The organism is Streptomyces tanashiensis, from assembly GCF_014648895.1.
Lineage (GTDB): Bacteria > Actinomycetota > Actinomycetes > Streptomycetales > Streptomycetaceae > Streptomyces > Streptomyces tanashiensis.
On sequence record NZ_BMRZ01000008.1, the window covers coordinates 56,023 to 168,907 of the forward strand.

Annotated in this window: 98 protein-coding genes (2 of these 98 running past the window's edge); 47 read left to right on the top strand and 51 right to left on the bottom strand. The window is 73.5% G+C overall.

Annotated elements, in window-relative coordinates; all coding sequences use genetic code 11:
- Together IE237_RS23475 and IE237_RS23480 are read right to left on the bottom strand one after the other, a co-directional pair.
- Positions 1 to 145, bottom strand: partial view of a fumarate reductase/succinate dehydrogenase flavoprotein subunit gene (locus IE237_RS23475; protein WP_189804070.1) — the start only. It extends 1,796 nt beyond the left edge of the window; the window shows 145 of its 1,941 coding nt (coding positions 1–145); the start codon lies at positions 143 to 145; its stop codon lies beyond the left edge, outside the window.
- 1 nt (position 146) lies between these two features.
- Positions 147 to 872: a succinate dehydrogenase gene (locus IE237_RS23480; RefSeq protein ID WP_189804071.1), complete on the bottom strand. Its 726-nt coding sequence runs from the start codon at positions 870 to 872 to the stop codon at positions 147 to 149.
- A 96-nt stretch (positions 873 to 968) separates the two neighbouring features.
- Between IE237_RS23480 and IE237_RS23485 the strand changes: the two genes are divergently transcribed.
- Positions 969 to 1,856, top strand: coding sequence for a LysR family transcriptional regulator (locus IE237_RS23485; RefSeq protein WP_189804072.1), 888 nt, complete (start codon positions 969 to 971; stop codon positions 1,854 to 1,856).
- Positions 1,857 to 1,965: 109 nt separating this feature from the next.
- Positions 1,966 to 2,400: a hypothetical protein gene (locus IE237_RS23490; RefSeq protein ID WP_189804073.1), complete on the top strand. Its 435-nt coding sequence runs from the start codon at positions 1,966 to 1,968 to the stop codon at positions 2,398 to 2,400.
- A 353-nt stretch (positions 2,401 to 2,753) separates the two neighbouring features.
- Here IE237_RS23490 and IE237_RS23495 read toward each other — a convergent pair whose 3' ends face one another.
- Together IE237_RS23495 and IE237_RS23500 are read right to left on the bottom strand one after the other, a co-directional pair.
- Positions 2,754 to 4,919 (bottom strand): putative bifunctional diguanylate cyclase/phosphodiesterase, encoded by a 2,166-nt coding sequence (locus tag IE237_RS23495; protein WP_189804074.1) that lies wholly within the window; start codon positions 4,917 to 4,919, stop codon positions 2,754 to 2,756.
- On the bottom strand, positions 4,916 to 5,728 hold the full coding sequence (locus tag IE237_RS23500; RefSeq protein ID WP_189804075.1) for an SAM-dependent methyltransferase: 813 nt from the start codon (positions 5,726 to 5,728) through the stop codon (positions 4,916 to 4,918). Before IE237_RS23500 ends, IE237_RS23495 begins: the two co-directional genes overlap by 4 nt.
- 541 nt (positions 5,729 to 6,269) lie before the next feature.
- On the opposite strand from IE237_RS23500, the gene IE237_RS23505 reads away from it, so the two are divergent.
- From IE237_RS23505 to IE237_RS23515, 3 genes are all read left to right on the top strand, one after another.
- Complete coding sequence (locus IE237_RS23505) at positions 6,270 to 7,028, top strand: hypothetical protein (protein ID WP_189804289.1); 759 nt, start codon at positions 6,270 to 6,272, stop codon at positions 7,026 to 7,028.
- A gap of 68 nt (positions 7,029 to 7,096) precedes the next feature.
- Positions 7,097 to 7,861: a bestrophin-like domain gene (locus IE237_RS23510; RefSeq protein ID WP_189804076.1), complete on the top strand. Its 765-nt coding sequence runs from the start codon at positions 7,097 to 7,099 to the stop codon at positions 7,859 to 7,861.
- Between the two features lie 162 nt (positions 7,862 to 8,023).
- Entirely contained in the window at positions 8,024 to 8,581 is a 558-nt protein-coding gene (locus tag IE237_RS23515) for a hypothetical protein (protein ID WP_189804077.1), read from the top strand.
- Between the two features lie 155 nt (positions 8,582 to 8,736).
- Here the strand turns inward: IE237_RS23515 and IE237_RS23520 are convergent, their stop codons facing one another.
- Positions 8,737 to 9,264 (bottom strand): hypothetical protein, encoded by a 528-nt coding sequence (locus IE237_RS23520; RefSeq protein ID WP_189804078.1) that lies wholly within the window; start codon positions 9,262 to 9,264, stop codon positions 8,737 to 8,739.
- Positions 9,265 to 9,723: 459 nt separating this feature from the next.
- Here IE237_RS23520 and IE237_RS23525 point away from each other — a divergent pair, with 459 nt between their 5' ends.
- The gene (locus IE237_RS23525) at positions 9,724 to 10,386 is read left to right on the top strand and encodes a class F sortase (RefSeq protein ID WP_189804079.1); all 663 of its coding nucleotides are present in this window, start codon (positions 9,724 to 9,726) and stop codon (positions 10,384 to 10,386) included.
- A 66-nt stretch (positions 10,387 to 10,452) separates the two neighbouring features.
- On the opposite strand, the gene IE237_RS23530 is transcribed toward IE237_RS23525, so the two are convergent.
- A complete protein-coding gene (locus IE237_RS23530) occupies positions 10,453 to 11,328 on the bottom strand; it encodes a polysaccharide deacetylase family protein (RefSeq protein WP_189804080.1) in 876 nt (291 codons plus the stop codon).
- A 147-nt stretch (positions 11,329 to 11,475) separates the two neighbouring features.
- On the opposite strand from IE237_RS23530, the gene IE237_RS23535 reads away from it, so the two are divergent.
- Entirely contained in the window at positions 11,476 to 11,880 is a 405-nt protein-coding gene (locus tag IE237_RS23535) for a universal stress protein (RefSeq protein ID WP_370468258.1), read from the top strand.
- Positions 11,881 to 11,902: 22 nt separating this feature from the next.
- Here IE237_RS23535 and IE237_RS23540 read toward each other — a convergent pair whose 3' ends face one another.
- On the bottom strand, positions 11,903 to 13,105 hold the full coding sequence (locus IE237_RS23540; protein WP_189804082.1) for a CapA family protein: 1,203 nt from the start codon (positions 13,103 to 13,105) through the stop codon (positions 11,903 to 11,905).
- Between the two features lie 260 nt (positions 13,106 to 13,365).
- Here IE237_RS23540 and IE237_RS23545 point away from each other — a divergent pair, with 260 nt between their 5' ends.
- The 3 genes from IE237_RS23545 to IE237_RS23555 all read left to right on the top strand — a co-directional run bounded on the left by IE237_RS23545 (position 13,366) and on the right by IE237_RS23555 (position 15,068).
- Positions 13,366 to 13,932, top strand: a complete 567-nt coding sequence (locus tag IE237_RS23545) for a sigma-70 family RNA polymerase sigma factor (RefSeq protein WP_189804083.1) — start codon at positions 13,366 to 13,368, stop codon at positions 13,930 to 13,932.
- A gap of 4 nt (positions 13,933 to 13,936) precedes the next feature.
- The gene (locus tag IE237_RS23550; RefSeq protein ID WP_189804084.1) at positions 13,937 to 14,368 is read left to right on the top strand and encodes a PaaI family thioesterase; all 432 of its coding nucleotides are present in this window, start codon (positions 13,937 to 13,939) and stop codon (positions 14,366 to 14,368) included.
- Positions 14,369 to 14,570: 202 nt separating this feature from the next.
- Positions 14,571 to 15,068 carry a hypothetical protein gene (locus IE237_RS23555; protein WP_189804085.1) on the top strand — a complete coding sequence of 166 codons (498 nt, stop codon included), beginning with the start codon at positions 14,571 to 14,573 and terminating at the stop codon, positions 15,066 to 15,068.
- 4 nt (positions 15,069 to 15,072) lie between these two features.
- Here IE237_RS23555 and IE237_RS23560 read toward each other — a convergent pair whose 3' ends face one another.
- The 5 genes from IE237_RS23560 to IE237_RS23580 all read right to left on the bottom strand — a co-directional run bounded on the left by IE237_RS23560 (position 15,073) and on the right by IE237_RS23580 (position 20,175).
- The gene (locus IE237_RS23560; RefSeq protein WP_189804086.1) at positions 15,073 to 16,281 is read right to left on the bottom strand and encodes a histidine kinase; all 1,209 of its coding nucleotides are present in this window, start codon (positions 16,279 to 16,281) and stop codon (positions 15,073 to 15,075) included.
- 19 nt (positions 16,282 to 16,300) lie between these two features.
- Positions 16,301 to 18,034, bottom strand: coding sequence for a sodium/solute symporter (locus tag IE237_RS23565; protein WP_189804087.1), 1,734 nt, complete (start codon positions 18,032 to 18,034; stop codon positions 16,301 to 16,303).
- Between the two features lie 19 nt (positions 18,035 to 18,053).
- A complete protein-coding gene (locus IE237_RS23570; RefSeq protein ID WP_189804088.1) occupies positions 18,054 to 18,440 on the bottom strand; it encodes a DUF485 domain-containing protein in 387 nt (128 codons plus the stop codon).
- A gap of 78 nt (positions 18,441 to 18,518) precedes the next feature.
- The gene (locus IE237_RS23575) at positions 18,519 to 19,271 is read right to left on the bottom strand and encodes a LytR/AlgR family response regulator transcription factor (protein ID WP_189804089.1); all 753 of its coding nucleotides are present in this window, start codon (positions 19,269 to 19,271) and stop codon (positions 18,519 to 18,521) included.
- A 31-nt stretch (positions 19,272 to 19,302) separates the two neighbouring features.
- Positions 19,303 to 20,175, bottom strand: coding sequence for an Fpg/Nei family DNA glycosylase (locus IE237_RS23580; protein WP_189804090.1), 873 nt, complete (start codon positions 20,173 to 20,175; stop codon positions 19,303 to 19,305).
- 78 nt (positions 20,176 to 20,253) lie between these two features.
- On the opposite strand from IE237_RS23580, the gene IE237_RS23585 reads away from it, so the two are divergent.
- From IE237_RS23585 to IE237_RS23595, 3 genes are all read left to right on the top strand, one after another.
- Positions 20,254 to 20,925 carry a response regulator transcription factor gene (locus IE237_RS23585; RefSeq protein WP_189804091.1) on the top strand — a complete coding sequence of 224 codons (672 nt, stop codon included), beginning with the start codon at positions 20,254 to 20,256 and terminating at the stop codon, positions 20,923 to 20,925.
- Positions 20,922 to 22,271, top strand: a complete 1,350-nt coding sequence (locus tag IE237_RS23590; protein WP_229842846.1) for a sensor histidine kinase — start codon at positions 20,922 to 20,924, stop codon at positions 22,269 to 22,271. The genes IE237_RS23585 and IE237_RS23590 overlap by 4 nt, the downstream gene beginning before the upstream one ends.
- A gap of 150 nt (positions 22,272 to 22,421) precedes the next feature.
- On the top strand, positions 22,422 to 24,062 hold the full coding sequence (locus tag IE237_RS23595) for an alpha/beta hydrolase (RefSeq protein ID WP_189804092.1): 1,641 nt from the start codon (positions 22,422 to 22,424) through the stop codon (positions 24,060 to 24,062).
- Here the strand turns inward: IE237_RS23595 and IE237_RS23600 are convergent.
- From IE237_RS23600 to IE237_RS23610, 3 genes are all read right to left on the bottom strand, one after another.
- Complete coding sequence (locus tag IE237_RS23600; protein ID WP_189804093.1) at positions 24,025 to 25,416, bottom strand: wax ester/triacylglycerol synthase family O-acyltransferase; 1,392 nt, start codon at positions 25,414 to 25,416, stop codon at positions 24,025 to 24,027. The genes IE237_RS23595 and IE237_RS23600 overlap by 38 nt on opposite strands.
- 158 nt (positions 25,417 to 25,574) lie before the next feature.
- Entirely contained in the window at positions 25,575 to 27,662 is a 2,088-nt protein-coding gene (locus IE237_RS23605; protein WP_189804094.1) for a SpoIIE family protein phosphatase, read from the bottom strand.
- A gap of 49 nt (positions 27,663 to 27,711) precedes the next feature.
- Entirely contained in the window at positions 27,712 to 28,842 is a 1,131-nt protein-coding gene (locus IE237_RS23610) for a DUF6777 domain-containing protein (protein WP_189804095.1), read from the bottom strand.
- A gap of 203 nt (positions 28,843 to 29,045) precedes the next feature.
- On the opposite strand from IE237_RS23610, the gene IE237_RS23615 reads away from it, so the two are divergent.
- Genes IE237_RS23615 through IE237_RS23625 form a run of 3 tightly spaced genes read left to right on the top strand, consistent with a single transcriptional unit; the run spans position 29,046 to position 31,913 of the window.
- The gene (locus IE237_RS23615; protein WP_189804271.1) at positions 29,046 to 29,915 is read left to right on the top strand and encodes a YndJ family protein; all 870 of its coding nucleotides are present in this window, start codon (positions 29,046 to 29,048) and stop codon (positions 29,913 to 29,915) included.
- A complete protein-coding gene (locus IE237_RS23620; RefSeq protein ID WP_189804096.1) occupies positions 29,912 to 30,463 on the top strand; it encodes a DUF1990 domain-containing protein in 552 nt (183 codons plus the stop codon). Before IE237_RS23615 ends, IE237_RS23620 begins: the two co-directional genes overlap by 4 nt.
- Before the next feature lie 22 nt (positions 30,464 to 30,485).
- Positions 30,486 to 31,913 carry a lipase maturation factor family protein gene (locus IE237_RS23625; RefSeq protein WP_189804097.1) on the top strand — a complete coding sequence of 476 codons (1,428 nt, stop codon included), beginning with the start codon at positions 30,486 to 30,488 and terminating at the stop codon, positions 31,911 to 31,913.
- A 58-nt stretch (positions 31,914 to 31,971) separates the two neighbouring features.
- On the opposite strand, the gene IE237_RS23630 is transcribed toward IE237_RS23625, so the two are convergent.
- From IE237_RS23630 to IE237_RS23640, 3 genes are all read right to left on the bottom strand, one after another.
- Positions 31,972 to 32,142, bottom strand: coding sequence for a hypothetical protein (locus IE237_RS23630; protein WP_189804098.1), 171 nt, complete (start codon positions 32,140 to 32,142; stop codon positions 31,972 to 31,974).
- A gap of 322 nt (positions 32,143 to 32,464) precedes the next feature.
- Positions 32,465 to 33,949 carry an SDR family NAD(P)-dependent oxidoreductase gene (locus IE237_RS23635; RefSeq protein ID WP_189804099.1) on the bottom strand — a complete coding sequence of 495 codons (1,485 nt, stop codon included), beginning with the start codon at positions 33,947 to 33,949 and terminating at the stop codon, positions 32,465 to 32,467.
- A gap of 60 nt (positions 33,950 to 34,009) precedes the next feature.
- The gene (locus IE237_RS23640) at positions 34,010 to 34,732 is read right to left on the bottom strand and encodes a (2Fe-2S)-binding protein (RefSeq protein ID WP_189804272.1); all 723 of its coding nucleotides are present in this window, start codon (positions 34,730 to 34,732) and stop codon (positions 34,010 to 34,012) included.
- Positions 34,733 to 34,983: 251 nt separating this feature from the next.
- On the opposite strand from IE237_RS23640, the gene IE237_RS23645 reads away from it, so the two are divergent.
- A complete protein-coding gene (locus tag IE237_RS23645) occupies positions 34,984 to 35,982 on the top strand; it encodes a DMT family transporter (protein ID WP_189804100.1) in 999 nt (332 codons plus the stop codon).
- Here IE237_RS23645 and IE237_RS23650 read toward each other — a convergent pair.
- Both IE237_RS23650 and panD read right to left on the bottom strand, forming a co-directional pair.
- Positions 35,863 to 37,251 carry a transglycosylase family protein gene (locus IE237_RS23650; RefSeq protein WP_189804101.1) on the bottom strand — a complete coding sequence of 463 codons (1,389 nt, stop codon included), beginning with the start codon at positions 37,249 to 37,251 and terminating at the stop codon, positions 35,863 to 35,865. The genes IE237_RS23645 and IE237_RS23650 overlap by 120 nt on opposite strands.
- Before the next feature lie 448 nt (positions 37,252 to 37,699).
- A complete protein-coding gene (gene panD / locus IE237_RS23655; protein WP_189804102.1) occupies positions 37,700 to 38,125 on the bottom strand; it encodes an aspartate 1-decarboxylase in 426 nt (141 codons plus the stop codon).
- A 171-nt stretch (positions 38,126 to 38,296) separates the two neighbouring features.
- Between panD and IE237_RS23660 the strand changes: the two genes are divergently transcribed.
- Positions 38,297 to 39,295, top strand: coding sequence for a 1-aminocyclopropane-1-carboxylate deaminase/D-cysteine desulfhydrase (locus IE237_RS23660; protein ID WP_189804103.1), 999 nt, complete (start codon positions 38,297 to 38,299; stop codon positions 39,293 to 39,295).
- Between the two features lie 82 nt (positions 39,296 to 39,377).
- Here the strand turns inward: IE237_RS23660 and IE237_RS23665 are convergent, their stop codons facing one another.
- The gene (locus IE237_RS23665) at positions 39,378 to 41,819 is read right to left on the bottom strand and encodes a ricin-type beta-trefoil lectin domain protein (RefSeq protein WP_189804104.1); all 2,442 of its coding nucleotides are present in this window, start codon (positions 41,817 to 41,819) and stop codon (positions 39,378 to 39,380) included.
- Between the two features lie 229 nt (positions 41,820 to 42,048).
- Positions 42,049 to 44,934: an AAA family ATPase gene (locus IE237_RS23670; protein ID WP_189804105.1), complete on the bottom strand. Its 2,886-nt coding sequence runs from the start codon at positions 44,932 to 44,934 to the stop codon at positions 42,049 to 42,051.
- Between the two features lie 295 nt (positions 44,935 to 45,229).
- Here IE237_RS23670 and IE237_RS23675 point away from each other — a divergent pair, with 295 nt between their 5' ends.
- The 3 genes from IE237_RS23675 (at position 45,230) to IE237_RS23685 (ending at position 49,068) form a co-directional block, all read left to right on the top strand.
- Positions 45,230 to 46,273, top strand: coding sequence for a substrate-binding domain-containing protein (locus IE237_RS23675; protein WP_189804106.1), 1,044 nt, complete (start codon positions 45,230 to 45,232; stop codon positions 46,271 to 46,273).
- A gap of 189 nt (positions 46,274 to 46,462) precedes the next feature.
- Positions 46,463 to 48,052, top strand: a complete 1,590-nt coding sequence (locus tag IE237_RS23680) for a sugar ABC transporter ATP-binding protein (RefSeq protein ID WP_229842848.1) — start codon at positions 46,463 to 46,465, stop codon at positions 48,050 to 48,052.
- A complete protein-coding gene (locus tag IE237_RS23685; RefSeq protein WP_189804107.1) occupies positions 48,049 to 49,068 on the top strand; it encodes an ABC transporter permease in 1,020 nt (339 codons plus the stop codon). Before IE237_RS23680 ends, IE237_RS23685 begins: the two co-directional genes overlap by 4 nt.
- Before the next feature lie 84 nt (positions 49,069 to 49,152).
- On the opposite strand, the gene IE237_RS23690 is transcribed toward IE237_RS23685, so the two are convergent.
- From IE237_RS23690 to IE237_RS23700, 3 genes are all read right to left on the bottom strand, one after another.
- Positions 49,153 to 52,029 (bottom strand): ATP-binding protein, encoded by a 2,877-nt coding sequence (locus IE237_RS23690; protein WP_189804108.1) that lies wholly within the window; start codon positions 52,027 to 52,029, stop codon positions 49,153 to 49,155.
- A gap of 269 nt (positions 52,030 to 52,298) precedes the next feature.
- On the bottom strand, positions 52,299 to 52,580 hold the full coding sequence (locus IE237_RS23695) for a hypothetical protein (protein WP_189804109.1): 282 nt from the start codon (positions 52,578 to 52,580) through the stop codon (positions 52,299 to 52,301).
- Positions 52,581 to 52,901: 321 nt separating this feature from the next.
- Entirely contained in the window at positions 52,902 to 54,092 is a 1,191-nt protein-coding gene (locus tag IE237_RS23700; protein WP_189804110.1) for a cytochrome P450, read from the bottom strand.
- A gap of 378 nt (positions 54,093 to 54,470) precedes the next feature.
- On the opposite strand from IE237_RS23700, the gene IE237_RS23705 reads away from it, so the two are divergent.
- Positions 54,471 to 55,556, top strand: a complete 1,086-nt coding sequence (locus IE237_RS23705) for a cytochrome P450 family protein (protein WP_229842849.1) — start codon at positions 54,471 to 54,473, stop codon at positions 55,554 to 55,556.
- A 10-nt stretch (positions 55,557 to 55,566) separates the two neighbouring features.
- Positions 55,567 to 56,343: a class I SAM-dependent methyltransferase gene (locus IE237_RS23710; protein ID WP_189804112.1), complete on the top strand. Its 777-nt coding sequence runs from the start codon at positions 55,567 to 55,569 to the stop codon at positions 56,341 to 56,343.
- A gap of 363 nt (positions 56,344 to 56,706) precedes the next feature.
- Here IE237_RS23710 and opcA read toward each other — a convergent pair whose 3' ends face one another.
- Together opcA and IE237_RS23720 are read right to left on the bottom strand one after the other, a co-directional pair.
- Positions 56,707 to 57,618 (bottom strand): glucose-6-phosphate dehydrogenase assembly protein OpcA, encoded by a 912-nt coding sequence (gene opcA, locus IE237_RS23715; RefSeq protein ID WP_189804113.1) that lies wholly within the window; start codon positions 57,616 to 57,618, stop codon positions 56,707 to 56,709.
- Positions 57,619 to 57,699: 81 nt separating this feature from the next.
- Complete coding sequence (locus tag IE237_RS23720) at positions 57,700 to 58,239, bottom strand: DoxX family protein (RefSeq protein ID WP_189804114.1); 540 nt, start codon at positions 58,237 to 58,239, stop codon at positions 57,700 to 57,702.
- Between the two features lie 171 nt (positions 58,240 to 58,410).
- On the opposite strand from IE237_RS23720, the gene IE237_RS23725 reads away from it, so the two are divergent.
- The 3 genes from IE237_RS23725 to IE237_RS23735 all read left to right on the top strand — a co-directional run bounded on the left by IE237_RS23725 (position 58,411) and on the right by IE237_RS23735 (position 60,999).
- The gene (locus IE237_RS23725) at positions 58,411 to 59,787 is read left to right on the top strand and encodes a dipeptidase (RefSeq protein ID WP_189804115.1); all 1,377 of its coding nucleotides are present in this window, start codon (positions 58,411 to 58,413) and stop codon (positions 59,785 to 59,787) included.
- 38 nt (positions 59,788 to 59,825) lie between these two features.
- Positions 59,826 to 60,440, top strand: a complete 615-nt coding sequence (locus IE237_RS23730) for an HdeD family acid-resistance protein (RefSeq protein WP_189804116.1) — start codon at positions 59,826 to 59,828, stop codon at positions 60,438 to 60,440.
- Positions 60,441 to 60,576: 136 nt separating this feature from the next.
- Positions 60,577 to 60,999 carry a DUF350 domain-containing protein gene (locus IE237_RS23735; RefSeq protein ID WP_189804117.1) on the top strand — a complete coding sequence of 141 codons (423 nt, stop codon included), beginning with the start codon at positions 60,577 to 60,579 and terminating at the stop codon, positions 60,997 to 60,999.
- Positions 61,000 to 61,021: 22 nt separating this feature from the next.
- On the opposite strand, the gene IE237_RS23740 is transcribed toward IE237_RS23735, so the two are convergent.
- Together IE237_RS23740 and IE237_RS23745 are read right to left on the bottom strand one after the other, a co-directional pair.
- Positions 61,022 to 61,498, bottom strand: coding sequence for a hypothetical protein (locus IE237_RS23740; protein ID WP_189804274.1), 477 nt, complete (start codon positions 61,496 to 61,498; stop codon positions 61,022 to 61,024).
- Between the two features lie 2 nt (positions 61,499 to 61,500).
- Positions 61,501 to 62,937, bottom strand: coding sequence for a WGR domain-containing protein (locus tag IE237_RS23745; RefSeq protein ID WP_189804118.1), 1,437 nt, complete (start codon positions 62,935 to 62,937; stop codon positions 61,501 to 61,503).
- Positions 62,938 to 63,113: 176 nt separating this feature from the next.
- Between IE237_RS23745 and IE237_RS23750 the strand changes: the two genes are divergently transcribed.
- A complete protein-coding gene (locus IE237_RS23750; protein ID WP_308433108.1) occupies positions 63,114 to 64,217 on the top strand; it encodes an SPFH domain-containing protein in 1,104 nt (367 codons plus the stop codon).
- Positions 64,218 to 64,225: 8 nt separating this feature from the next.
- On the top strand, positions 64,226 to 65,191 hold the full coding sequence (locus IE237_RS23755; RefSeq protein ID WP_189804120.1) for a M23 family metallopeptidase: 966 nt from the start codon (positions 64,226 to 64,228) through the stop codon (positions 65,189 to 65,191).
- Between the two features lie 52 nt (positions 65,192 to 65,243).
- Here the strand turns inward: IE237_RS23755 and IE237_RS23760 are convergent, their stop codons facing one another.
- From IE237_RS23760 to IE237_RS23770, 3 genes are all read right to left on the bottom strand, one after another.
- Positions 65,244 to 65,948 carry an ABC transporter ATP-binding protein gene (locus IE237_RS23760; RefSeq protein WP_189804121.1) on the bottom strand — a complete coding sequence of 235 codons (705 nt, stop codon included), beginning with the start codon at positions 65,946 to 65,948 and terminating at the stop codon, positions 65,244 to 65,246.
- Positions 65,949 to 65,989: 41 nt separating this feature from the next.
- Entirely contained in the window at positions 65,990 to 67,459 is a 1,470-nt protein-coding gene (locus IE237_RS23765; RefSeq protein WP_189804122.1) for an ABC transporter permease, read from the bottom strand.
- 308 nt (positions 67,460 to 67,767) lie between these two features.
- The gene (locus IE237_RS23770; protein ID WP_189804123.1) at positions 67,768 to 68,979 is read right to left on the bottom strand and encodes an ROK family transcriptional regulator; all 1,212 of its coding nucleotides are present in this window, start codon (positions 68,977 to 68,979) and stop codon (positions 67,768 to 67,770) included.
- 81 nt (positions 68,980 to 69,060) lie between these two features.
- On the opposite strand from IE237_RS23770, the gene IE237_RS23775 reads away from it, so the two are divergent.
- From IE237_RS23775 to IE237_RS23785, 3 genes are all read left to right on the top strand, one after another.
- Positions 69,061 to 69,627: a winged helix-turn-helix transcriptional regulator gene (locus IE237_RS23775; RefSeq protein ID WP_189804124.1), complete on the top strand. Its 567-nt coding sequence runs from the start codon at positions 69,061 to 69,063 to the stop codon at positions 69,625 to 69,627.
- Positions 69,627 to 70,550 (top strand): ketopantoate reductase family protein, encoded by a 924-nt coding sequence (locus IE237_RS23780; RefSeq protein WP_189804125.1) that lies wholly within the window; start codon positions 69,627 to 69,629, stop codon positions 70,548 to 70,550. The genes IE237_RS23775 and IE237_RS23780 overlap by 1 nt, the downstream gene beginning before the upstream one ends.
- A gap of 104 nt (positions 70,551 to 70,654) precedes the next feature.
- Positions 70,655 to 71,164, top strand: coding sequence for a hypothetical protein (locus IE237_RS23785; protein WP_189804126.1), 510 nt, complete (start codon positions 70,655 to 70,657; stop codon positions 71,162 to 71,164).
- Positions 71,165 to 71,196: 32 nt separating this feature from the next.
- On the opposite strand, the gene xylB is transcribed toward IE237_RS23785, so the two are convergent.
- On the bottom strand, positions 71,197 to 72,675 hold the full coding sequence (xylB, locus tag IE237_RS23790; protein WP_189804127.1) for a xylulokinase: 1,479 nt from the start codon (positions 72,673 to 72,675) through the stop codon (positions 71,197 to 71,199).
- Between the two features lie 106 nt (positions 72,676 to 72,781).
- Between xylB and xylA the strand changes: the two genes are divergently transcribed.
- From xylA to IE237_RS23810, 4 genes are all read left to right on the top strand, one after another.
- Positions 72,782 to 73,951: a xylose isomerase gene (gene xylA / locus IE237_RS23795; RefSeq protein WP_189804128.1), complete on the top strand. Its 1,170-nt coding sequence runs from the start codon at positions 72,782 to 72,784 to the stop codon at positions 73,949 to 73,951.
- A gap of 142 nt (positions 73,952 to 74,093) precedes the next feature.
- Positions 74,094 to 74,810 (top strand): (Fe-S)-binding protein, encoded by a 717-nt coding sequence (locus IE237_RS23800; RefSeq protein WP_189804129.1) that lies wholly within the window; start codon positions 74,094 to 74,096, stop codon positions 74,808 to 74,810.
- A 71-nt stretch (positions 74,811 to 74,881) separates the two neighbouring features.
- Positions 74,882 to 76,285, top strand: a complete 1,404-nt coding sequence (locus IE237_RS23805) for a lactate utilization protein B (protein ID WP_189804275.1) — start codon at positions 74,882 to 74,884, stop codon at positions 76,283 to 76,285.
- A gap of 82 nt (positions 76,286 to 76,367) precedes the next feature.
- On the top strand, positions 76,368 to 77,003 hold the full coding sequence (locus IE237_RS23810; protein ID WP_189804130.1) for a LutC/YkgG family protein: 636 nt from the start codon (positions 76,368 to 76,370) through the stop codon (positions 77,001 to 77,003).
- A 20-nt stretch (positions 77,004 to 77,023) separates the two neighbouring features.
- On the opposite strand, the gene IE237_RS23815 is transcribed toward IE237_RS23810, so the two are convergent.
- The 9 genes from IE237_RS23815 to IE237_RS23855 form a co-directional block, all read right to left on the bottom strand.
- Positions 77,024 to 77,326, bottom strand: a complete 303-nt coding sequence (locus IE237_RS23815) for an antibiotic biosynthesis monooxygenase (protein ID WP_189804131.1) — start codon at positions 77,324 to 77,326, stop codon at positions 77,024 to 77,026.
- A 130-nt stretch (positions 77,327 to 77,456) separates the two neighbouring features.
- Positions 77,457 to 78,608 carry a Cmx/CmrA family chloramphenicol efflux MFS transporter gene (locus IE237_RS23820; RefSeq protein ID WP_189804132.1) on the bottom strand — a complete coding sequence of 384 codons (1,152 nt, stop codon included), beginning with the start codon at positions 78,606 to 78,608 and terminating at the stop codon, positions 77,457 to 77,459.
- 202 nt (positions 78,609 to 78,810) lie between these two features.
- Complete coding sequence (locus tag IE237_RS23825; protein ID WP_189804133.1) at positions 78,811 to 79,275, bottom strand: pyridoxamine 5'-phosphate oxidase family protein; 465 nt, start codon at positions 79,273 to 79,275, stop codon at positions 78,811 to 78,813.
- A gap of 98 nt (positions 79,276 to 79,373) precedes the next feature.
- Positions 79,374 to 80,879 (bottom strand): carboxylesterase/lipase family protein, encoded by a 1,506-nt coding sequence (locus tag IE237_RS23830; RefSeq protein WP_189804134.1) that lies wholly within the window; start codon positions 80,877 to 80,879, stop codon positions 79,374 to 79,376.
- A 55-nt stretch (positions 80,880 to 80,934) separates the two neighbouring features.
- On the bottom strand, positions 80,935 to 81,546 hold the full coding sequence (locus IE237_RS23835; protein WP_189804135.1) for a hypothetical protein: 612 nt from the start codon (positions 81,544 to 81,546) through the stop codon (positions 80,935 to 80,937).
- A 167-nt stretch (positions 81,547 to 81,713) separates the two neighbouring features.
- Positions 81,714 to 82,475, bottom strand: coding sequence for a MerR family transcriptional regulator (locus tag IE237_RS23840; protein ID WP_189804136.1), 762 nt, complete (start codon positions 82,473 to 82,475; stop codon positions 81,714 to 81,716).
- 86 nt (positions 82,476 to 82,561) lie between these two features.
- Entirely contained in the window at positions 82,562 to 83,236 is a 675-nt protein-coding gene (locus IE237_RS23845; RefSeq protein ID WP_189804137.1) for a hypothetical protein, read from the bottom strand.
- The gene (locus tag IE237_RS23850) at positions 83,236 to 83,775 is read right to left on the bottom strand and encodes a SigE family RNA polymerase sigma factor (protein WP_189804138.1); all 540 of its coding nucleotides are present in this window, start codon (positions 83,773 to 83,775) and stop codon (positions 83,236 to 83,238) included. Before IE237_RS23850 ends, IE237_RS23845 begins: the two co-directional genes overlap by 1 nt.
- Positions 83,776 to 84,015: 240 nt before the next feature.
- Complete coding sequence (locus IE237_RS23855) at positions 84,016 to 86,928, bottom strand: glycoside hydrolase family 48 protein (protein WP_189804139.1); 2,913 nt, start codon at positions 86,926 to 86,928, stop codon at positions 84,016 to 84,018.
- A gap of 275 nt (positions 86,929 to 87,203) precedes the next feature.
- Between IE237_RS23855 and IE237_RS23860 the strand changes: the two genes are divergently transcribed.
- Positions 87,204 to 88,769 carry a cellulase family glycosylhydrolase gene (locus tag IE237_RS23860; RefSeq protein WP_189804140.1) on the top strand — a complete coding sequence of 522 codons (1,566 nt, stop codon included), beginning with the start codon at positions 87,204 to 87,206 and terminating at the stop codon, positions 88,767 to 88,769.
- A gap of 71 nt (positions 88,770 to 88,840) precedes the next feature.
- On the top strand, positions 88,841 to 90,607 hold the full coding sequence (locus tag IE237_RS23865; RefSeq protein ID WP_189804141.1) for a glycoside hydrolase family 6 protein: 1,767 nt from the start codon (positions 88,841 to 88,843) through the stop codon (positions 90,605 to 90,607).
- Positions 90,608 to 90,681: 74 nt separating this feature from the next.
- Here the strand turns inward: IE237_RS23865 and IE237_RS23870 are convergent, their stop codons facing one another.
- Complete coding sequence (locus IE237_RS23870; protein WP_189804142.1) at positions 90,682 to 91,704, bottom strand: LacI family DNA-binding transcriptional regulator; 1,023 nt, start codon at positions 91,702 to 91,704, stop codon at positions 90,682 to 90,684.
- 360 nt (positions 91,705 to 92,064) lie between these two features.
- Between IE237_RS23870 and IE237_RS23875 the strand changes: the two genes are divergently transcribed.
- The 4 genes from IE237_RS23875 (at position 92,065) to IE237_RS23890 (ending at position 96,908) form a co-directional block, all read left to right on the top strand.
- Positions 92,065 to 93,414, top strand: coding sequence for an ABC transporter substrate-binding protein (locus IE237_RS23875; RefSeq protein ID WP_189804143.1), 1,350 nt, complete (start codon positions 92,065 to 92,067; stop codon positions 93,412 to 93,414).
- A gap of 89 nt (positions 93,415 to 93,503) precedes the next feature.
- Positions 93,504 to 94,517: a carbohydrate ABC transporter permease gene (locus IE237_RS23880; RefSeq protein ID WP_189804144.1), complete on the top strand. Its 1,014-nt coding sequence runs from the start codon at positions 93,504 to 93,506 to the stop codon at positions 94,515 to 94,517.
- Positions 94,514 to 95,416: a carbohydrate ABC transporter permease gene (locus IE237_RS23885; protein ID WP_189804145.1), complete on the top strand. Its 903-nt coding sequence runs from the start codon at positions 94,514 to 94,516 to the stop codon at positions 95,414 to 95,416. The genes IE237_RS23880 and IE237_RS23885 overlap by 4 nt, the downstream gene beginning before the upstream one ends.
- Before the next feature lie 49 nt (positions 95,417 to 95,465).
- The gene (locus IE237_RS23890; RefSeq protein WP_189804146.1) at positions 95,466 to 96,908 is read left to right on the top strand and encodes a GH1 family beta-glucosidase; all 1,443 of its coding nucleotides are present in this window, start codon (positions 95,466 to 95,468) and stop codon (positions 96,906 to 96,908) included.
- Between the two features lie 66 nt (positions 96,909 to 96,974).
- Here IE237_RS23890 and IE237_RS23895 read toward each other — a convergent pair whose 3' ends face one another.
- Both IE237_RS23895 and IE237_RS23900 read right to left on the bottom strand, forming a co-directional pair.
- Positions 96,975 to 97,445: a hypothetical protein gene (locus IE237_RS23895; RefSeq protein ID WP_229842852.1), complete on the bottom strand. Its 471-nt coding sequence runs from the start codon at positions 97,443 to 97,445 to the stop codon at positions 96,975 to 96,977.
- Positions 97,446 to 97,606: 161 nt separating this feature from the next.
- Positions 97,607 to 98,335 (bottom strand): IclR family transcriptional regulator, encoded by a 729-nt coding sequence (locus IE237_RS23900; RefSeq protein WP_189804148.1) that lies wholly within the window; start codon positions 98,333 to 98,335, stop codon positions 97,607 to 97,609.
- 234 nt (positions 98,336 to 98,569) lie between these two features.
- Here IE237_RS23900 and IE237_RS23905 point away from each other — a divergent pair, with 234 nt between their 5' ends.
- Positions 98,570 to 99,508: a glycerophosphodiester phosphodiesterase gene (locus tag IE237_RS23905; RefSeq protein WP_189804149.1), complete on the top strand. Its 939-nt coding sequence runs from the start codon at positions 98,570 to 98,572 to the stop codon at positions 99,506 to 99,508.
- Here the strand turns inward: IE237_RS23905 and IE237_RS23910 are convergent.
- A complete protein-coding gene (locus tag IE237_RS23910) occupies positions 99,477 to 100,058 on the bottom strand; it encodes an HD domain-containing protein (protein WP_189804150.1) in 582 nt (193 codons plus the stop codon). The two genes, IE237_RS23905 and IE237_RS23910, sit on opposite strands and share 32 nt — an antisense overlap.
- 77 nt (positions 100,059 to 100,135) lie before the next feature.
- On the opposite strand from IE237_RS23910, the gene IE237_RS23915 reads away from it, so the two are divergent.
- Positions 100,136 to 101,062 (top strand): TIGR03564 family F420-dependent LLM class oxidoreductase, encoded by a 927-nt coding sequence (locus IE237_RS23915; RefSeq protein ID WP_189804151.1) that lies wholly within the window; start codon positions 100,136 to 100,138, stop codon positions 101,060 to 101,062.
- A gap of 32 nt (positions 101,063 to 101,094) precedes the next feature.
- Here IE237_RS23915 and IE237_RS23920 read toward each other — a convergent pair whose 3' ends face one another.
- Positions 101,095 to 103,377, bottom strand: coding sequence for an MMPL family transporter (locus IE237_RS23920; RefSeq protein WP_189804152.1), 2,283 nt, complete (start codon positions 103,375 to 103,377; stop codon positions 101,095 to 101,097).
- Between the two features lie 154 nt (positions 103,378 to 103,531).
- Positions 103,532 to 104,239: a DUF2470 domain-containing protein gene (locus IE237_RS23925; RefSeq protein ID WP_189804153.1), complete on the bottom strand. Its 708-nt coding sequence runs from the start codon at positions 104,237 to 104,239 to the stop codon at positions 103,532 to 103,534.
- A 142-nt stretch (positions 104,240 to 104,381) separates the two neighbouring features.
- Between IE237_RS23925 and IE237_RS23930 the strand changes: the two genes are divergently transcribed.
- Genes IE237_RS23930 through meaB form a run of 3 tightly spaced genes read left to right on the top strand, consistent with a single transcriptional unit; the run spans position 104,382 to position 109,347 of the window.
- A complete protein-coding gene (locus IE237_RS23930; RefSeq protein ID WP_189804154.1) occupies positions 104,382 to 106,193 on the top strand; it encodes a methylmalonyl-CoA mutase family protein in 1,812 nt (603 codons plus the stop codon).
- The gene (gene scpA / locus IE237_RS23935; protein WP_189804155.1) at positions 106,193 to 108,367 is read left to right on the top strand and encodes a methylmalonyl-CoA mutase; all 2,175 of its coding nucleotides are present in this window, start codon (positions 106,193 to 106,195) and stop codon (positions 108,365 to 108,367) included. The genes IE237_RS23930 and scpA overlap by 1 nt, the downstream gene beginning before the upstream one ends.
- A complete protein-coding gene (gene meaB / locus IE237_RS23940; RefSeq protein ID WP_189804156.1) occupies positions 108,364 to 109,347 on the top strand; it encodes a methylmalonyl Co-A mutase-associated GTPase MeaB in 984 nt (327 codons plus the stop codon). The genes scpA and meaB overlap by 4 nt, the downstream gene beginning before the upstream one ends.
- Before the next feature lie 46 nt (positions 109,348 to 109,393).
- On the opposite strand, the gene IE237_RS23945 is transcribed toward meaB, so the two are convergent.
- Entirely contained in the window at positions 109,394 to 109,834 is a 441-nt protein-coding gene (locus IE237_RS23945; protein WP_189804157.1) for a MarR family winged helix-turn-helix transcriptional regulator, read from the bottom strand.
- Between the two features lie 156 nt (positions 109,835 to 109,990).
- Here IE237_RS23945 and IE237_RS23950 point away from each other — a divergent pair, with 156 nt between their 5' ends.
- Positions 109,991 to 111,478 carry an MFS transporter gene (locus tag IE237_RS23950; RefSeq protein WP_189804158.1) on the top strand — a complete coding sequence of 496 codons (1,488 nt, stop codon included), beginning with the start codon at positions 109,991 to 109,993 and terminating at the stop codon, positions 111,476 to 111,478.
- 57 nt (positions 111,479 to 111,535) lie between these two features.
- On the opposite strand, the gene IE237_RS23955 is transcribed toward IE237_RS23950, so the two are convergent.
- Together IE237_RS23955 and IE237_RS23960 are read right to left on the bottom strand one after the other, a co-directional pair.
- Complete coding sequence (locus IE237_RS23955; RefSeq protein WP_189804159.1) at positions 111,536 to 112,420, bottom strand: geranyl diphosphate 2-C-methyltransferase; 885 nt, start codon at positions 112,418 to 112,420, stop codon at positions 111,536 to 111,538.
- A 14-nt stretch (positions 112,421 to 112,434) separates the two neighbouring features.
- Positions 112,435 to 112,885, bottom strand: the 3' portion of a protein-coding gene (locus IE237_RS23960; RefSeq protein WP_370468253.1) for a family 2 encapsulin nanocompartment cargo protein terpene cyclase. Its footprint extends 1,118 nt past the window's final position; only the last 451 of its 1,569 coding nucleotides appear in the window; its start codon lies beyond the right edge, outside the window; the stop codon is at positions 112,435 to 112,437.

Below are 112,885 nucleotides of genomic sequence, written 5' to 3' on the forward strand. Positions count from 1 at the left end.
CGACGATGATCCGGTGCTTGCGGCGGTTGGCGGGGTTGACCAGCCTGGCCTCGAAGCGGCGGGTGTCCCAGCGGTCGGCGATGGGCCCGGCGGGAGCCTTGGTGTCGGTGATCGGCTCACCGGTGGTGTAGTCGGGGTAGCTCATGTCAGCTCACCACTCCGGTCATGACGGCGAGGGGGACGGAGACGAAGCCCGCGGTCAGGACGAGCGCGAGGGCGTTGGCGAGCACCTTGAGGAGGCGTTCGCGGCGGGCGCTGCCGACGCCCAGGGTCTGGGCGGCGCTCCAGAAGCCGTGGCGGACGTGGAGGCCGAGGGCGAGCATGGCGACGATGTAGACGACGTTGCCGTACCAGGTGGAGAAGGTGTCCACGACGTTCTGGTAGGGCTTGCCCTCCTCGAAGCCGCCGGGGTGGACGGTCCCGGTGGTCAGGTCGAGCACGTGCCAGACGATGAAGAGGGCGAGGATGATCCCGCCCCAGCGCATGGTGCGGGTGGCGTACGAGGAGCGCTTGCGGCGGTGGACGTACGCGGTCGGGCGGGCCTTGATGTCGCGCCGGCTGAGCTGGTACGCGGAGACGGCGTGGGCGACGACGGCGGCGAGGAGCACGATCCGGACGAGCCAGAGGGCCCACTCGTGGTGCAGGACGGGGGCGCCCATGACCCGCAGCCAGTGGCCGTAGGCGTTGAACTCCTCGGGGCCGAAGAAGACCTTCAGGTTGCCGGCGACGTGCGCGACGAGGTAGCCGAGCATGATCAGACCGCTGACGGCCATGACCGTCTTCTTGCCGAGGGTCGACGACCAGAATCCGCGGGACGGTGTGGGGGAAGGCGGGCGGGCGGCCGTCCGCTCCCTCGTGGGTGCCAGAGCCATGTTCCCGACGCTAGGGCCGAAGGGCCCAAGAGGTCCAAGACATGGTCTGGCTGATCTCGATAGGCTGAACCTATTCACGTCCTCTACGCTGGGACCATGCAGTTCCAGCAGCTCCTCTACTTCGTCGCCGTGGCCGAGACCCGTCACTTCACCCGGGCCGCCGAGCGCGTCCACGTCTCGCAGCCCTCGCTCTCCCAGCAGATCAAGGCCCTGGAGCAGGAGCTGGGCGCGGAGCTGTTCAGCCGGGCCCGGGGGAACATCACCCTCACCGACGCGGGCGAGGCCCTGCTGCCGCTCGCGCGCCGGATCCTCGCCGACACCGAGACGGCCCGCCTGGAGGTGCAGGAGCTGGCCCAGCTCAAGCGGGGCCGGGTGCGGCTCGGCGCGACGCCGAGCCTGTGCACGGGACTCCTCCCGGACGTGCTGCGGTCCTTCCACGACCTGCACCCCGGGATCGAGCTCCTGATCGAGGAGGGCGGCTCGCACGATCTCGTACGGGAGCTGGCGCGCGGGGCGCTCGACCTCGCCCTCGTGGTGCTGCCGCTGCCGACCCCGTCACCCGCCCTGACGACGGTCGAGCTGCTCCGGGAGGACCTGGTGGTGGTCTCCGCCGCCTCGGAGCCGGCGCCCCGCAGGCCGGTGCGCATCAAGGATCTGCGGGACCAGCCGCTCGTGATGTTCCGGCACGGCTACGACCTGCGGGAACTGACCGTGGCGGCATGCCGGGCGGAGGGCTTCGAGCCCACGTTCACCGTGGAGGGCGGGGAGCTGGACGCCGTGCTCGGTTTTGTACGGGCCGGGCTCGGGCTCGCGGTCGTCCCGGCGATGGTCGCGGGCCGCGCGGGCCGCGACCTCCGGGTGACGGCCCTCGCCCGGCCGGGCCTGCGCCGCACCATCGCGCTCGCCCACCGCAGCGACGTGGCCCCGCCGCGGGCGGCCCGGGAGCTCCAGAGGCTGCTCATGGCCACCCGCCGGCGCGTGTGACGCGCCGGGCGCTGCGATGCGATCGGCGCCTTCTCAAGGAGAGGCGCCCTGTGCCAGTCTCCCCGTCGGAAGGAACGATCTCACCCGCCCTCACCGATGGGACGTCACCATGCCCTGGAACCGCACCACTTCGCTCGTCGCCGTCGCCGCGGCCGTCGCCGTCGGCCTGCTCGGGCTGACCGCCTGCGGGTCCGACGCCGGTGACGCGAAGGGCGCCTCCTCCGCGACCGCCCCGGCCCCGGCCCCGACGACGCCGGACGCACCGCCCGTCACCGGCGGGGTGAAGAAGCCCGACGACCTGCCCGCGGGCCTGCCGCTCCCCTCCGGAGAGCTGACCTCGGTGACCGGCGGGAAGGGCGCCTACGTCCTGACCTTCGGCGCCGCCGACCCGAAGGCCGCCGTCGGCGCGTACCGCGCGGCGCTCGAGGACGCCGGGTACCAGGTGGTGGATGTCGCCGGCATCTTCACGGCCACGTCGGACAAGACGTCGGTGTCGGTGGCGACGGGCGGCGACACGGTGGTCCTGACCCTCGCCACGCTCTGACCACCACCGTTGTGGGCAGTCGTTCCGCTGGGGCGGTGCCCCCCCGTTGTGGGCAGTCGTTCCTCCCCCAGACTTCGTCCGGGAGGTGCCCCCAGGGCGGAACGGGTGGGCACAACGGAACGGCGCCCTTGCCGGCGCCAGAGGCTCCCGCGCCTTGACCCGCACCCCGGTGCGCCGTCACGGGGGTGCGGGTCCAGGCGCGGAACGCGGAGGCGCCGCTGGAGGGCGCCGTCCCGTGCGCCCACCCGTCCCGCCCTGCGGGACAATTGCCCACACGGCAGTGGCGCCGTCCCGCCCAAGGCGCGGGAGCACACGGCGGTGGGCGCCGTCCCGCCCGGGCCGCCGGACGGTGGCTACACCGCGTCCGCCAGGAGGAGGGAGTGGATGCGGTCCGGGGCGCCCGGGCGGGCGTAGTACCAGCCCTGGGCCGTGTCGCAGCCGAGGTCACGGAGCTGCCGCGCCTGCGCCCCCGTCTCCACGCCCTCGACCGTGACGGCGAGTTCCAGGCTGTGCGCCAGCGAGACGATCCCCTCGACGATCTTGAGGTCGACCGGGTCCACCGGGTGCTGCTGCATGCCCCGGGTGAAGGAGCGGTCGAGCTTCAGGACGCTCACCGGCAGGCGCCGCAGATTCGCCAGGTTCGAGTAGCCGGTGCCGAAGTCGTCGAGGGCGATGTCCACGCCCATCTCGGCGAGCTGCCGCAGCGGCTTCAGCAGGTCCTCGTCGGCGCCGATCAGGGCCGACTCGGTGACCTCCAGGCAGAGTGCGCCCGGTTCGAGCCCCGACCGCTCCAGGACGTCGACGGTGTCGGCGACCAGGCGCGGATGGTGGAGCTGCGTCGGGGAGAGGTTGACGTTGATCCGCAGCGGGCCGCCGTCGGAGTGCCGGGTCTGCCAGAAACGGGCCTGGCGCACGGCCTCCTGGAGCACCCAGCGGCCGAGCGGCACGATGAGGCCGGTGTCCTCGGCGAGCGGGATGAAGCGGTCGGGGCCGAGCACCCCGTGCTGCGGGTGGCACCACCGGACGAGGGCCTCGGCGCCGTGCACGCTGCCGTCGTCGAGGTGGACGAGCGGCTGGTACTCGATGAAGAACTCGCCGCGCTCCAGGGCCGTCGGCAGGGCCGTGGTGAGCCCGTGCCTGGTGATGGCGCGGGCGTCGGCCTCCGGGTCGGCGAGTTCGAAGCGGTTGCCGCCCGCCGACTTGGCCCGGTACATCGTGATGTCGGCGCTGCGGAGCACCTCGGCCGGGGTCCGCTCCCCCGCCGGGCCCTCGACCACGCCGAGGCTGCCGCGCACGGTGAGTTCGCGGCCTTCGATGCGGAGGGGGGTGGCGAGGGCGGCGAGGATGCGGTCGGCGAGTTCGGTGACGTCCCGTTCCCCGCCGGGGGCGGTGGTGAGGGCGACGAACTCGTCGCCGCCGAGCCGGGCCACCATCTCGCCCGCTCCGGTGACGCAGCTCTGCAGCCGGTCGGCGACCTCGACGAGCAGCCGGTCGCCGGTGGAGTGCCCGAGGCTGTCGTTGATGACCTTGAAGCCGTCGAGGTCGAGGTAGCAGAGGCCGAAGCGGGCGTTCTCGCCGGGGGCGAGGGCCTTCTCCAGGCGTTCGAAGAACAGGGTCCGGTTGGGCAGTCCGGTGAGCGCGTCGTGGGTGGCCTCGTACCGCAGGCGCAGGTGGAGCAGGCGCCGTTCGGTGGTGTCCTCCATGAGGGCCAGCTGGTACTGGGGGCGGCCCTCGGCGTCCCGGAGGAGCGAGACGGTGAGGTTGGTCCACAGAACCGTTCCGTCACCCCGGTAGTACGGCTTCTCGACGCGGTAGTGCTCGCGCTCGCCGCGGACCAGCTCCTCGTACAGCTTCCAGACGTGGGGCCCGTCCTCCGGGTGGACCCACTCGCTGACGTTCCGGCTGCGCACCTGGCCCTCCATCCCGCCGAACATGCGGGTGAGGGTCTCGTTGACCTCCAGGACGTTGCCTTCGAGGTCGGCGATGCCGATGCCGATCGCCGCCCCGTCGAAGACCGCGCGGAAGCGGCTCTCGGTGGCGTGCAGGGCGATCTCGGCGGCGCTGCGGGCGGCCAGCGCGGAGCGGGCGATCGCCTCCTGCTCGGCGCGGGTCCGCTCGCGCAGGGCCTGGGCGTAGCCGGCGGCCATGGCGTGCTGGAGCCGGGAGCAGCGGGCGCGCAGTTCCTCGGCCGCGAGGTCCGACTCCGCACCGCAGTAGAGCACCAGGTACGAGTCGACGACGCCGAGGCTGCGGCCGAGCGCGTCCGGGTCGGTGCAGTGGGCGGCGACGAGGGCCGCGCCGGTGCGCTGGGCCGGTGCCGTGTCGAAGGGGCGGGCGTGCAGGGCGTCGCACAGGGTGCGGGCCAGCGGCAGCAGATGCCCCTCGAACTCGGTGCGGGTCAGCGAGGTGGCCGTCACCGGGAAGATCGCGCGGCTCCAGATGGTGACGAACCGCCTGAGTCTGTCCTCCGGGCCGTCCGCTTCGGCGACGGCGCCGGACGGCTGCGACGGGACCTTCACGCCTTGCGCCCCACCCCTGCGAACCCGGAGAAGGCGTACGGATCCTCCTCCTCGGCCGGACTGTCCGGCCGCCAGAGCGGCATCGGGACGAGTCCGGGCTCGACCAGTTCGGTGCCCTCGAAGAAGCGGGTGATCTCACCGCTCGACCGCATCACCAGGGGGTTGCGGATGTTGCGGTAGACCCCGACGGTGCCGCCGGCCTGCTCCTCGGAGAGCGGGATGCCCTCGTACGAGGCGTGGGTGAGGACGACGAGGCTGCCGGGGGCGAGGGCCTCGATGAGTTCGGCGACGGCCTCGTAGGGCCGGTCCTGGTCCTCCAGGAAGTGCAGCACGGCGACGAGGAGCAGGGCCACCGGCCGGTCCAGGTCGAGGAGTCGGGTCACCTCGGGGCCGTACAGGATGTCGGCCGGCTTGCGCAGGTCGGCGGCGACGACGGCCGCGCTGTCGTCTCCCTCCAGGACGGCGCGGCTGTGGGCCACGGCGACGGGGTCGTGGTCGACGTAGACGACCCGGGCGGCGGGGTCGGCCGCCCGGGCGACCTCGTGCACGTTGCCGAAGGTGGGTATGCCGGAGCCGATGTCGAGGAACTGGGTGACGTCGTTGTCAACGGCGTGGCGGACGGCGCGCCGCATGAAGGCACGGTTCGCCTGCATGATCTTGGGCAGGCCCGGCATGAACTCCATGGCCTTGCGCGCCGCTTCCCGGTCCACCTCGAAATTGTGCGAGCCGCCCAGATAGAAGTCGTACATACGGGACACGCTCGGTACCGAAATGTCGATACCGGGCGGAGCCCAGGCGGGACGCTCCATCAATGTCTCCAACAAGTCGCCACGGGATGCGGCCATGTGTTCGCGGCCGGTGTTCGAGGTGAGGCTACTGATCGCCCGCCGGGAGAGCGAGTAGAAACGGAAATTCGCGGTCCGTTCTTGGTCACACGCCATTGGCACGTGCTCTTGGAACGCAGAGTTCACGCCTTCAGGCTGTGCAAATTCACGTGCATATGATCGTGCGTCGGTTCCCGGGAGGATGCCGGTCGCGCCCGGCGGAGCCTCAGGCCCCCGCCGTACCTCGGCTGTTGCCGTCCCAGGGGCCCTGTCGCCGGTGCAGGATGCCCTGTCGGCCGTCCCGTCCGACAGGGCGACAACCGGACAGTTCTGCGCCGGGAGGCCTGAACGGGCCCTGTCGGCCACCCGTCCGGAATCATCACGCCCGCCAATACCGGGCATTGTGCCGAATCCGTCACCGACACCCGGCGAAACGTCAAGCCCACACATCCGGAGATCCCCTCCATCTGGCGAATCCCACCCGAATCCGCCCCGGCGCGCCGCCGTTGTGATCAAGCTCGACGGCGTGTCTCTGTACGGATCACTCCTCGCGCGGCCGCTCGCGGCCCTCGGGCTCGTGTGGCTGCTCGCCGCACCGGTGCCCGCCGCCGCCGACGCCTGCGCCTACGCCTCGACCGACTCGGGCGGTTCGCGGATCGCGGTGGCGGTCGCCGGCGGCGGCCACCACGACGGCGACGGCCACGGGAACGGCGACGGTCACGGGAACGGCGACGGGAAGGGCCACGGCAAGGGCAAGGGCCACGACCACCACGGCGACGGCAAGGGGAAGGGGCACGGGCATCACCACCACCACCCGAAGCCCTGCGACCCCGAACCGCCCCCGCCGTGCCCGTCGCCCACGCCCACACCGACGCCCACGCCCTCCCCGACGCCGAAGCCCACACCGAAGCCGACGCCGAAGCCCGAACCCCCGTCCCCTTCCCCGACACCGACGCCGAAGCCGCCCCCGCCGCCCGAGCCGGTTCCGCCGCGGCCCGCGCCGAAGCCGCCGGCCGCCCGGCCCGCACCCCGTCCGGAGCCGCCGTCCCCCGCGCCTCCGTCCCCGAGGCCGCCGGAGCCCGCGCCCGCGCCGCCTCCCCCGTCCCCCACGCCGACGCCCACCGCGCGGCCCCGGCCACCGGCCCCCTCGCCCGTGGCGCTGCCCCACTACCGCCAGGCGACGCAGACCAAGAAGCAGGGAGGCACCTCCGTCGTCACGGCGACGCTGATGATCACCGCCCCCGCCGTGCTCGCGACGGCGATCCTGCGCCCCCGGTCCAAGTGACCCGCGGCACCGGCGATCCGACCGATCCCACCGACTCACCGCCCCTCTGAATCCCGCCGGAGGAATCCATGTCCGAATGGCTTGTTCTCTCTCTCGCGATGGCCGCCGCATGCGCCGTCGTGCTCACCATCGTCGTCATCAACAACCGCCGCATCCCCGAGGACGACGATCCGAGCGAAACCCCCGACGTCATCGAGTACATGACGATGATGATCGGCGTGATCTACGCGATCGTCCTCGGTCTGGCCATCGCCGGCGTCTGGGAGGCCCGGGGGGCCGCCCAGGAGACCGTGCGTCAGGAGGCCCAGGCGATGCACGAGATCTCGGCACGCGCCGAGGTGTACCCGCAGGCGGTCCGCGACCGGATCCGCGCCGACGTCGACGCGTACGTCTCGTACGTGGTGCACGACGAGTGGACGCACATGGCCGAGAAGGGCGAGCTCAGCGACGAGGGCACCGCGCTCCTTGAGCGGGTGCGGCGCAGCGTCACCGACTACCAGCCGGCCAACGACTTCGAGGGGCAGGCGTACCAGCCGCTGGTGGACCAGGTGGCCGCCGCCGACGACGCCCGGGGCGCGCGCGGGCAGAACGCGGGGGCGACGATGCCGGGAGTCGTCTGGTTCGGCCTGATCATCGGGGCCCTGGTCACGGTCGGCCTGATCTTCACGCTGCAGATCCGCAGAACCGGCCGGGAGCTGCTGCTCGCCGGGCTCTTCAGCGTGCTGATCGCCTTCCTGCTGTTCCTCATCTGGGACTTCGACGCTCCGTTCGGCCGGGGCATCTCGGCCACCGCCGCGCCGTTCACCGATCTGTTCCCGCAGATCACAGGGTGAGCCGGGCCGTGCGGGTGGGCCACCCGGGGGACATCGGTGCCCCATTCGCACGTCTGGGATCGCGGTTGTGATAGTGCGCTCCTAGCGTTTCGGGCAACGAGGTGCACGGCCCTTCGCGGGACCCCCTTCCGCGGCTGCCCCTCGGGACCCGGAGGATTCACCATGCGCGCGATACGTGCCGCGACCACTGCCCTGTTGGGGGCGGCCGCCCTCGCCCTGGCCGCCCCCGCCGCCCTCGCGGCGGACGGTGCTCCCGCGACCGGTCCGCGGGCACCCAGGGCCAAGGCACCGGGCGATTTCGTCGTGTCGCCCGCCGTCGTCGCCCCGGGCGGCCGGCTGACGCTGAGCGCCCCCGGCTGCGCCAGTACGGCGAGGGCCTCGGCCGGCATCTTCGACACCGTCACCATCGCACCGGGCGCGACGGCCTCGGCCACGGTGGACACGGACGCCAAGCGCGGGGCCGTCTACACGGTGCTGTTCAACTGCACGGGCGGCGTGCAGGACACCGTCGCCCTGACGATCAGCGGCTCCCCCACCGCCACCCCGACCATCAGCGCCACGATCCTCACGCCCCCGCGCGGGGTGCGGGGCGGTCTCGGCGGTTCGATGGCCCCCAGCTCCACCGAACTGGCCGTCGGCGGGGCGCTGGTCCTGGCCGCCGCCTCGGGCGGCGCGGTCTACGCGGTCCGCCGCCGCTCCGGCGCCGGCCGGGGTCACTGAACGGGCGTCGTGGCGGCCCGGACCGGAGCGGTGCACGGCGCTTCCCGACGCCGGTGGACCGGTGCGCACCGCCCCCGGACGCCCGTCGCCCCCGGGTCCCTGCGGGGGGACTCGGGGGCGACGGGCACAGCGGGCCGACCGGGAGGTTCGGCCGGTCAGACTCCTGCGCCGGTCATGCGTCGGCGGCGGGCGATGAAGACTCCGCCACCGAGAGCGGCCGCGGCGACGAGAGAACCGCCGATGGCCATCTCCGTGGAGCTCGGAGCCATCGAACCGCCGAGGCCACCCTGCGCGCCCTGGCCGGCGAGGACCCGGAACGGCTGGGTGAGCGTACGGCCGTTGCACTGCACGGCCAGGTTGTACTGGCCGGGCGTGGCGTTGTTGAAGATGCGGGGAGTGGCGGTGGAGACCCCGTTGACGGCCGGGGAGAGCGTGGTCGTCGCGAAGGCGTTCGACGTGACCGTGCCACCGGCGCAGCCCCGGACGGTGACCGTGAGGATCGCGCCCTGGTGGACCGCGAAGGGGGACACGGATACGCCGTTGGAACCGTCTCCGCCCCGCTCGGCCTGGAGAGGGCTGACCGTCACGTTGCTGGGCCCGTTGGTGGCGGTGGCGAGGGGGGCCGCGAGTCCGAGCGCCGCGAACGCGGTCGCCGTCACCGCCAGAGTGCGTGCAGCACGCATGGTTGAACCTCCTGTGGAAGACGCCCCAAAGCGGTGCTCCGGGAGATTCGACGAGTACGCCTTCCATGACGAACCATCACAAACCGGGGCGAGCCGTGCATGTCGACACTGGGCCACCCCGGTGAGGCGACCCACCGGGCCAAGGCCCCCCTGAGGCAGCGGAGCCGCAGGTCACAGCCGTTCAGGATGCTTATCTGACGATTACTCGGATGGGTCAGCCGCCCTGTCACCCACCTGCACCCCGCGCCCCCTTCGGCGTTCGCTCCGGCGCTCTCCCCCGCGTCCACCCGCTCTCGCTCCGGCGCTCGCCTCGGTCGAGGCCGGCCGAGACCCTCCGTCCGCACGTCCGTCGGCGGGCCGGACACCCGTCCGGCGGCGGCCCCCACCCGTTCGCGCCGTCCGGCGCGACGGCCCGGGTGACCGCACTTACCGTTCTGACGACGCCGAGAAGGGAGAACCATGCCCCCGAAGGACTTCCGCGTCTTCGAGCGCAGGAGACGCCGACCCTGGGGCGTCCTGGCCCTCGCCATGCTGTCCGGGCTCGCGATGATGCGCAACGGGGTGGACGTCGCCCTCGGGCCGCCTCAACCCGCCGCGGCCGCCCGGCCGGTGGCGCACCCGGTCGCCCCGCCGCCACCCGCCGCGAGTGCCGGTCTGGAGCCGTTGCCGTTCGCACCGGCGTCCCGGATCAAGATCCCGGCGATCCAGGTGGCGGCCCCCGTCATGGACGTGGGCCTGGACGCGGACGACTGGGTGGCGGCGCCGCCCCCGGAGGACCCCAACCTCGCCGGCTGGTACCAGAACGGCATCGCCCCCGGCCAGCGCGGCACCAGCGTCATCGTCGGCCACGTCGACAACGCGAAGGGACCGGCGGTCTTCTACGGCCTGGGCTCCCTCCAGAAGGGCCAGCACATCGAGGTCGAGCGGTACGACGGCCGGGTCGCGGTCTTCGAGATCTACGGAGTCGAGGTGTACGCCAAGGACAACTTCCCCGGCGTGCAGGTCTACGCCGACAACGGCGAGCCGGAGCTGCGGGTGATCACCTGCGGCGGCGGCTACACGCGCGCGCGTGGCTACGACGGGAACGTCGTCGTCTACGCGCGCATGGTCGGCTCGCGCTGACCGCGCGGTCACACAGGAGGGCCCCGGCACCCGAGGTGCCGGGGCCCTTCCGCCGTACCCGCGCGGTCAGCGCCGGGGGACGGTGATGTGGTAGCCGGCGTCGAGGAGTTCGGGCAGGTAGCGGCGGAGCGCGGCCACGCTCTGGGAGCGGTTGCCGCCGGCGTCGTGGGAGAGGACGACGACGCCGGGTGCGGCACCGTCGAGGACGCGGCGGACGATGGTGCCGGTGCCGGGTTCCTTCCAGTCCAGGGTGTCGACGGTCCAGGCGAGCGGTTCCATGCCGAGTTCGGCGCCGATCTCGAAGGAGTGCCGGTTCCAGGCCCCGTAGGGCGCGCGGTACCAGAGCGGGGCCGTGCCGAGGGCCCGCTCGACGACCTCGCTGGTGGAACCCAGCTCGTCGCGGATCCGGGAGGGCCTCAGTTTCGGGATGAGCGGGTGGGACCAGGAGTGGTTGCCGACGACGTGCCCGTCCGCGGCCATCTCCCGCAGCAGGTCCTGGTTCTCCACGGCCATCTCGCCGCAGACGAAGAACATCGCCCGGCAGTCGTACCGGCGCAGGGTCTCCAGGATGCCGGGGGTGTAGCGGGGGTCGGGCCCGTCGTCGAAGGTCAGCACCATCGAGCGGCCGACGCCGGACATGCTGAGGAAGGGCCGCTGCCGCACCGGCGGGACCGCGCGCCGGAAGGCGGGGGGCGCGTACGCGGTCATGGGCTGGAGCCGGTACGCGGACGGGCGCGGACGTCCGGCCTGGGCCTGCGGGCCCGCGGCCGGGCCGGCGCGCCCCGGGCCGGACGTGCCCCGGGGGGTGGAGGCGGCGCCGGCGGCCGTATCGGGCGCGGCGAAACGGTCCGCCGCGAAGACTCCGACGGTGGCGGTGGCCCCGAGGGCGGCGGCGAGCCGCAGCACCGTCCGGCGCCCATGAGGCATCTGATCCTTTTTCATGACCAATGGTTCCTACGGGCGACGCTTCGCGCGGCTCCACGACACCGGCCCCCTGTCCGAAAGCACCCGATGAGCCGATAGCCTCGAAGGGTGAGCGCACAGCAGCCCGGCCGGTTCGAGCGCGGCACCGACGGCCCGAAAGTGATCATGGCGGGGGTCGACGGCTCCGCCTCCTCCCTGCGCGCCGCGGCGTACGCGGCCGGGCTCGCCCGGCGCCAGAACGCCCTGCTCGCGCTCGTGTACGTGCAGCCCGTGATCCCGGCGGGCGCGGCGCTCGGCGCCCCGGTGACCGGGACGACCGAGGAGATCGCCGAGGACCTCGTCGCGGAGATCCGGGCCTCCGCCGAGCGGGTCAAGGACCTGTGGCGGATCCGGTGGGAGTTCCGCACCTTCCGCGGCGACGCCCACGCGGGCCTGGTCCAGGCGGCGGAGGAACTGACGGCGGACGCCGTGGTGGTGGGCGCCTCGGAGTCGGCGGGGCACCGCTTCGTCGGCTCGGTGGCCGTCCGGCTGGTGAAGGCGGGCCGCTGGCCGGTCACCGTCGTCCCGTGACCGGCCGGGCGTACCCCTCGCCCTACTCCCCCATCACCAGTCCGTCCTTGCCGGCCCCCCGGCCGAGGACGACCTGACGGATCGTGTCGCGGAGGGCCGCCCGGCGCGCGTCCCCGTCGTCCGCCGCGCCGAGGTTCACCACACGGCCTTGCGCGGTGTCGAACCACTGGGGGACGAACTCCGCCTTCGTGACCTCCCAGCGTCCGCCGGCGGTCCTGGGCGGGGCGAAGGTGAAGCGGCCGATGCTGCTCTGGTTGCCGCGCGGGTCGTGGGCGCCCTCGTGGTTGATCATGTCTCCGGCGATCTGGTCGCCCATCCCGTAGACGATCCAGGCCCCGTTGACCTTCTCGTACGCCTGCGGGACGTGGGCGTGCGTACCGATGATCAGATCGATGTCCGGGCGGCCGCCGGTGCGCGAGGCGGTCAGGGCGCGGCCGAGGGAGAGCTGCCGCTCGTCGGGTTCGGTCTGCCACTCGCTGCCCCAGTGGACGCTGACCACGACCACGTCGGCGCCGGCCGCGCGGGCGGCGCGGGCGTCGGCGATCACCTTGTCCTCGTGAAGGAGCTGGACGGCCCAGGGCTGCCCCTCGGGCATCGGGTAGCCGTTGGTGTCGTAGGTGTAGGCGAGCTGGGCGACCGTGGCGCCGCCGGCCTTGAGCAGGGTGGGCCGTGCCGCCTCCTCGGCCGTACGGGCGGAGCCGGCGTGCCGGACACCGGCCCGGTCGAGCGCGTCGAGGGTGCGGCCGAGGCCCGCGGCCCCGTCGTCGAGGGTGTGGTTGGACGCGGTCGAGCAGGAGTCGTAGCCGGTGGCCTTCAGCGCGGCGGCGATCTCGGGGGGCGACTTGAAGGCGGGGTAGCCGGTGTAGGGCCCGCCCTCCTCGCCGTACACGGTCTCCATGTGGCAGATGGCAAGGTCGGCGCGGGAGACGACGGACCTGACGCCGGAGAGCATCGGGCCGAAGTCGTACCCGGCCCCGTCCGCGTCCTCGCTCGCCCGCCGGATGACCGAGTCGTGCGGGAGGATGTCGCCGGAGGCCACGAGGGTGAAACCGGCGGGGGCGGGGGCCCCGCCGGGGGCGGCCGACGGGGCACCGGTCCGCCCGGCCGCCGCCCCCGGGGTGTCCGTCCCTCCCGCCGGGCCGCTCCCGCCGGTGCAGCCGGTCGCCGCGGCGAGCAGGAGCGCGGCGAACGACGCCGCCCCCGCGTGTCTGGTGCGTGAGGTCATGTCCGGCACTCCGCCCAATTCATGTGATGAACATCTGTTCTGATGAATTCATCTTCTGGGAAAGCCGCAGTCAAGGGTCAAGGCCGCATGGGGTAACGAACCCCGCCGAAACGGACGCACCGGCTCCGCCCGACCGTTCGCCGTGCCATTCGCCGCTCGGTGCGACCGTTCGCCGCAGACCGCTGTCCGTTCCCTGTCGCCCGCTGTCCGGATGCGCTCGTATACGCCCCGGACGACGAGCCGCGGGAGAGGCGGGCACGATGACGACGGCGACGACGGCGACGACCGACGAGCGGACCCTGGAGGAGCTGCAGCGTGACCACGGTCCGGCGCTGCTCTCCTTCCTGCTCGGCCTGACCCACGGGGACAGGCAGCGGGCCGAGGACCTCGCCCAGGAGACCCTGGTACGGGCCTGGCTCCACCCCGAGGCCTTCGACGGCCCCTACACCTCGATGCGCCCCTGGCTCTTCACCGTGGCCCGCCGCCTCGCGATCGACGCGCGCCGCTCACGCCTCGCCCGGCCCGCCGAGACCGGCGACGGCGTCCTCGCGGTGACGCCCGACCCGGCCGACGCCACCGCCTCGGCCGATGCCGCCCTCGACGTACGGGCCGCCGTGCGGGAGCTGAGCCCCGAGCACCGCGCGGTGCTCGTCCGGCTGTACTTCCACGGCCTCACCGTCAACGAGGCGGCCGTCGAGCTCGGCATCCCCGCCGGGACCGTCAAGTCCCGCTCCCACTACGCGCTGCGGCAGCTCGGCCGCTCCCTGCCCGGCTACCGGCCGCGCCGCGCGGCCGTTGCCCGGGCCCGTGCCGGGACCCCACAATGACGCCGTGACGCTGACACTCACCGCCGCCGAACAGGTCCTCGCCGACAACTTCGCCCCCTGGGTCCTCGATCTGGGACTCACCGTCGAATCCGTCGTGACCGCCGAAGCCGCCGACGGCCACGAGGCCGTCCTCCGCCTCCCCTGGTCGGACCGGCTCGCCCGGGAGGGCGGTGGCCTCTCCGGACAGGCGCTGATGGCAGCCGCCGACACCGCGACGGTGATCGCGGTCGCCGCGGCCCGGGGCGGCTTCGTGCCGATGACCACCGTCCAGCAGTCCATCAGCTTCCAGCGCGCGGTCATCGGCGCCGACGTCCTCGTGCGCGCCCGGCTCACCAAGACCGGGAAGCGGATGGCCTTCGCCGACATCACCATGACGGCCGAGGGCACGGAGGAGACCGCCGCCCACGCGACCGCCGTCTACGCGCTCCTCGGCTGAGCCGCCGGATCTCCCGCCCCACCCGCCACCACCGACCCGCCCGGCACCAGCAATCCCATCGGTACCGATCCGGCCGGGAAACGTATCCGAAACCACACGGGCGAGTTGAGCAAAGCGGGACCCGCGGGCGCCCTTCACGGAGGAGGCTCTCCCCCGAGCCCCTGACGTCCGGGGCCCTCACGTCCGGGAGAAGGTGGGAGCGTTGCTGCCCGAGAGCACGAACGGCGCCGGTGGCACGAGCGGCGGCGGCCTCGCCGTCCCGATGGCCTGGCTGTGCGCCGAGTACCTGGCCGACGAGGTGCTGCGGGCCGCCGCACTCGTGGCCCCCGGCTCCCTGGAGTACCGGGCCGGCCTCCAGGCCCTGGCCCTCACCGTCCACCTCGCCGGGGAACCGGACGGACCGGCCGACGCGTGGGCGCCCCGCCGGGTCGACGAGTGGCTACGGCACACGGCGTACGACCGGCCCTGGCCGCCCTGGGTCGAGGAGCGGCTCGCCGCGCGACAGGCGGCCGGCGGCGACGGCCCCGACCTGGCGCTCGCGCGGACCGCCTGGCGCCGCCTGCGGGACACCTGGATCCGCGCCGCCGACCTCGACGGCCGCACCGACCCGGAGAGCCCCGTCGACGAGGCCGAGCAGATCTGGCTCCCCGCCTGGAAGCTGGGCCTGCCGCTGGCCCATCTCTCGCTGCACCTGCGCTGACGGCTCAGGGTGCCGAAGGGTGCACCCCCGGACGGTACTTGGGTACGCGTACCGTCACCTTCATCCCGGCACCGACCCCGGTCTCGATGACGAGACCGTGCTCCGCCCCGTACACCTGGCGCAGCCGCTCGTCCACGTTGGACAGGCCGATGCCGGAGCCCGCCGGATGCTCCCCGCGGAGCACGGCGCGCAGCAGTTCCGGGTCCATGCCGATGCCGTCGTCCTCGACGGTCACCACCGCCTCGGCGCCCGCGTCCCGGGCGGCGATGGTGACCCGGCAGCCCCGTTCCCGGTCCTGGAGGCCGTGCTTGACGGCGTTCTCCACGAGCGGCTGGAGGCAGAGGAACGGCAGGGTCACCGGCAGCACCTCGGGGGCGATCTGCAGGGTCACCTTCAGACGGTCCCCGAAGCGGGCCCCCGCGAGCGCCAAGTACTGCTCGATGGAGCGCAGTTCGTCGGCGAGCTGGGCGAACTCGCCGTGCCTGCGGAAGGAGTAGCGGGTGAAGTCGGCGAACTCCAGGAGGAGCTCCCTGGCCCGCTCGGGGTCGGTGCGGACGAACGAGGCGATGGCCGCGAGGGAGTTGAAGATGAAGTGCGGGGAGATCTGGGCGCGCAGGGCACGGATCTCGGCCTCCACGATCCGGGTCCGCGAGCGGTCCAGTTCGGCCAGCTCCAGCTGGACCGAGACCCAGCGGGCCACCTCGGTCGCGGCCCGCACCAGGACGGCCGACTCCCGCGAGCCGTAGGCGACGAGCGCGCCGAGCACCCCGTCCTCCCCGGTGAGCGGGGCGATCACCGCCCAGCGCAGCGGGCACGCCGGATCGGCGCAGCCGCTGTGCGCGGAGCGGCTGCGGCCGGTCGCCAGGGTCTCGGCGGCCTGCTCCGGCACGTGCGCGCGGTGGTGCTCCTCGCCCGGCCCGTCCCAGGCGAGGACCGCGCCGCGGTCGGTGAGGCACAGCGCCTCGGTGCCGAGCAGCGAGCGGAGCGTGCGGGCCGCCTTGCGCGCGGTCTCCTCGGTGAGCCCGGCACGCAGCGGGGGCGCGGCGAGCGAGGCGGTGTGCAGGGTGTGGAAGGTGGCGCGCTCGACGGGGGTGCCGAGGTCGGGGTCGGCGGCGCGGCCGCCGCGCCGGGCGGCGAACCGGCCCAGGACGAAGCCCGCGGCGAGCAGCACGGCCCCAGCGGCGGCCGCGGCGGCGAGGGCGATGCCGCTCATCGGAGGGCCTCTCGGGCGGTCATCGGCGGGCCTCCTGGGCGGGGACGGTTCCGGTGATCTCCTCCGGGAGGTGGAGCCGGGCGAGGATGGCGGGGGTGCCGGGCGGGATGCGCCGGGGGGTGGCGAGCGAGACGAGCACCATGCTCAGGAAGCCCAGCGGGACCGACCAGACCGCCGGCCAGGCCATCAGGGTGTGCGGCCAGCCCCCGGGAGCGAGCCCGGCCCGGGTCGCCATCACGGCCGCGAGGGCGGAGCCGCCGCCGAGCAGCAGCCCGGCGACGGCACCGGGCGGGGTGAGCCGGCGCCACCAGATCCCGAGGACGAGCAGCGGGCAGAAGGAGGAGGCGGAGACCGCGAAGGCGAGGCCGACCGCGTCGGCGACCGGGACCTTGGAGGCGACCACCCCGACGGCCAGGGGGACGGCGGTGGCGAGCAGCGTCGCGAGGCGGAAGTGCCGTACGCCGCGGGAGGGCAGGACGTCCTGGGTGAGGACCCCGGCGACCGACATGGTGAGCCCGGAGGCGGTGGAGAGGAAGGCCGCGAAGGCGCCGGCCGCGAGGAGCGCCCCGAGGAGGTCGCCGAGGAGGCCGCCGATGATCCGGTCGGGCAGGACGAGGACGGCGGCGTCGGCGGAGCCGGTCAGGGCGAGTTCGGGCGCGTAGATCCGGCCGAGGGCGCCGTACAGGGGTGGCAGCAGGTAGAACGCGCCGACGAGTCCGAGCACGACGAGGGTGGTGCGCCGGGCGGCGCGGCCGTGCGGACTGGTGTAGAAGCGGACGGCGACGTGCGGCAGGCCCATGGTGCCGAGGAAGGTCGCGAGGATCAGTCCGTACGTGGCGTAGAGCTGGTGTCCGTCGCGGCCCCCGGCGAGCGGCTGGGACCAGCCGAGGGGATCGGCCCCGGTGGCCGCCCGCTCGGGCAGGGGGACGCCCGGCGCGAAGGACAGCGAGGTGCCGCCGAGGACGTGGTGGGTGCCGGGGGCGAGGGTGACGGTCCGCCCGGTGTACGCGACGGAGTCCACGCTGCCGGTGACGGTCACCGTGAGCGGGTCGTCGAGCCCGATCCGTACCGTGTCGGCGACCTCGACGACGGTGTGGCCGCGCAGCACGGCGGGGGCGTCGAAGCGGGCCCGGGGCGCCCCGTCCCCGTACCAGGCGGCGAGCAGGAAGAGGGCGGGGACGAGCAGGGCGGTGAGCTTCAGCCAGTACTGGAAGGCCTGGACGAAGGTGATGCTGCGCATGCCGCCCGCGGCGACGGTGCCGGTGACGACGAGGGCGACGAGCAGACCGCCGACCCAGTCGGGGGCGCCGGTGAGGATCTCCAGGGTGAGTCCGGCGCCCTGGAGCTGCGGCAGCAGGTACAGCCAGCCGATGCCGACGACGAACAGACTCGCGAGCCGCCGGACCTGCGGGGATTCGAGGCGGGCCTCGGCGAAGTCGGAGAGGGTGTACGCCCCGGAGCGGCGCAGCGGGGCGGCGACGAGGACGAGCAGCACGAGGTATCCGGCGGTGTAGCCGACCGGGTACCAGAGCATGGCGGGGCCCTGGACGAGGACGAGTCCGGCGATGCCGAGGAAGGAGGCGGCGGAGAGGTACTCGCCGCTGATGGCGGCGGCGTTGAGGCCCGGCCGGACGGTCCGCGAGGCGACGTAGAAGTCGGAGGTGGTGCGGGAGACGCGCAGGCCGAGGGCGCCGATGAGGACGGTGGCGAGGACGACGGCGGTGACGGCGGCGACCGCGTAGGTCTGGTTCATACGGGACGGTCGACCGTTCTCAGCGCTCGACGAGGCCGGTGAAGTCGCGCTCGTTGCGCTCGGCGCGCCGGACGTACCAGTGGGCGATGGCCCACACGACCGGGTAGACGCCGAAGCCGAGGGCGGCCCAGACGAGCGCCTCGGGTGCGGGCAGCGCGAGCAGCAGCGGCAGCGAGCCGACGAGCAGGGCGAGGGCCCCGAGCGCGGTGAGGGCGGCGCGGAGCTGGCTGCGCATCAGGGAGCGGACGTACGTGTGGCCGAGGGTGGTCTGCTCGTCGATCTCGGACCGGGCCGGCGGGTGGACGGGGCGCCGCCCGCCGGGTGGGGGCACGGCTCCCGGGCCGTGGGCGGAGGCGTAGGTGACGGTCTCGCGCCGGGGCCTGCGCGGGGGGTGGTGCTCCGGCATCGGCGTCCGCTCTCTGACTGGCTCCTTGGAGCGTGGAGTGTACGCAGAGGGGGTGCGGCGCCGGTAGGGGTGCGCGGCTCAGCCGCCGGCCCGTCGCATCAGGAGGTCCCGCAGGTGGCGGGCGTGGCGGCGGCTGACGGCCAGGTCGGTGCCGCCGATCCGTACCGAGGTGGCGCCGCCGTCGAGCCGCAGCTCGTCGATCCGGCCGAGGGCCACGAGGTGGCTGCGGTGGATGCGGACGAAGCCCCGGTCGGCCCAGCGCTCCTCCAGGGTGGAGAGCGGGATGCGGACGAGGTGGCTGCCGTGGTCGGTGTGGAGGCGGGCGTAGTCGCCGTGGGCCTCGACGTAGGCGATGTCGTCGACGGGGACGAAGCGGGTGACGCCGCCGAGTTCGACGGGGATCTGCTCGGGGACGGCCGCGGCGGCGGGCGCGACGGTGGCGTGGACGAGCTCGTGGACGCGGCGGACGGCTTCGGCGAGCCGCTCGCGGCGGACCGGCTTGAGGACGTAGTCGACCGCCTTGAGGTCGAAGGCCTGGAGGGCGAAGCCCTCGTGGGCGGTGACGAAGACGATGTGCGGGGGCCGGACGAAGCCGGCGAGCAGCCGGGCCAGTTCGAGTCCGGTGAGGCCGGGCATGTGGATGTCGAGGAAGACGACGTCGACGGCCTCGTCGCCCTCGGGCCCCGACTCCAGGGCGCGCCCGATCCTGCGGAGCGCGGCGGTCGCGTCGCCCGCGCCCTCGGCGGTGCGCACCCGGGGGTCGGCGCGCAGCAGGTAGAGCAGCTCCCCGAGGGCGGGCTCCTCGTCGTCGACGGCCAGGACACGCAGCATGCGCGGGAGTCTATGTGAAGGGCGCGGGGGTCTATTTGAGGAGTTTCGACAGGCGGCGGTCGGCGAGGATCTTCCCGCCGGTCTGGCAGGTGGGGCAGTACTGGAGGGAGGAGTCGCTGAAGGAGACCTCGCGGATGGTGTCGCCGCAGACCGGGCAGGCCTCGCCGGTGCGGCCGTGGACGTGCAGGCCGCTCTTCTTCTCGGCCTTGAGCCTGCCGGCGGCGAGGCCGTGGGAGCGTTCGACGGCCTCGCGGAGGGTGCTGCGCATCGCCGTGTACAGGGCGGCGGTCTCCTCGGGGGTGAGGTTCTGGGTGGGTTTGAACGGCGAGGTCCTCGCCGCGTGGAGGATCTCGTCGCTGTAGGCGTTGCCGATGCCCGCGATGAGGCTCTGGTCGCGCAGCGCGCCCTTGATCTGGCGCCGCTCGCCGGCGAGGAGGGCGGCGAACTCCTCGGGGCCGAAGTCCTCGGCGAGCGGGTCGGGGCCGAGGCGGGCGACGCCGGGAACCTCCCGCGGGTCGTGGACCAGGTGGACGGCGAGGCGTTTGGTGGTGCCGGCCTCGGTGAGGTCGAAGCCGTCGCCGCCGGTCAGGGCGGTACGCAGCGCCAGCGGGCCCCTGCCGGGCTTCGGCGGGCCGGAGGGCAGCGGGTCCTGCCAGCGGAGCCAGCCCGCGCGGGCCAGGTGGACGAGGAGGTGCAGTTCGCCCGCGGGTCCGGTGGTGGTGAGGTCGAGGAACTTCCCGTGCCGGCCGACCGCGGTGAACTCGGCGCCCTCGACGGCGCTCAGCGGCGGGTCGTACGTCTTGAGGACGCTGATCGCGACGGGCAGGACGCGGGCGATCTCCTTGCCCACCAGGTGCGTGTCGAGGAAGGCGCGGAGCGCTTCCACCTCGGGGAGTTCGGGCATGGTTCCACCCTGCCGCATGCTCCACCCCGCCGCACCGGGGATCGGGCCGCGCGGCGGGCAGCGCTTAGGGTGTGCGACGTGCGTGTACTGCTCGTCGAGGACGACGAAGACCTCCGTTTCGGCGTGGCCGCCGCGCTGCGGGCCGCCGGGCTGGCCGTCGACGAGGCCTCCGATCTGCCCCGGGCCGACGAGGCGCTGTTCGTCACCGCGTACGACTGCGCGGTCTTCGACCGGATGCTGCCGTCCGGGGACGCCGCCGCGTACGTCGACGGTCTGCGGCGCGCCGGCCGGGACGTGCCCGTGCTGTTCCTGACCGCGCGCGACACGGTGGCGGACCGGGTGGAGGGCTTCGCGAGCGGCGGGGACGACTACCTCGTCAAGCCGTTCGCCGTGCCCGAGCTGGTCGCCCGGGTGCGGAGCCTGTGCCGCCGGTCCGCGGTCGTGCGCCCGCCGGTGCACCGCGTCGGCGACCTGGAGATCGACACCGCCCGGCGGCACGTCCGCCGGTCCGGGGTGCTGCTCACGCTGACGAGCAGGGAGTTCGCGGTCCTGGAGGTCCTCGTGGCCCGCTCGGACCAGGCGGTCTCCCGTGCCGAGCTGATCGAGAGCTGCTGGGACGAGATGGCCGAACCCCAGTCCAACGTCCTGGAGGTGCTCGTCTCCCAGCTCCGCCGCAAGCTCGGGGACCCGCCGCTGATCCACACCGTGCGCGGGGTCGGCTACCGGCTCTCGCCCGACGCCTCGCGGTGAGTCCCGCACGCCTGCGCGGGTCGTGGAGCCGTCGGCGGAGCCGGGCCCGCGACCGGTCGCGGACGCTGACGCCGACCGCCCGGGTGCTGCGGCTGCGGCGGCGGATCAGCCTGCTGTTCGCGCTGACCAGTGCCGTGGGACTGGTCGCGATGGCCGTGCTCGCCGTGCGCAGCGACAGCGGCCGCTGGCGGGAGCAGCTCGACCACACGATGGACGCGGACACCAGCTGGGCCCTCGGGCTCCTGGAGACCGACGCCGACGGACAGCTCGTCCTGGACGTCCTGGCGGACTCGGTGGACACCGCCTGCCCTCCGCTGACCGTGCTCCTCGTGGACGGGGACGACCCGGCCGCGCTGACGGTCGAGCACGCGCCGGCGAAGCCCTGCCTGACCGTGAGCCGGGCCGTGGTCCTGGAGGCCGGCCGTGCGGCGGTACGGGCCGACGGCGTGCGGGCGTTCGACGGACGGACCACGGACGGCGGTCCGGTCCGCGTGTTCGCGCAGCCCTTCTACGCGCCGGAGGCGGCGGACGACGCGGGGCCGCAGGGCGTGCTCGTGACCGTGGCCGACGCGACCGCCCAACGGGACGACCACCGGCGGCTCGTGTGGCTGGTGTCGGGCGGCTGCGCGGTGCTCGTCCTGCTGTCGGCGGGCGTCGGGCACGTCCTGTCGGGACGGGCGGTCAGGCCCGCGCTCGCCGCGCTGGACCGGCAGGAGGCGTTCCTCGCGGACGCCGCGCACGATCTGCGGACCCCGGCCGCCTCGCTCCGGACGCTCGCCGAGACGGCGCTGCGCGGCGAGACGGACGGCGCGGACGTGCACCGGCGGACGCTGCGGCTGGCGGAGGGCATGGGCCGGCTCGTCGACGGGCTGCTCACCCGTGCCCGTCTCATGTCCGGTACGGCAGCGGTGGCGCGGCAGCCGCTGCGTCTCGACCAGTTGGTGGAGGCGGTCGCGGAGGAGGTGGTCGAGGCCTCCTCGGAGGGCCATCGGGTACGGGTCGAGGCCGAGGAGACGGTCGTGGTCGCCGACCCCGACCTCGTACGCCGGGCCGTCGGCAATCTCCTCGACAACGCGCTCGCGCACGGCCACGCGCCGGGCGTCCCCGCGGACGTGCTCGTCACCGTGGCCCGGGACGGCACGCTGACGGTGGAGGACGCCGGTCCCGGTCTGCCGCCGGAGGTCGCGGGCGCGCTGTTCGAGCGGTTCCGCAGCGGTTCCGGGTCCACCGGTCTCGGTCTGTCGATCGCCTCCTGGGTCGCCCACGCGCACGGCGGCACGCTCACGGCGGGACGCGGCGATCGGGGCGGGGCGCGGTTCGTCCTCCGGCTGCCGTCCCCGGACTGACCGAGGACCCTTCCTGGAAGGAGCCTCCTCGGGAGGACCTGCCCCGGAAGGAGCCTCCCGGGAAGAACCTCCCCGGGAAGAACCTCTTCAGCAAAACCTCAGCATCCGTGCGTGATCCTTCCCCGGACCGACCATCCAGGGGAGTTCCTCGTGTTCCGCACCACCACCCGCCAGCGTGTCCTCGCCCTCGCCCTCGCCGTCCTCGGCGCCACGTCCCTGGCCGCCTGCACGACCGGGCCGGGCCAGGACGGGAACCGGCCGCGGGCCTCGGCGGCCCCCGCCGACCCGGCCGCCCGGCCCGACCTCCGGCGCTTCTACGGCCAGAAGCTCAGCTGGCGGCCCTGCGGCGACGTCCAGTGCGCTTCGCTCACCGTGCCCATGGACTACGCGCGTCCCGGCGACGGCAGGACCTTCGTCCTGCCCCTGGCGAGGGCGGCCACCGCGGTCGAGGGCAAGCGCCTCGGTTCGCTCGTGCTCAACCCCGGCGGACCGGGCGAATCCGGCGTGAAGCTCGTCGAGGACGGCGTCGCCGAGGACCTCGGCCGCGGCGTGCGGGAGCGGTTCGACGTCGTGTCCTTCGACCCGCGCGGCGTCGGCCGGAGCACACCCGCGCTGACCTGCCTCACCGGGAACCGGGCCGAGGACGAGGAAGCCGCCGTGGACGAGGCGCCGCTCCTTCCCCGTACGGACGCCGAGCGCACCGCGGCCCTCGCCGGTGCGCGGGCACAGGCCGCCGCCTGCCGGAAGGCCAGCGGTCCGCTGCTGCCGCACGTCGGGACGCAGGACGCGGCCCGGGACCTGGACGTGCTGAGGGCGGCCCTCGGCGAGCGGCGGCTGACGTACGTCGGCTGGTCGTACGGCACCAGCCTGGGCACCTCGTACGCCGAGCAGTTCCCCCGCCGCGTACGGGCGATGGTCCTGGACGGGGCGGTCGACCCGTCGCTGGACTGGCGGCAGCGGGTGCTCGGCCAGTCGGCCGGCTTCCGGGACGCGGTCGAGGAGTACGCCGCGTCCTGCGCCGACGTGGTCGGCGAGGGCTGCCCCGGCGCGTCGCCGGAGGAGATACGCGCCCTGATCGACCGGCTCCTGGAGCGGACGCGGCGCGAGCCGCTGCCGGTCGACGGCTCCGAGGACGGTCTGGACGCGGCGGGCCTGGTCGGCGCGCTCAGCCTGTCGATGTACACGCCGGAGGCGCAGTGGGAGGGGCTGTCCGAGGCGTTGCGCGCGGCGGACGACGGGGACGGTACGCGGCTGGCGGCCCTGGCGGCGGGCGACGAGGAGGCCCCGGACGCCGGCGCCGACGCCGGCGCCGACGCCGAGGAGGACGCCGAGGAGGACGCCGAGGAGGACGGCCCCGACGCGAGCGACGTGCCGGAGGACAACAGCGAGGCGGCCCTGATCGCCGTCAACTGCCTCGACGTCCCGCACCCGCGCGACCCGCGGGCCTACTGGGACGCGCTGGCCCCCGCCCGTGAGGCGGCGGGTGACTACGGCACGTCGGGGGTGACGAGCGAGCTGGTCTGCGCGGACTGGCCGGCCGGCACACAGCGGCCGCACCGGGTGGACGCGGCGGGTGTTCCGCCGGTCCTCGTCGTGGGCACCACGGGCGACCCGGCGACGCCGTACGACGAGGCGGTGGGCCTGGCCCGGCAGTTCCCCGGCGGCATGCTGCTGTCCTTCGACGCGCCCGGGCACACCGGGTACGGCCGCGACGCCTGTGTCGACCGGAAGGTCGAGGCCTATCTGGTCTCGCTCACGAAGGTCCGCCCCGGCACTCGGTGCGCGTCGTAGGGTCCGGCGGGTCGAGCAGGTCGAGTTCGGCGGTGAGCGCGGCGGCCAGCGCGTCGAGGTCGGGGACGGCCTCGCCGTCGGCGACCAGGCCGATGTGGACCCGGCCGCCGTACGGGGACATGGCGACGGCGAGGGACTGGCCGCGGGCGAGCGGGGCCATCGGGTAGAGCGCGCGCAGCGGGGCGCCGCCGAGGGAGAGCGCGGAGCGGGGCAGCGGCACCTGGGTGACCAGGAGGTCGAAGAGGAGCCGGGCGGCGCCGGCGGCGAGGGGGGCGCCGAAGCGGTGGGCGAGCGGGTGCAGCTGGTCGGCGAGGAGGGCGACGGCGCCCGCGCCCCGGAAGGGTCCGGCGGCCTTGTTGCGGTCCATGGCGGTCCGCACGGCGGCGAGCCGGGCGGCCGGGTCGGGTTCGGTGACCGGCAGGTCGAGGAGGTAGCCGGAGAGGCTGTTCCCGGGGCCGGCCGGGGCGCCGGGGCGGCGGCGGGAGACGGGGACGAGGGCCCTGGGGTCGGCGGCCGGGAGGGGCATGCCGCGCCCGTCGAACCAGCGGCGCAGGGCACCGGCGACGAGGGCGAGGAGGACGTCGTTGGCGGTGCCGCCGGTGGTGCGGCGGATCCGGTGGACGCGGTCGAGGGGCAGGGTGGCGGTGGCGATCCGGCGCGTTCCGCTGGATTCGGCGGCGAGCGGGGTGGTGGGGCGCGCGTCGAGGCGGCCGGCGCGGGCGACGGAGGAGCCGAGGACCGAGGCGCCGACCTCGACGGCCCGGCCGAGGTCGCCGAGGCGGTCGCGGGCGATGCCGAGGAGGTGGCCGGGCCCGGGGAGCCAGGACCGCGGAGGGACGGGGCGGGCGCGGCGCGCCGGGCGTCGGCCCGCGGCGATCTCGTCGAAAATCCCGGCGCCGATGGCGACGGCCCGCATGCCGTCGGCGAGGGCGTGGTGGAGTTTGACGAGGACGGCGAAGGAGCCGTCGGGGGCGCCGCTGAGCAGGTACATCTCCCAGGGCGGGAGGCCGCGGGCGACGGGGCGTTCCATGAGTTCGGCGGCGAGCCGGGCGGTCTCGGCGGGGAAGTCGGTGCCGGGGAGGGTGATCTCGCGGACGTGCCGGCGTACGTCGAAGTCGGGATCGGCGCTCCAGGCGGCGCCTCCGACGGGGAACAGGACGTCGCGGACGCGCATCCGGAGCCGAGGGACAGCGGCGGCGCGCACGGCGAGCAGTTCCAGGAGGTCGCCGGGTTCCCGTCCGGCGGCGGTGGGTGGGGGTCCGAAGTGGGCGAGGGCCCCGAGGTGCAGGGGGTGCTCGGTGGATTCCAGGTGCCAGAAGGCCAGGTCCAGGGGTGCCAGTAGCTCGCTGCTCACGGTGTCCTCTTGTCCTGCGATGTCACGCGGTGTCCTGCGGAGCCGTACGGGGGTCCTGCGGGTGTCCTGCTGTCCCGTGCGGGGGGACGGGTGAGCGAAGTCAATCGCGTACCGTCAGTTACGGTCAAGTACGATCAGTTCACGCTCAGTTAACACGTTCAGTGCTCCACGGTGAACTCGCACCACACACACTTGCCGCCACCCCGGGACTCCACACCCCAGGTGTCGGAGAGCTGGTCGACCAGGAGCAGCCCCCGCCCGGACACCCCCGCCTCCCCCGCCTCGCGTCGCCGGGGCAGGGCGCTGGACCGGTCCTCCACCTCGACCCGCAGCCTCCGCGGAGGCCCGGTCAGGATCCGCAGGGTCACGATCGCCCCGCCGTCGGTGTGCATCAGGGCGTTGGTCATCAGCTCGTCGGCGACCAGTTCGATCTCGTCGGCGCGCTCCCCCGCGCCCCAGGCGCGGACGGCGGCGCGGATCATGTGCCGGGCCGAGCTGAGCGCCTCCGGGTCGTTCTGGGCCACGTGCTGCTGGAAGCGGCCGGTGCCCTGCGGGTGGTACGTGCCGTGGCGGCGCAGCAGCAGGATCGCGACGTCGTCCTCGCCGCCCCGGTCGGCGACCACGTCGCACAGGTGGTCGGCGAGCTCCTTGAGGTCGGAGGGGCCGCGCCGGACGAGCGAGGAGAGCCACTGGAGACCCTCGTCGAGGTCGGATCCGGGCTTCTCGACGAGCCCGTCGGTGTAGAGCATCAGCGTCTGGCCGGGGTCCAGCTCCAGGGTGGTCACCGGATAGTCCAGGCGGCCGAACTCCGCGGAGAGCCCGAGCGGCAGCCCGCCCTCGACGGGCAGCCTGCGGCAGCGGCCGTCGACCTCCCTGATCAGCGGGTCGACATGGCCGGCGCGCACCACCTGGACGACCCCGGTGGCGAGGTCGACCTCCGCGTAGGTGCAGGTGGCGAAGCGTTCGGTGTCGAGCTCGTGGAGGAAGACCGAGGCCCGGGCCATCACCGTGGCCGGGGGGTGGCCCTCGGCGGCGTAGGCGCGCAGCACGATCCGCAGCTGGCCCATGACGGCCGCCGCGTGGGTGTCGTGGCCCTGCACGTCGCCGATGACGGCGCCGACCCGCCCGCCGGGCAGCGCGATGACGTCGTACCAGTCGCCCCCGATGTCCCGGCCGAGGCGGGCCGAGCGGTAGCGGACGGCCGTCTGGGCGCCGGGCACCTCGGGGATCCGGCGGGGCAGCATCGCCTGCTGGAGCCCCTCGGCGAGGTCGTGCTCCTGCTCGTAGAGCATGGCCCGCTGGAGGCTCTGGGCGATGCTGCTGCCGAGGGCGACGAGCAGGGTCCGCTCGTCCTCGCTGAAGCCGGTCTTGTCGCTGTAGAGCAGGCCGAGTGCGCCGATGGGCCGGGCCTGGGCGATGAGCGGCAGGTAGGCGGCGGCGGTGATGCCGAGGCCGCTGATGTGCGGCCAGAGCACCGGGAAGGACTCGGCGAAGTCCCGGGGCGAGTCGATGAACCGGGGGCGCAGGGTCCGGATGACCTCGCTCATCGGGTACGGCTCGTCCACCCGGGTGAACCGGGTGCCCGGCACGAAGGCGCCGTCCGGTCCCTCGGCGACCAGGTGGATCCGGCCGGCGTCGAGGAGGCCCATGACGAGACTGGCGGCGCCGAAGTGTTCCAGCGCGTGCGAGTCGTTGAGCAGGTCGATGACGTCCTGCACGGTCCGGGCGTAGGCGAGGGCCGCGGTGGTGCCCTCGACGACGCCGGCGCGCCGTCTGCGCCCTTCGTCGAGGCCGAGCCGGGCGGCGGACTCGGTGAGTTCGTGCGTGGCGTCGCGCAGGATGCCGATGATGCGGACGGGCCGGCCGGTGGCGTCGCGGTGGACCATGCCCTGGGTGTGGGTCCACTGGTGGCTGCCGTCGCGCCGGCGGATGCGGAAGTACGCGCCGTACTGCTCGCTGCCGTCCTTGAGCGCCTGGGCCACCAGGGTGTCGAGCTGGCGGCCCTCGTCCGGCAGCACCCGCGGGCCCAGGCTCTCAGGTCGGCCGTCGTACTCGTCGGGGTCCATGTCGAAGACGTCGAGGGCGGCGGGGTCCAGGGTCATGGTGCCCGTGAGCAGGTCCCAGTCGAATCCGCCCATCCGGAAGGCGGCGCCGTAGTCGGCCAGGATCCGTGTCCCGGCCGCCGACTCCTCCGGCGCCTGGCGCCTCCGCGCGATCGCCTCCCCGCCCCCGTTGCCCGCGTTCATGGGGCCACGCTAGGCGCAGCCCCGCGCGGGCGCACCAGGAAGATCCGTTTCACCCCTGGAAGGTCTCCGGCTGGTCGGGCACAGGACCGGCCGGGAAGAGCTCGTCGGGCATGTCCCCGTCCGGGGCGGTGGGCGGCCCGGACGGTTCCGCGAAGGGGTCGGGGAAGGGCTCGGTACGGGGATCCTCGTACGGGTCGGGGTACGGCTCCGTGTACGGATCGGGGGTCGGCGGTTCGGTGCCGGTGCCGCCGGTCCCGGACGGGTCGGGGGCGTCGGGCACGGGGGCCGTCGACCCCGGCGGCACGGGGGCCGGGGAGGCGGGGTCCTGGGACCCGTCGCGGCCCGGGGCGGTCGGGTCGGGCGTGCCGGAACCGGTGAGGGCGCAGGTGTCGGGGTCGCAGGCCGGTTCCACGGCGGGCTTGCGGTCCTCGTCGCCGTCGCTGCCCGTCCGCCGTTCGATCCAGGTGCTGTCCGTGGTGTTCACGATGACCAGGCTGGTGACGACGGAGGCGGTGGGCCGGACGACGATCACGCGGTCGGGGTCGAAGCCGTCCCAGGGTTCGCCCTGGTGGATGCCGCCCGGGTCGGCGCCGGGGCTGCGGAGCGGGTTGCCGCAGGCGCAGCGCACGCGCGGGGAGCCGTACTGGTCGACGAGGACCGAGGTACCGGTCTGGAGGACGGCCTGGAAGGCGTCGGCCCGGCCCTCGCGGTAGCGGTGGTCGGTGACGCGGGTGTCGGCGCGCAGGGCGACCGGGGTGAGGCCGCGGAGCCAGCCGGCGACGTTGGCCTCGGGGATGCCGGCGGCCTCGGCGAAGGCCCGCGCCTTGGTCCGGTCGGCGGCGAGGAGGGCGACCTGCCGTTCGACGTCGCAGCTGCCCACCGCGCGCGTACCGCCGTAGAGGCCGGGGGCGGAGCCGGTGACCTCCCGGACCCGGGGAGCGCCGTCGTCCGGCCCGCGGTCGGGGGCGGCGGGGGCGGCGGTGTTCCGGACGGTGGAGGCGGTGAAGGGGTCGGGGCCGTGGGCGCCGAGCGGCTGCAGGAGGACGTCCTGGACGGGGGCAGCGGCCGGTTCGCCGCCGGCGCCTTCCCACGCGGAGGAGCAGCCCGCGAGCAGCAGGGTCGTGACGAGCGCCGCGGCGGCGAGACCGGTTCGCCGCGTCCGGCGGAGGGATGAGCGCACCTGGTTCTCCCGACTTTCTCTCCTCCGGGCCCGGCGCCCGGTTGCGGCCAGTCCTCCATGTCTGTCGCAGCGCGTGAGGACCCGCAAGCGGAGGGCATCCGACCGGGTAGGGCGGAGCAGCGACTTGAACACGTTCAAGAAAGGCCCTACGCTCGACCCGCCGGTTGAACGCGTTCAAGTGGGGGTGGTGACGCATGACCGCGCTGTCGGTCCTGGTGAGTCCGGTCGTGATGATCGGCATGTTCTGGGTCGTACCGACGGGCCTCGCGCTCCTCGACGGGCCCCGGCCACCGGGGTGGGACCCGCTCCGGCGCGCCTGGCCCCTGCTCGCCGCCCCGGGGGCCCTGGCCCTCTGGCTCCCCCGCTCGCCGGTCTCGGCCACGCTCGCCGGCGTCTACGCCCTCGCCACCCTGGCACTCGCACTCCAGGCCCCGGGCCGGCTGATCCTGACCCGCTCGCTCCGGCCGAGCGAGATCGCGGTCCTCTCCGCCCTGGTGGCGCCGTCCGTCGCCGGTCTGGCGCTCGTCGCCGAGCGGGCCTCGTACCCGCTCTTCGGCTTCGACCTCGACCTCCTCGCGCTGACCGTCCCGCACTTCCACTTCGCGGGCTTCGCCGCCGCCCTCGTCGCCGGACTCGTCAGCCGCGCCTCCGACGGTCCCACCGCCCGCTTCGCCGCGCTCAGCGTCCCCGCCGGCACCCTGCTCGTCCTGCTCGGCTACTTCGTCGACGACTGGGCCGAGCTGGCGGGGGCCGTCGTACTGACGGCCGGCATGGCCGCGGTGTCCGTGCTGACCCTGCGGGAGCGCCGCGACCTCGCCGCCGACCCGCTCGCCCGCGGCCTCCTCGCCGTCTCGGCCCTGGTCCTCGCCGTCACCATGCTGCTCGCGCTCAGCTGGGCGCTCGGCGAGGCGACCGGCCTCCCGCACCTCTCCCTGACCTGGACGGCCGCCACGCACGGCCTGGGCAACGCCCTCGGCTTCGCCGTCTGCGCGCTGCTCGCCCGGCGCCGCCTCCGGACGGACCGCGCCTTCCCGCCCCTTCCGACCCTCCCGCGAACGGAGCTCCCGGCATGACCCGCCTCACGCAGAGCCTCTCCCGTCCCGCACTCCCCCGCCCGAGCCTCACCTACCGCGAGGTCGGCGCCACCCGCACCCCGGAGGAGCTCCCCGCGGACTACCACCACCTGCGGCACAGCACGGTCGTCGGCCGCGGCAGGGCCGCCTTCGAGACCGCGGGGGCGGCCGTCACCACCTGGCGGATGCACCGCGCCTCCGGAGCGCGCGTCCACTCCGACGCCGAGCGTGCCTGGCCCGGCGTCCGGCTGGAGGTGGCGCTGGGCGCCGGCCCGCTCCGGCTCGGCGTCCCCTGCGCGGTCATCTGGACGGCGTACGAGAAGGACCGCGTCGGCTTCGCCTACGGCACCCTGAGCGGGCACGCGGAGTGCGGCGAGGAGTCCTTCGTCGTCGAGCTGGAGCCGGACGGCACGGTCCGCTTCACGGTCACCGCGTTCAGCCGTCCCGCCGCCTGGTACACCCGGCTCGCCGGGCCCCTGGTCCCCCGACTCCAGCACGCGTACGCACGCCGCCTCGGCCGGACCCTCGCGCGCCTCGTCAGGACGTGATCCCGGGCCGATACTGGTAGCGATGGAGTGGTTCACCGCACCCGACCAGTGGCTGAGCCGGATCGTCTTCCAGCGGGGCCTCGCCGGGCTGTACTGCGTGGCGTTCCTTTCGGCAGCCCTCCAGTTCCGGGCGCTGATCGGTGAGCGCGGCATGCTCCCCGTACCGGAGTACGTGCGCAGGACCCGCCCGCGCAGCACCCCCTCGCTCTTCCACTGGCGCTACTCCGACCGCCTCTTCGCGACCGTCTCCTGGTCCGGCGCCGCCCTCGCGCTCGCGCTCGTCGCGGGCGCCGGGGACGCCGTGCCGCTGCCGGTCTCGATGCTGCTCTGGCTGGTGCTGTGGGCGCTGTACCTGTCGATCGTGAACGTGGGACAGACCTGGTACTCCTTCGGCTGGGAGTCACTGCTCCTGGAGACGGGTCTCCTCGCCGTCTTCCTCGGCAACGACGACACCGGACCACCCGTCCTCGTCCTGTTCCTGCTGCGGTGGCTGCTCTTCCGGGTCGAGTTCGGCGCCGGACTCATCAAGATCCGCGGCGATCCCTGCTGGCGGAACCTGACCTGCCTCTACCACCACCACGAGACCCAGCCGATGCCCGGCCCGCTGAGCTGGTTCTTCCACCATCTGCCGCGCCCGCTGCACCGGGCCGAGGTCGCCGCCAACCACGTCGTCCAGCTGCTCGTGCCGTTCCTGCTCTTCACCCCGCAGCCGGTGGCCACGGTCGCGGCCTGCCTGATGGTGGCGACCCAGCTGTGGCTGGTGCTCTCCGGCAACTTCGCCTGGCTGAACTGGCTCACGATCGTGCTCGCGCTCTCCGTCGTGGACGCCTCCCCGCTCACCGGCGAGCACCCGCAGCCGGATCCGCCGCTCTGGTACGTGGTCGTGGTCGTCGCGGTGACCGCCCTCGTCCTGGTCCGCAGCTACCGCCCGGCGCGCAACCTGCTCTCCAAGCACCAGGCGATGAACCGCTCCTACGACCCGTACCACCTGGTCAACAGCTACGGCGCGTTCGGCACCGTCGGGCGGATCCGGGACGAGATCGTCGTCGAGGGCACCGACGACCCTGTGCCGCACGCGGGCACGGTGTGGCGGGAGTACGGCTTCAAGGGCAAGCCGGGCGATCCGCGCCGGCTGCCCCGCCAGTTCGCCCCGTACCACCTGCGGCTCGACTGGCTGATGTGGTTCGCCGCGCTCTCCCCCGGGTACGCGCGCGAGTGGTTCGGGCCCTTCGTCGAGCGGCTGCTCGACGGCGACCGGGACACCCTGCGGCTGCTCGCCCACAATCCGTTCCCGGACGCGCCGCCGGCCCTCGTCCGCGCCCGGCTCTACCGCTACCGGTACACGACCTGGCACGAGCTCCGGACGACCGGGGCCTGGTGGCACCGGACGCTGGTACGGGAGTACCTGCCGCCGATCCGCCTGCGGGAACCCACGGACACCGCCCGCTGAACGCGCCGGTGCCCCCGGACCGCGAACGGCCGGGGGCACCCGGGGTGAAACGAGGGGATCAGTCGATGCCGGGCAGGATGTGGGGCTCGGCGAGGTCCTCCTCGTAGCCCGCGAGCCGGATCGGAGCCGCGTGGGCCCACACTTCCAGGCTGCCCAGTTCGCCGTTCCGGCGCGGCCGGTCCTTGGGTTCGGCCGGTCGCGGTTCCTGCTTCGTCAGTTCGGGTGTCACCGCGCACTCCTTTGTGTCGCGTACCTGTGGGACAAGTGCCGGTTCGGTCGCGGTGGCGCCGTTCTTGGCGGGACCGCGGCCTTGGTGGCAGGCCTGTCCCAGGAAGGCCGTGAGGAAGTTGTGTGTCCTCGGTGGCCGTCCGTGTGCCTCACATTAACCAAATGAGCACGTCCGCGCTCTACCGGGCTCCAAAGTGTGATGCGATCGAGTGAACGGAGCCGAAAGAGCGCCCCACCGGGCCGGTGGAGCGCTCTTGTCAGGACTGCGGAAACGGCTGTACGGGGGCTCGTCCGGAACCACGGAGGCCCGTCGTACGGAAGGCCTACCAGTTGGCGGGGGCGTAGTCCTTCAGGAAGCAGCCGTAGAGGTCCTCGCCGGCCTCACCGCGCACGACCGGGTCGTACACCCGGGCCGCGCCGTCGACCAGGTCGAGCGGGGCGTGGAAACCGGCCTCCGCGAGGCGCAGCTTGTCGTAGTGGGGACGCTCGTCGGTGATCCAGCCCGTGTCGACCGAGGTCATGAGAATGCCGTCGCTCTCGAACATCTCCTGGCCGCTGGTCCGCGTCACCATGTTCATCGCGGCCTTCGCGGCATTGGTGTTCGGGTGGCCGGCGCCCTTGTAGCCGCGGCTGAAGACACCCTCCATCGCCGACACGTTCACGACGTAGGCACGGCCGCTGGCCGCCTTCTTCGCCGCCTCGGCCATCGACGCCCTCAGCTTGCTGATGAGGATGAACGGGGCGGTGTAGTTGCAGAGCTGGGTCTCCAGGAGCTCCACCGGGGAGATCTGCTCGATGCTCTGCACCCAGGTGTTGGTCTCGACGACGTCGGGCACGAGGCCGCCCGCGTCGATGGCGGTGCCGTCGAGGTGCCGGGCGATGCTGGCGTTGCCCGCGACCAGGGCCAGGTCGGCGACCTGCTGGGCCTCCAGGTCGCGCACGCCGGCGGGAAGCTCGGACGATCCGACGAGCTCGCCGACCGCGCCGGAGTTGAACGCGCCGATGACGTGGTGGGCGGGGAGCTCACCGGCCGGCAGCGGGGCGCTCTCGCCCTCGACGAGGGCGGAGTAGGCGGAGGGCAGGCGGCGCACGGTCTGCGTCGCGTTGTTGATGAGGATGTCCAGCGGACCGGCCTCGGCCATCTGGTCCGCGAGCGCCACGGCCTGCGCGGGGTCGCGCAGGTCGATGCCGACGACCTCCAGGCGGTGCATCCAGTCCGCGGAGTCCTCCATCGCCTTGAAGCGGCGGATGGCGTCCTTGGGGAAGCGGGTGGTGATGGTGGTGTGGGCACCGTCGCGCAGCAGCCGCAGCGCGATGTACATGCCGATCTTGGCCCGGCCGCCGGTGAGCAGCGCGCGCTTGCCGGTGAGGTCGGCGCCGGCGTCGCGCTTGGCCCGGTTCAGCGCCGCGCACGGCTGGCAGAGCTGGTGGTAGAAGTAGTCGACCTCGACGAACCGCGTCTTGCAGACGTAGCAGGAGCGCGGACGCTGGAGTATCCCCGCGATCCGGCCCTCCTCGGTGACGGAGCTGGGCAGCAGCCCCTCGGTCTCGTCGTCGATGCGCTGGGCGGAACCGGTGGCCGTGGCCTCGGTGACCGCCTTGTCGTTGGCGGTCTTCGCGGCCCGGCGCTCCTGGCGGCGGCGCTGCTTCACGGTCCGGTAGATCCCGGCGGTCGCGCGGCGGACGGCGATCGCGTCCGGGTGGTCGACCTCGATCTTGTCGAGCTCGTCGAGGACGCTCAGGCAGACGGCCAGGCGCTCGGGGTCGATACCCGGCCCGTAGTCCTGGAATTCTTCGGTCACCGTCATGGCCTTCGGGTTCCTCGTTCGCTCGTACGTCGCCGTTCGCGGGCTTTCAAAGACCCAACTTTACGGAGCGGGGGGCCGCGCCTCCAAACCCGTTCGGGGTGCGTGGTCGAAGACACAGTCGCCGCACAGCCCGCCGCCCGGGCAGCGGTAGTAGAGGCAGCAGCTGGTCCGGCGCAGCCGGGGGCCGCGGACCGTCCCGGCGAGGTCCGGGTGGTCCAGGAGTCCGGAGACCAGGACGGCGGCCCGCTCGGCTGCCTCCGGCCGCCCCTGGGCGCGCGCCCAGCGGGTCAGCTCGCGCAGGGCGCCGGCGAGGGCCGAGCCGGCGTTGCCCCACAGGAGACGCGGGGAGATGTTCCCGTCGCGGCGCAGTGCCGCGTGGAGCGGGACGAGATGGGCCTCCTGGACGGCCGCCCGCAGCTCGTCCACGGTCCCGGGGCGGGTGGCGGAGCCGGCCCACCACAGGTCGTCGGGCGAGGTCAGCGCCCCGTCCCAGTGCAGCTCGGCGGGGTCGAGGTCCGGGAAGCGGCCGTGGAGCGCGGCGGGGCCGAGGGCGGTGGACCAGAGCCGGGCGGCGAGCCCGAGGTGGGCGACGGAGGCCCCCACGCGCCGCTCGGGTGCGCCGAGCCGGGCGGCGACGCGGTCCACGCGCGCGGTGAGAGGCCCGTCCTCCCCCGCGTACAGGCGGGCGAGCGGCCGGTGCGCGCCGCCGGCCGGCGGTGTGCCGGTGCGCAGGGCGAAGAAGCCGCCCGGCGATCCGCCGTCGTCGCTCGCGCCGAGATCCATGCGCACGCCCCCCGCCCCGGAGTCCTGTGGTCGGCTCCCACCGTAACTTCTCCGAAGTCTCCCGAAATCTCTTCCCGGACTCTTCCGGAGCCGCTCCGAGATGATCGGAAAGCCTGCTTTGCACCCGTTCCGACCTGCACGGGTGTACATCCGGAGGCGTATGCGCGGGGCGTGTACTGCGTCGGTGGTACCCGCGAAGACGTCCCCTGGTACGACGACGCGGACCGCCGGGAAGAGAGATCGTGGAAGGTATGAGTCCACTCATGCTGTCCGTCGCCCTGGCCCTGGCCTCCGCGGTCGCCTACGCGGCCGCGGCGATCGTGCAGGAGCGCGTCGCGGCCTCCGCCGCGGGTCCGCGCTACGCGCCGCTGCGCAGCCCGGCCTGGTGGGTGTCCGTCCTGCTGAACGGTATCGGCGCGACGCTGCACGTCGCCGCCCTGGCGTACGGGCCGCTCAGCCTGGTCCAGCCGCTGGGTGCGCTCACGATCGTCTTCGCGCTGCCCATGGCGGCCCTGTTCGTCGGCCGCAGGGCCGGGCGGCGGGCCTGGCGCGGCGCGCTGATGGCCACGGTGGGTCTCGCCGGGCTGCTGAGCCTCACGAGCGGCGCCGAGGCCCGGTCGCTCTCCGACGGGGAGCGGTGGCTGCTCGCGGGGGCCACGTTCGCCGCGGTGGCGGTCCTGTTCACGGCCGCGCGCGTGGTCGGCCGGTCCGTGCTGCGCAGCGTCGTGCTCGCCGCGGCGGCGGGCGTCGCCTTCGGCATGGCCTCGGTCCTCACGAAGTCGGTGGCCGAGGAGTGGACGTCCACGGCCCCGCTCGCCGAGTGGACGGGGCTGCTCGTGCTCTCCGCGTTCGCGGTGACCGGCCTGCTGCTGTCCCAGGCCTCGTACCGGGGTGCGGGGCTCGCCGCCCCGCTGGCCACCGTCACGGTGGTGAACCCGGTGGTCGCCGCCGCGGTGGGCGTGACGCTCTTCGGCGAGAGCTTCCGCTACGGCGCGGCGGGCACCGTCGCCGCGCTGATCTGCGGCGCGGTCGCGGCGGGCGGCCTCGTCCAGCTCACGCTCGACCGCATGACGGCCTCGCCGGAGTCGCTGTCGGTGTCATCGGCCTCGTCGTCCGACTCGACGATCGCGTCAGACGGAGACTCCCCGCGCCCTGAGGTAGGCCAGGGGGTCGATGTCGGATCCGTACCCGGGACCCGTCCGAATCTCGAAGTGGAGGTGCGGTCCCGAGCTGTTGCCGGTCGATCCTGAGCGCGCGATGCGCTGTCCGGCGTGCACCCGCTGGCCCTCGCGGACGGTGAGCGCGGAGAGGTGCGCGTACTGGCTGTAGCGGCCGTCGTCGTGACGCAGGACGATCTGGTAGCCGTACGCACCGCCCCACCCGGCGGAGACGACCCGGCCGCCGGCGACGGCCTTGACCGAGGTGCCGGTGGGCACGGGGAAGTCGACTCCGGTGTGGTAGCCGCTGGACCAGGAGGAACCGCGGGTGCCGTAGCGGGTGCCGATGTCCGCGGAGACGGGCGCGGAGTAGCCGGCCTCGGAAGGCCGGGTGGCCGGCTTGGGCGCGGGCCTGGGCGCGGGCTTGTGGCTCGCCTGGGTACGGGGCTTGGTGCTCGGCTTGGTGCCCGGCTTCGGGGTGTGCTGGGTGTGCGGCTTGGCGGCGGGCTTCGTGGAGGGGTGGGCGTCGGGCCGGGCCGCGGGGGCCTTGGGGACCACGGCCTCGGGGGGCGTGGCCTTGACCGGCCGGACGGACTTCTCGGCCGCCTTCCCCGCTTCCTTCTCGGCGGCCTTGCCCGCGGTCTTGCCCGCGGTCTTCTCCGGTCTCTCCGGCGTCACCGGCTTCTTCGGCGCCGAGATGCGCAGCGTCAGGCGCTGGCCCGGGTGGATGAGGTCGGGGTCGTCGCCGACGACCGGCCGGTTGGCCTCGTACAGGCGCTGCCAGCCGCCCTTGACGTGCTCCTCGCGGGCGATCTTCGACAGGGAGTCGCCGGGCGCCACCGTGTACATCTCGCGCACGGTGGGCACGGTGGTCGGACTCGCGCTCCGCGCCGTCTGTTCGGGTAAGAGGCGCTGGCCCGGGAGGGAAGCGGTACGGACGGCGTTCCCGCCGCCGGTCGGCTCGGCGGTCGTGACGTCCGGTGCCGCCCCGCCCCGGGCGAGCCCAGCGCGGGGGCCGCAGGAAGGCCAGGCCCCGGGGCCCTGGCCCTTCAGGACGCGCTCGGCGACGGCGATCTGCTGGTCCTTGGAGGCGAGGTCGGCCCGCGGCGCGTAGTGCGTGCCGCCGTACCGCTCCCAGGTGGACTGGCTGAACTGGAGGCCGCCGAAGTAGCCGTTGCCGGTGTTGATGTGCCAGCTGGAGGAGGACTCGCAGGACGCGACCTTCTCCCAGACGTCGAGGGAAGCGGCCTGCGCGGTGCCCGCGCCGATCAGCGGCAGCGCCATTCCGGCGCCTCCCGCCGTGACGGTGAGCGAGGCACGGTTGATCCGGCTCGGCTGGTGGCGGCGGTGACGTCCGGCCATGGGCCCCCCTTGAACACAGCGACAGCCGTCCAAGTTAGGGGTTGCGCACGCTCCGTGACAAGGGCCGGGCGAAAGCTCAAGCTCCTTCTGTCACCTCTGAATTGACCCGGTCACCCGCCGGCGGGACCGGGTTCGGGCTGTGGTTCGGGCGGCGGTACGGGCCCGCCCGGCTGCGGCGCCGGCGGGGGCGACGGATCCGGAGGGACCGGCACCGGGTTGGGCGGGGGCATGGGCGGCGAGGGCACCGGCGGCGGGATCGGCGACGGGGGCAGCGGATCGGGGAAGGGGTGGGTCATCACGGACCTCTCGGTCGACGCGGGCCCCAGGTGCGGGGGCTCCCTCTCCAGGGTGGCCCCGCCGCCACGGCCCCGCCCGCCGGACCCCGCCCTCCGGGTCACCCGGCCCCTCGTGACGGGGCCGGGTGACCGGGCGGTGACGGGCCGCGTTCTCAGATCCGGGTGGGCACGGCGTGCGGGCCGCGCACGGTGTCGCTGCCGGGAACCGGCGCGGACGCGTCGCTCCCGAGTTCCACGATGCGGTTGTCACCGTCGACGTGGACGACGCGCGGCACGAAGCTCCGCGCCTCCGCGTCCTCGACCTGCGCGTAGCTGATGAGGATCACCAGGTCGCCGGGGTGCACGAGGTGGGCGGCGGCGCCGTTGATCCCGATGACGCCGGAGCCGCGCTCGCCCTCGATGACGTAGGTCTCGAGGCGGGCGCCGTTGTCGATGTCGACGATGTGGACCAGCTCACCGGGCAGCAGGTCGGCCGCCTCCATCAGCTCGGCGTCGACGGTGACCGAACCGACGTAGTGCAGGTCGGCCTGGGTCACGGTGGCACGGTGGATCTTCGACTTGAACAGGGTACGCAACACGGAGAAACTCCCGATCTGTCTGCTCCCTGCCTGCTTTCTGCAGGTCAAGGGCGTTCGTCGGAGCGTACAACGAGGCGCGGGGGCGGGCGGGGGGCCGCGGGTGTTGCGGAGCTCACGCCGATCCCGTCCGAGCCGGTCCGTTCCGGGGCCCGGTGCTCTACCGTCGCCTCCATGCGACCTCCGCTGCTGCACCGGCGCTGCCCCGAACTGGCCGGCTCGCTCCCCTTTCTCCGGCTGGGTGCGGCGCCCACCCCCGTGCGGCCGCTCCCCGGGCCGGGCACGCGGGCCGAGCTGTGGGTCAAGGACGAGAGCGGGTACGGCGACGGCGGCTGGGGCGGCAACAAGGTCCGCAAACTGGAGTGGCTGCTGCCGGAGGCCCGCCGGCGCGGCGCGAGGACCCTCCTCACGGTCGGGGGCCTCGGGACCAACTGGGGCCTCGCCGCCGCGCGGTACGCACGGGGGCAGGGCCTGGAGGTCGCCCTCGGTCTGATCGACCACCCGGTCGACGAGCACGTGCGGGCCCAGCTGGAGCGGCTGCGCTCCTCCGGTGCCTCGCTGCACTTCCTCCACACCAAGGCCAGGCTGATCCTGGCCGCGCCCTGGCTCTTCGCCCGGCACGCCCACGGCCTCTCCCTGCCGTACTACCTGCCGGCGGGCGGCTCCTCGCCGCTCGGCACGCTCGGTGCCGTCGAGATCGCGCTGGAGCTGGGCGCCCAGGTCGAGGCCGGTGAGCTGCCGGAGCCGGCGTGGCTGGTCACCGCCGTCGGATCCGGCGGCACCACCGCGGGACTTGCCCTCGGACTGCGGCTCGCCGGGCTGCGCACCCGTGTGCTCGGCATCGTGGTCAACGACACCCTGAGGCTGGACTCCCGCTCCCTCCTCAGGACGGCCCGCCGCTCCGCGGCCCTGCTCCGGGCCCGCGGCGCCGACGTGACCGGTGCCGTACCCGCCGCCGACGCGATCTGCGTCGAGACGGGCTGGCTGGGGGACGGCTACGCCCACCCCACCGCCGCCGGCGATCAGGCCCTCGACCGCGCCTCGGCGCAGGCGGGTCTGACCCTGGAGCGCACCTACACCGCCAAGGCGTTCGCCGCCCTGCTCGACCTCGACGCGGCCGGGGGCCTGAGTGGCGGCCCGGTGGTGTTTCTGCAGACCCACGGACCGCGCTGACGCGATGTCAGGGCAGGGGCGGCCGGCACGCCGTGGCGGCGGCCCCGGTGGATCCGGGGCCGCCGCGACGTGGACCGCGGTGCTACGGCAGGGTCCAGCGCTGGTTGGCGCCGCCGTTGCACGTCCAGATGACCAGCTGGGTGCCGTCCGTGGTACTGGCGGCCGGGTCGTCGAGGCAGAGGCCGGACTGGACGCCCTTCAGGGTGCCGTCGGCCTGCGGGGTCCACTGCTGGTTGCCGCCGCCGTGGCAGGTCCACAGGCCGACGAGGGTGCCGTCGCTCGTACCCTGGCCGACCACGTCCAGGCACTTGCCGCCCTGCAGGAGCCGGCCGTTGTCCCAGGTCCAGGTCTGCCCGGGGTCGGTGTCGTCGCAGCTCCGGATGACGGCCCGGGCGCCGTCGGCGGCGAGGCACGTGCCGGACACGCCCGAGGGGACCGGGCCGGTGAACGAGCCGCCTCCGGTGCCGGGGGTGAGGGCGAACCCGTCGAACTGCTGCGTCTGGTACCCGGTCACGGCCAGGCCGGCCATGCCGGACGTGAACGAGTGGTCGGTGACGGTGCCGACCGTCCGCCCGTCGATCGCGGCGGTCAGGGTCGAGCCCTGCAGGGTGAGGGCCATGCGGTGCCAGGTGTTCAGGCCGGGCGCGGTGACCGTGCCGGAGGCCAGGGTGGTGGAGTTCCAGGCGAGGTCGGTCTTGAGGATCGCCCAGTCACCGGTGTCGCTGAGGCGCAGGTGGTAGGCGTTGAGGCCGTTGTTGTTGCGCGCCTGCTGGTTGACGCGGCCGAGGACCTCGGTGGAGCCGGCCTGCTCGAACAGGGTGTCCGCGCTGACGGTGTAGTTCACCCAGCTGCTGTCACCGACGATCGAGTAGGGCATGTTGTTCGACTCGTCGGTCCAGCGGATCGGGGAGACCGGAGCCATCTGGCGCAGACACGCGGCGGTGCGGCCGCCGCCGCAGGGCACGGTCTGGAAGGCGCCGTTCATGTCGGAGAAGTACTTCGGTGACGGCGTCGCGGCGGGCTTGTCGAAGTCGTCGGCGTACGGGAGGTTCAGCGGCGCGGGTGCCGGCGGGGTGGTGGCGCCCTTGCCCTGGCCGGTGGTGGTGGTCACCGTGTAGACGCGGCCGGGCTGGAGGGTGAGGGTGTACGTGCCGCCGACCGGCTTGACGTCCGGCTGCCGGACGAAGTCGTCGGAGGGGTCGGCGGTCGACAGGTCGGTCGCCCAGACGTGCACCCGCCCGGTGGACAGGCCGCCGGTGACCGTGAACGTCGCGGTCTGCGGCACGGTGGCGTCCACGGTCTCGATGACCGTGGAGTAGTCGCCGCCCTTCGGCGACCTCAGCGCGACATAGCTGCCGTTGGCCCGGTCGCCGCCCAGGTAGCCGACGGCCGAGTCGAGGTACGTCCAGCCGGGCCGGGTGAACTGGGTGGTGTGCGCCGTGACCCAGGTGGTCCGGCCGACGGAGTAGTTGCCGGACCAGGGCTGCGCGGCGAGCGAGAGACCGTCGGTGGAGAAGTAGAGGTTCTGGTAGAGCGCGGCGACGACCGGCCAGTTCATGTACGACGTCATCCGGCCGTCGATGTAGTCGCGGTTGATCGCGCGGGCCACCGCCGGGGCGCCGGCGTTGTGGTCCTGGGAGCCGCTCTCGCTGGCCCAGATCGGCTTGCCGAGGGCCTTCGCGGCCGCGGTGCTGTCGCAGGTGGCCATCGCGCCGAGGTAGCCGCAGGGGTAGTGCATGCCGAGGACGTCGATGGCGGAACGGAGCTCCGGGTCGCCGGCCATCTCCGTGGCGAGGTCCCAGTCGTAGCTGTCCGCCGCGACGACCTTGGTCTTCGCGTGGCCGCCGGCGACCAGCGTCTTCTTGAGCTTCTTGTACCAGGCGGCGTCGTACTCGCGCTCGTTCCAGCCGCCGATGTAGTCGATCGGCAGGTGGTGACGGGCGGCGCAGTCGAACCAGCCCATGATGTAGTCGAGCATGTCCTGGGACCAGAAGTACGGCTTCCCGGGCGAGGGGTTGGCGGGGTCGTCGACGCCGATCCAGCCGGGCGCGCCCCAGGCGAGGCCGTAGAGCTTGATGTCGGGGTTACGGGCCTTGGCCTGCTCGGCCAGCCACCATTCGTAGCCCTGGCCGCAGTCGACCACGCCCCGGGTGTGCTGGTAGCTGGCCTCGGCGCCGTCGGTGGAGTTGGTGTCGCCGCCTATCTCGATCTTGAGCGACTGGAGGGCGGCGCCGTATCCGGGCTTGAAGAGGTAGTCGAGGAGCTGGCTGCGCTGCGGCTCGGGATAGTCGATCAGCAGACGGGAGTTGCCGCCTCCGCCGCTGGCGGCGCCGACACCGTCGAAGACCCGGCCGGTCTTGGCGCCGTCCACGGTGATCCGGGTGCCCGCCGGGGGCGCGGCGGCATCGGCGGGGGTGGCCGCGGGTCCGGCGACGAGTCCGGTGAACAGGAGGAGCGAGGCGGCGAGTGCCGCTCTTCTGAGGATGCGTCCAGGGGTGGTCAGGACACGGAGGGGCCCGTGCATGAAGAAGCCTTTCGTCCGAGGCCGGGAAACGATGTGCCGCGCACCTCTGCCGAGCGGGTGGGTGGGCGGATCACACGACTGTCACTCAAAATCAAACAGATTCGACCGCATCCGAACGTTAGAGTGCGAGGCATCGATGGTCAATGGTTCGTCCCGCGCTTTTCCGTCGCGTGATTCCGCTCGCCCACTCGGACCGTGATTCCGGTCGCCCACCCGGGCCTGACGGTGATTACTCCGCCGCCGATTGCCGATCGAGAACCAGGGAAATGGATTTCCGGGTGGTGCGGAGTTTCCTGAGCACGCTCGCCACGTGGTTCTCGACGGTCCTCGGGGAGAGCCGCAGCGTGGTGGCGATGTGCTGGTTGGTGGCGCGGGCCGCCAGCAGTTCGGCCACCTGCCGCTCGCGGGGCGAGAGCCGGTCGCCGTAGCCCCGGCGGCCGGGCGAGGGCGCACGGGAGAGCCCGAGGTCGTGCGTCAGCCGCCGGCAGCGGCGCAGGTCGCCGTCGGCTCCCAGCCGGGCATAGCCGTCCACGGCCTCGGCAAGGACGGCCGCCGCCTCGGGCCGGTCCGCGCGGGCCAGGGCGGCCCCGTTCCGCTCCGCGGCGCGGGCGGCGTCATAGGGCCGGCCGATGCTCCGCCACGCCCGCCGCGCGGCGGCGAAGTGCTCGGCCGCGGAACCGGGCTCGGCGTCGAGCAGCAGCAGACCCCGGGCGAGGTGCAGTTCGGCGTCGGCGGCCGGGGCGTCCAGGCCGCGCAGTGCCTGTTCCGCGTCGGCGGCGAGGCCTTCCGCGAAGGCACGGTCCCCGCAGGCCAGCGCGGCTTCGACCGCCGCCGGGACCAGTCCGCTCGCCTTCGGCCACGTGGCGCCGCGGCGCAGCAGGGCGGCGGCCGGGACGGCCGCGGCCATCGCCTCCTGCGGCGCGCCCTGGGCGAGGAGCACCGAGGCGAGGCCGGCGGCGGTGCGCAGGGCCACCGAAGCGGTGGGACGGTGCGCCGCCGGTGCCTCCGTCCGGGCGAAGTGGTGCAGCGCGTGTCCGCCGCGCCCGCGCGCCTGGGACAGCAGGCCCAGGGCGAGCGACCGCTCGGCGTCGGGCCGCGCGAGACCGGGACAGCCCGCGGCGAGGGTGTCGACGGTCAGCGAGTCGAAGCGTTCGGGCAGGCCGTCCCAGCGGCCGGCGAGGAGGTCGAGGCGGAGCCGGCCGGCCTGGCCGTGGAGGGCGAGCACCGGGGTGTCGGTGAGTTCGGCCAGGCGGACGCTCTCGGCGAGCAGCCCGGCCGCGCGGAGGTCGTGTCCGAGCGCCGTGGCGCTGTCGCCCGCGTCGCCCAGGGCTCGCGCGGTCCGCCTGCGGGCTGCGATGTCCGCGCCGTCGCGCGGGAGCCGGTCGAGCAGGGGCCAGGCGGACGGATCGCCCCGCCCGCAGCGGAGGGTGAGCCGCGCCATGGGCACGGCCGCGCGGGCGCCGGTGTCGGGGCTGCCGTCGAGTGCCGTCTCGGCCCGTTCGAGCCATGTCCCGGACCGGTCGGGGGGTTCGGCCTCGTCCAGGGCCAGGGCGAGCGCGGCGCGGGCGGCCGGTTCCGGGTGGTCGGCGAGGTCCGGTACGGCCGCGCGCAGTTCGGTGATGCCGGCCCGGTCCCCGTCGCGGTCGAGCAGCACCAGCCCCAGGGCGAGCCGGACGGCACCCCGGGCGGCGGCGGGCAGTCCCGGCGGCTCCAGGAGGGTCCGCAGCCGGGCCGTGTCCACCGCACGGCCGAGGCCGTCGCCCGCGAGCCGGGCGAGGGCGAGCGCGGCCCGCTCGTATCGGACCGGGTCCAGGCCGGGCTGGTCGAGGATGCCGCAGAGCAGCGTCACGGCGGCCGCCGGGTCGCCGTCTCCCGCGGCCTCGGCGGCCGCTTCCTCGGCCGCGCCCAGCCACGCGGCCCGCTCTCCGAGGGCCAGCCGGTGGTGGGCGATCCGCGCCCGCGGAGCGGGGGCCGACCGCTCCAGGACCTGGACGGCGCGCCGGTGCAGGCGGAGCCGGCGGGGCAGCGGCACGAGGTCGTACACGGCCCGTGCGGCGAGCGGCTGCCGGACGTCGTAGTGCGGGCCACCGGCCTCGCGGAGCAGGGCGGCGCGCAGGGCCTCGGCCAGCCCGCGTCCGGCGGCGTCGGCATCGAGTCCGGCGACCTCGGCCAGTACCGGCTCCTCGGCGGGACCGGCGAGCACCGCCGCCGCCTCGACGAGCGCGGTGCCCTGCGGGGAGAGCCCGGCGATCCGCTCGGAGACCGCCTCCCGCAGGCCACGGGGTACGGCGGCGGCGCGCAACCGCGCCACCTCGTCCTCGGTCCCGGGCCCACCGGGGGCGGTCCCGCCCAGCAGGGCGAGGTCCTCCTCCACCACCAGCGGCAGGCCCTGGCTGCGCTCGTAGAGCGCCGCGACGAGCGCCCCGGTGACCGGCCTGCCGAGCGCCGCCACTGCCAGCTCCCGGACGTCGGCGAGGGTCAGGGGCCGGAGGCCGATGGTCGTGCCGCCGGTGCCGGGCGGGCGGCGGTAGGCGGAGCCGAGCGGGAGCCGGCCGGGCGGAAGGTCCTCGGTGCGATGGGTGAGGACCAGGCTGAGCTGCTCCGGGAGGTCGCGGGCGAGGAGCAGGAGCAGGTCCCGCGAGGCGTCGTCGGCCCATTGGAGGTCCTCGACGACCAGCACGGCCGGGCCGAGTCCGCGGAGCAGGGCGCGGACGGCCGCGAGCAGCTCGGACGGCCCGGTCCCGTGCGGGCCGGCACCGGTGCTCCCCCGCGGCGGCCGGTCCGCCTTCGTGGCCGGCGGGGCGGCCGCCCGGTGGAGGACGGTGTCGCCGAGCGAGGGCTCGGCCTTGTCGAGGGCATCGGTCAGCGGCCCGTACGGGGAGGGCTCGCGCAGCGGGTGACAGAAGCCGGTGAGGACCGGGCGGCCCTCGGCACGCAACACGGAGGCCGCCTCGGCGACCAGTCGTGATTTGCCGGCGCCCGCCTCGCCTTCGACCAGCGCCACCGCCGGAGGCCTGCGGATCGTGTCGAGCAGACGGCCCAGCTCGGGGCCGCGGCCGACGTGGGGGTACGCACCGGCTCCGGCGATCTCCTCCGGAGTGGGTGGTCGCGCCATGTGTCCGCCTCTCCGCCCTCGGTGTCAGGTGATCCACCCTCGGCCACGGGACTCCAGAAAAACCATCCGTATGTCCTCGACTCCGGGTACTCAATCAATGAATTCGAATTTCTTGAGTACTCCCCTTCATAGGTATCGGTAACGAAGCGATATCGGGCGGGAGTCGAATGTTTTGGGCTCTTGACGGCAGAGTGAACCGGCGGTTTTGCTGAGACGCATCGCGTTTGAAAGTGATGACATGTGATCGATCGTGTTTGGATCCGCTTGTCTCACTCATCCCCTCTGGAGCCGCCCCATGTCCCCTGTCCGCGCCCGTCTGCTCCCCGCCGCCGCGCTGGGACTGTCCACCGTCCTCGGCCTGACCGCCTGCTCCTCGGGCCAGACCGCCGACGGTCCGGACAGCCAGGCCACACCCGTCAGCGGCAAGATCTCGCTGACCTACCTGCAGAAGCAGGGCGACCAGGAGTACTTCGTCGGCGAGGCCGCCGGAGCCAAGGCCAGGGCCGCCGAGCTCGGCATCGACCTCAAGGTGGTCAACCTCGGCAGCGACGCCAACAAGACGGTCGGCGAGGTGCAGTCGGCGATCGCGCAGAAGAGCAACGGTCTGATCGTCGTGGTGCCGGACCCGGCGGTCGGCCCGCAGATCGTGCAGACCGCCCGGGACGCCGAGGTCGCGCTGCTCACCTCCGACGACCAGGTCTGCGCCACCGGCCCCTCCCCCGCCTCCTGCGCCAAGGGCGACCTCGTGCCGCGCATCGGCTTCAGCGGCGAGCAGATGGGGGCCGAGGTCGGCAAGCGGGCCGCCGCGGAGTACAGGAAGGCCGGCTGGAAGGCGGAAGACACCCGGATCATCTCCGCCTGGAAGCAGGACGTCACCGTCTGCGGCGACCGCGTCAAGGCCGCCGGGGCGGCCTTCGACGCCGCCGTCCCGGGCGTGCGGACCCTCGACGTCGCCACCGACAACACGCCCACCGGCGCCCAGGACAAGGTCGCGGCGACCGTCACCGCCAACCCCGGCGTCAAGCACTGGGTGGTCTGGGGCTGCAACGACGAGAACGTCCAGGGCGGCGTCACCGCACTGCGGAACGCCGGCATCGGCCCGCAGGACATCGACGGTGTCGGCCTCGGCGCGTACCTGGCCTGCAAGGAGTGGAAGTCCGGCAAGCCGTCCGGGATGAAGGCCGCGCTGTTCATCAACTGCAAGGACGTCGGCGCCCTCGCCGTCCAGACCATGTACGACCGCCTCAAGAACGGCAAGGAGTTCCCCGCCGAGGCGTTCGCTCCCACAAAGATGGTCGACGCCGCCACCTGGCAGGCCGCGGGCGTCAGCTGCGGCTGACCCACCGTCGGGAGCCGGTGCGGCCCACAACCCCACCCGCCGCACCGGCTCTCCTCCCCCGGCCGCCCCGGCCGCCCTGCCGCCTGTCCGCCTGTCCGCCCGGCCGCACCGGCGCTCCGTCCCGGCCGGGCGGGCTCGCGCGCCCGCCGCCCCTCCCGCCCCACCCGTACCGCACCGCCAGTTGAGGCCATGATGACCACACCCAGCCGCTCGCCCGCCGCGCCGGCCCACCCGCCCGGCCTGACCGCAGAGAACGTCGGCAAACGCTTCGGCGCCGTCCAGGCGCTGCGCGGCGTCGACCTGAACTTCCCGCCCGGGCAGGTCACCGCCCTGATGGGCGAGAACGGCGCCGGGAAGTCCACCCTGCTGCGCATCCTGACCGGCGACCACCGGCCCAGCGAGGGCCGGGTCCTGCTCGACGGCGAGGTGCTCGACCTGAACTCGCCGATCGACGCCCGGCACGCCGGGATCCGGATCATCCCCCAGGAGCCGGAGATCATCCCGCACGTCTCGGTCGCCGAGAACGTCTACGCCGGCGCCCTGCCGCGCCGCGCGGGCCGCCGCCTGGACCGCGCCGAGCTGCGCCGCCGGATCACCGCCGACCTGGACCGCCTCGGCTTCGCCAAGGTCCTCGACCCCGATCTTCTGGGATCGGAACTCACCGCCGCACAGCGCCAGTTGGTCGAGATCCTGCGTGCTCTCACCGGCGACACCCCTGCCCGCGTGATCGCCTTCGACGAGCCCACGTCCTCGCTCTCCGAGCACGAGGTCGAAGCGCTCTTCGCGCTGATCGAGCGCCTGCGCTCGCAGGGCATCGCGGTCGTCTACGTCTCCCACCGGATGAAGGAGATCTTCCGGCTCGCCGACCGGATCGCGGTCCTGCGCGACGGCACGCTCGCCGGTGTGGCGGACGCCGCCGAGACGGACGAGAACGACCTGGTCCGGCTCATGGTCGGCCGCGACCTGGCCGACCTGTTCGTCCGTCAGAACGTCGCCACCGAGCGGGTGGTGCTCCAGGTGGACGGCCTCGGCACCGACGACGTCCACGACGTCTCGCTCACCGTCCACGCCGGCGAGGTCGTCGCCCTGGCGGGCCTGATCGGCGCCGGCCGCTCCGAGCTCGCCCTCGCCCTCGCGGGTGACGCACCGGTCCGCACCGGCACGGTCGCCCTCTCCGGCCGGCGGCTGCGCCTCGGCAGCCCGCGCCGGGCGATCCGGGCCGGCATCGGCCTCGCGCCCGAGGAGCGCAAGGCCCAGGCGCTGTTCCTGCACCGCACCATCCGGGACAACACCTCGCTGGTCAGTCTCGAACGCCTGCGCCGGCGGCGCTTCGTCAGGCTCCGCGCCGAGAAGGACCTCGCCCAGCGCTACGCCGACCGCCTGAGAGTGCGCGCCCCCTCGATCGAGACCGAGGTGCGGACCCTGTCCGGCGGCAACCAGCAGAAGGTGGTGCTCGCCCGCTGGCTGGCCCGCCGGCCCGATCTGCTGATCCTGGACGAGCCCACGCGGGGCGTGGACATCGGCGCCAAGGCCGAGATCTACCAGATCATCGCCGACCTCGCCCGGGACGGCGTCGCCGTGCTCGTCATCTCCTCCGAACTCCCCGAGGTGCTCGGCCTCGCCGACCGCGTCGTCGTCATGCAGAACGGCCGGGTCACCGGAGAGCTCAGCCGCTCCGAAGCCTCCGAGGAGGCCGTACTCGCCCTCGCGATGGCCGACGACCTGACCACCGACTCCCGAACCGACCACCACGCCAGCACCGGAGCACAGAAGCCATGACCACCAGCACCGCCCCCACCACCGCACCGCAGCGGCCCGCCCGCGCCCGGGCGCTGCTCGGCTCCGTCGGCGGCCAGAACCTCAGCCTGATCGGCGCCCTCGCCGCCGTCGTCGTCCTCTTCGGCTCGCTCGACCCCAACTTCCTGGGCTGGGACAACATCCAGGTGATCGCCGAGGCGGCCACCATCGCCGGCCTGCTCGCCGTCGTCCAGACCGTCGTCATCATCTGCGGCGGCCTGGACATCTCGGTCGGCTCGCAGGCCGGTCTGGCGTCCGTGGTCAGCGCCATGGTGTTCACCGCGGCCGGCTCCAGCGCCCCGGCGGGCATCGGCTCCGCACTCGCCGTCGGCACGGCCGTGGGCCTGTTCAACGGCGTCGTGATCATCTACGGCCGGGTCAACCCCACCATCGCCACCCTCGCCGGCCTCGCCGCCTACAAGGGCGTCGCCCAGCTCGTCTCCGACGGCCGCGCCCAGGGGTACGTGCTGGGCGACCCGATCTTCCTCTTCCTCAGCCGCGGGAAGATCGCCGGCCTGCCCACCATGATCTGGATCCTGATCCTGGTGGCCGCCGCCGTCCACGTGCTGCTCACCTACACCGACATCGGCCGCAACATCTACGCCATCGGCGGCAACGACACCGCCGCCCGTCTGGCGGGCATCAACCTCAACAAGTACCTGATCTCCGCGTACGCCCTCAGCGGTGCCGTCGCCGCCCTCGCCGGCGTCCTGCTCACCGCCCGCACCGGAAGCGGCCAGCCGGTCTCCGGCAGCGAAGGGCTCGAGCTCCAGTCCATCACCGCCGCCGCGCTCGGCGGCTGCGCCCTCAAGGGCGGCAAGGGCGGCATCGGCGGCACCCTGCTCGCCGTCGCCCTGCTCGGTGCCCTTCAGAACGGCCTCACCGTCCAGGGCATCAACAGCTTCTGGCAGAACGTCGCCCAGGGCACCCTCCTGGTCGCCGCCGTGGTGATCCAGCAGCGGCGCAACCGCGAACGCGCCGTCGGCCTGCCGGCCTGACGGGCGGGCGGGCGACTGCCCGAGGCCGATGTCGCCGCCCGGGGCCCGGGCGGCGACATCGGCATCGGCCGTCTCAGGACCGGTTCACCCGGCGTCCGCTCGTCCCGGGTAGGCGGCCGCGACCCGCTTCCGGTCCGTGCCGAGCTTCCGCAGCACCTTGGCGACGTGGTTCTCCACCGTCCGCGGCGACAGGAAGAGCGCCTCGGCGATGCTCTGGTTGGTGGCACCGGCCGCGAGCAGCCCGGCGACCTGGTGCTCGCGCGGCGACAGGCTGCCGCCGTACCCCCGCCGGCCCGGGCCTCGGCGGGCGACGCCGAGGTCGCGCAGGACCCGCCCGCAGCGAGCGGCGTCCGCGGTGGCGCCCAGCTCCGTGAAGACGGCCACCGCCTCGGTGAACGGCCCGGCCGCCGCGCCGGGGTCGCGTCCCAGCAGGGCACTGCCCTGCCGCTCGAACGCGCGGGCCCTCTCGTACGGCCGGCCGATCTCCTGCCACCGGTCCGCCGCGGCGGCGAAATGCCCTGCGGCGGCGTCCGGTTCGGCCTCCCGGCGCAGCAGGCCGTGGACGGTCTCCAGGTCGGCGACGGCAGCGGGAGCGTCACGTCCGAGGATGCCGTGCCCGGCCTCGGCGGCCAGCCGCTCGGCGTCCTCACGGCCGCCGCAGGCCAGCGCCGCCTCGACCGCGGCCGACAGCAGCCCGGCCGCCCGGGGCCAGGCGCCGGTCCGCCGGACGGTGGCGACCGCCCGCTCGGCGACCGCCCGGGCCCGCGGCGCCTCGCCCCTGGCCAGGTGGACGTCGCTCAGGCCGGCGGCCGCCCGCAGCTCCGGCCCCACCAGCAGCAGGCCGGCGCCGGCCTTCGCGGCCTCCTCGTACAGCTCCTCCGCTCGGGCGTACTGCCCCCGGGACGTGGCGAGGGTCCCGACGAGCAGGGCCCGCTCGGCGTGCGCGGCGACGGCGGTCGGGTAGCCGTCGACCAGCGCGTCCAGACGCTCCTCAAGTCCTTCCCACCGGCCGGCGAAGGCGTCGAGCCTCAACAGCGTGCCACGGGACAGGAATTCCGAGATCGAGCTGCCGACCCGGGCCGCCACCTGCCCGGCCTCCGTGGCCAGCGCGACGCCGCGCCGGTCGTGCCCCAGGTAGACGGCGGTGTCGGAGACGTTCTGCAGGGCGCGGCCCGTCTGCCGGAGCACCTCCCGGTCCTCCGCGTGACGGGGCAGGGAGGCGAGCGACTCCCAGAGCCTGGCGTCTCCCTGACAGGCCGTCAGGGTGAGGCGGGTGGCGCGGACCGCCGCTCTGAGCGCCTCGTTCGCGCTGTCGCGGACCTTGGCCTCGGCGCGCTCCAGCCAGGCCTGGGTGTACGCGGGCCCTTCCGCCTCCTTGAGAGCCAGCGCGACCATCGCCCGCACGGCGCGCTCGGGACGGCAGGTCTCCAGTTCACCGACGGCCCGTTCCACCTCGTCGAACCCGGCGGGGTCGGCGTTCTCGTTGAGCATGCCGAGGCCCAGACCGAGGCGGATCTCGCCGCGGACCTCCTCGGACAGCCGGGGGTCGCCGAGGAGCCGGCGCAGCAGCCGGGCGTCGGTGCGGAAGTCGACGCTGGAGGAGGCGATCCCGGCCAGGGCCAGGGCGGCCCGGGAGCGTGCCTCGCCCTCCAGCTCCGGCCGGTCGAGCATCTGGCGGAGCAGCGTGGCCGCCGTGCCGCCGTCGCGGACGGCGATCGCCTCGTCGACGGCGTCCTGGGCGCAGAGCAGCCAGCCGGCCCGGTCTCCCGCCGCCAGGGTGTGGTGGGCGATCTGCACCGACGGGGCCGGTGTACGGCTGCGCAGCGCCTCGACGGCACGGAGGTGCAGGCGCCGCCGGGCGGGGCCGGGAATGTTCCGGTGGACGACCTGCTGGGCGAGCACATGGCGGAACACGTACGCGCCGTGGTCGGCCTCGCGCAGGAGGGAGGCCCGGAGCAGCTCGATCAGCGCCCCGGCGCCCTGTTCCTCGTCCAGCCCGGCCAGAGCGGTCAGCGACTCCTCGGGCGCCGGGGTCGCGAGCACGGCTGCGGCCTCCGCCAGCGCGTTGGCCTGCGGCGACAGCGTTCCGAGGCGCTCGACGACGGTCTCGCGCAGGCCGCGCGGGGCGTCCGCGTCCTGAAGCCGTTCCACCGCCTCGCCGTATCCGTGGGTTCCGCTGTACTCGGCGAGGGTGATCAGGTCCTCCTCGGCGACCAGCGGCAGGCCCTCGCTGCGCCGGTACAGGGCGGCACCGAGGGCGGTGGTGGCGTGCGGGCCCAGGGCGGCGGACGCCAGCTCCTGGACCTCGGACTCCACCAGCGGGCCGAGCCGGATCACCGCGCCCGCGGTGCCGGGCGGATGACGGTAGGCGGCGCCGAGCACGGTGCCTCCCGGCGGCAGGTCCTCGGCCCGGTAGGTGAGGACGAGGCTCAGCCGGGGCGGCAGGTCGCGCGCGAGCAGCAGGAGCAGGTCGCGGGTGGCCTCGTCCGCCCAGTGCAGATCCTCGACGATCAGGGTCGTCGGGCCGAGTCCGGTCAGGAACGACCGTACGGCCTGGAGCAGTCGGAAGCGCCGGCCGGAGGCGTCGGCCGGCTGCTCCGGAGGGGGCGGGAGCCGGTCGGCCAGGTCGGGCAGCAGCGGTGTCAGGGCGCCGGCGGTCGGCGGGAAGGCGGGGCGACCCGTCAGGTCGGCCTTGCGCAGCGCGTCGATCACGGGCCCGTACGGGAACGGCTCGCGCAGGGGGTGGCAGAATCCGGTCAGCACCTGCTGACGCTCGCCGGCGAGCTCGATCGACGCCTCACGGATCAGGCGGGACTTGCCGACGCCGGCCTCTCCCTCGACCAGCACGACCGCCGGCGGCCGGCGCACGGCGTCGAGGAGCTGCCCGAGCTGCCGCCGCCGGCCCACCAGCCGGAATCGGCCGCCGCGGCCCTGCGTCGCGTCCCCGGGCTCCCGTGTCACCTGATCACCGTCCCGCACCAGGTACGCACCACAGAGAACTCCCCGTCTGTCTGCTGCCTGCCTGCTTTCTGCAGGTCAGGGGCGGTGTTCGGAGCGTACACGCTGGGCCCGCCCGGCCGGCCGCCGTGTGGTGTTCCGGTACTCACACCCGCCCGTCACCGCTCCCACGACGCCCGCGGCGGAGCCGCCGCCCTCACGGGAGACGCCCGCCCGAAGCAGTCGGAAACCGACAGTCTGATCGGCCGTCACTGTCCCCGGGTGTCACCGCTTCAGGCGCTGTTGGCGTCCAGGAGGCGGCGGGTGCGGTCGCTCGCGCCGCTGAGGGTGAGGGGGACGCCGAGGCCGGCGCACATGCGGTGGGCGCGGGCGAGGGCGCTGAGGGTGGCGGGGCTGGGGTCGGCCGCCGGGAGCGTGATGACCACCCCGGCGGGCCGGTGCTCCTGGACGAGGGCCTGGATCTGGAGGGCGGCCGCGGCACGGTTGGTGACGTCCAGGTCGTGGTGGAGCGTCACGTGCAGGGCGTCGTGGCGTACGGCGTGGGTGATGAGCAAGGTGTCCCTCCGCGCAGGAGACGGGGAAGGCCCACGGGGGACGACGGCGTGGGCGGTTCGTCCGAGGATGTCACGAGTGGCGGCTCTGTGGCGCTCTCGTGGCGCTGACGGCGCGGAGTGTCCGTCCGGACCGCATGGATACGCCGGGGCCTCCGAGTGCTCCGGGCGTGCGGCCGCGACGGTGGGCTGCCCCGTGAGAAGGGGCCGGAGCCCGGGCCGCGCAGCGGGCCCGGGCTCCGGCGGGGTGCACGTGAGCCGTACACCGGCGTGCTGCCCGCCTCCCGGACGGGCGTCACGCTCGTGAGTTTCAGTGCCAGTACTTCATGGTCGAACCTCCTCCCCCGCTCGTGGACGCAGAGTGACCTCGAAGCGGTCGAGACCGCGGAGAGTCAGATTGCGCCGGTGGTCCGGTTCCGCGACTGCCCGTGCGTCCGGGTAGTCCCTGGCCAGGGTCCCGAGGACCGATCCGGCGAGCCGGATCGCCATGGACGCGCCCAGACAGGCATGGGCCCCGCGTCCGAACCCGAGGTGCGGGTTCGGGGTGCGGTCGAGTCGCAGGTCTGTGGGGTGGTCGAACCGCAGCGGGTCGTGGTTGGCCGCGCCCAGGAAGAGCGTGACCGGATCACCCGCCTTGATGGTGACGCCACCCAGGTCGGTGTCGGCGACGCAGACCCGGGCGTCCGCCTGGACCGGTGCGTCGTACCGGATGAGTTCGTCCACGGCCGGGGCCGGGCTCGCCCGGAACGCGTCGAGCGCGCCGGGGGTGGTGAGGAGAGCCGCCGCGGCGTTGCCGAGGAGTCGTGAGGCGGATTCGTAGCCCGCGTGGAGGACGGCGCGCAGACTGTTCCGCAGAACCGTTTCTGCCACGCCGCTGTCCGCCGCGTGCTCCGCCACGTAGGCGATGAGCCCCTCCTTGGGCGGATCCGCGAGCCACCCGCCGGCGTACTCCGCGAGCCGGGCCCGGGCCGCGACGGCGGGCTCGTGCTTCTCGGGCCACAGCCCGGCGTCCATGCCGTCGACGACGGTACGGGACATGGGCACGAACCAGTCGAGCTCGGGCGCCGGGACGCCCAGGAAGGCCGTGACGAAGCGCAGGGCGACCGGTTCGGCGAGCTCTCCGACGAAGTCGAAGGAGGGCCGCCCGGCCAACTCGGCGAGCAGGTCCGCGATCTGGAGCTCCAGGCCGTCGTGCAGGGCCTGGCGGTCCTGGGCTCGGAAGCCGTCGAGCAGCAGGTGCCGGATGGCGGTGTGCTCGGGCGGGTCGAGGGTCTGGACGCTCAGCAGCGGTGCGGGGATGTCCTCGCCGGCGCGGCGCCAGTCGGAGGCGAACCGGTTGCTGTCGGTGAGCACCGCGAGGCAGTCGGCATGGCGGGTGAGGACCCAGGAACCGAGCAGTTCGTGCCAGAAGACCGGCGCGGTCTCCCGCATCCGGGCATAGGCGGGGTAGGGGTTCCGCAGGATCGACGGGCGGACCAGATCAAGGATCGGGTCCACTGCTGCCGCTTGCTCCACGAAACGTCTCCCCCTGTGCGTCGGGCCTGGTTGAGGCCTTGACTGCCGACAAGTCGTGCTGCGCGAGACGCCGGATCACCGGTGGGTGGAACGCCTCGTTGGTGCTTCACCGGCGGTTCGCCGGTCCTTCCCCGTACATCATCCGAGCCGAGCGCCGGTGACGCTACCACGCAACTGGGGTGGCTGGTATGACTACCTGCCAGAGATCTTTCACAAAGCTTCGGGGAGTTACGGAAGATGACCGGCCAAGACCAGACAATCGTTCACGATGTCCCGGTAAATGTTGCTCAACAGCCCAACCCCTACCCGCTCTTCGAGCGCATCCGTGAGCACGGAGTCGTTCAGCGCGTACGGCTGAATCCCACTCTTGAAGTCTGGATGGTCACGGGTTACGACGAGGCGGTGGCGGCGCTCACCGACGCGCGCCTCAGCAGCAGTCCCGTCGGGGTCACCGGCCTCGAGGAGGAGATGGCCCACCAGGAGCGCACCAACGTCCTGATGGCCAGCATGCTGGTGGCCAACGGCGAGGACCACACCCGGCTGCGCAACCTCGTCTCGAAGGCCTTCACCTTCCGCCGCGTGGAGGCGCTCGCGCCCCGCGTCCAGGCGCACACCGACGCCTTCCTCGACGCGATCGCCCAGCGCGGATCCGCCGACCTCGTCTCCGAGTTCGCGCTCCCGCTGCCGATGGCCGTCCTCAGTGAACTCATCGGCATCCCGGCCGAGGGACAGCCCGACTTCGCCCGTCTCGCGGTCGGCCTCATCATGCCGCCCAACACGCCGGAGCGGCTCGCCAAGGGAGCGCGGGCGCGCGCCGAACTCACCGAGTTCTTCGAGCCGTTGATCGCCGCGCGCAAGGCGGACCCGAAGGACGACCTGCTGAGCGCGCTCTGCGCGGCGCAGGCCGAGGAGAAGATCAGCGACCGCGAGCTGACGGCCATGGCCATCCTGCTCACGCTCGCCGGTCACGAGACGACGGCGAGCCTCATCGCGAACGGCGTCCACGCCCTCCTGCGCCACCCGGAGCAGTTCGCCGCGCTGCGCGACGACCCCTCGCTGCTGCCGGGGGCGATCGAGGAACTCCTGCGATTCGAGGGACCGGTGAGCCGCGGAGTCGCGCGCTTCACGGTCGACCCGTACGAGATCGGCGGGGTCACCGTCCCGGCCGGCGAGATGATCATCATCGGGCTCGCCGCGGCCAACCGCGACCCGGGGCGTTACGACCGTCCCGACATCCTCGACGTGGCCCGCCGCGAGGTGCCGCAACAGCTCGCTTTCGGCCATGGTGTGCATTTCTGCCTGGGTGCTCCGCTGGCCCGCGCGGAGGCCAGGATCGCCATCGGCACCCTGCTGCGGCGCTTCCCCGACCTCCGGCTCGCCGACCCGGACGCCGACCTGAGCCGGCGCGAGGGCATCCTGCGCGGCATGGCGACGCTGCCCGTGACCTTCACGCCGGAGGCGTGAGGTGGGGACGGTGACCTCTCCCTCTCCGAGACGCCAGGCGGCCGAGTTCGACGAGATCGCCCCGGTGTACGACGAGTCGCGCGGCGGTACGGTGCGCGCGGCCGGTTTCGCGGAGCAACTCGCCCCGCTGCTCGACCCCGCGCGCCCGGTGCTGGACATCGGCGTCGGGACGGGCATCGTGGCGGCCGAGCTGACGGCGCGGGGCCACACCGTGCACGGCATCGACCTCTCACCCGGAATGCTCGCGCGGGCGAAGGCCCGGCTCGGCGCCCGGGTGGCGGTGGGCGACGCCTGCCGGCTGCCCGTGCGGAGCGGGTCGGTGGACCAGGCGGTGTCGACCTGGCTGCTGCACGCGGGACCGGACAACCGGGCCGTCCTCGCCGAGGTGGCGCGGGTCCTGCGGCCGGGCGGCCGCTATCTGGTCGTCCCGGCGGGCGGCACACGCCCGGCGGACGACATCGGCCTCCTCGTCGGGGAGTTGGAGGACCGCCTCGATCCGGAGGGCAGCCGCCGCGACGGCCCGGAGTGGCTGGCCCCGATCGCCGCCGCACACGGTCTCGTCTACGAGGGGACGGCGTCGGAACGCCCCACGTCCTTCCAGGTGTCGCCCCGGTCGATGGCCGAGTCGCTGACGCGCGGCCTGTTCACCGGCGCCTGGGCGGTGGGCGGCGAGGCCGGCCGTCTGGTCGACGAGACCAGGTCACGACTGCTCGCCCTGCCCGATCCGGACGCGCCCCGGGTCCGACGGTCGGCGGACGTCGTCCTGGTCTTCCGCCGGGAACCCTGACGCGCCCGCGCCGCTGCCCGTTGTGGGCCATCGTCCCGCCGGGGCGGTGCCCACCGTTGTGGGCATGCGTTCCGCCGGGGCGGTGCCCACCCCGTACGGACGGCGCCCGCCGTTGTGGGCAGGCGTTCCGCAAGGGGCGGAACGGGTGGGCACAACGGAACGGCGCCCTTGCCGGCGCCAGAGGCTCACGCGCCTGAACCCGCACCCTGTGCACCGTCGCCGGTGGTGCGGGTCCAGGCGCGGAACGCGGAGGCGCCGCGAAGGGCGCCGTCCCGTGTGCCCACCCTCCCCCAAGCTCTCGGCTTCGCTCGAGCAGGGGGGACCCCCATCGCCCTGCGGGACGATTGCCCACACGGGGGCCCGTCAGGCGCGGCCGCGCAAGGCCGCCTCGTAGGCCTCGTCGGGGTCGAGGCGGCGCAGCTCCTCGGCGATCAGCTCCGCGGTGGTCCGGACCTTCAGGGCGAGGACCCTGTTGGGCTGGCCGGGGATGGCGAGCCGCGCGACCGGGCCCTCGGGCCGGTCGATGCGGATCTCGCCGTCGGTGGTGCCCATGCGGACGGCCGTGACGACGGGGCCGTCGGTGACGACGCGGTCGACGGGGACGCCGAGCCGGACCTCGAACCAGCGGGCCAGCAGTTCGGCGCTGGGGTTCTCCGCCTCGCTCTCGACGGCGGCCGAAGTGACGGTGAGCGGCGCCTGGTCGAGGGACGCGGCCAGCATCGAGCGCCACGGGGTGAGCCGGGTCCAGGCGAGGTCGGTGTCGCCGGGGGCGTACGAGGCGGCGCGCTTCTCCAGGGCGGCGAGGGGGTCCTCGACCGCGTACATGTCGGTGATGCGGCGCTGCGCGAGCGAGCCCAGCGGGTCCCGGGAGGGGACTTCGGGCGCGTCGACGGGCCACCAGACGACGACGGGCGCGTCCGGCAGGAGCAGCGGCAGGACCACGGAGTCGGCGCGGGCGCCGAGTTCGCCGTACAGCCGGAGCAGGACCGTCTCGCCCGAGCCGGCGTCGGAGCCGAGCCTGACCTCGGCGTCGAGCCGGGTCTCGTACCGCTCGCGGGGGGTGCGGGCGTGGCGCTTGATGACGACGAGGGTGCGGGAAGGGTGTTCCCGGGAGGCCTCGTTGGCCGCCTTGACGGAGTCGTAGGCGTTCTCCTCGTCGGTCACGACGATGAGTGTGAGCACGGCGCCGACGGCGGGGGTGCCGACGGCCCTGCGACCCTGCAGGATCGCCTTGTTGATCTTGCTGGAGTCGGTGTCCGTCAGATCGATCTTCATGTGCGGCGCCCGTCCCTTCCTCTGCGGCGAGCCTAACCCTCCCGCGCGGTGGACACGTGCGGGTCCCCCTGCGGGACGCTTCTACTCCGGTTCCGACTCCGGTTCCGGGGCGGGGGAGGCCTGTTCCTGGGCGCGGCGGCCGACGACGGCCGCGGCGGCGATCGCCGTGCCGAGGAAGGCGGTGGCGACCACCCAGGGGCGGTCGAGGACGTGTCCGGTGGCGTGGTCCAGGGAGTACCGTCCGGCGCCGGTGATGCCGATCGCTGCGGCGGTGAACCCGAGGAAGGCCGGGTACTCGTAGCCGCCGGCCTGGGCGAAGAAGCCGGCCGGGGCGTGGACGGCGACGGCTCCCGCCATAGCACCGGCCGCGGCGGCGCCGGCGGCCGGGGTGGCGAGGCCCAGGGCGAGAAGGACCCCGCCGCCCGCCTCGCCGAGACCGGCGGCGATCGCGCTCTCCCGGGGCGGGTGGAAGCCCATGGCCTCCATCGCCTTGCTGGTGCCCTCGATGCCGCCGCCCCCGAACCAGCCGAGGAGCTTCTGCGTGCCGTGCGCGGCGAGCACGGCACCGGTGCCGACCCTCAGCACGAGCAGCCCGAGATCGCGTCGGTTGGGGTGTGCCATGGGGTTCTCCAGGTGCGGGAGGCGGACACGTACGCCGTCCACTCTCGCCCCGCCCGCTCCCGGGCGCCCCCTGAGGCCACCTCTGAATAGCCCACTTGAGTCATGTTTTGCGGCGATTGCCCACTGTTGCTTGACTGAGTGGGCTTTCATCCCCGAGGGAAGTGGGTACGCATGTCCGCCGAGTCCACCGAGACCGCAGCCCTGCGGGAGAGGGTCCGGGCGCAGATGCCCCGGGCGAAGGAGGACCTGACCGCCCTCGTGGCGATGCGCTCGGTCGCCGACCCGCGCCAGTTCCCGCCCGAGGAGTGCGCCAAGACCGCGGACTTCCTCGTGCGGGCCTTCACGGAGGCCGGGCTCCGGGACATGCGCCGGGTGACGACACCGGACGGCACGGACGCGGTGGTGGGGCACGCGCCGGGCCCCGAAGGGGCGCCGACCGTACTGCTCTACTGCCACTACGACGTGCAGCCGCCGCTGGACGACGCCGCCTGGCGGACCCCGCCCTTCGAACTGACCGAGCGCGACGGCCGCTGGTACGGGCGCGGCTCCGCCGACTGCAAGGGCAACATCGCGATGCACCTGACGGCGCTGCGGGCACTCGGCGGGCCGGAGGGCCGGGGCTTCCCCGTGAACATCAAGTTCGTGGCGGAGGGTTCGGAGGAGCAGGGGACGGGCGGCCTGGAGCAGCTCGTACCGCTCCAGCCCGATCTCTTCGCCGCCGACACCCTGCTGGTCTGCGACACCGGCAACTTCGCCCTCGGCCTGCCCACCGCCACCACCTCGCTGCGCGGACTCACCAACGTCGTCGTGACCGTCTCCACCCTCAAGGGGGAGATGCACTCCGGCATGTTCGGCGGCCCGGCGCCCGACGCGCTGGCGGCGCTCGTCCGGATCCTCGACAGCCTCCGCGACCAGCACGGCAACACGGCGATCAAGGGCCTCGCCGGCGACGGCGTCTGGGACGGGGTCGACTACCCGGTCGAGCAGTTCCGCACCGATGTCGGCGTCCTGGACGGGGTGTCCCTCGTCGGCACCGGATCGGTCGCCGACGAACTGTGGGCCCGGCCCGCCGTCACCGTCCTCGGCATCGACTGCCCGCCGGTGGTGGGTTCCTCGGCCGCGATCCAGGCGAAGGTACGGGCCAGGGTCAGCCTGCGGGTGCCACCGGGGATCGACACGGACGACGCCCTGCGCGCCCTCACCGACCATCTGACCTCGGCCGCCCCGTGGGGCGCCCGGGTGGAGGTGGAGCCCGAGAGCGGCGGACAGCCCTTCCGGGCGCGGACCGACGGACCCGCCTACCGGGCCCTGGCGGCGGCGCTCCGCGAGGCGTACGGAAAGGACATGGTCCAGGCGGGGCAGGGCGGTTCGATCCCCCTGTGCAACGTGCTCGCCGCGCACTTCCCCGAGGCGGAGATCGCCCTGATCGGCGTGGAGGAGCCGGGCTGTCTCATCCACGCGCCGAACGAGAGCGTGGACCCCTCCGAGATCGAACACATGGCGCTGGCCGAGGCGCTCTTCCTGAGCTCCTACGCCACCCCGCTCTGAACCGCCCCCACCCGCGACGAAAGGACCGGTTGCGTCCCATGACTCAGACTCATGACAGTCCGTACGACCGCGCCACGCCGAGGGACGTGCCACCCGGTCCGCTGGTGATGCTGGCGGGCTTCGCCTGGCAGGCCCTGCTCGTCGCCGGGCTCGTCTCCCTGGTCCTCGGCGTCCTGGTCCTGGCCTGGCCGGAGGCCACCCTGACGGTGGTGGGGGTGCTCTTCGGTCTGTATCTGCTGTTCAGCGGTGTGGTGCAACTGGTCGCCGCCTTCGGCACGCACGCCACCACGGCGCTCCGGGTCATGGCCTTCATCAGCGGCGCACTGTCGATCCTGCTCGGTCTCTTCTGCTTCCGGGGCGCGACGCAGTCGATCCTGCTGCTCGCGCTGTGGATCGGGATCGGCTGGCTCTTCCGCGGCATCATGCAGACGGTCGCGGCCGCCTCCGACCCCGCGATGCCGGCGCGCGGCTGGCAGATCTTCCTCGGCATCGTCAGCGCGCTCGCCGGAATCGTGCTGATCGTGTCCCCGCTGGAGTCGGCCGCGGTGCTCACCGTCCTCGGCGGCATCTGGCTCCTCGTCGTCGGTGCGACCGAGATCATCACGGCCTTCATGGTCCGCTCCCGCGCCAAGGACCTTCCGCCGGGGGCCTGAGCACGCACTCCTCGCGTCCGCCCGCCGCCCGCCCGGCCTCCGAGCGGGCGGCGGGCGTCCTTGACGCGTGCGCTACATTTTGCCGGTCCTTGACCACCGATCGCCCGCGATCGCAACCCTTCGGAGCCGGCACTTCATGAGCGACATCGTCAACGGCCTCGGCCGGGCCGGCGCCTACGGCGCCCTCGGCGTGGTCCTGCTGATCCTCGGCATCGTGCTCGTGGACCTGCTGACCCCCGGCAAGCTCGGGCGCCAGATATGGGAGGACCGCAACCGCAACGCCGCGATCCTGCTCAGCTCGGCTCTCCTCGGCATCGGCGGCATCGTCTTCACCTCGATCTGGACGACGTACGAGAACTTCGGCAAGGGGCTCGTCTCGACGGCCGCGTTCGGTCTCCTCGGCCTGGTGATGATGGGGGTGGCCTTCCTCGTCGTCGACCTGGTCACGCCGGGAAAGCTCGGTGCCACGCTCGTCGAGCCCGAGCCGCACCCGGCGGTCTGGGTGACGGCCTCCTGCAACATCGCGGTCTCGGCGATCGTCTCCGCCTCGATCGCCTGATCCCCGCCCCCGGTCCGGCACATCAGGCCCCCATGGGCTCCACCTCCAGAAAGCGGCGGCCGCGCGGCCCCCGGTAGAGCAGGGCGTCCCAGCCGAGCCGCTCCAGGACCGGCACGCACGCGCCCAGGGCCGCCTCCTCCTCCTGGGCGACGCCCGCCCCCGGCGGGCCGAGCCACTCCACGACCGCCGTGCCGGGCCGCTCCCCCGCGCCGACCCGGTAGCCGGTGGAGACCCGCGCTCCGGCGGCGTCGACGGACGAGGGCGTGATCCCGCCGGACTCCAGGGCCAGGGCCACCGCGCGGACCGGCCTCCGGCGCTCCCACTCCGCGGGCACCGCCCTCGGGTCGCCTCCCTGGCGCAGCGTCAGCCGCCTGATCTGGAGCAGCCCGTCGACGGCGGCGCGGATCTCCCGCGAGCGCTGCTCGGCCTCGGCCGGCGGAAGCGGCGGCCCGTCGCCCGTGGCCGCCTCGAACACGCCCGAGCCGCTCCCCGCGCCGATCGTCACAGCAGCCGCCGGATGTCGCCGCGCACCCGGTAGAAGCCGCCCGCGGCCGGGTGCAGGGCATCCACCACGTACCGCGCGCCGGGCTCCCGGATCGCGCGCGGGAACTGCACGTTCCACGCGGAGTCGTATCCCTGGGAGACGACCCGCACCCGGGTCCGGCCCGACTCGGTCACGCACTCCACGACCACCGATCCGGCCGGGGCGTCACTGACGGCGGTCACGGCGGTCACGGTCGTCGCCGGCTCGTAGACCGGCAGGGCGGCGGCGAGCTTGATGTCCCGCGCGACCGGGACCGTCCCCTGCTGGGCGGCCTCGATCGCCGCCTCGCTCGCGTCCACGCAGACCAGCGAACCGTCCGTGGTCACCAGGTAGAGCCGCTCGTCCCGGTACTGCATGGAGAGCGCCGAACCGCCGCCCGTGCCGAGCTTCCACAGTCTGGTGCCGTCCTCCGCGAAGCAGTAGACGGAGGAGGCGGAGTCGGCGGCGAAGACGAACCGGCCGCCGGGCGAGGTGGCGCAGGAGTACACCGGGCTGTCGCAGGAGTACACCGCCTCCACGCGCCCGTCCTTCTTCGCGAGCCGCTGCACCTTCTTGCGCGACGTGCCCGCGTAGACCGCGGTGTCCTCCTGCCAGCCGAAGAGGACCCCGCCCTCGGTCGCGGTGTGCCACAGCTCGCCGCCGCCGTCCGGCGCGTGGGCCGCGACGCCCCGCGTGTCCCCGTAGTAGACGGCGTCCCCGTCGGCGCGGATCATCCAGGCGTGCTCTCCGGCGCCGGCACGCGCCCACTGGTGCTCGTCCTCGTGGTCGATGACGGTGAGCCGGCCGGAGCGGTCGGCGACGTGCAGGACGCCCTCGTGGATGTCGAGCCAGAAGATGTCGACGTCGGTGGCGATGTCGTACGCCGCGAACGGGAGCTTGGACGACAGGTCGTACACCTTGCCGTCGTCGCAGCCCGCGTAGATCCAGAAGTCGTCGGCGACCAGGCACTTGACGCCGTCCGGCAGGCTGAACCGGGCCTGCACCTCGCCGGCGCGGTCGAGCGTGAAGACGTCGCCCGCCTGATTGCCGACCCAGCAGCGCTCCTCGTCGACGTGGATGCCGAAGGCGGCCGAGCCGGTCCGGAAGCGCCAGAGGACGGGGGCGACGGCCCGTGCCGTGGAGGGCGCGGAGGTGACCTCGCGACGCGTCACGGGACGCGCGGCCCGCTGTCCGGGGACCGCGGGCGCGTATCCCTTGCGGACCTTCTCGCCGATCTTCTTCGCCGCCGCGGCCTGGGCCTTCGCCGCCGTCGGGAACGTGGAGCGCTGGGTCTGCCCGTCCGCGCCGATCCGGCCGTAACGGACCGACACCGTGAGCTGCTCGACGGTCACTTCATAGAACTTGTGGGCACCGCCGCCGTCCTGCGACAGCTCCAGATAGGTCGTCGTCGTCATGGTGAGAACGGTAGGGGCGACCACTGACAACGGCCTGCGGTGAAGCCTTGGCCATGGGACCAAAGGCCCGGGCATTCGGGACCTTCGTCGCGGCATTCCGGACATTCACCCCTGTGACCATGGTGCGTGAAGATCATCCGACGAGCCGTCACCTCAGGAACGGCCGGAAGGGCCTCATGACCGAGCTGCAGAAACGGGCCCTGCCCGTCCGCACCCGCCGGCACAGCGACGGCATACCGATGAACGACCTCTTCCGGACGACCAACCCGACCAAGAACCCGACGAAGAACCCGACGAAGGACCCCACGGCGAATCCGACACGGCCACAGTCGACGAACCCGGCGCCGGACCGAGCAACCGGCGGGCCCGCCGCGCCGGTGACGCTGCCCCGCCGCCCGCCGCCCGCCGAACCCGACCTGACGGAACGTCCGGGCCCGGCCGTCCCCGGCTGGGTCGCCGTCCTGACCGGCCTCACCGCCCTCACCGGCGCGGCGGCGGCACTCTGGCGGGCCCGCCCGCTGCGCACCGTCGAGCTGCCGCCGTGGCAGTGGGCCGCGCTCGCCTGCTGTGCCGTCGTCGCCGTCGTCTCCTTCGGCGGGCTGACCCGTGGCCGGACGGGCTCCGCCTGGGTGCTCTCGCTCTTCGGCCGCTACCGGGGCAGCGTCCGGCGCACCGGCCTCGTCTGGATCAGCCCGTTCGTGCTGCGCCGCCGGATCGACGTACGGCTGCGGCACTGGCGCAGCGAACCCATCGCCGTCGTCGACGCGGAGGGTTCGGCGCTGCGCGTCGTGGTCCTGGTCGTGTGGTCCGTGCGGGACACCGCCCGCGCCCTGCTCGCGGTCGACGACCACCTCGGCTATCTGCGCGAGCAGGTGGAGGCGGCGTCCGCGCGCGTGCTCTCGCAGCTGCCGGCGGACGCCTTCCGGGGTGACGCGCCGACCCTCCGGGACGCCGAGGCGGTCGGCGACGCGCTGACCCGGATGCTCGCCGCCGAGTGCCGTCCGGTCGGCATCGCCGTCTTCTCCGCCCAGCCCACCCGCATCGAGTACGCCCCCGAGGTCGCCGCCGCCATGCGCCGGCGTCAGATCGCCGTCCTGGACGCCAAGCACCGGGACTCGGTCCTGACCGGCGTGATCGACGCCGTGGACGACACCGTCACCCGGCTGACCACGCGGGGACTCGTCGAACTCGACGACTTCGAACGCCAGGCCCTGGTCAAGGACTTGACCGTGGCCTTCTACACCCGGAGTGGCGGCCCGGCCGAACCGAACCAGGAGTGACGAGGACCATGGACCCGAACAGCGACGCCTCCGGGCTCGACGCCCCCGCGTTCGACGTGCCCGCCTTCACCGACGAGACACCCGCGGGCTGCGCGTGCGCGGGCTGCGCCGAGGGGGCCCGGGCCGGCCGGGCACCGGGTGAACGGCGCGCCCTGCACGGAGTGCGCCGCGCGGTCGTCGCGACCGTGGGCGTCGTCGCCCTGGCCGGCGCGGGCACGGGCACGGCCGCCGCCGAACCCGCCCCGGCACACGCGGGCTGGGACGGCTCCAGGTACTGGTTCCGGAACGCGGCGGGCGAGTGGCGCTGGACCAGCCACTACGCCACGTACGCGCAGCGCACCGGCACCACGGGCGGCGGCGGACGGCAGGCCGCGGCGGACGGAGGGGGCCGCACGGGTGAACCCGTCTTCCACGGCCGGCAGGGCTGGGACGGACAGAGCCGGGTGTACTGGTACCCGTCACGCGGCCACTGGTACTGGACCAGTCACGCCTGGAAGTACGAGCAGCGGACGGGCCGCCCGGCACACCCGCCCGCACCGCCCGGCCCCACCACGCCCCCCGGTACCTCGCGGGGCTGGACGGTGCCGGTCACCTCGTACGTCTTCACCGGGTCCTACGGGCAGCCGGGTTCCTGGTCGAAGGGCTACCACACGGGGCAGGACTTCGCGGTGCCGTCCGGCACGGCGGTCCGGGCGGCGGGCCCCGGCCGGGTGGTGACGGCCGGATACGGCCGCTCGTACGGCTACGAGGTGGTGATCCGCCACCCGGACGGCCGCCACACCCAGTACGCGCACCTCTCGCGGATCGACGTGTCGCCCGGGCAGAGCGTGTCGGGCGGGCAGCGGATCGCGCGGTCGGGGGCGACCGGGCGGGTGACGGGTCCGCACCTGCACTTCGAGGTGCGGACCACGCCGTACTTCGGCTCGGACATCGATCCGCTGGCCTATCTGCGCGGCCACGGCGTGTCCGTGTAGGGCGGTCCCGGTCAGGCCTCGACCCGGTCCCGTCCGTGCGGTGCGGTCCCGGTCAGGCCTCGACCCGGTCCGCCGTCGTCCGCCGGTTCTCCTTGATCGTGATCCGGCCCTTCCGGATCGTGGCCAGGCGGGGGGCACGGCGGGCGACGGCGCTGTCGTGGGTGACCATGACGAAGGTCAGCCCGTGCTCGTCGCAGAGCCCTTCGAGCAGGTCCACGATCTCGTCGCGCATGGACTCGTCGAGGTTGCCGGTGGGTTCGTCGGCGAGGAGCACCTTCGGCCGCTTCACCAGGGCGCGGGCGATGGCCACGCGCTGCTGCTGCCCTCCGGAGAGCTCGGACGGCAGGTGCCCGAGGCGCTCGCCGAGGCCGACCGACTCCAGCGCCTCGGCGGCCCGGATGCGCCGCTCGGCGGCCTTGACGCCGAGCGGGACGAGGGCGGTCTCCACGTTCTCCTGGGCGGTGAGCGTGGGGATGAGGTTGAAGCTCTGGAAGACGAAGCCGATGGTCTGGCCGCGCACGGCCGTCAGCCGGCGCTCGGAGAGCGCGGCCAGGTCGGTGCCGTCGAGCAGGACGCGGCCCGAGGTGGGGCGGTCGAGGCCGCCGAGCATCTGGAGGAGGGTGGACTTGCCGCCGCCCGTGGGGCCCTGGATGACGAGACGGTCCCCCTGGGCGAGGGTGAGGTCGATCCCGGCGAGCGCGTCGACTCTCTGCTGTCCCCGCCGGTACTGCTTGGTGACGCCGATGAGTTCGTACATGGTGGGACTCCTGTGGTCCGTGGGTGGGTTCGGGCGGTCGGCTACTCGACGCGGCGCAGCGCGTCGGCGGGGCGCAGCCGCGAGGCGCGCCAGGCGCCGAAGGCGCCCGCGACCAGTCCGCCGCCGAGGGCGAGGAGGACGGCGAGACCCACGGTGGTGACGCTGACGGGGGCGGTGAGCGCGATGTCGACCGTCTTGCCGACCGCCGTACGGGCTCCGCCGGGGCCGCCGCCGAAGACCATGCCTCCGCCGCGTCCGCCGCCGAACCCGCCACCGCTCGCGCCGAGTTCGGCGGTGAGGGTCGGGCTCGCGGCGGTGACGGCGTACGCTCCGGCGAGGCCGATCGCGATGCCGAGCGCGCCGCCGATGACGCCGTTGACGAGTGCCTCGCCGACGACCTGGCGGGTGACCCTGCCGCTCCTCCAGCCGAGGGCCTTGAGGGTGCCGAACTCGCGGACCCTGCGGCCGACGGCGGCCGAGGTGAGGAGTCCGGCGACGAGGACGGCGGCGAGCAGCACGGCGTACGAGAGCCACTTGCCGACGTTCGCGGCGAGGTCGGCCGCGGTGTCGAGCGAGCCGGAGACCGTCTGCGCGAGGTCGGCGGAGGTGGTGACGGTGGTGCCGGAGACGTTCTTCTGGATGGCGGTCTTGACCGCGTCGATGCGCGTCGAGTCGGTCGCCTTCACGTAGATCGTGGTGATCTTGGCAGCGGAACCGGAGAGCGTCTGCGCCTGCTTGAGGGGCAGGTAGACCTGGGCGGCGGACTGCCCGCTGTCGGCCGTCGCGATCCCGATGATCGCGAACTTCACGCCCTTGACGGTCAGTTCGTCGCCGACGGAGAGGTCCTTCTCCTGTGCGTAGGCGCTGTCCACGACGGCGACCTCGGCGTCGGTCTCGGTGGTCGTGAAGGTGCGGCCCGTGGAGACGGTGGAGGTGGTGAGGGGGCCGAGGTCGGGGGCGGTGACGTCGGTGCCGTAGATCGTGAAGGAGTCGACGTCGAAGGCCGCGCCTCCGCCGGTCACGGTGTCGCCGGGGCCGCCGGTGCCGCCGCCCGGGCCGCCGCGCTGGGTCTGCCCGCCCTCGCCGCGCTGGATCTCGCCGCGCTTGAACTCGCCGTTGATCTTCAGGTTGACCAGGCTCAGGCCGCCGACGGCCTTGTCGACGCCCCGCTGCTTCGCGACCGTGCCGACGGTGGAGTCGGCGAGGGTCTGGAAGCCCTGGACCATCAGCCGGTCGCTGCTCTGCTCCTTGCCGTCCTCCTTGCCCTGGAACTCGAACCGGGGCCGCTGCGGCTGCGCGCCGGCCTCGGGCCGCTCCTGCGCCTTGGTCACCGTCAGGTCCGTGCCGAGACCGTAGAGGGACTCCAGGACCTTGCCCTGGGCCCGGCTCATGCCGGAGGAGACGGAGTTGACGACGATGACCAGCGCGATGCCGAGCGCGAGCCCGGAGGCGACGACGAGCGCCGCCTTTCTGCGACGGCGCAGTTCGCGCCGGAGGTAGGTGAAGAACATGGGCGCGAAGCTAGGGGCGGCGTGTGATGACGGGATAAGGCCCGCGTGAGAGCGCGATGAGAGCCGCAGGGGTACGCCACGCGGTATCCGGGACGATCGGGCGACCCGGCACTCGGCTCCGGCCAGGACGCGCGCCCCGTCAGGCGCCCGGGCCCTGCCAGGGACTCGGTCCTGTCAGGGACCCGGGTGCTGCCAGGAGCGCACGCCGTCAGGGACTCGCGCCCTGTCAGGCGTCCGGTCGGGACGCGCGCCCCGTCAGGGACTCGGTTACGGCCAGGTACTCAGGCCCGTCGGGGATTCGGCCCCCGTCAGGCGCCCGGTGCCACCGTATGGGCCAGGGGGTCGGCCAGGATGTCGTGGAGCACCAGGGCCGCCGCGCCGCGCGCCGCGTCCGTGGCGGCGGACGCCGGACGGAGACGCTCCGCGTCCGGGGTCCAGAGGCCGGAGACGACACGGTCGGCGAGCTCCGACGCGAGGGCGGCCGTCAGCCAGGGCATCAACCGCGGGTAGATGCCGCCCAGGACGACGGCCTCGGGGTCGAGGAGGTTCACGGCCGCCGACAGGGCCCGGCCGAGCATCCGGCCCGCCTCGGCGAGGGCGGCGAGGGCGCGCGGCTCGGCGGCCTCGGCGCGGCGCGCGAGGTCCGGCACGCCGCCGGCGTCCGCCGCGGCGAGGAGGGCGGCCTGTCCCGCGTACTGCTCCAGGCAGCCGCGGGAGCCGCAGCGGCAGAGCGGACCTGCGGCGTCGACGACGAGGTGCCCGATCTCGCCGGCGAAGCCGTGGGCGCCCCGCAGCAGTTCGCCGTGGACGACGATCGCGCCGCCGACGCCGATCTCCCCGGTCAGGTACAGGAAGGTGCGGAGGTCTCCGAGGGAGCCGGACCACAGCTCGGCGAGGGCCGCCATGTTGGCCTCGTTGTCGGAGGTGAAGGGGAGACCGGCGGTGTCGGGGCGCAGTGCGGTGAGCGCCTTGCCGAAGAGGGCTTCGGCGGGGACCTCGTTCCAGCCGAGGTTGGGGGCCTGCCGGACGGTCCCGTCGCAGACGAGTCCGGGGAGGGCGAGTCCCGCTCCGGCCGGGACGAGGTGTTGCTCGGCCGCGGCGTCCAGGGCTTCCGCCGCGACGCGGGCGGCGCGGGCGAGGACGTCGCCGGCCTCGGGCTCCCGGTTGTCGAGGTGCTCGGTGCGGCGGACGCGGTCGGTGCCGGTCAGGTCGACGACGCGGACGGTGACGTAGTCGACGTTGATCTCGACGCCGAGGCCGGCGGGTCCGGTGTCCGCCGGTTTGAGCACGGTGCCCGGCCGGCCCGCCTGCCCGCTGAACGTCTTGCCCGACTCGACGAGGAAGCCGAGGTCGAGGAGCTGCTCGACGAGGGAGGAGACGGCGGGCCGGGTGAGCCCGACGCGGGCCGCGACCGCCGCCCGGGTCGTCTCGCCGGCCTCGTGGACGGTCCGCAGGACGAGGCTCAGGTTGTGCCGTCGCACTCCCGACTTGTCGGCCTTGGGCTCCGTGGGCTGGTTCATGGTGAGCGAGAGCCTAGTCGCCCCTTTCGCTCACAAGAAAACAGTTCGGTGACCGAACTCTTCTGCGCTAGGCTCCCGCCCATGACGCTTCCGCGTGACTACCGCGGCCAGACCTGTGCCCTCGCCCGCTCGATGGAGATCGTCGGCGAGCGCTGGACCCTGCTGATCCTGCGCGACGCCTTCTACGGGGTCCGCAGGTTCGGGGAGTTCGCCGGGCACCTGGGCGTCCCCCGGGCGGTCCTCACCGACCGGCTCGCCACGCTCACCGAGGCCGGCGTCCTGGCGCGCGGCCCCGGGACGGGCACGGGCCGCCGCGAGGTCTACGGGCTCACGCCCAAGGGGGTCGCCCTCTGGCCGGCCGTCCGCGCGCTCACCGCCTGGGGCGAGGAGTTCCACCCGGCGGAGGGCGGCCCGCGCCGCGTCTTCCTCCACGCGGGGGACGAGGCCCCGCTCGATCCGGACGGCCGCTGCACGGCGTGCGGCGCGGCCGTGCCGGTCCAGGACGTCCTGGTCGCCCCGGGCCCGGGGCTCGCTCCCCCGGCCCCGGACGACGACCCGGTGACGGCGGCCCTGGCCCGGCCGCACCGGCTGCTCACCCCTCTGCTCACCACCGCGCCCTCGGGGCGCTCCACGAAGGGTTCACCCTGATGAAGATCCTGGTCGTCGGCGCCGGTGCCACCGGTGGCTACTTCGGCGCGATGCTCGCCCGCGCCGGCGAGGACGTCACCTTCCTGGTCCGCCCGGCCCGGGCCGCCGCGCTGCGCGAGCGCGGGCTGCGGGTCGTGGGGCGGGACGAGGAGTGGACGGTGGAGCCCCGCCTCGTCACGGCCGGGGAGCTGCGCGAGCCGTACGACCTCGTCCTGCTGTCGGTGAAGTCCACCGGGCTCGACCGGGCGATCGAGGACGTCGCGCCGGCCGTCGGACCGGACACGGCCGTCATACCGCTCCTCAACGGCCTCGCCCACATCGACGCCCTCAACACCCGCTTCGGGGCACCGGCCGTCCTCGGCGGCGTGGCCAAGGTGGTGACCACCCTCGACGACTCGGGTGCCATCCGGCGGCTCGCGCCGCTGGCGCATCTGGCCTTCGGCGAGCAGGACGGGACGGTCTCCGCGCGCGTGGAGCGGATCCGCAAGCTCCTCGACGGGGCGGGCATCGACGCGCCGGTGCCGGCCGGCATCCTCACGGCGATGTGGCACAAGTGGGTCTTCATCACCACGTTCGGCGCGGTGACGAGCCTGATGCGCGGCACGGTCGGCGAGGTGTACGACGCTCCCGGCGGCCCCGCGCTCGGTCCGGCGCTGCTCGACGAGGCCTCGGCGGTCGCCGCCGCGGCAGGACACCCCGTACCGGAGGAGGAGCGGGCGGCGACGCTCGCCGTGGTGTCCGCGCCGGGGTCGCCGATGGTGCCGTCCCTCTACCGCGACCTGGCGGCGGGCCGCCCGACCGAGGTCGAGCACCTCTTCGGGGACCTGACCGCCCGGGCGCGCGCGCTCGGCGTGGCGACGCCGCTCCTGGACCTGGCGACCCTGCACCTGCGGGTCCATCAGCGCCGGGCGGACGGGGTCTGATCCTCGGCGGGGGTGAGGAGGAGGTCCCTCTCCCCCGCGCGGCGGAGGCGGAGCGGCTCCCGGGCCGATGTCCGGGGGCCAGGCCGGGCAGCATTCTGACGTCCATGATGAAGCTCAAGGCCCTGCCGGACGTGCCCCGTTGGGCCGTCGTCGCCGCCCATGCCGTACCGCTGATCGTCCTGCCGTCCGGCATCTGGCGCGTCGCGCTGACCTTCGGCGCGCCGCTGGCCCGGGTGGACGACCCGGGTCTCGGGCAGGGCGCCTTCCAGCTCGGGCTCACCGTGCTCGCCGAGCTGCTCGCGTTCCTGACGCTGGGTCTGGTCCGTGAGTGGGGCGAGGTGTTCCCCCGCCGGCTGCCCTTCCTCGGCGGGCGTCCGGTGGGCGCCCGGGGCGCGACCTTCGCGGCGCTCTCCGGGGTGTTCGGGCTCACCGCCCTCACCTGCTGGTTCGCGTACGTGGCGTACGCGGGCATCGGCGAAGGGTCCCCCGGCACCCACGTCGAGAGCACGTTCCAGCAGACCCTGTTCCACGTCTGCTACCTGCCGCTCGTGGCCTGGGCCCCCTTGCTCGCCGCGGTGGCGATCGCGTACCACCGCCGCCGCGTCTCCGCCTGAGAGGCCCCCGGAAGGAGCGTCGGTCCCCGCCGTCAGCGCAGCAGTGTCGGCGTCGCCGCGGCGAGTACGGCCGCGATCCGGTCCCAGGTCTCCTCGTCGCGGGGCACCGGAGGCAGGAGCGCTCCCGTTCCCGTGCCCCAGGCGGTGGCCAGGGCAACCGGGTCGGCGCCGGTGACGGCTCCCGCGGCGAGGGCGGCGGCGCCGAGGGCCACGAGTTCGTCGGCGGCGGGGACGACCACGGGGCGCCCGGAGAGCCTGCGGACGGTCTCGGTCCAGGTCCGGCCGCGGGCCCCGCCCCCGATCAGGCGCAGCGGACGGTCCCGCACGGCGGGTGCGACCGGGTCGAGGCCGCAGGCGGCGAGGAGTCCGTCGAGGGCGCGCAGCACGGTGTACGCCGCCCCCTCGTACGCGGCGCCGAGGACCGCCCGGGGGTCGGTGCCGTGCCGGAGTCCGGTGACGAGCCCGGCGGCGTGCGGCAGGTCGGGGGTGCGCTCGCCGTCGAGGTACGGGAGGACGACGACACCGCCGCCCGGTGCGGCGTCCTCGCGGTCGAGGCCGAGGAGGGTGGCGAACCGGTCCACGGCGAGCGTGCAGTTGAGGGTGCAGCCGAGCGGCAGGTACGTGCCGTCCGTCGCGGCGAAGCCGGCGAGTCCGGGGTCGGCGGGGCGGGCGCGGGTGGCCGCGAAGACCGTGCCGGAGGTGCCGAGGCTGACGACGGGGTGGTCGAGCAGGCCCGCGCCGCCGAGTCCGAGACCGACCGCGGCGGCCATGTTGTCGCCGGTCCCGGCGGCGACGGCGACCGTGCGGGGGAGGCCGAGGGCCTCGGCGGCGGCCGGGGTGAGGGTGCCGACGCGGGTGGCGCCGGAGGGGGCGACGGCCGGCAGCAGGGCCGGGTCCAGGCCGATGAGGTCCAGGACGTCCGGGTCGTAGGCGCCGGTGGCGGTCCCGTACCAGCAGGTGCCGGAGGCGTCCCCGGGGTCGGTGACGGCGGCTCCCGAGAGGAGCTCGGTGAGGTGGTCGTGCGGGAGGCGGACGCCTCGTACGGCCTCGGCGCGGTCCGGCTCGTGCTCGCGCAGCCACTGCCACTTGGCGGCGGTCATGGAGGCGACGGGGACGGAACCGGTCCGCTCCAGCCAGGACGCGGGGCCGCCGAGGCGGGCGGCGAGGGCGGCCGCCTGCGGTGCGGAGCGGGTGTCGTTCCAGAGCAGCGCGGGCCGCGACGGGCGGCCGTCGGCGCCGAGGGTGACGAGGCCGTGCTGCTGGCCGGCGACCGCGATGCCGGTGACGGACGCCGCCGGGACGTCCGCCTCCCGTACGGCTTCGCGGACGGCCGCGGCGAGTGCGGTCCACCATTCCCCGGGGTCGCTCTCGCGCGCCCCCGCGGCGCCGCCGACGGAGTGCGGGGCGCGGCCGAGAGCGAGGAGCTCGCCGGTGTCGGCGTCGACGGCGGCGGCCTTGGTGGACTGCGTGGAGCTGTCCACGCCGATCACGACGGAGCGGCTCGCGGGCACGCCCTCACCTCATCTCTCGACTCGTCCGGGGACTGGCGCCGAGCGGCCCCGTCCCGTATTAGTTATCTCAGAAAACAAATCCGTAGGCCAGTAGCTGGGAGTCACCATGCCGGAACGCTTCTCACCCACGCCCGAGGACCGGTTCACCTTCGGTCTGTGGACCGTCGGCTGGCAGGGCCGCGACCCCTTCGGCGAGGCCACCCGCCCCGCCCTCGACCCCGTGGAGGCCGTCGAGCGGCTCGCCGCCCTCGGCGCGTACGGCATCACCTTCCACGACGACGACCTGATCCCCTTCGGGGCGCCGGACGCCGAGCGGGACGCGATCGTCAAGCGCTTCCGGGCCGCCCTGGACCGCACCGGGCTCGCCGTGCCGATGGCGACCACGAACCTCTTCAGCCACCCCGTCTTCAAGGACGGCGCCTTCACCGCCAACGACCGGGACGTGCGCCGCTTCGCCCTGCGCAAGACCCTCCGCAACATCGATCTGGCCGTCGAGCTCGGCGCCACCACCTACGTCGCCTGGGGCGGCCGGGAGGGCTCCGAGTCCGGCGCGGCCAAGGACGTCCGGGTCGCGCTCGACCGCATGAAGGAGGCCTTCGACCTGCTCGGCCAGTACGTCACCGAGCAGGGCTACGACCTGCGCTTCGCGATCGAGCCCAAGCCGAACGAGCCGCGCGGCGACATCCTGCTGCCCACCATCGGGCACGCGCTCGCCTTCATCGAGCGCCTGGAGCGCCCCGAACTCGTCGGCGTGAACCCGGAGACGGGTCACGAGCAGATGGCCGGGCTCAACTTCCCGCACGGCATCGCGCAGGCTCTGTGGGCGGGCAAGCTCTTCCACATCGACCTGAACGGCCAGTCCGGCATCAAGTACGACCAGGACTTCCGCTTCGGGGCGGGCGACCTGCGCCAGGCGTTCTGGCTGGTGGACCTGCTGGAGACGGCCGGATACGAGGGCCCGCGCCACTTCGACTTCAAGCCGGTGCGCACGGACGGTTTCGACGGGGTGTGGGAGTCCGCGAAGAACTGCATGCGGAACTACCTGATCCTCAAGGAGCGCGCGGCCGCCTTCCGCGCCGACCCGGACGTCGTGGCGGCGCTCGCCGCCTCACGGCTGCCCGAGCTCGCCGTCCCCACCGCCGCCGACGGTCTCGCGGGGCTGCTCGCCGACCCCGCGGCGTACGAGACGTTCGACCCGGACGCGGCGGCGGCACGCTCGATGGCCTTCGAGCACCTGGACCAACTGGCCCTGGAGCACCTGCTCGGCGTGCGCTGACCGCCCGAACGGGCCGCCGGCCGCGGCCCGACGCGGCGGCTGGTCGCACGGACGCGGCCCTGCGACACTGCGTACCGCAGGGCGACGGCGCCGCCTGGGACAGGGCCGCCGCCCGAACCGGACCGTCCCCGAGGAACCCGTGATGCGTGTCGCCCTCTTCGTCACCTGCGTCAACGACGCCGTCTTCCCGTCGACGGGCGTGGCAACGGTCCGGCTCCTCGAACGGCTCGGCGTGACCGTCGACTTCCCGGCGGCGCAGTCCTGCTGCGGGCAGCCGCAGTTCAACACCGGCTACCGCGCGGAGACCGCGCCGCTGGTACGGCGCACGGTCCGGGCCTTCGAGGGGTACGACCACGTCGTCACCCCGTCCGGTTCGTGCGCGGCGATGGTGCGGCACCACTACCCGCCGTTCGGCGCGGAGGCCGGGGCCCTTGCCCCGCGCGTGCACGAGCTGACGGAGTTCCTGGTGGACGTGCTCGGCGTGACGGACGTCGGCGCGTACTTCCCGCACCGGGTGACGTACCACCCCTCCTGTCACGGCCTGCGGCTCCTCGGCCTCGGCGAGCGGCCCCGGCGGCTCCTGGAGGCCGTGAAGGGCCTGGAGCTCGTCGAGCTGCCGGGCGCGGAGGAGTGCTGCGGCTTCGGCGGCACCTTCGCGGTGAAGAACCCCGACGTCTCGGCGGCGATGGGCGCCGACAAGATCACGAACGCGCTGTCCACGGGCGCGGAGGTGCTGTGCGGCGCGGACAACTCCTGTCTGCTGCACGTGGGCGGCATGCTGAGACGCCAGGAGGCGCCGCTGCGGGCGCTGCACCTGGCGGAGATCCTGGCGAGCACGGAAGAGGAGCCCTGGCGGTGAGTGACAGGAAGGGGCGCGCGTCAGCGCGTGACGAGGGGCGGCGGCCGGGCGACGGGCGGGCCTTCCTCGGCATGCCGGCCTTTCCCGAGGCCGCGCGGGAGGCCGTGGGCGACGCGACGCTGCGCGCCACTCTCCGCCACGCCACCCACACCATCCGGGACAAGCGGGCGCGGGCCGTGGCCGAGCTGGACGACTGGGCCGCGCTCCGCGAGGCGGGCAGGCGGATCAAGGACGAGACGCTCCGTCATCTCGACACGCACCTGCTCCGGTTGGAGGAGTCGGTGACGGCGGCGGGCGGCACGGTGCACTGGGCGGCGGACGCGGCGGAGGCCAACCGGATCGTCACCGGACTCGTGCGGGCCACCGGAGAGACCGAGGTCGTCAAGGTCAAGTCGATGGCCACCCAGGAGATCGGGCTCAACGAGCACCTGGAGGCCGAGGGGATCGCCGCGTACGAGACGGATCTCGCGGAGCTGATCGTCCAGCTCGGCGAGGACCGCCCCTCACACATCCTGGTCCCCGCGATCCACCGCAACCGCGGTGAGATCCGTGACATCTTCCGCGAGAAGATGGGGAGTTGGGGCCGTCCCGCGCCGGAGGGGCTGAGCGACGCTCCGGCCGAACTGGCCGAGGCCGCCCGGCTGCACCTGCGGGAGAAGTTCCTGCGGGCCAAGGTCGGGATCTCCGGCGCGAACTTCATGGTCGCCGAGACCGGCACCCTCGTCGTCGTCGAGTCCGAGGGCAACGGACGGATGTGCCTGACCCTCCCCGAGACCCTCATCTCGGTCGTGGGCGTGGAGAAGGTCGTGCCGACCTGGCGGGACCTGGAGGTCTTCCTCCAGACGCTCCCCCGCTCCTCGACGGCCGAGCGGATGAACCCGTACACGAGCATGTGGACGGGCACCGCCGACGGCGACGGGCCGGGCACCTTCCACCTGGTCCTCCTCGACAACGGGCGCACCGACGCGCTCGCCGACGAGGTGGGGCGGCAGGCGCTGCGCTGCATCCGCTGCTCGGCCTGTCTCAACGTCTGCCCGGTGTACGAGCGGGCCGGGGGCCACGCGTACGGCTCGGTCTACCCCGGCCCGATCGGCGCGATCCTGACCCCGCAGCTGCGCGGCACGGCGAGCGAGGTCGACGCCTCCCTGCCGTACGCCTCCTCGCTGTGCGGCGCCTGCTACGAGGTGTGCCCCGTCGCCATCGACATCCCCGAGGTGCTCGTGCACCTGCGGGAGCGGGTGGCCGAGGAGGGCGGGAAGGGCCACCGCCTGGAGCGGGCCGCGATCAAGGCGTCCACCTGGGTCCTGGACCACCCCGGTGTGCTCGCCGCGGGCGAGCGCCTCGCGTCCGCGACCCGCAAGGCGCTCCCCAGGCGGCTGCCCGGCCCGGGCGCCCGCCAGTGGACCGACCACCGCGACCTGCCCGAACTGCCCGCCGAACCGTTCCGCGACTGGTGGAAGAAGAACCGCACATGACCGGCTCCCGCGCGGAACCCCGCCGGCGGGCGCCGCTCATGACCGACCTCCAGCCACGGAACCCCGCGAGGAGCAACCGCAGATGACCGACTCCCGCGCGCGGATCCTCGCCCGGATCCGTGCCGCCGTCGCCGACGCGCCCGAGGCCGAACCCGTCGCCCGCGACTACCGGACCAGCCACACCCCGGACGACCCGGACGCCCTCCTCGACCTGCTCCACGAGAACCTCGCCGACTACCGGGCTCACGTCCACCGCACCACCCCCGACGGTCTGGCCGGACTCCTCGCGAGGCTCCTCGCGGAGCGGGGCGCGCGCAGCGTCGTCGTGCCGCCCGGGCTGCCCGGGGAGTGGCTCTCCGCGGCCGAGGTGGAGCTGCGGTCGGACGAGCCCCGGGCGACCCCGTACGAACTGGACGGCACGGACGCCGTGGTGACGGGGTGCGCGGTCGCGATCGCCGAGACCGGCACGATCGTCCTCGACGGCGGTCCGGGCCAGGGCCGCCGGGCGCTCACGCTCGTCCCCGATCTGCACCTCTGTGTGGTGCGGGCCCCGGAGCAGGTGGTGGCCTCGGTGCCGCTCGCGCTCCCCCGGCTGGACCCGGCGCGCCCGCTGACCTGGATCTCGGGTCCTTCCGCGACGAGCGACATCGAACTGGACCGGGTGGAGGGCGTCCACGGGCCGCGGACCCTGGAGGTCGTCCTGGTGACCGGAGGCTGAGAGGGGGCTCCGGCCGCTCGTCAGTCGGCCTCCGGTTCGGCGAGCAGGTCGTCGACGAGGGCGAGGCGCGTCTCGGGGAAGTACTCCGCGATCGCCTCGCGCATCATCGCCTCGCCCTCCGGGTCGGGGGTTCCGCACTTCTCCCGGGTCTCCCGGTCGGGCCAGCGCGCGTACGCCACCCAGGTCCCGTCGTCCGCCTTGTGGAGCCGGGAGCCGTAGCTTCCGCACTCCTGGTGGATGGCCAGGGTCACCCGGTGCCAGCCGTCGATGAGCAACTGCTCCCGCCCCGGGCGCAGCCGCCACCGGTAGACCACCGCGAACATCTTCCGCCTCCCTCGTCACGGCCGACGGCCCGCGCCGACGCCGGGAACGACTGAACTATACCGACCAGTTCACCGTCAAGACTGAACGGTTCGGTCGATGGGAGCGATCCGGCGCCCGGATCACGCCCCGTCAGGCTCCGGCGACCACGCGCCTCCGCGGCAGGGCGACCAGCACGGCGGCTCCGACGAGAGCCGCACTCGTCCAGAGCGGGCCCCGGTCACCGGCCGCCGTGCCGAGGGCCACCGCCGCGAGGAGCGGACCGACGACGGCTCCGGCGTTGAGCGCGGCCGTCGCGTAGGCGCCGGCCAGGGTGGGGGCACCGTCGGCCTCGTGGAGGACCCGGGTGATCAGAGTGGCGCCCACCGCGAACGACAGCGCGCCCAGGACGAACACGAGGACCAGGAGGGCGCCCGGCCACGCGGCGAGCAGTGCCAGGGCCGGCCAGCCCGCGAGCAGCAGCGGGGCCCCGACGGCGAGGACGAACCCGGGGCGCCGGTCGGCGAGCCGTCCGGCGGCGGTCACCCCGGCGAAGGAGCCCGCGCCGAAGAGCACCAGGACGACGGGGACCCACACGGCGCCGAGCCCGGTCGTGCCGGTCACCAGGGGCGCGAGGAAGGTGAAGCTGCCGAAGGTGGCGGCGTTCACGAGTGCGCCGAGCAGCATGACCAGGAGGAGCCGCGGACGCCTCAGCCGCGAGAGCTCCGCCCGCAACGACGGCCGTCCCGCCTCGCCCCCTTCCGGGTCGGGGACGCCGCGGAGGATGCCGAGGACGGCGGGCAGGCAGAGGAGGGCGACCGCCCAGAACGCGGCACGCCAGCCGAACAGCGTGCCGAGCAGCGCGCCGCCGGGGACGCCGGCGATCGTGGCCGCGGTCGTGCCGGACAGCAGGACGGCGAGTGCGCGGCCCTTCCGCTCGGGCGGGACGAGGGCGGCTGCGGTGGTCAGGGCGACGGCGAGGAACCCGGCGTTCGCGAGGGCGGCGACGACACGCGTGGCGAGAAGCACGGGGAAGCTCGTGGTGAGGGCGGCCAGGACGTGGGCGGCCAGGAACACGAGGACGAACGCGAGGAGGCCGGACCTGCCGGACCGGCCGCGGGCGAGCACGGCCGTCAGGGGGGCGCCGGCGACCATCCCGACGGCGAAGGCCGAGGTGAGCAGACCGGCGGTCCCGACGGGGACGTCGAGCTCGGTGGCGATGTCCGGCAGGAGGCCGGCGAGCATGAACTCGGAGGTGCCCATGGCGAAGACGGCCAGGGCGAGCAGGTAGAGCGGGAGAGGCATCGAGGCTCCGGGGTGAGGAGAAGCACGAGAGGACTCGTCTCGTCACCGCGGTCAGCGCCCCAGGCGCGTGCCGGTGTACTCAGTGGTGCAGGGGGCTGACGGCGTGACCGAAAGCCCCCACCCTGGATGCTTCGGGGCTCGACATGCCGGGCAGGCTACCGTGCTCTCCCGCCCGGGGCATCCGGTTTTCCGGCCCGGCGGATCACGGTGTCGCCACCCAGGCGCCGTCGCGCATGATGTCCCGTCCCTCCAGCTCGGGCTCCTCCAGCCAGGCCTGGACGCCCGTCGGGCGCACGCGGAACCAGTGGTACGCGGGACCCGAGCCGCGGGGGTCCCAGCCCGTCTTCGTGTGGAAGGCGTCCGCGACCTCCACCGGCACCTCCCGCGGCCCGAAGGCCGTGACCTCGCCGTCGAGCAGGACGACGTCGCGCGTGTGCCCGAGCGCCAGCCGGGCCCGGCCCCCGGCGGCGAGGTTGCGGCCGGTGGGGTTGCCGATGCGGGTGCACAGCCAGAGGTGGGTGCCGTCCCAGAGGAAGGAGAGCGGCACGAGGTACGGCTCTCCGGCCGCGTCCGCCGTGGACACCCAGATGTCCTGTTCCTCGTCGAGACGACCGAGAACGTCCCGTACACGGCGGGCGGGGTCACGCGGAGTCTGAGTCTTCGTCATGCTCCAGACCGTACGGGGCCGTTCCGGGAAAGCCTCGCGCGGGGCCTGGTCACAGCACGGGCGCCCCGGCGCCCTCGTGCCCGACGACCGGTCCGGGATCAGGGGCGCAGCAGGGGGAATCCGGCCCGCTCCCAGAGCGCGCGGAGAACGACGGGACCGTCCGGCCCCTCGCCCTCGTCATCGGTCCGCCACACCTTCGCCCGCCCGGTGACGCAGTCGTACGGCGGCCAGCCGGGGTCTCCGGTGGCGGCGAAGTCGGCCCAGGCCCGCACCATCCGGCGGGCCAGTCCGTGGTCGGCGGTGGTGGGCGCGCCGCCGATGAGGAAGGCCACGCAGTCCTTGCCGACGTTGCCGAAGGCGAAGGGGACGTCCGCGCAGTGCCAGGCCCTCACGGCCTCGTGCGGGCCGCGGCGCCGGCGGTCGAAGCGCGCCAGGAACGCCCGGCCGCCGCCCCGGGTGTGCTGCTCGGCGAGCCGGTGGGCGTACTCCCCGAAGAGGAGGTCGCCGAAGACGGCCAGGTACACGTCGAGCACCGGGGCCTCGGGCCGCGCGGCGCGATAGCCGGCGACGAGTCCGTCCGGGAGCCCGAAGTCCTGCGCGAATCGGTCCAGTTGTTCCTGGGTGGTGACCTTCGCGCTGCTGCCGACGGCGTCGAGCAGCCAGTACTCCTCACTGGTGTGGCAGACGAGGAGGTCCACGTCCCGGCCCGCTCCGGCGGCGAGCCCGGTGAGCGGGTCGGCGGGCAGGACGTCCCCGTCGAGGACGGGGGCGTAGAGCGAGGGGTCGTAGTGGCGCGACCCGGAGGCGGGGTCGCGCCGGTACTTCTCGACGACCTGGTCGGAGGCGCTGACCAGGGCCTGCGGGGTCGCGGCGGCCAGGCCCTCGGCGGTGGCCGGGCAGCCCGCCGCGGCGGCCACCTCGCGGGTGGTCGCGGCGGCGATGTCGGGCGTGTAGTGGGGGCTGGCGGGGCTGTGGACGACGGCGCGGTGGAACAGGCCGCGCGCCCGGTCCATCACCATGAGGCAGGCGACCGAAGCCGCGCCGGAGGACTGGCCGGCGACCGTGACGTTCCCGGGGTCGCCGCCGAACGCGGCGATGTTCTCCCGCACCCAGCGCAGGGCCGCGACCTGGTCGAGCAGGCCCCGGTTGTCGGGGTACGACGTCCCTCCGGAGGCCGCGATGTGCCCGAACCCCTCGAAGCCGAGCCGGTGGTTGAGGGTGACCACGACCAGACCGGCGCGGGCCAGGGCGTCGCCGTCGAAGTCGGGCTGGGCCGAGGAGCCGAAGGGGTAGGCGCCGCCGTGGATCCAGACCAGGACGGGCAGCGAACCGCCGTCCGGGGCCGGGGTCCACACGTTGACGGTGAGGATGTCCTCGTCGCCGGGCGACCACACGGGCGAGCCGGGCAGCTCCGCCGACTGCGGGGCGACGGCGCCGAAGGCCGTGCAGTCCCGTACCCCGGTCCATGCGGCCGCCGGGGCGGGTTCCCGGAACCGGAGGCCGCCGAACGGCGGTGCGGCGTAGGGGATTCCGAGCACGGCGACGACGTCGGCGGAGGCCCGGAAGCCTCGCACCGCACCGCGCGTCGTCCTGAAGATGTCCATGGCCTCAGCCTGCCATCGCGCCCTTGACCGGCACCAACACCAAGATCACGCCGATTCACGCAGAACCGGTGTCAATGCCGGTGCGCAGGGGTCCCTCGCGCCGGCGCCGCCTGCCGTAGGCGACGGTCAGGACCGCCAGCAGCGGCCCCCACAGCACCAGCGGTGCGTAGCAGACGTAGTACGAGACGGCCGTCCAACCACCGGTCCGGCTCGGGAAGTCGGCGGGCAGGGTGTCGCCCCGGATGGTGGTGCCCATGATCTCGGTGGTGAGGGTCAGTACGGTCCACAGGAGCGTGAGCGCCGTGGCGCCGAGGGCGGCGGGGACGAGCACCGCGGCCGGAGGGATCCTTCGGCCGCGCAGGGCCGGGACCCAGGAGGGGACGACCTCGCCCCAGCGGGCGACGAGCCCGATCGCGGTGAACGCGACGGCTTCGGAGAAGAGCGAGAGGAAGACGATGTACAGGCGTTCGCCGATGCCGATCCCGGCGTCGAAGGCGGCGGGGAGTCGCCAGAGCCCGGCGGGGAGGACGGTGAACGGCACGGCGTAGGCCAGGAGTCGGGTGCGGCGCGAGACCCCCGGGACGGGCCGGTGGGCGGAGCGCCAGGCGGCACGGAACCGGCCGGGGGCGACCGGTGCGCGGTCCTCGCTGCGCGGAAGCGTCGTCATCACGCGGTCCTCGGTGTCGGTGGGCCGGCGGTCGGCCCCTCACCGACGACGATCCCGCCCGCGAGCTGCCGCCGGATCACCCACCGGACCGAACCCCCTCCGCCGCACGGACGAGAGGGGGTCGCCCCGAGGTCGCGGGCGCTCCCTTCGGCGGCGCCCCCTCGGCCTCAGCTCAGCCGGGTGTCCGCGTAGACGGTCATCGCGCGCCGCTGGTACTCGGCGAGACCGTCGGCGATCCGGTCGAAGTTCTCGCGGAACCGGCTGTCCTCGACGTAGGTCCGGGCCAGCCCCCGGTACGCCTCGGCGCACGGGGTCCAGAAACGGCAGACGTCGCGGTAGTGGGCCTCCACCTCGGCCTGGACCGCCGGGTCGGCGGCGGGCGTACCGGCGGCCATGTGCTCGGCGAAGCGGATCATCTGGGCGGTGACGTCGCGCTGCCACTGCTCGGTGGCCTCGGGGGTCAGCCCTTCGACGGCCTGCCGGGACTGCTCGTACGCCTCCGGCCACCGCTCCCGGGCCTCGGCCTCGATCCCGGGGTCGGCCTGGAAGCCCTCGAAGAGGTTCTCGGGGCGGTTGATGCTCACCATGTCCTGGTCCTCGCTTTCCTCGAGTTCGGCGATGGTGCGGGCGACCGTGCGGGCCAGGGTGCCGAGCCGGTCCTGCTCCACGAGCAGCCGGGCGTGGTGCTCGCGCAGGACGGCCACGCGGTCGGCCCCGCTGTCCAGGACCTCCCGGATCTCGCGCAGGCCGAGGTCCAGCTCCCGCATGAGCAGGATCTGCTGGAGGCGCAGCAGCTGGGGCTCCTCGTAGTGGCGGTGCCCGTCGCTCGCGGTCCACGCGGGCGTCAGCAGACCGATCTCGTCGTAGTGCCGCAGCGTCCGGGAGGTCACCCCGGACATCCGGGCCACGTCCGCGATCGACCAGGCCATGACGGTGTCCTTCCTTCGCCGGGGGCCGGTGTCTCCGGCCCCGTACGAAGACCGTAGGAGTTGACGCCGCGTCAACCGCAAGTCCGTCAGGCCCCGCCGCCGGGGGCGAAGCCGCCCCGGAGGGTCGTGCGGCCGCCGTCGGGGCCGGTCAGGAGCACGGTGTACGTGTCGGCCGAGGCCTCGCGTACGCCTTCGGCGTGGTTGTACTGGGCGGCGAAGGTGTGGGGGCCGGGCGGCACCGTGCGGCCCGCCTTGAGCGTCCACGTGTAGACCAGGGCCCCTGGCTCCTCCGTCACCGTGACGGTGAAGTCCTCGGCGGGGCGGGTGCGCCAGTGGCCGGTGCTCACGACGCCGGGGGTACGGGCGATCCGCAGCTCGACGGTGAGGCCGGCGACCGGCGAGTCCGTCATCACGGCGAGGTCGCTCTGCGCCCACCAGCGGTTGCTGCCGGGGTCGATCGTGCCGGCCGCCCTGGCCGTGGGGCCGGGTGCGGGCAGGGCGGTGGCGGGCCCGGCGTGCCGGTCGTCGAGGGTGGTCACCGCGAGGCCGCCGAGGCCGACGACCCCCGCGACGGCCGCGGTGACGGCGACGACCGCGGTCCAGCGGCGTCGCCCGCTCCAGCGGCCCGGGGCCCGGGTGCGCCGCCCGGCCGGGGCGGGCGCGGCGAGGCCGCGTTCCACCCTGGCGAGGATGCGCGCGTGGTCGGGCCGGTGCGCGTGCGCCGCCTCCCGCAGCTCGCGGCGGAGCTGTGCCTCGTCCATCAGTGCCTCCCCGCGGCGAGTTCGGTGGCGGCCCGGTCGCCGAGCAGCCGCTGGAGTTCCGCCATGCCCTTGGAGGTCTGGCTCTTGACCGTGCCGACGGAGACGCCGAGCGCGAGGGCGGTGTCGCGTTCGGAGAGGTCGAAGGCGTGCCGGAGCACGACACAGGCGCGCTTGCGGAAGGGCAGCGCGCGCAGTGCGGTGCGGACGTCGACGACGGCGGGGACGTCCGGGTCCTCGGTGTGCTCCGGGCGCCGGTCCCAGAAGGCGGCGATCCGGCGCCGTTCACGGACGGTGCCGCGGATGCGGGTGCGGACGAGGTTGGTGACGACGCCCCGGGCGTAGGCGGCGGGGTGGTCGGCGGCGCGGACCCGGTCCCAGCGGTTCCAGAGGGCGAGCATGGCGTCGGCGGCGAGGTCGTCCGCGGCATCGGTCTCGCCGGTCAGCAGATGGGCGAGGCGCGCGAGTTCGGCGTAGTGGCGCTCGAAGAAGGCCCGGAACTCCGCCGCTCTGTCGTCGTCCTCATCGCCCGGCGCGAACACGACCGTCCTCGGTGCGCGAGAGGGCGCGGGCGCCGGCGGGGCGTGCGGCATCGGCGAGGGTGACCACGTACGCGCTCCTGGACGTTTCCCGGTGTTCCGGGCGTCCGCCCGACGATTCGGCTCCCGACCCTAGGCGTCGGCTCGACGAGCTGTCCAGCCGGGTCGGCCGAAGGCCGGGCGGACCCTTGCGGGGGCCGCCCGGCCTCGTCGTACGCGGAGCCCGCTCTCGCGGGGCGGCTGTTATTCGAGCAGCTCCGCGTACGAGCCCATGGCCAGGGCGATGTCCGCCTGGGCCCAGAACCGGTGGTACGTGAAGACGGGGGCGGCGCCGCCCGCCAGGTAGGCCTCGATCTTCGGCCAGGCCGGGTCGTTCTCGTAGAAGGAGCGGATCGAGGCGAAGGTCGACGAGGAGTTCACCGCATCGCCGTTCGGCATGGTGCCGGTCCAGCCGCTCGGCACGTACACGGGGTCGTCGAAGCGGTTGTAGTCGGCGCGGGTCTCCGGGACGGCGATGCCCAGCGGGTCCTGGTGGTGGTCCCACATGCCGTCGAGGAGTGCCTTCGCGACCCGCTCGGCCTCGGCGTGGCCGGACTTGGCCGCGTAGTAGGTGAGCGTCTTGGCGTAGGCGGCGGCGACGCCGACGTCGTCGGTGTAGTCGGCGACGGTGACGTGCAGTCCGGCGTTGGCTCCGGGGTTCGCCGCGTTCCAGGTGTCGGGCGCGCCGGACCACTGGAGGGTGGAGGGGATGCGGTAGGTGCCGTCCGGGTTGATCGTGGTCCTGGACAGGGCCCAGCTCACCCACTTGTCGAGGACGGTCTTCGCCTTCGTGTCGCCGGTCTGCTGGTAGTACTCGGCCACCCGCTCCATCGACCAGGCCTGGAAGCCGAACCACTGGTTCGACGCGGGGTCGTGGTAGACGGGCTTCTCGTCGTAGTACATGCCGTGGAAGGTGGGGGTGCCGGCCGGCGGGGTGGCGTAGCGGCCCTGCCAGCTGTTGGTGGCGCCGCCCGCGATGGCCCCCTCGTCCGACTGGAGCCACCGGTAGAACTCCAGTTGCCGGCCGAGGCTGGTCGCCCAGTCCGCCGCGCCCGTCGTCGACCTGGGCTTCAGCGGGGCGTAGGAGCTGAGGGCGTAGGCGGCGAGCGGATTCTGGTAGCCGCCGTGGGCGTGGCTGGAGCCGATGCGCCAGGACCAGCCGGCCGAGGTGTCGGTGGCGCCGCCCCAGGCGTAGTACCAGGACATCAGGTAGTGGGCGCTGTCCTTGCCCGTGCCGGCCGGGCAGGCGGTCGGTCCGACGCAGTCGCCGACCTTCTTGAAGTACTTGTCGAACATGGCGTAGCGCAGGTAGTCGCCCATCTTGGCGGCCTTGCCGACGGTCGCGGAGACCTGGCCGCCCTTGCCCTGCTGCTTGGCCCAGAGGTCGGCCCAGTAGGCGGCCTGGACGGCGCGGGCGTCGGCGTCGGGCGCGTTGGTGTACTTCCACTGCTTGGCGTAGGAGGCGTCCCCGGTGAAGAGGTCCAGGTAGCCGTTCTTCCCGCCGTAGGAGAAGGTGTCGCAGGTGGGGTGGGTGACGGTCTCCCAGACGGACTCCTGCGGGCCGCGCTGGAAGGTGTTGATGTACGAGGGGCCGGTCGCCGTCGGTCCGGCGGAGCACTTCCCGGGCTCGTTGCCGAAGCCGTACACGTTGTCGACGTCCTGGATCCAGTGCATGCCGTAGACGTCGTCGGTGCCGTAGGCGCTCTTGAGCTCGGCGGCGATCGGGTCGGAGCCGGAGGTGACGCCGGAGTCGAGCTTCGCCGGGTACTGGGAGGGGAGGTCCCACTCGGGGGCGTACGTCGCCGGCTTGGCCGCGTTGTAGGAGGAGGAGGTGGGCTGGTCGGCGTGGGCGGGGATCATGAATTTCTCCATGGTGTCCCAGGCGCCGTTGAACTTGGTCCAGTCGCCGGTGATCTTGCCGTACATGGCCTGGAGCCAGATGAGGTAGCTGTACGCCTCGGAGGTCGTCTCGTGCCCGTGGTCGGGCGCCTCGACGATCAGGGTCTCCACGGAGTGGTACGGGATGCCCTCGGGCGAGAAGTAGCCGTTGGCCGGGTCGGTGATCTTCCCGTGGAGGGCGAGGAAGCGGGCGTCGTACGTGGAGTTCGCGGCCAGCTGGGCGACGGTGACCTCCGCCTTGGTGTGGCCGGGGGCGGTCGCCGTGAAGACGGCCGATCCGGTGCCCGTGGACGCGGCGGCGACGGTCACCTTCTGGGCGGTGCTCCAGTTCGCCGGGGTGAAGGTGAGCGTGGCCGGGGTCGCGGTGAGGTTGGTGTTGCCGGAGGTACGGGCGATGCTCACGGTGACGTTGGCGGTGGGGGCGGTGGAGAGCCTCAGGTCGAAGGTGCCGGTGCTGCCCTGGCGTACGCCGAGCCGGCTCGGGGAGGCGACGAGCGCGGGTCCGGCGGCGACGGTGATGCCGACGGGCGCCGACTCCGCGGAGGCGCCGAGGCTGTCGTAGGCCTTGGCGTACAGGGAGTGCGTGCCGGTGGTGAGACCGCTCGCGCTGTGGGTGTAGGGCGCGGTGGTGTCGGTGCCGAGGAGGGTGGTGTCGCTGTAGAACTCCACCTTGCTCACGGTGGCGCTGTCGGCCGCGGCCGCGGTGGCGGCGAGCGGCACCGCGTCACCCTCGGTGTAGACCGCTCCGGGGGCCGGACTGGTCAGGACCGCGACCGGGGGCTGATGGGCGCCGGCGCACGGGGTGCCGTTGACGGCGAAGCCGGTGGGGGCCGCGTTCGTCCCGCTGTAGGTGAACTGGGCACCGGTGGTGGTGGCGGCGCCCGCGGCGAGGGTGCCGTTCCAGGACGCGTTGGTCACCGTGACGTTCCTGCCGGACTGCGACCAGACGCCGCTCCAGCCGTTGGTGAGTCTCTGGTCGCCGGCGTAGGAGTACGTCAGCGTCCAGCCGTTCAGGGGCTCGGCGGCCCGGTTGGTGAGCGTGAGTTCGGCGGTGAAGCCCGAACCCCAGTCGTTGGTCCTGTAGTCGACGCTGCACTGGACGGCGGCGGCCTGGGCCGTGGTGGCGCCGACGGCCGTGAGGCCGAGGGGGAGGGAGAGCGCGGCGGCCAGGGCGGTCAGCTGCCGGCGTGGTCGCGTTCGCGGTCGGAGGCGTGACATGTGGGTGGTTCTCCTCGCGGCTCGGGAGGTCGGGGATGCGAAGAGCTGGAAGGTGCGACAGTCAAGCTCTGAACCAGTGGGAGCGCTCCCACTGTGCAGTTGGGGCCCAACGCCGTCAAGGTGTGTGAGGAAGTCGAAGCCAAAAGCCGGGGAATTTACCCAACTCCTCTTTTCCTTGGCGGTAGTTGCCGCTACGGTCTGCCCCGACCCAGTGGGAGCGATTCCATCCAGTCGGCACACCGTCAGGAGTGTGCCCTCGCTGTGAGGACTCGCTCATGCGACATCCCCCACGTCTGTCCGCGCTGCTCGCAGGAGCGGCGCTCACGATGGCGAGCACCGCTCTCGCCGTCATGGGTACGGCCGCCGGAGCCTCGGCCGCACCCGCCTGCACGGTGGAGTACTCCGTCGTCGGCCAGTGGGCCGGCGGCTATCAGGGCGCCGTCACCGTCACCAACAACGGTGCCGCGCTGAGCGGTTGGAGCCTCGGCTTCGACTTCCCGGCCGGTCAGGTGGTCGGTCAGGGCTGGGGCGGGAAGTGGTCCCAGTCCGGAGCCTCCGTCACGGTCGTCAACGAGAGCTGGAACGGCGCGCTCGGCACGGGCGCGAAGGTCTCGGGCGGCTTCATCGCCTCCTGGACGGGTGCCAACACGGCGCCCACCGCGTTCACGCTCAACGGCACGCCGTGCGGCACGGACACCCCGACGCCGACACCCACCCCGACCTCCACGACGCCGACCCCGACGCCCACGCCCACGCCCACCACCCCGACGACCCCACCCACCACTCCCCCCACCACACCTCCGACCACGCCCCCGACCCCCGTGACCGGTGCGCCCGAACTCGGCGTCTCCGGCAACAGGTTCACCGACCAGAACGGCGCCACCCGACGCCTCCTCGGCGTCAACCGCTCCGGCGGCGAGTTCATGTGCGTCCAGGGCTACGGCTTCTTCGACGGTCCCGTCGACGACGCCTCCGTCAAGGCGATCGCCGACTGGAAGGCCAACACCGTCCGCATCCCCCTCAACGAGGAGTGCTGGCTCGGACTCGACAACATCGAGCCCGAGTACCGGGGCGCCCCCTACGTCGCCGCCGTCAAGGACCTGGTGGCCAAGGTGCTCGCCCACGGCATGACCCCCGTGGTCGAACTGCACTGGACCCACGGCCAGTACACCGGGAACTCGTCGGGCTGCTCCGACGTGCACGCCTCCTGCCAGAAGCCGATGCCCGGCGCCCAGTACACCCCGGCGTTCTGGACCTCGGTCGCGAACACCTTCAAGAACGACAGGCGGGTCGTCTTCGACCTGTTCAACGAGCCCTACCCGGACCGGGCCACCTCCACCGCGGCACAGGCCTGGTCCTGCTGGCGCGACGGAGGCACCTGCCCCGGCATCGGCTACGAGGTCGCCGGCATGCAGGACCTGGTCGACGCCGTCCGCGCCACGGGAGCGAGAAACCTCGTCCTCGTACCGGGCCTCGCGTACTCCAACGACCTGAGCCAGTGGCTCGCGCACCGCCGCACGGACCCGGCGGGCAATCTGGCCGCCGCCTGGCACGTCTACAACTTCAACACCTGCTCCGACGAGACGTGCTGGAGCGACACCCTCGCCCCGGTGGCCGCCCAGGTCCCCCTTCTCGCGGGCGAGATCGGCGAGAACACCTGCGGACACGCGTTCATCGACCGCGTCATGAAGTGGTTCGACGACCGCGGCCTCTCGTACCTGGGCTGGACCTGGAACACCTGGAACTGCAACTCCGGTCCCGCGCTGATCACTTCGTACGACGGCACGCCCACCGCGTTCGGCATCGGGCTGCGCGACCACCTGCGCGCCCTCACCCCCTGAACCGCACCTCCTGACCGCACCTCCCGCACCATACCTCCCGCACCACACCTCTGAAAGGAATCCCCACCCGCATGAGCCGCACCCGTCGCACCAGCCGCACCGCCCTCCTGGCGGCACTCGGCCTCATCACGGCCACCGGCGCCACCGCCACCGTCTTCGGCACCGCCGCCGCCGGCGCCGCCACCCCCGGCTGCAAGGTCGACTACCAGATCACCAACCAGTGGAACACCGGCTTCGGCGCCAACGTGACCGTCACCAACACCGGTGACCCGGTGGCCGCCTGGACCCTGGAGTGGTCCTACGCCGGCAACCAGCAGGTCACCCAGGGCTGGAACGCCACCCTCACCCAGTCCGGCGCAGCCGTGACCGCCAAGAACGTCTCCTACAACGGGACCCTGGCCACCGGAGGTTCCACCTCCTTCGGCTTCAACGGCTCCTACAGCGGCACCAACGCCGTACCGGCGACCTTCAAGCTCAACGGAGTCGTCTGCAACGGCGCCACCGAGCCGACGACACCCCCGACCACGCCGCCCACCACTCCCCCGACCACCCCGCCGACCACGCCGCCCACCACCCCGCCGGCCGGCACCAAGGCCGACAACCCGTACGCCGGCGCCAAGGTGTACGTGAACCCCGAGTGGTCCGCGAAGGCCGCGGCCGAGCCCGGAGGCACCAAGGTCTCCCAGCAGCCCACCGGCGTCTGGCTGGACCGGATCGCCGCGATCAACGGTTCGAGCACCTCCATGGGCCTGCGCGCCCACCTCGACGAAGCCCTGAAGCAGAAGGGTTCCGGCGAGCTCGTGGTCCAGCTCGTCATCTACAACCTGCCCGGCCGCGACTGCGCCGCCCTCGCCTCCAACGGCGAGCTCGGCCCGACGGAGATCGGCCGCTACAGGACCGAGTACATCGACCCGATCGCCGCGATCCTCGCCGACTCCAAGTACGCGGGGCTGCGGATCGTCACCACGGTCGAGATCGACTCCCTGCCCAACCTGGTCACCAACGTCTCCGGACGCCCCACCGCCACCGCCAACTGCGACGTCATGAAGGCGAACGGCAACTACATCACCGGCGTCGGCTACGCGCTCAAGAAGCTCGGCGCGATCGGCAACGTCTACAACTACATCGACGCCGGCCACCACGGCTGGCTGGGCTGGGACGACAACTTCGGCCCCTCCGCCGAACTCTTCAAGCAGGCCGCCACGGCCGAGGGCTCGACCCTCTCCAACGTGCACGGCTTCATCGTCAACACCGCCAACTACAGCGCCCTGAAGGAGGACCACTTCACAATCGGCGACAGCGTGAACGGCGTCTCCGTGCGCCAGTCCAAGTGGGTGGACTGGAACCGCTACACCGACGAACTGTCGTACGCCCAGGCCATGCGCACCAAGCTCGTGTCGCTCGGCTTCGACGCCGGCCTCGGCATGCTGATCGACACCTCCCGCAACGGCTGGGGCGGCACCGCCCGGCCCACCGGTCCGGGCGCCACGACCAGCGTCGACACGTACGTCAACGGCGGCCGCTACGACCGGCGCCTCAACCCCGGCAACTGGTGCAACCAGTCCGGTGCGGGCCTCGGCGAGCGCCCCCAGGCGGCCCCGGCCGCGGGCATCGACGCGTACGTCTGGATGAAGCCCCCGGGCGAGTCCGACGGCGCCTCGAAGGAGATCCCGAACGACGAGGGCAAGGGCTTCGACCGGATGTGCGACCCGACGTACACCGGCAACGTCCGTAACGGGAACAGCATGTCGGGCGCGCTGCCGGACGCCCCGCTCGCGGGCAAGTGGTTCTCGGCCCAGTTCCAGGAGCTCCTGAAGAACGCACACCCGGCGCTGTAGCTCCCGCCGCACCGGGCGGCCCCGGGGGATCCGGATCCCCCGGGGCCGCCCGTACGCGTGCCCCGGAGAGCCCGTCAGGAGGAGGCGCGGACCACGAGCTCCGTCGGCAGCACGTGCCGGCGCGGCTCCTCGGGCGCCCGCGCGATGTCCTGGAGGAGCATCCGCGCCATCGAGCGGCCCATCTCCTCGATGGGCTGCCGCACGCTCGTCAGCGGGGGGTCCATCAGCCGCGCCACCGGCGAGTCGTCGACGCCGACGAGGGCCACGTCCTCGGGCACCCGGCGGCCGGCCTCCCGCAGCACCCCGCGCGCGCCCGCCGCCATCACGTCGGAGGCGGCGAACACGGCGTCCAGGTCCGGCCTGCGGTCGAGCAGCAGCCGCATGGCCCGCCTGCCGCCCTCCTCGGTGAAGTCGCCGGCCTCCACCAGGGCCTCGTCGGGCGGGAGGCCGGCCTCGGCGAGACCGGCCCGGTAGCCGCCGAGGCGGGCCCGCGCCACGTACATGTCGAGGGGCCCGGTGACGGTCGCGACACGGCTCCGGCCGCGCCCCGCCAGGTGGGCGACGGCCGCCCGGCCGGCGCCGATGTTGTCGGAGTCCACGTACGGCACGGGTTCGGCCTCGGTGCGGCGGCCGTTCATCACGACCGGGAGGCCGAGGTCCCTGACGCGGTCGGGCAGCGGGTCGTCGCCGTGGACCGAGGCGAGCAGCACCCCGTCGACGCGCTGGGCCGCGAGGTACTGCTCGAAGCGCCGGCGCTCCCGCTCGCTGCGGACCAGGGTGAGCAGGAGCTGCTTGTCGGCCTCGGCGAGTTCGGCGCCGACACCGCGCATGAGGTCGAGGAAGTAGGGCTCCGCGAAGAGCCGGGCCTCGGCCTCGGGGATGACGAGCGCGATCGCGTCGGTCCTGCTGCCCGCCAGGGCACGGGCGGCCTGGTTGGGTACGTAGCCGAGTTCGGCGACGGCTCTGTCGACGGCCGTCCTGGTCCGCTCGCTCACCCGGGGGGAACCGTTGATCACCCGGGAGACCGTGCCCCGGCCGACCCCGGCCCTGGCCGCGACCTGCTCCAGGGTGGGTCTGCCGCTCTGCCGTCCGCTCACGACTCCCGAACTCCCCTCGTAGGACAACGCGCTGCTCACCGACGCCCACCAAGGCATGGGAGCGCTCCCACACTAGTCCACCGCCGCCTCGCCGCGCCACGCGCCCGCGTTCAGGAGATGACGGCCCGATGGCCGCGGGATGCCGCGAAACCCCCGGAAAACCTTCCGGTAACGAATCCGCGTTCATGTCTTGACACTCGCACCCGCCAGGCAGCAACCTTCCGGCAACGACGTGGGAGCGCTCCCATACGGGGCGCGACACAGCCTTGCCCCACAGACCCGGCAGGCGCCGCCGAGCCGCGATCAGCCGGCCGGGCCTCTTGGCGCACAGAGAGCACCACCTTGGACGAGGAGAGTGGAATGCGCACTTCCAGCAGCAGACGCGGACGCCGTGCGGCGATCGCGGCGGTCGCCGTCGTCGTGACCGGCACGGCCCTGCTCACCGGTTGCGGCAGCGACGAGGACGGCGGCAAGGGCGGCGCGAGCGGCCAGGGCTCCCCGAAGATCACGCTGCGGATCGGGACCTTCGGTTCCTTCGGCTACGACGACAAGACCGGCGCCAAGCTCTACGCCGAGTACGAGCGGCTGCACCCCGGCATCAAGATCGAGGAGTCGAACGTCTCCGACGGCCAGAAGTACTGGGACACGCTGAAGCTGCGCCTCTCCCGGAACAGCGGCCTCGCCGACATCCAGGCCGTCGAGGTGGGTTACATCGCCGAGGCGACCGGCCCGGCCATGGCCGGCAAGTGGGTCGACCTGGGCAAGGAGGGCGGCGCGGACCTCGGCGACTTCCTCGACTGGAAGGTCAAGCAGGCGACGACCGGGGACGGCAAGGTCATCGGCCTCGGCACCGACATCGGCCCCATGGCCATCTGCTACAACAAGGACCTCTTCGCCAAGGCCAAGCTGCCCACCGCCCGCGAGGAGGTGGCGAAGCTCTGGGCCGGCGACTGGTCCAAGTTCATCGAGACCGGCGAGAAGTACAAGGCGGCCGCGCCCGCCGGCACCGCCTTCCACGACTCCGCGAGCGGTCTCTTCAACGCCGTCGTCTCCAGCGACCCGGTGCAGTACGCCGACGCCGGCGGCACGCTCGACTGGGAGAACAGCCCCGGCGTGAAGAAGGCCTGGGAGACCGCCGTGAAGGCGGCCCAGGGCGGACTCACCGCCAAGCTGCGCCAGTTCGACGAGAAGGGAACGTGGAACGCGGCCTTCAAGAACTCGAAGTTCGCCACGGTCGCCTGCCCCAGCTGGATGACCGGCATCATCAAGGACCAGGCGGGACCCGCCAACCAGGGCAGGTGGGACATCGCCGCGCCGCCGGTGTCCGGCAACTGGGGCGGCTCCTTCCTCGCCGTCCCCAAGGCCGGGAAGCACACCAAGGAGGCCGCCGAGCTCGCCGCCTGGCTGACCGCCCCCGAGCAGCACGCCAAGGTGTTCGCGGTCAACGGCAACATCCCCTCGTCCAAGGACACGCTCCTCTCCTCCGCGGTCCAGGAGGCGAAGCTGCCGTACTTCGGCGACACGCCCGTCGGCAAGATCTTCTCCAGCGCGGCGGCCGGCATCACCCCCGCCGCCATCAGCCGCTACGACGGCCAGGTGAAGACCTTCCTCACCGACAACGGCATCCTCGACATCGAGCAGCGCGGCACCGACCCGGCGAAGGCCTGGGAGAACGTCAAGAAGCTGGTCGACGACAAGATCGACCAGTAGCGGGGGCGCCTGCCGGTCCGCCGCCGCCCGCGGGCGGCGGACCGGCACCGTCCGCACCACCGCACGCATCGACCTGGAAGGACGCCCCCGTGGCCACCTCCGTTCGGGCGAAGCGGGACGACTCCCCGCCGCCCGCCGCACCGCCCGCCTCCCCCGGCTCCCGGCGCCGCCGCTCCTCCCGGGGCGGCCTGCGCAGCACCCTCCACCGCTGGGACATCAAGGCGACCCCGTACGTCTTCATCGCCCCCTTCTTCCTCACCTTCGCGGCCTTCGGCCTCTTCCCGCTGATCTACACGGGCTGGCTGTCGCTGAACCGGGTCGAGCTCGGCGGCGACCCGACCTGGAAGGGCCTGGAGAACTACACCGACCTCGCCACCAGCGAGTTCTTCTGGAACGCGCTCCTCAACACCTTCACCATCGGGGTGATATCGACCGTTCCGCAGCTGCTCATGGCCCTGGGCCTGGCGCATCTGCTCAACTACAAGCTCCGCGGCCGCGGCTTCTTCCGGGTCGCGATCCTCGCCCCGTACGCCACCTCGATCGCGGCGGCGACCCTGGTCTTCGCCCAGCTGTTCAACACCGACTACGGGATGATCAACGGCCTCCTGGGCTGGGTCGGCATCGACCCGGTCGACTGGGAGTCGTCCAAGTGGCCGGCGCAGATCGCGATCTCGGTGATCGTCACCTGGCGCTGGACCGGGTACAACGCGCTGATCTACCTGGCCGCCATGCAGGCCGTGCCGCAGGACCTCTACGAGGCGGCCTCCCTCGACGGCGCCTCGCGCCTGCGCCAGTTCATCAGCGTGACCGTCCCGTCGATCAGGCCGACCATCCTCTTCACGATCATCGTCTCCACCATCGGAGCCACGCAGCTCTTCGGCGAGCCGATGCTCTACGGCGGAAGCGTCGGGATCAGCGGCGGCAGCGGCAACCAGTTCCAGACGCTGAGCCTGCTGATGTACGAGAAGGGCTGGGTGACCGGCGCGCTCGGCCAGGCCTCCGCGATCGCCTGGGTGATGCTCCTGCTGCTCCTCCTGATCGGCGGCGTCCAGGCGCTCGTCTCCCGCCGCGACCGCACGAAGCCGAGGGGATCGACCTCATGACCCGCACGCTCGACACCACACCCGTCGAGGCCGCGTCCCCGGCCCCCCGCCGCCGCTTCCGTCCGTCGGCCGGCCGCCAGCACCACGCGGGCCCGCTGACGTACGTCCTGCTCGTCGTCGCCGCCGTCGTCTCGCTCTTCCCGCTGTACTGGAACGTGGTCGCCGCCTCCCACACCGGCGAGCGGGTCGTGGAGGCCCCGGCGCCGCTGCTGCCCGGCAGGCGGCTCCTGGACAACCTGAGCTTCGCCTGGAACCAGGTCGACATGGGCGAGGCGCTGGTCAACACCACGATCGTGGCGAGCCTGGTGGCCCTGTCCACCGTGCTGTTCTCGACGCTCGCCGGCTTCGCCTTCGCCAGACTCCCCTTCCGGGGCCGGGGCATGCTGCTCTCGCTCGTGGTCGCGACGATGACGATCCCGCCGCAGCTCAGCGTGATCCCGCTCTACCAGATCATCACGGACCTCGGCTGGTTCGACCAGCTCCAGTCGGTGGTGCTGCCCTCGCTGGTCGCCGCCTTCGGCGTCTTCTTCATGCGTCAGTTCCTGGTGGAGGCGCTGCCGACGGAGCTGGTGGAGGCGGCCCGGATGGACGGGGCGCACAGCCTCCGGATCATCTGGCACGTGGTCTTCCCCGTGGCCCGGCCCGCCATGGCCGTCCTCGGCATGCTCGTCTTCGTCCAGGCCTGGAACGACTTCTTCTGGCCCTTCATCGCGCTCACCCCGGACGGCAACCCCACCCTGCAGGTGGCGCTCGCCGGCCTCGGCGCGGGCAATCACACCGTGGACCACGCCGTGGTGCTGACCGGCGCGCTCCTCTCCACCGTGCCGCTGCTGCTGGTCTTCGCCTTCCTCGGGAAGCACATCGTCGGCGGCATCACGGCCGGCGCCGTGAAGAGCTGACCGTCCACTCGTCTCCGTAACCCCGTACCCGTGTTGGGAGCCCTCTCCTATGACCGCGCCCGAAACCCGGCCGCTCACCGCCACCCGCTCGTTCCCCGCCGACTTCCTGTGGGGCGCCGCCACCGCCGCGTACCAGATCGAGGGAGCGGCGGCGGAGGACGGCCGCACCCCCTCCATCTGGGACACCTTCTCGCACACCCCCGGCAAGGTCTTCGAGGGGCACACCGGTGACGTGGCCGTCGACCACTACCACCGGTTCCGCGAGGACGTCGGGATCATGGCCGAACTCGGCCTGAACGCCTACCGGTTCTCCGTCTCCTGGTCCCGTGTCCAGCCCACCGGGCGGGGCCCGGCCGTCCAGCGGGGGCTCGACTTCTACCGGCGGCTCGTCGACGAGCTGCTCGCGGCCGGGATCGAGCCGGCCCTGACCCTCTACCACTGGGACCTGCCGCAGGAGCTGGAGGACGCGGGGGGCTGGCCGGAGCGGGCGACCGCCGAGCGGTTCGCCGAGTACGCGGGGATCGTCGCCGGCGCCGTCGGCGACCGGGTGAAGCGGTGGACGACGCTCAACGAGCCGTGGTGCAGCGCCTTCCTGGGGTACGGCTCCGGGGTGCACGCCCCGGGCCGGACCGATCCGGTGGCCTCGCTGCGCGCCGCCCACCACCTCAACCTCGGACACGGTCTCGCGGTGCAGGCGCTGCGTGCCGAGCTGCCGGCGGACCGGCAGCTCGCGGTCTCGCTCAACCTGCACGAGATCCGCCCGCTGACCGGTTCGGCGGAGGACCTGGACGCGGCCCGCCGCATCGACGCCGTCGGGAACAGGGTCTGGCTGGGCCCGATGCTGGAGGGCGCCTACCCGCAGGACCTGCTCGCCGACACGGCGCACCTGACCGACTGGTCCTTCGTCCGGGACGGCGACACCGCGGCGGCGAACCAGCCGCTGGACCTGCTCGCGATCAACTACTACACGCCGACGGTGGTCTCGCACGTGCCGGAGGGCGCGGAGAAGCCGCAGGACGACGGGCACGGCAACAGCGAGCACTCGCCGTGGCCCGGCGCGGACGCCGTCGCCTTCCACCGGGCGGGGGGCGAGCCGACGGCGATGGGCTGGGCGGTCGACCCGAGCGCGCTGTACGACCTGCTGACCCGGGTCTCCGCCGCGTACCCCGGTCTTCCGCTGGTGATCAGCGAGAACGGGGCGGCGTACGAGGACGTGGTCGGCCCGGACGGTTCGGTGCACGACCCGGAGCGGGCCGCCTATGTGCACGCGCACCTGGAGGCGGTGCACCGGGCGCTGTCGGACGGGGTGGACGTGCGCGGCTACTTCCTCTGGTCGCTGCTCGACAACTTCGAGTGGGCGTACGGCTACGCGAAGCGGTTCGGCGCGGTCCGGGTGGACTACGACACGCTGGAGCGCACGCCGAAGTCCAGTGCCCGCTGGTACGCGCGGGTGGCGCGCTCGGGCGAGCTGCACGCGCCCGGCGGCGACTGAGCCGGATGCGGGGGAAGGGCCGTGCCGGTCGACCGGCACGGCCCTTCCCCGTGTGCTGATGTCCGATCAGATGTCGACGACCCGGTAGCCGATGACGTACACGCCGCCGGAGCCCTCGACACTGCGCCACTGGGTCTCGGCGCCGACCTCGCTGCCGGTGACGAGCGTGGCGCCCAGCTTGTCGTCGCCGCTGGTGGAGTCGTAGTCCCACAGGGTCAGGGTGCGGGCCTGCTCCTTGCCGAGGATGAGCGCGGCGTTGCCGTTGCCGTCCGCCATGGAGCGGACGTAACCAGAGCCCATGGTCTGGTACTTGACGCCGTTGCCGGGCCAGACCTTGACGGCGTTGCCGTTGGCGTCGGTGATCTTGAGGTAGGCCTCGTCGTGGTCGCCCTCGCTGTTCTGCTGGCAGTGCAGCTCGAACAGTTCGATCTTCACGTAGTCGATCGGCTCGGCGTGCGCGGTGCCGGCGAAGGCGCCGAGGCTGCCGAGCCCGAGCAGGGCTGTGGCGGCGGCTCGGACGGCTCGGTTCTTGCGCATGTGGTTGTCCCCCCACACATCGGGTCACTCGCGTGACGTGGTGTCCGGTCCGCCTCCCCCGGCGGCCCCGGGTGCCGTTTCCCCCTGGCACGACAGTCACTGTGCCCGGCGGGCAGGCCCCGGCTCTACGCGCGTTCCACTGGACGGAACAGCGCCCGGAACTAGAGGACGAGGGCGGTCGGCGGGACCGGTCTTCGCTGTCCGCCGCGGGCGAGCGCGCGGGTGATCGCGGCACCCGCCTCGGCGACGGCCCGGGCGAGGTCGTCGAGTCCGCGGCCCGCGGGGACCATGCCGGCGAGGGCCGCGACCGTACGGCCGTCCGGGGCGCGGACCGGCAGCGAGGCGCAGCACACCCCCTCCATCACGTCCTCGCGGTCGAACACCGCCCCGCCCCGGAGCGGCCCGCGCAGCGCCTTCCCCGCGGCGGTGTCGAGGCGGAACGCGATGCCGTCGCGTACGGGGAGCAGCGGCTCCAGGTCGCCCGGCACGGAGCTCACCGTGATCGCCATGTCCTCGCGCATCACGGCGAGGACGACGCTGGCGCCGGTGACGGCCCGGAGGCGCTGGAGCGGCAGCCGGGCGGCGGGGCGCAGACCGGGGTGCGGTTCCCAGGCCTGGCCGAGGCGGTAGAGCTGCGGTCCGACCCGGTAGCGGTTGCCCCTGCGTTCGACGGCGCCGACCCCGACCAGCTGGTCGAGCAGCCGGTGGACGCTGCCCTTGGGCACCCCGCAGGCGAGCGCGAGTTCGGTCACGCCGGCCTCGTCGCCGTTCCTGCGCAGGGCGTCGAGCAGCGCGAACGCCCCTTCCAGCACGCCCCGGCCGCGCTCCTGGCGGCCCGGCGCGGCCGCCTCCGCGACGTCGCCCGTTCTCCGTGCCGTTCCGGTGTCCATGAGAGCCCCCTGACTCCGTACGCCCGGCCGTGGTCCCCCGATGGCACGACTGCGGGCACACGTCCCACCATGCCGCAGACCGGACGATTCGGCGAAAGGGCTCGGACCCGACGACGTGTCGTGTCGTACCTGCCGCTCGCGGGTTCCGTCGGAGACCAGGATTTGTCGACTCGTCACATCCCGCCCGGTGTGGGGACCCGGCGCGGCCACCGTCCGTACCTAAGCTCTGCGTCCATGAACCAGCTCCCGCTCCGCGCGCCCCGGCCCTGGATCCGCCGGCGCTTCGGTTACGGCCCGGCGGTGCTCGCCGCGGCCCTGGTCCTCGCCGCTCCCGCCTCCCTCTCCACCGCGCCGGCCGCGTACACACCGCGCGCCGCGGCGCCGCACCACCCGGCCGCGGGTACGCCCGCGGCGAGCCGATGGATCCGTGCGGCCGGGGCGCCGCTGACCGTGTTCGCCCATCGGGGCGCCTCGTCCGCCGCCCCCGAGAACACCCTGGTCTCCGAGGAGGTGGCCCGTCGTGGCGGGACGACGTGGATCGAGAACGACGTCCAGCCCAGCAAGGACGGCGTGCCGTACATCCTCCACGACACGACGGTCGACCGGACGACCGACGGCACGGGCGCGCTCCGCTCCCTGACCTCCGCCCAGGTGGACGCCCTGGACGCCGGCTCCTGGTTCGCCCCGTCCTTCGCCGGCGCGCGCGTGCCGACGCTCGCCGCCCAGTTGGCGGACCTGCGGACGCGCGGCGGCAACCTGCTCCTGGAGATCAAGGGCCGGCATTCCGAGGCCGAGGTGGCCCGGATCGTGCGGGAGGTCCGCGAGCAGGGCATGACCGGCCGGGTGTTCGTCCAGAGCTTCGACGTCACGTCCCTGCAGCGCGTGCACGACCAGGCGCCCGAACTGCCGTTGGGTCTGCTGCGGGACGTCCTGGACGCCGATCCGGTCGCCGTCGCGGCGGAGCTGCACCTGGCCGCGTACAACGTCGCGGACAAGGCTCTCTCCGTGCGTCCGGACGCCGTCGACGAGCTGCACGCGGCGGGCGTGGCCGTGAACGTGTGGACGGTCGACACCGCCGCCCGCTGGAAGGTCCTCGACGAACTCGGCGTGGACGGCGTCATCACCAACCGGCCCACGGAGCTCACGGGCTGGATCGCCGGCCGCCAGGCCTGAGGCGGCCCCGCGGCCGGCCGGTCGCGCCCGCCCCGCCCGTCAGGCTGGCCGTCCCCGTCAGTTCGGTGAGGAGGCCGGGGTTGACCACCCGGAGGATCGTCGCGATGTCTCCGGGGTCGGCCGCCGGCCACAGGACGGCCCTGGCCGCACGGTACTTGGCGGCGAGGCGTTCCCGCCGTGCGGGCGGAAGTGCGGCGGCCCGGTCGGCGCGGCTGTTGTGCGCGTTGTCGGCGATCTTCACGAGGGTGGCTTCGGGGTCACGGGCGATGAGGCGGATCTTCTCCTCGTATGCCGTGTCCGGGTGGTTGGTGACGGCTTCGACGAGGGCCACGACCCCGGCGGGGATCCCGGCGGCGCGCAGCCGCTCCGCCGTCCACTCCGTGTCCTCGATGACGTCGTGCAGGAGACCGGCCATGGCCAGGTGCGTGCCCAGGGGCTCCAGGCCGGCGGCGACGGCGCGCACATGGGCGACGTAGGGGACCCCGATGCCGTCGACCTGTCCGGCGTGCGCGCGGTCGGCCAGTGCGTCCACTTCGGCGAGCGTCTTCATGGGCCTCATCATGCCTGCCACACGCTGTTCACACGGAGACGGGAATGGCGGTCGCGGAGCGGCAGGTTGCCGAGTACATGACTCTTGGAGTGACGCTCGCCTCGACCTCCCGGCAGCTTCCGATCGACGACACGGTGCGGCTCGCGAGGGAGGCGCGCGACGCCGGCCTGCACTCGGCGTGGTTCGGCCAGTCCTTCGCCTACGACTCGCCCTCGCTCGCCGCGATCGTCGGGCGCGAGGTGCCCGGACTGCAGGTGGGGACGTCCGCGATCCCGGTCTTCGGCCGCCATCCGCTGCTCGTCTCCAGCCAGGCCCAGACCGCCCAGGCGGCCACCGGCGGCCGCTACCACCTCGGGCTCGCCCTCGGCACCCGGCATCTGACGGAGACGGGGTTCGGTCTCCCGTACGAGCGGCCCATCGGGCTGCTCAGGGAGTTCCTCACCGCCCTGCGGCCGCTCCTGGAGACGGGCGAGGCCGACTTCCACGGGGAGCTGCTGACCGCGACGACGCCCTATTCGGCGGCCGTTCCGGGGGCTCGTCCGACGGTGCCGGTGCTCGTCGCCGCGATGGGGCCGCAGGCCCTGCGGGTCAGCGGTGAACTGGCCGACGGCATCCTGCCGTTCCTCGCGGGGCCGCGTGCGCTCGCCGAGCACGTCGTCCCGGCCGTGACCGCCGCCGCCGAGGCGGCGGGCCGTCCGGCTCCCCGGATCGTGGCCCTCGTGCCGGGCGTGGTGACGGCGGACGCCGAGGGCGTACGGGAGAAGGCGGCCGAGGCGCTCGCGCTCTACGAGCGGATCCCCTCGTACCGGCGCGCGATCGAGCTCTCCGGCGCCGACGGGGCGGCCGGCCTGGCCGTGATCGGTGACGAGGAGGCCGTCGCCGCCGAGGTCCGGCGCTACCGCGAGGCGGGGGCGACGGAGGTGGTGTTCACCTCGACGGACCTGGGCGGCGAGGACGACCGCCGCCGCACCTGGAAGCTGCTCGGCGAGCTGGCGCGGGGCTGACGCCGGGGGGCCCGATCCCCGAAGGACGGGCTCTACGTCTTTCCGGCGCTCTGGGTCTCCTCCTCGGCCTGGAGCGCCTCTTCGCCCTCGGTGTCCAGGTGCGGCAGGATCCGGTCCAGCCAGGCGGGGCACCACCAGGCGTGGCTGCCGAGGAGGGTCATCACGGCGGGCACGAGGAGCAGGCGCACCACGGTGGCGTCGATGAGGACGCTGACGGCGAGGCCCAGGCCGAGCATCTTGATGACGACGTTGTCCGAGACGATGAAGGCCGCGAAGACGCTGACCATGATCAGGGCGGCGCAGGTGATGACCCGGGCGGTGATCTCCAGGGCGTGGGCCACGCTGGCCTTCGCGTCGCCCGTGCGCAGCCAGGCCTCGCGGACGCGGGACAGGAGGAAGATCTCGTAGTCCATGCTCAGGCCGAAGACGATGGCGAACATCATCATCGGGACGTAGCTCTCGATGGGCACCTTGCCGTTGACTCCGAGGGCGGGTCCTCCCCAGCCCCACTGGAACACGGCCACGACGACGCCGTACGAGGCGGCGATGGAGAGCACGTTGAGCACGGCCGCCTTCACCGCGACCAGGACGCCGCGGAAGACGATGAGGATGACGAGGAAGGCGAGCCCCACCACGACGGCGATGATCAGTGGCAGACGGCTGGAGACGATGTCCAGGAAGTCGACCTGGGCGGCCGTGTTCCCGGTGACGTAGGTCTGCGCGTCGGTGCCGGTCACCGCCTGCGGGAGGACGTCGTCGACCAGGTGGTTGGTCAGTTCGGTGGTCTTCTCGTCCTGCGGGGAGGCCACGGAGTAGGCGGTGCCGACGAGGACGTCCCCGTCGGAGGTGGTCTGGAGCGGGGTGATGTAGGCGGCGTCCGGGACGCCGGTCAGCGCGTCCTTGAGCTTGGTGGCGAGGTCGGCCCGGTCGGCGGACGGCACGGCCGACTGGTCGACGACCACCGTGAGCGGCCCGTTGGCGCCGGGGCCGAAGGACGTGGAGATCAGGTCGTAGGCCCGCCGGTCGGTGAACGATTCGGGGTCGGCGCCGTCGCCGATGTGGCCGAGCTGGATGAAGAGCAGGGGGAACGCCAGCACCAGCAGGACGAGGACGCCGCCGGTCAGGAACCACCAGGGGCGCTTCTCGACCCGTTGCGCGTAGCGGTGCCAGGTGCCGTGCGCGGTCGCTCCGGGCTCGGCGTCGGTCTCCGCGACGGGCTTGCGGACGTGGTAGCGGTCGATGTTCCTGCCGACGAGTCCGAGCATGGCCGGGACGAGGGTGAGTGCGGCGATGACGGCGGTGACGACCGTGAAGGCGGCCGCGAGGCCGAGTTTGCCGATGAAGGTGACGCCGGAGACCCAGAGGCCGGACAGGGCGATGATGACGGTGCAGCCGGAGACGAGGACGGCGCGGCCGCTGGTGGTGGTCGCGAGGGCGGCCGCGTCGGCGGGATCGTGGCCGTTCATGAGGTTCTGGCGGTGGCGGGTGATGAGGAACAGCGCGTAGTCGATGCCGACGCCCAGGCCGATCATGGTGGCCAGGGTGGGCGAGACGGTCCCGAAGGTGAACGCCGCCGCCATCAGGCCGAGCAGGGCCAGCCCGCAGACCGCTCCGAGCAGTGCGGTGATCAGCGGCATGACGGCGCCGATCACGCTGCCGAAGCCGATGAGGAGGACGACGATCGCGACGGCGAAGCCGATGGCCTCGCTGGTGCGGTCATCGGCCGTGGGGCGGGCGAGTTCGCCGAGCGAACCGCCGTACTCGACGTCGACGCCGGCGTCCCTGAGGGGCTGGACGGCCGCGTCGACGCCGTTCAGGTAGTCGGTGCCCAGGGTGGAAGGCGCCACGCTGAAGCGGACGGTGATGTAGCCGGTCCTGCCGTCGGTGGAGAGCGGGCCCACGTTGGGCGTGCCGGCCGGGAGCGGGGGCGGGGTGGTCCCGGGCGGCGGGAGGGGGTTCTGCGCGCCGATGACGTCCGGGAGCTTCGCCAGGGCGGCGACGGCGGAGTTGACCGCGGACGCCTCCTGGGTGAGGGGTTTGGACGTGTCGTTGAGGACGATCTGCGCGCTGTATCCGCCGGCCGCGGGATCGTGTGCCTTGAGGACGTCGAGTCCTTCGGCCGACTGCACTCCGGGGAGGGCGAAGTCGTCCTCGTACTCGCCGCCGACGGCCCGGTCGAGGACCTGCAGTCCCGCGACGGCCGCCAGCCAGAGGGCGATGACGATGAGGAAGTGGCGGGCGCACCAGTGACCGATGCGGTAGAGGGCGCCTCTGGAGGGTGCTGGCCGGCCCTTGGCCGGGCTTCCTGCGTTCATGGCGTGGCCGTGTCCGGATAGGGAAGTCCCCGAGCGGTTCCGGCACCCGCATCGCGCGCGGGCCTACGCCGTCCATGGTGCGCCTGCCGCGAGGCTCCGGCATCTCGGCCGCCCGTGTCCCGGCGGGGAGGCGCCGCGGGCGGCGGGCGCCGGCTCAGGTCAGCAGGTGGTCGGTGTGGGAGGCGCGGCGTGCGGCGGTGATGAGGGCGTGGATGCGGGGTGCGGCCTGGTCCATGTCCGTGAGGGGGGTGGGGAACGGCAGTCGGGCGTCCCGGTCGTGGCCGGTGCGGTGTTCGAGGCGCAGGGTGAGGCCGTACCGGTCCAGGGCGAGGGGCAGGACGCGGACGGTGTCCCGTTCGGGGCGGGGCCGGACGAGGCGGAGGAGCAGGGGGACGAGTTCGGCGTGGCGGTCGACGAGGTGGGTGAGCATGTTCGCCTCGGAGGTGGCCATCGGGTCGGGGTCGGTGGCCCTGATCTCGTCGAGCGTGACGAAGGTGCGTCCCTCGTGGTCCTCCAGGAGGGCCTGGCCGAACTCCACGCAGGTGCTCGTGGTGGTCTCCGTGGTGTACGGGGCGGAGAGGAGTCCCGTCAGGGTGACGCGGGCGCGCAGGCGCCGGCGGACGGGGGTGGGGGCGATGTCGGTGAGCTCCAGGCGGACGGGGATGCGCGCGGTCCGTCCGGCGGGGCAGTCCTCGGAGGGGTCGTGGAGGTGGATGTGTCCCATCGGTCCGGTGCCGTCGAGGCGGTGGACCTCCTGGTGCAGTCCGTCGGTGACGACGGTCATCGAGTGGGCGGCGGTCAGGATCGACCGGACGCGCTCGGCGGGCGTGGGCCGCGCGGCGTGGGCACTGAAGGGACGCATGCGTGTTCTCCCTGGCTGAGGTGACGAGGCCACCCTGACGCTGAACTTAGGCAAGCCTAACCTAATGCATCGCCCCGAAGAGAAGAAGGTCACAGTCGTACGCCCTCCTGATCCTTTGTCGATCTCCCCTAGCATCCGAGCCATGACGGTCCTGCCTGACGACGGGCTCTCCCTGGCGTCCGAATTCCCAGACGCGCCACATGAGCAGTGGCAACACCTCGTGGCGGGTGTCCTGCGCAAGTCGGGCAAGGAGGTCTCCGGCCCCGAAGCCGAGGACGCCCTGTCCACCCTCCTTGAGGACGGCCTCGACACCCGCCCGCTGTACACCGCGCGCGACACCGCGCCCGACCCCGGCCTCCCCGGTTTCGCGCCCTTCGTGCGCGGCGGGCGGGCCGAGGGCAACACCACCGGCGGCTGGGACGTGCGCCAGCGCCACCTGACGGCCGACGGCGAGGCCGTCCTCGCCGACCTGGAGAACGGCGTCACCTCCCTGTGGCTCGGCGTCGGCGGCACCGGCATCCCGGTCTCCTCGCTCGGCGCCGTCCTCGACGGCGTCTACCTCGATCTCGCGCCCGTCGTCCTCGACGCGGGCGACGAGACGGAGGCGGCCGCCGAGCGGCTCTTCCGGCTGTACGAGGAGCGGGGCGTCGCCCCGGAGGCGGCCCGGGGCAACCTGGGCGCGGACCCCCTGGGCCACGAGGCCCGCACCGGCAGCGCGTCCTACTCCCTCGCGTCCGTCGCCGGCCTCGCGCGCCGCTGCGCCGACACGTACCCGGGGCTGCGGGCCCTGACCGTGGACGCCCTGCCGTACCACGAGGCCGGCGGCTCGGCCGCGCAGGAGCTCGGCTGCTCGCTGGCGACCGGCGTCGCGTACCTGCGGGGTCTGACCGAGGCCGGACTGAGCGTCGCGGAGGCCTGCGGACAGCTGGAGTTCCGCTACGCGGCCACCGCCGACCAGTTCCTGACGATCGCCAAGCTGCGCGCCGCGCGCCGCCTCTGGGCGCGCGTCGCCGAGGCCTGCGGCGCCCCCGAGGCGGGCGCGCAGCGCCAGCACGCGGTGACCTCGCCGGTGATGATGACGCGCCGCGACCCGTGGGTGAACATGCTGCGCACCACCATCGCGACCCTCGCCGCCGGCGTGGGCGGCGCCGACAGCGTCACCGTGCTCCCCTTCGACGACGCGCTGGGCCTGCCGGACGCCTTCGCCCGCCGGATCGCCCGCAACACCTCCACCGTCCTCATCGAGGAGTCCCACCTCTCCCGGGTCATCGACCCGGCCGGCGGGTCCTGGTACGTGGAGCGCCTCACCGACGAACTCGCGCACGCCGCCTGGGACTTCTTCCAGAGCATCGAGCGGGAGGGCGGCCAGGAGGCCGCGCTGCGCTCCGGCACGATCGGCGAGCGGCTCGCCGAGACCTGGGCCGCACGCAGCAGGAAGCTCGCCACCCGCCGCGAACCGATCACCGGCGTCAGCGAGTTCCCGCACCTCGGCGAGAAGCCCGTCGACCGGGCGCCCGCGCCCGAGCCGCTGTCCGGGGGCCTCCCCCGCGTCCGGCGCGACGAGGCGTACGAGGAGCTGCGCGCCCGCTCCGACGCGCACCTCGCGGCGACCGGCGCCCGGCCCCGCGTCTACCTGGCCGCGCTCGGCCCGGCGGCCGCGCACTCGGCCCGGCTGACCTTCGCCGCCAACCTCTTCCAGGCGGGCGGCATCGAGGCCGTCACCGAGGGCACGTTCGAGGAGAGCGGCGCCCGCGAGGCCTGCCTCTGCTCCAGCGACGCTGTGTACGAGGAGAAGGCCGAGGCCACCGCCGGGGAGCTGCGCGCGTCGGGAGCCGAGCACGTCCTCCTCGCCGGGCGCCCCGCGTCGTACGCCGGAGTCGACTCGTACGTCTTCGCCGGCTGCGACGCCGTCGCCCTGCTCTCCACCGCCCTCGACCGCATGGGAGTGTCCTGATGTCCATCCCCGATTTCTCCGGGATCGAGCTCGGGGCACAGGCCGCCGCCGGCGGGCCCGACGAGTGGCGCTCGGCCGTGAAGAAGGCGGCGGGCGGTGACGACCTGCTCTGGGAGACCCCGGAGGGCATCGGCGTCAAGCCGCTCTACACCGGGCAGGACCTGGAGGGCCTGGACTTCCTGGACACCCGCCCGGGCATGGCCCCGTACCTGCGCGGCCCGTACCCGACGATGTACGTCAACCAGCCCTGGACGATCCGTCAGTACGCGGGTTTCTCCACGGCCGAGGAGTCGAACGCCTTCTACCGGCGCAACCTCGCCGCCGGCCAGAAGGGCCTGTCGGTCGCCTTCGACCTGCCGACCCACCGCGGCTACGACAGCGACCACCCGCGCGTCACCGGTGACGTCGGCATGGCCGGCGTGGCCATCGACTCGATCTACGACATGCGGCAGCTGTTCGACGGCATCCCGCTGGACAAGATGACGGTGTCGATGACGATGAACGGCGCCGTGCTGCCGGTCCTCGCGCTGTACATCGTGGCCGCCGAGGAGCAGGGCGTACCGCCCGAGAAGCTGGCCGGGACCATCCAGAACGACATCCTCAAGGAGTTCATGGTCCGCAACACGTACATCTATCCGCCCGGGCCGTCGATGCGGATCATCTCCGACATCTTCGCGTACACCTCGCAGCGGATGCCGCGCTACAACTCCATCTCCATCTCCGGGTACCACATCCAGGAGGCGGGCGCGACGGCCGACCTGGAGCTGGCCTACACGCTCGCGGACGGCGTGGAGTACATCCGCGCGGGCCGCGAGGCCGGGCTCGACGTGGACGCGTTCGCGCCGCGCCTGTCGTTCTTCTGGGCGATCGGCATGAACTTCTTCATGGAGATCGCCAAGCTGCGCGCCGCCCGGCTGCTCTGGGCGAAGCTGGTCAAGCAGTTCGACCCGCAGAACACCAAGTCGCTGTCCCTGCGGACCCACTCGCAGACCTCCGGCTGGTCGCTGACCGCGCAGGACGTCTTCAACAACGTGACGCGGACGTGCGTCGAGGCGATGGCCGCGACCCAGGGCCACACCCAGTCGCTGCACACGAACGCCCTCGACGAGGCGCTCGCGCTGCCCACCGACTTCTCCGCCCGCATCGCCCGCAACACCCAGCTGCTCCTCCAGCAGGAGTCGGGCACCTGCCGGTCCATCGACCCCTGGGGCGGCAGCGCGTACGTCGAGAAGCTCACCTACGACCTGGCCCGTCGCGCCTGGCAGCACATCCAGGAGGTCGAGCAGGCCGGCGGCATGGCCAAGGCCATCGACGCGGGCATCCCCAAGCTGCGCGTGGAGGAGGCCGCGGCCCGAACCCAGGCCCGGATCGACTCCGGACGGCAGCCGGTGATCGGCGTCAACAAGTACCGGGTCGCGTCCGACGAGCAGATCGACGTCCTCAAGGTCGACAACTCCTCCGTCCGCGCCCAGCAGATCGCCAAGCTGAAGCGGCTGCGCGAGGAGCGCGACGAGCGGGCCTGCCAGGACGCGCTCGACGCGCTCACCCGGGCGGCCGGAGGCGACGGCAACCTGCTCGAACTCGCGGTGAACGCGGCCCGCGCGATGGCGACGGTCGGCGAGATCTCCGACGCCCTGGAGAAGGTCTACGGACGGCACGCCGGCCAGATCCGTACGATCTCCGGTGTGTACCGCAACGAAGCAGGCGCTTCCCCCTCCGTGGAGCGCACCCGGGCCCTGGTCGACGCCTTCGGCGAGGCCGAGGGACGCCGGCCGCGCATCCTGGTCGCCAAGATGGGCCAGGACGGGCACGACCGCGGCCAGAAGGTCATCGCCACCGCCTTCGCCGACCTGGGCTTCGACGTGGACGTCGGCCCGCTGTTCCAGACCCCGGCCGAGGTGGCCCGCCAGGCCGTCGAGGCGGACGTGCACATCGTCGGGGTCTCCTCGCTGGCCGCGGGTCACCTCACCCTCGTGCCGGCGCTCCGCGAGGAGCTGGCGGCGGAGGGCCGCGAGGACATCATGATCGTGGTCGGCGGCGTCATCCCCCCGCAGGACGTGGCGACGCTCCTGGAGATGGGTGCGGCGGCCGTGTTCCCGCCGGGGACGGTGATCCCGGACGCGGCCCACGACCTGGTGAGCCGGCTCTCGGCCGACCTCGGACACGGCCTGTGATCGGTCTCGACACGTATGTGAAGGGCGTGCTCGACGGGAAGCGGGCGGTGATCGCCCGCGCGATCACCCTCGTCGAGTCGACCCGCCCCCAGCACCGTGCCCTCGCGCAGGAGCTCCTCACGGAGCTCCTGCCGCACAGCGGCAAGGCCGTGCGGATCGGGATCAGCGGGGTGCCCGGCGTCGGCAAGTCGACCTTCATCGACGCGTTCGGGACCATGCTGACCGGGCTCGGCCACCGGGTCGCGGTGCTCGCCGTCGACCCGTCCTCGACCCGCACGGGCGGCTCGATCCTCGGCGACAAGACGCGGATGGAGCGGCTCGCCGTCGATCCGGCGGCCTTCGTCCGCCCCTCCCCCAGCGCCGGCACGCTCGGCGGGGTCGCGAAGGCGACCCGCGAGTCGATGGTCGTGATGGAGGCCGCGGGGTACGACGTGGTGCTCGTGGAGACGGTGGGCGTCGGCCAGTCCGAGACCGCCGTCGCGAACATGGTCGACTCGTTCCTGCTGCTCACCCTGGCCCGCACGGGAGATCAGCTCCAGGGCATCAAGAAGGGCGTCCTGGAGCTGGCCGACGTGGTCGCCGTGAACAAGGCGGACGGCCCGCACGAGCGCGACGCCCGTGCCGCCGCCCGTGAACTGGCGGGCGCGCTGCGCCTGATGCACGGCGCCGACGCGGTCTGGACCCCGCCGGTCCTCAGCTGCAGCGCACGGGAGTCGGCGGGCCTCGACGAGGTCTGGGAGCGGCTGCGGCAGCACCGCGCGCTGCTCGACTCGACCGGCCGCCTCACCGCCAAGCGCCAGGACCAGCAGGTCGACTGGACCTGGACGATGGTCCGCGACGAGCTGCTCCGGCGGCTGAGCGCCGACCCGGCGGTCCAGGACGTCACGCCCTCCCTGGAGCGGCGGGTCAGGGACGGCGAGCTGACGGCGACGCTGGCCGCCGAGGAGATCCTCAGGACCTTCGGGGAGCGCGGGGACTGAGACAGCGGGTCCGGGACGCCGGGCCCGGGGGGACGATCCCCCGGGCTCAGGCGTCCTTCTCCATGCCCGGGCGCAGCCGGGCGAGCAGGGCGTAGAGGGTCGCGCTGTCCTCGGCGCCCAGGGTGTCGAGGGCGCCGTGGGTCGCCTGCATCTCCTCGCGGACCCGCCGGATGATCTCCCGGCCCTCGTCGGTCGCCACGACGTTCTTGACGCGCCGGTCGGAGGCGTCGGGCTCGCGGCGCACGAGACCGCGTCCCTCCAGGCGGTCGATGATCCCGGTGACGTTCGACGCGTCGCAGACCAGCAGGGTGGCGAGGGCGCGCATGGGCAGCGGGCCGTTCAGCTGGGCGAGGACCTTGGCCTGCGTGGACGTCAGCCCGTGGTGGGCGGCGGCCGCGGCGAAGTCGCGCCACTGGGCCGTGCCGATGGCGGCGAGGAGCTCCAGCAGCTGGAGCTTGGTGGGCGTCTCGGGGGTCGTCGCGCTCATGCTGCGAGCCTACTCAGGATCCTTGACATTATCAATTGTTTACTTAAGGACCTCAAGCATTTACTTGACCTCCTCAAGCATCGGGCCCTACCTTCGTCCTATTACTTGATGACATCAAACATCGACGATCTGAAGCACCGAGAAGGTCCCCCACACATGAGTCACGAGACCACCCAGCCCGCCGCCGATCCCCGGCGCGAGACCCTCGTCGTCTTCGCGCTGAGCCTCGCCGCCATGGTCGTGTCGATGATGCAGACCCTGCCGGTCCCGATCCTCGGCCTCATCCGCGCGGACCTCGGCACCTCGGCCGCGAACGTCAGCTGGGTGACCACCGCCACCCTGCTCTCCGCCGCCGTCTTCACCCCGCTGCTCGGCCGCTTCGGCGACCAGCACGGCAAGAAGCCCACCCTGGTCGCCGTCCTCGGCGTCATGGTCGCCGGCTCCGTCGTCGCGGCCCTGGCGACCTCCCTCCCCCTGCTGATCCTGGGCCGCGTCCTCCAGGGCGCCGCCACCGCGATCTTCCCGCTCGCCCTGTCCGTCCTGCGCGAGGAGGTCCGCCCGCAGAAGCTGCCCGGCGCGATGTCCCTCGTCAGCGGCACCCTCGCCTTCGGCAGCGGCCTCGCGCTCGTCGCCACCGGCCTGCTCACCTCCGGCTCCGACGCCGACTACCGCAGCGCCTTCTGGATGGCCACGGGCTTCGCCGCGATCGCCCTGCTCGCCGTCGTGTTCCTGGTCCCCGCGACCCGCCACAAGACCGGCGGCCGCACCGACTTCCTCGGCGCGCTCACCCTCGGCGCCACCCTGCTGCTGCTCCTGCTGCCCATCTCGCAGGGCCACGAGTGGGGCTGGACCTCCGGCCGCACCCTCGGCAGCTTCGCGGCCGCGGCCGTCATGACCGTCGTCTGGGTCCTCACCGAGCTCAAGGTCCGCGAGCCCCTCGTCGACATGCGGATGTTCGTGCACCGGCCGGTGCTCATGGCGAACCTGGCCGGCGTCCTCGTCGGCTTCGGCATGTTCGCGAACTTCCTCGGCGTCTCGTACCTCGTCCAGATGCCCGAGGCTCTCACCGGCTACGGTTTCGGCGCCTCCATCCTGCGCGCCTCCGTGGAGTTCCTGCTGCCCGGCGCGATCGTCTCCCTGCTCGCCTCGCCGATCGGCGGCCGGATCGTCCGCCACCGCGGCCCGCGCACGGCCCTGACCCTCGCCGCCGCCCTCGGCGCCGTGGGCTTCGGCTGGCTCGCCCTCGACCACGGCCACACCGCCTCGGTGATCGGCGCCGGCGTGATCGTCGGCGCGGCCGTGAGCTTCGGATACGCGGCCATGCCCGCCGTCATCATGGCGAGCGTCCCGCACCACCAGAGCGGCATCGCCAACGGCATCAACTCCATCTCCCGCTCCACCGGCAGCGCGATCGGCAGCGCCGTGGTCACCACGATCCTCGCCTCGCAGACGATCGAGCACCTGCCCGCCGGCGTCCCGGCGCTGCCCGCCGAGTCCGGCTTCACCCTCACCTTCTGGATCGGCGCCGCCGCCTTCGCCCTGGTCGCGGTCATCGCCCGCCTCGGCCTGCGGACCGGCCAGGCGCCCCGCACCGAGCGGGTGAGCGCGCCGGTCGCCGAGAAGGAGACCGCCCCGGCCGCATGACACGAGGGACGGGTCCGCCGGAAGGCGGGCCCGTCCCTCGACGGCGCGGGTGGTACGTCAGACGCGGTCGGCCGCGATCAGGACGTACTGGAAGGAGCCGTCCCTGTACGACTCGATGAACGCCTCCTCGATGCCGGTGACCAGCGAGGACGTGGCCCGCAGCTCCCAGTAGGGCAGGGTGTCCGGCGTCAGGTCGACGACCGCCTGCGGGACGAGGCGGTTGTCGGCCATCGCGCGCAGGTACTCACGGCGGGAGTGGATGTTGCACTCGAAGTGCGCGTTGATCTGCGAGACCCACTTCGAGGGCTGGCCGTACTTCGGGTTCCAGCAGCCGGTGATGGTCACGTAGCGGCCACCGACCTTGAGGAACCGGGCGTGCTCGGCGAACAGGTCGTCCAGGTCGACGTACATGCTCGACTCGTTGTTCCACGAGCCGGCGATGCTGCCCTTCTCGAAGGGGGTGTCGAGCATGTTGCAGACCTGGGCGTGCACGTGGTCGTCGATGCCCAGCTCCTTGGCGCGCCGGTTGCCGAACTCGGCCTGCGTGGAGGAGAGGGTGACGCCCTCGACCTTGCAGCCGAAGCGCTGGTGGGCCATGACGCTCGAACCGCCGCGGCCGCAGCCGGCGTCGACGAGGGTGTCCTCGCGGCCGATGGCGCCGAGGTGGTCCAGGAGGACCTCGGCCTGCGCCGACTCCAGCCGGTGCAGCTCGGTGATCAGCTTCTTCTCGTACTCGCTGTCCTCGACGTCCCCGAGGGCGGCGTGGTCGACGGCGCCGATGCCGTAGTGGTGGTGGTACAGCCCGTCGACGTCACCGAGGCGCAGGTTCACGGGCCTGGCCTCGGCGTTCCAGTAGCGGGCGATGTCTCCCTGGTACGGCGTCGCCGGGCTGGGGACGAACACGGACGTGCCGTTGACGGTGGGGAGCTCGGTGTTGGTCACTGATGAATCCGTTCTTACCAGAAATCGGGCAGGCTGTAGCGATACGTGTTGGTCTGATGCCAGTAGTGGTTGCCGTCCACCCACACGGCCACTCCCCGGAGGAAGCGGAGCACGCTGGGGACAGGGCAGGCGGCGGCCAGTTCGGCGGACGCGGCCTCGAAGTCCCGCATGAGGTCGTTGTGGACCTCGACCGCCTTCAGGTACGCGTCCTTCTCCGAGAGGGACTCCCGGTCCGCGAGCACCACGGGCAGGTTCATGTGCCGGCCGGGGCTCGCGAGTTCCTTGGTGTACGAGTACAGGTCGTTGACGATCGTGCTGGCGTTGCCCGCCAGCGCCAGGACCCGCTGCATGCCCGGCTGGGCGTGCAGGTCGGCGGGGAGCTCGTAACCGCCGACGGTGTCGGTGATGGTGGGGCAGGGGCGGAAGTTGTTGAACTGCCGCATGGCGAGGTACTCCCACACCTCC

Excerpts from the sequence above, each read along its gene's own strand:
- IE237_RS23480 (WP_189804071.1), bottom strand. The coding sequence starts at position 872 with ATGGCTCTGGCACCCACGAGGGAGCGGACGGCCGCCCGCCCGCCTTCC.
- IE237_RS23485 (WP_189804072.1), top strand. The coding sequence starts at position 969 with ATGCAGTTCCAGCAGCTCCTCTACTTCGTCGCCGTGGCCGAGACCCGT.
- IE237_RS23490 (WP_189804073.1), top strand. The coding sequence starts at position 1,966 with ATGCCCTGGAACCGCACCACTTCGCTCGTCGCCGTCGCCGCGGCCGTC.
- IE237_RS23500 (WP_189804075.1), bottom strand. The coding sequence starts at position 5,728 with ATGGAGCGTCCCGCCTGGGCTCCGCCCGGTATCGACATTTCGGTACCG.
- IE237_RS23510 (WP_189804076.1), top strand. The coding sequence starts at position 7,097 with ATGTCCGAATGGCTTGTTCTCTCTCTCGCGATGGCCGCCGCATGCGCC.
- IE237_RS23515 (WP_189804077.1), top strand. The coding sequence starts at position 8,024 with ATGCGCGCGATACGTGCCGCGACCACTGCCCTGTTGGGGGCGGCCGCC.
- IE237_RS23520 (WP_189804078.1), bottom strand. The coding sequence starts at position 9,264 with ATGCGTGCTGCACGCACTCTGGCGGTGACGGCGACCGCGTTCGCGGCG.
- IE237_RS23525 (WP_189804079.1), top strand. The coding sequence starts at position 9,724 with ATGCCCCCGAAGGACTTCCGCGTCTTCGAGCGCAGGAGACGCCGACCC.
- IE237_RS23530 (WP_189804080.1), bottom strand. The coding sequence starts at position 11,328 with ATGAAAAAGGATCAGATGCCTCATGGGCGCCGGACGGTGCTGCGGCTC.
- IE237_RS23535 (WP_370468258.1), top strand. The coding sequence starts at position 11,476 with ATGGCGGGGGTCGACGGCTCCGCCTCCTCCCTGCGCGCCGCGGCGTAC.
- IE237_RS23540 (WP_189804082.1), bottom strand. The coding sequence starts at position 13,105 with ATGACCTCACGCACCAGACACGCGGGGGCGGCGTCGTTCGCCGCGCTC.
- IE237_RS23545 (WP_189804083.1), top strand. The coding sequence starts at position 13,366 with ATGACGACGGCGACGACGGCGACGACCGACGAGCGGACCCTGGAGGAG.
- IE237_RS23560 (WP_189804086.1), bottom strand. The coding sequence starts at position 16,281 with ATGAGCGGCATCGCCCTCGCCGCCGCGGCCGCCGCTGGGGCCGTGCTG.
- IE237_RS23565 (WP_189804087.1), bottom strand. The coding sequence starts at position 18,034 with ATGAACCAGACCTACGCGGTCGCCGCCGTCACCGCCGTCGTCCTCGCC.
- IE237_RS23570 (WP_189804088.1), bottom strand. The coding sequence starts at position 18,440 with ATGCCGGAGCACCACCCCCCGCGCAGGCCCCGGCGCGAGACCGTCACC.
- IE237_RS23575 (WP_189804089.1), bottom strand. The coding sequence starts at position 19,271 with ATGCTGCGTGTCCTGGCCGTCGACGACGAGGAGCCCGCCCTCGGGGAG.
- IE237_RS23580 (WP_189804090.1), bottom strand. The coding sequence starts at position 20,175 with ATGCCCGAACTCCCCGAGGTGGAAGCGCTCCGCGCCTTCCTCGACACG.
- IE237_RS23605 (WP_189804094.1), bottom strand. The coding sequence starts at position 27,662 with ATGAACGCGGGCAACGGGGGCGGGGAGGCGATCGCGCGGAGGCGCCAG.
- IE237_RS23620 (WP_189804096.1), top strand. The coding sequence starts at position 29,912 with ATGACCCGCCTCACGCAGAGCCTCTCCCGTCCCGCACTCCCCCGCCCG.
- IE237_RS23625 (WP_189804097.1), top strand. The coding sequence starts at position 30,486 with ATGGAGTGGTTCACCGCACCCGACCAGTGGCTGAGCCGGATCGTCTTC.
- IE237_RS23635 (WP_189804099.1), bottom strand. The coding sequence starts at position 33,949 with ATGACGGTGACCGAAGAATTCCAGGACTACGGGCCGGGTATCGACCCC.
- IE237_RS23640 (WP_189804272.1), bottom strand. The coding sequence starts at position 34,732 with ATGGATCTCGGCGCGAGCGACGACGGCGGATCGCCGGGCGGCTTCTTC.
- IE237_RS23645 (WP_189804100.1), top strand. The coding sequence starts at position 34,984 with ATGAGTCCACTCATGCTGTCCGTCGCCCTGGCCCTGGCCTCCGCGGTC.
- IE237_RS23650 (WP_189804101.1), bottom strand. The coding sequence starts at position 37,251 with ATGGCCGGACGTCACCGCCGCCACCAGCCGAGCCGGATCAACCGTGCC.
- IE237_RS23660 (WP_189804103.1), top strand. The coding sequence starts at position 38,297 with ATGCGACCTCCGCTGCTGCACCGGCGCTGCCCCGAACTGGCCGGCTCG.
- IE237_RS23665 (WP_189804104.1), bottom strand. The coding sequence starts at position 41,819 with ATGCACGGGCCCCTCCGTGTCCTGACCACCCCTGGACGCATCCTCAGA.
- IE237_RS23670 (WP_189804105.1), bottom strand. The coding sequence starts at position 44,934 with ATGGCGCGACCACCCACTCCGGAGGAGATCGCCGGAGCCGGTGCGTAC.
- IE237_RS23675 (WP_189804106.1), top strand. The coding sequence starts at position 45,230 with ATGTCCCCTGTCCGCGCCCGTCTGCTCCCCGCCGCCGCGCTGGGACTG.
- IE237_RS23680 (WP_229842848.1), top strand. The coding sequence starts at position 46,463 with ATGATGACCACACCCAGCCGCTCGCCCGCCGCGCCGGCCCACCCGCCC.
- IE237_RS23685 (WP_189804107.1), top strand. The coding sequence starts at position 48,049 with ATGACCACCAGCACCGCCCCCACCACCGCACCGCAGCGGCCCGCCCGC.
- IE237_RS23705 (WP_229842849.1), top strand. The coding sequence starts at position 54,471 with ATGGTCACGGGTTACGACGAGGCGGTGGCGGCGCTCACCGACGCGCGC.
- opcA (WP_189804113.1), bottom strand. The coding sequence starts at position 57,618 with ATGAAGATCGATCTGACGGACACCGACTCCAGCAAGATCAACAAGGCG.
- IE237_RS23720 (WP_189804114.1), bottom strand. The coding sequence starts at position 58,239 with ATGGCACACCCCAACCGACGCGATCTCGGGCTGCTCGTGCTGAGGGTC.
- IE237_RS23725 (WP_189804115.1), top strand. The coding sequence starts at position 58,411 with ATGTCCGCCGAGTCCACCGAGACCGCAGCCCTGCGGGAGAGGGTCCGG.
- IE237_RS23730 (WP_189804116.1), top strand. The coding sequence starts at position 59,826 with ATGACTCAGACTCATGACAGTCCGTACGACCGCGCCACGCCGAGGGAC.
- IE237_RS23735 (WP_189804117.1), top strand. The coding sequence starts at position 60,577 with ATGAGCGACATCGTCAACGGCCTCGGCCGGGCCGGCGCCTACGGCGCC.
- IE237_RS23745 (WP_189804118.1), bottom strand. The coding sequence starts at position 62,937 with ATGACGACGACGACCTATCTGGAGCTGTCGCAGGACGGCGGCGGTGCC.
- IE237_RS23750 (WP_308433108.1), top strand. The coding sequence starts at position 63,114 with ATGACCGAGCTGCAGAAACGGGCCCTGCCCGTCCGCACCCGCCGGCAC.
- IE237_RS23755 (WP_189804120.1), top strand. The coding sequence starts at position 64,226 with ATGGACCCGAACAGCGACGCCTCCGGGCTCGACGCCCCCGCGTTCGAC.
- IE237_RS23760 (WP_189804121.1), bottom strand. The coding sequence starts at position 65,948 with ATGTACGAACTCATCGGCGTCACCAAGCAGTACCGGCGGGGACAGCAG.
- IE237_RS23765 (WP_189804122.1), bottom strand. The coding sequence starts at position 67,459 with ATGTTCTTCACCTACCTCCGGCGCGAACTGCGCCGTCGCAGAAAGGCG.
- IE237_RS23770 (WP_189804123.1), bottom strand. The coding sequence starts at position 68,979 with ATGAACCAGCCCACGGAGCCCAAGGCCGACAAGTCGGGAGTGCGACGG.
- IE237_RS23775 (WP_189804124.1), top strand. The coding sequence starts at position 69,061 with ATGACGCTTCCGCGTGACTACCGCGGCCAGACCTGTGCCCTCGCCCGC.
- IE237_RS23780 (WP_189804125.1), top strand. The coding sequence starts at position 69,627 with ATGAAGATCCTGGTCGTCGGCGCCGGTGCCACCGGTGGCTACTTCGGC.
- IE237_RS23785 (WP_189804126.1), top strand. The coding sequence starts at position 70,655 with ATGATGAAGCTCAAGGCCCTGCCGGACGTGCCCCGTTGGGCCGTCGTC.
- xylA (WP_189804128.1), top strand. The coding sequence starts at position 72,782 with ATGCCGGAACGCTTCTCACCCACGCCCGAGGACCGGTTCACCTTCGGT.
- IE237_RS23800 (WP_189804129.1), top strand. The coding sequence starts at position 74,094 with ATGCGTGTCGCCCTCTTCGTCACCTGCGTCAACGACGCCGTCTTCCCG.
- IE237_RS23805 (WP_189804275.1), top strand. The coding sequence starts at position 74,882 with ATGCCGGCCTTTCCCGAGGCCGCGCGGGAGGCCGTGGGCGACGCGACG.
- IE237_RS23810 (WP_189804130.1), top strand. The coding sequence starts at position 76,368 with ATGACCGACTCCCGCGCGCGGATCCTCGCCCGGATCCGTGCCGCCGTC.
- IE237_RS23815 (WP_189804131.1), bottom strand. The coding sequence starts at position 77,326 with ATGTTCGCGGTGGTCTACCGGTGGCGGCTGCGCCCGGGGCGGGAGCAG.
- IE237_RS23820 (WP_189804132.1), bottom strand. The coding sequence starts at position 78,608 with ATGCCTCTCCCGCTCTACCTGCTCGCCCTGGCCGTCTTCGCCATGGGC.
- IE237_RS23825 (WP_189804133.1), bottom strand. The coding sequence starts at position 79,275 with ATGACGAAGACTCAGACTCCGCGTGACCCCGCCCGCCGTGTACGGGAC.
- IE237_RS23830 (WP_189804134.1), bottom strand. The coding sequence starts at position 80,879 with ATGGACATCTTCAGGACGACGCGCGGTGCGGTGCGAGGCTTCCGGGCC.
- IE237_RS23835 (WP_189804135.1), bottom strand. The coding sequence starts at position 81,546 with ATGACGACGCTTCCGCGCAGCGAGGACCGCGCACCGGTCGCCCCCGGC.
- IE237_RS23840 (WP_189804136.1), bottom strand. The coding sequence starts at position 82,475 with ATGGCCTGGTCGATCGCGGACGTGGCCCGGATGTCCGGGGTGACCTCC.
- IE237_RS23845 (WP_189804137.1), bottom strand. The coding sequence starts at position 83,236 with ATGGACGAGGCACAGCTCCGCCGCGAGCTGCGGGAGGCGGCGCACGCG.
- IE237_RS23855 (WP_189804139.1), bottom strand. The coding sequence starts at position 86,928 with ATGTCACGCCTCCGACCGCGAACGCGACCACGCCGGCAGCTGACCGCC.
- IE237_RS23860 (WP_189804140.1), top strand. The coding sequence starts at position 87,204 with ATGCGACATCCCCCACGTCTGTCCGCGCTGCTCGCAGGAGCGGCGCTC.
- IE237_RS23865 (WP_189804141.1), top strand. The coding sequence starts at position 88,841 with ATGAGCCGCACCCGTCGCACCAGCCGCACCGCCCTCCTGGCGGCACTC.
- IE237_RS23875 (WP_189804143.1), top strand. The coding sequence starts at position 92,065 with ATGCGCACTTCCAGCAGCAGACGCGGACGCCGTGCGGCGATCGCGGCG.
- IE237_RS23885 (WP_189804145.1), top strand. The coding sequence starts at position 94,514 with ATGACCCGCACGCTCGACACCACACCCGTCGAGGCCGCGTCCCCGGCC.
- IE237_RS23890 (WP_189804146.1), top strand. The coding sequence starts at position 95,466 with ATGACCGCGCCCGAAACCCGGCCGCTCACCGCCACCCGCTCGTTCCCC.
- IE237_RS23895 (WP_229842852.1), bottom strand. The coding sequence starts at position 97,445 with ATGCGCAAGAACCGAGCCGTCCGAGCCGCCGCCACAGCCCTGCTCGGG.
- IE237_RS23900 (WP_189804148.1), bottom strand. The coding sequence starts at position 98,335 with ATGGACACCGGAACGGCACGGAGAACGGGCGACGTCGCGGAGGCGGCC.
- IE237_RS23905 (WP_189804149.1), top strand. The coding sequence starts at position 98,570 with ATGAACCAGCTCCCGCTCCGCGCGCCCCGGCCCTGGATCCGCCGGCGC.
- IE237_RS23910 (WP_189804150.1), bottom strand. The coding sequence starts at position 100,058 with ATGAAGACGCTCGCCGAAGTGGACGCACTGGCCGACCGCGCGCACGCC.
- IE237_RS23915 (WP_189804151.1), top strand. The coding sequence starts at position 100,136 with ATGACTCTTGGAGTGACGCTCGCCTCGACCTCCCGGCAGCTTCCGATC.
- IE237_RS23920 (WP_189804152.1), bottom strand. The coding sequence starts at position 103,377 with ATGAACGCAGGAAGCCCGGCCAAGGGCCGGCCAGCACCCTCCAGAGGC.
- IE237_RS23925 (WP_189804153.1), bottom strand. The coding sequence starts at position 104,239 with ATGCGTCCCTTCAGTGCCCACGCCGCGCGGCCCACGCCCGCCGAGCGC.
- IE237_RS23930 (WP_189804154.1), top strand. The coding sequence starts at position 104,382 with ATGACGGTCCTGCCTGACGACGGGCTCTCCCTGGCGTCCGAATTCCCA.
- scpA (WP_189804155.1), top strand. The coding sequence starts at position 106,193 with ATGTCCATCCCCGATTTCTCCGGGATCGAGCTCGGGGCACAGGCCGCC.
- IE237_RS23945 (WP_189804157.1), bottom strand. The coding sequence starts at position 109,834 with ATGAGCGCGACGACCCCCGAGACGCCCACCAAGCTCCAGCTGCTGGAG.
- IE237_RS23950 (WP_189804158.1), top strand. The coding sequence starts at position 109,991 with ATGAGTCACGAGACCACCCAGCCCGCCGCCGATCCCCGGCGCGAGACC.